Genomic DNA, 81,160 nt, shown 5'->3' on the forward strand with positions numbered 1-81,160 from the left:
CACAGTACGATGCAGCAGCAACGGCGGCTGAGCGGCAGCGAAACGGCGTTGCTCCTCAGAGCGTCGGCGGTTTCTGGCCGTCGCGGTTCGCGCCAGCCGGTGGGCTGGCTGCAGCCCCTGCCCTGCCGTGTATGTGTCTGGCCCGGGTTTTATACGGTACTGCCGGCAACTGTTCAGCCGGCAGCCTCTCGTCGCACGCGCGCCGGGCAAATACAGATGAGAATGAGAAAGGCGGGTTGAAAGGGTTTTAAGACATACTCCTTATGCGACAGCTCCCTGAAAATGAACATTAATCATACAAAACAGGCTTCGCTTAAAAACTCTGCAATGGTCTTTTCAGACGAGCGCCAGCACGCTTTGCCTTCAGCCCTCAGACTCCAGCCACTAGGCCCGGAACACGTCGCGCGGTCCGGTGAAGCTTACCGGCTCAGCCGGTTCGCTGAATGGTGCTGACGACCCGATCAGGGGAGCCGAAGGGGCGATCTTATCCACACCTTCCCTGCACATTCCGCGCATAAAGCTGTGGATAAACTTCTGCTGCCCTTTCCCGATGGTGCCTGCAAACAAATGGTTAATTTATGAGCTGTCGTTTCGCTGTTAATCTTTAAAAATCAATGGCTGTATTTTTTCGCGACGGTGAAGAGCAAGCGACTTCTTGCGCGGATCAGGAAGCCAGCAAATAATGCTGCAAATACACACAGCCCTTGACAGGGATTTTTGCTATGTTTAACGCCTTTGAGTTGATGCACCCGGCGGCCCTTCCCTGTCATGGAACATCAACTCGGAAGCCTGCTTGTTCGCGTGAAGGGTCTGACAGGCATTGTCAAAGTCATCGTGCTCATAAAACACTCCTTAATAACAGCCCTCTGTGAACCGGCTTACGCCGTGCCGATACGTCAGCCCGACGCACACAACGGGCGTTAGTTGTACGATAACGACGTGATAAATGAGCTGACGAACGACGGGAAAATTATGCACTGTGAGCAGAAGAAACCGGTGCAGCGTAGCGACGCAGCGCACCTTTGCATTCGCAGCGGTCGAGCTAAATTAGCGGCACGGCGTAAGATGCAGACCGCACTGTTCAACACTTTAAAACCTATAGGAGCATGAAGGCATCGCCACATCAGCCAAACCTGCGACTTTCTTTAAGAACCAGGGGATAAATATTTATTCCTTAAACCAGCGACGCCTGTTGTATTGAAATAAGGATAATCACATGTAATAAGTGATGTTGCCCGTATCTAGTGTGGAAGCGGTTAGAAGGAGGTGTTATGAAAGACTCTGCTCCTGAACAAAAAGCAGCAGCCGTTAAGGCGGTGCTTAAACATTTTCCTGACTGGTCTGAAGCCACGAAACAGCATCTCAGAAACATTCGCGATGCGGGATGGGCTGGCAGCTATGATGCTACACTTTGCCTGACTTATCCTGCCACTAAGGTAAACATACAGTTACAGGTAGCGTCTCCCGGAAATAATATATTTAAAGGGCAGGCAGTTAATACGCTGAACCAGCCCCTGAACGATCCGGGAGGAACAGGTACACTTTTTTATGATGATTTTGATGAATTACTGACTGAGGGCACTGACGTCTATATCTATCCCAACGCTGACGATGGTCCCTCATCGCAGTTTTTAGTCATTATATTCTGCGACTCTAGCTCTCTGTATGGCCTTTTTACTTATAGTGACATCCAGTCGCTGGAAGGTAATGCTGTCGGTGGCACCGGTGTCTGGAGTTAATGCAATACGGCTGACGGCAGCCGTATCTTACAAAGGACGACTGGCATGATGAGCGCTTAGTATTTTGATTAATTACAGATAAAGTTAACACGCGAAGCAGGCTATTTTAATCATGCAACGACCGGCCGGCAGGCTTGAAAAACCGATAGGATCCGTCACGTTTTACTTTCGCCTCGTACATCGCTTTATCGGCATTTTCAAATAACGTTTTGGCCGAAGCCTCCTCGAACCTTGCGAGACTGATTCCAACAGCTGCCCCGATCTCTACTTCCATGCCGTTAACAGAAAATGGCGCTTGTAAACTGTTTATGATGCGCTGGGCGATTGCTGAAGCCACCTCGCGATTTTTGCACTTCGCTGCTACGACAAACTCGTCTCCACCCAGACGTGCCACTGAGTCACCCGGGCGCATACAAAATTTTAAACGTGCGCTTACCTGCTGCAGTAAGACATCTCCTGCCGCGTGCCCCATCGAATCATTGACCGCTTTAAATCCATTCAGATCGATAAACATGACGGTCGTGTATGCCTGATCCTCGCCTTGCGCGATCAGGCTGCTGACCCGGTCGTGGATCCACGCGCGATTAGGTAAACCAGTCAGCGTGTCGCGGGTTGCCAGGATCTCAAGCTTGTGCAACCTTTCCTTTTCAAGAGTAATGTCGCGCGAAACCAGTACTGCACCGATATTGTTGCCTGTTGAAGGGTCGCTGACGCCGCAGGTTTTGGTGCCAAGAGTAATGTAATGGCCATCGCGATGGAGTTTACGCACTTCGACTACGTCCGGAAGCACACCTCCGTTAAAAATATGTCCCAGCGCCTCCATGGCTGGTGTACGGTCTTCAGGATGCAAAAAATCCACGACTAAACGGCCAATCACTTCATCAGCTGACCAGCCTATCATTTCACTGTAAGAAGGTGAGATCGAAACGTATCTACCCCCAGCATCGCAATGAGCGATCAAGTCAGTACTGTTTTCTATCAACAAGCGATATTCCGCCGCCGTGCGCAGGGCATCTTCAAGCGCTTTGCGCTGTTCTGTTACGTCGAAAATAAAGCCGTTGTATTGCAGACGAGAAGCAGTCGGTTGGCAATTCGGTAGTCCTGACAAAACCACCCGCCGCGTTGTACCGTCCAGACAATTTACAGGCACTTCGATATGAAAAGGTTCTACAAAATCCAGCGCCGCAGTCAGTTGCTGTGCAATCCTGGCATCATCATCAACCTGTGCGAACTTCAGCCATTCGCCTAATGTTATGCCTTTCAGGGCGGGGACCAGGCCCGCAGGGCTTTCCTGACTGTCAATGCAGATACCTCGATCGTCCGTCGACCAAACAGCAGAGAAGGGTGGTTCAATCGCGGGATTCATGTGGTTCGGCTCCGGTATTCGCTGACGATACAAAACTAGCTTGATGGTATTTCTTGCTGGCTCTTCAAACGCCACAATTATTGCTGCTACGTGCTGAAATAATTTTAGTCATGCTGATGTTTGTCATAACTGATGGTCACTAATACAGTTTATCTGGCAGCCGTTTCTGCGGGCGATTTAACGTCTGGTAATGAATAACCGACCAGACATCCATATTCAAAACGAGAAAATTAATCTCTGATTATCGGCTGATAAGCTCAGGATCTTTAATAAACCCTGTATCCTCCAAAGGCTGTTGAACCTACTGCTGTCACTTCATTCTTAGCGAGTCGATAAAGAATTACTTTTGTATTCTCAGGGTCGGGATGTCTCACGTTACTTGCAGGTAACGAGTGCATGCCATCGCCACCCTATAAATCTGGATGAGATTCACCAGCCGGGCTCCCTAAGCCTGAAACTTAACAGCCACTCTGGCTGTATAAGCACACCTGTCACCTGATAGCCAGCGCGACTACGCAGGTAGATATACAGCGCTAGCAAAGTTGCACTTTTTCATCGTAACGACAGAAGACAAAGAAGATGAAAATATCAACGCTATCAGCGTCTTCACTTCTGCCACGCTTGATGATACTGAGGAACCTATCTGAATAGGTGAGATGTAAACGCAACAGACTAATGAGCAGTAAGGAGAGTTTGGACAATCAACAGCTGCATTGAGATTAATCGTCTGATGCAAGAACTGGCATAGAACGACAGTTTTGTGAGTCTGCTTACTCCTTATAGCAACAAGCTTTTCGCTAAAAACCATGGGAATTTCAACCTGAAATTTACCTAAAAAATGCTTAAAAATCAAAAGATTGATCATGAAATTTGGATGGGTATTCTATGTCATTTCATGCCTGAATTGAGCTTAAGGCAGAATGCTAATCTTTTTACTTAACCGTAGAGAATTTAGCCATTATTACTCAACCCCAGCATGCCTCTACTTCGTTATACGTTCAATATATTCTGCCCCGTACAACTTTTTGGTGATTTCACATAAAAAGTTGCACACTGCATTTTAGTCTGTACACTGAGTTCAAAATTTGCCAACGGAGCGGAGAGATGAAAAGTAATTACGGCGGAGTAGATGAAACGGCACGCAGGGCAAACGCCATGCTCCGAAGTATGAGCGACGATATTACTGACAGGCGAAACGAGTACGGCCTTGACCAGTACTATCAGACTTTTACCCGCAACTCTGTAGCAAATTTGCCAAAGCTCAGCCGTCGTGCCGTTGAGCAGGCGATTGAAGAGATGGAATCGAAAGGGCATGTTTTTGGCAAAAAGGATGCCGGTAACGCAAAGCACTACGCGCTGACCATTCAGGATGTGGTCGATATTTATGCCCATCGTAAAGTCCCTAAATACCGAGACATACATGCAGGTGAGGGCCCCTTCGTTATATTTGTAGTCAATTTGAAGGGTGGGGTGTCCAAAACGGTCAGTACCGTCACGCTGGCGCATGGTCTGCGCGTCCATCCCGATTTACTACAGTACGACTTGCGCACACTTGTGATTGACCTCGATCCGCAGGCTTCCAGCACCATGTTTCTGAATCATGCTAACAGCATTGGCTCAATAATGGAGACGGCGGCGCAGGCGATGCTTAACGATCTGGATGCTGACCAGATTAAAGAAGACATCATCAAGCCCACAATTATCCCTGGCGTGGATGTAATGCCCGCTTCCATTGACGATGGCTTTATTGCCAGCCAGTGGAACAATCTGGTGAATGAGCATCTGCCTGGTGTGCTTCCCTCTGAAGTGCTTCGCCGTAACATCATCGATCGGGTTGGAAAAGACTACGATTTTATCTTTATCGATACCGGTCCTCACCTGGACGCGTTCATGTTGAACGCCATCGCTGCGAGCGATTTACTGCTTACACCAACGCCTCCAGCCCAGGTAGACTTTCATTCGACGCTTAAATACCTGACGCGCTTGCCGGAAATGCTTGAACAGCTCGAAGAAGAGGGCATCAATCCACGCATCAAGGGCAACATCGGCTTTATGTCAAAAATGACGTCCAAACGCGATCACGAGATGACGCATGGGCTGGCCCGGGATGTGTTTACCTCCTATATCCTTGATGCTTCTCTGCCGCGGCTTGACGGGTTTGAGCGCTGTGGGGAAAGTTTCGACACTATCGTAAGTGCCGACCCGGGCTCTTATCCAGGAAGTGCGGAGGCGCTTAAAAACGCGAAGCGTGAGGCAGAAAGGTTTACACAGGCCGTGTTCAAACGGATTGAGTTTGTGAGGAGTATCAAGTGAAAAAAGAAATGGTTAGGCTAGGCCGCCAGCTGGGTAATTCAAGCTTTTCAAAAATGCTCAGTGAAACCGAAGGCGAGCGCGTATTTACCCTGAGGTCAGGCACACAGGCACGCTTTATCCTGACTAAAATTTTGCATGATGATATTGAGGCGCAGACGTTTGTTGATGCTGCCGTCAACGGGCGTGACCAGTCGTTCCTGACGCCGGAATCTGTCAGTGACATTTCGCGAACAATCAAGCTTCAGCAGTTTTTTCCGGCGATTGGCCGTGAAGTAGATGGGCGCATTGAAATTCTGGATGGTTCACGACGTCGCGCGGCATGTATTTTTAACGGCACGCCTTTTGAAGTTTTGATAACTAAAGATGAGCTGACACTTGCTGATGCCCGACAGCTGGCAGCCGATATTCAGACAGCCAGAGAACATACGCTGCGTGAGCTTGGTAAGCGCCTTAAGTTGATGTACCCGGAAGATATGAACCAGTCAGATATTGCCGCTGCAGAAGGTCTCTCGGCGGCAAAAGTCACGCGCGCGTTTCAGGCGGCATCGGTACCGGATGAGATGATCTCCGTCTTTCCTGCTGTAAGCGAACTTTCAATCACCGATTACCAGACACTGCTCGATATAGCGGATAAAGCGCAGGCAAAGAATATCAGTATTGAGGCTCTTACCTCTGCAGTGCGTGAGCGTCTGGTTGATGAAGTTGTCTCGACTTCGGATGACCCGACGGTTAAAGCAAAGATTATCAGCTATTTTCGTGCAGAAAGTGCCGATAGCAAAGCTACACGAGGTGCTAAACAGATCCTGACCGAGAAGATGGCAGACTTTGCGGATAAGAAGCAGTTTGCTCGTAAGAAGATTAATCCAGAGAAGCGCCTGATTACGTATGAATTTTCTCGCTTGCCAGCTACCTACCAGGCAGAACTGGATACGGCAGTCAGAGCTGTTCTGGAACGTATGCAAGCAGACGAAGCGAAAAAGTAATCATGCAGGATTAGGATGTCTTAATCAGACCATGATTGTTGCAACCTGACGTCATGGTTTTTCTTCTAGGTTAAGTATATAAGGTTCCCATCAAAAAAACTTTTTAACCTACTGTTTTTAAAATACAATCAGATTAAATTTCACGTTGAAATTCCCAGAAAAATCAGCTCAAAAGTGTATGAACACCCTTGTATAAGGTCGTTACATTTCTGGCTTTATCACTGTTATTCATAATAGAAAGCCGCACTGTTTGTTCAAAGCCCCTGTGCTCCTTAATTACAGAGCAAAAGCAATCGTTTGCCAACTTTTGATTCGTTCCTGAAAACCCTGACTATCTTAAAAATCATATATTTGTTAAGAATTGCAATGCCTGTGAATTTTACTCAGATCTGTTTAGGGCTGGATGCAACGAAAGAGAAGGCAATCAACTATTCATGTAGCGTAGAGGAGGGGGAGGCGAGGTAAAGCAGAGCGCTAAGTTCAGTATCAAACCTTAACGTCCCTGATTTCTGTCCGGATGTTTTAACCTGGCACCAGACTAAATTCGCTCCCAGGTTCTCCTTTCTGATTACAGTGGATGTCACAATAGAGAGTTTCCACAAAAAGAAGAAAGAAAAAAGACGGATAAGACAGGCTTTTAACTGGTTCACAAGCCCGGGATTATCTATTAAAACCTATCTACTATGATGAGCAGGCTGCTTCAGCTTGAACTGACAACATTTTTTTTCGCTTCCTTTCCAGACCAGATTCATCACTTTTACCAGCATTCTTGTGTCAGCAATGCTGGATAAAACCAGTCATTTACTGCATTAACGTGCCTGAACTTCTTCTTGAAAGCGCCTGAATTAAATTACAGTTAAACAGGCAGGAGCATAAGCTGTAGTGAGTAAAATACTCTCTATAGCTTATATTACTCACTACAGCTTATGCTATAAACTGTAGTGAGTATGCGCTCATTTATGCGACAAACATAAGCTGTGGTGAGTAACTGCTTTACAGGCTTTCCAGCATTTAAAGAGCTTAAATAACGAAGAAAACGTCATCTGGATGGCGTGCATTTTTTGGAAGGACATTAGGTCAGTAAAGGAGTGCTCTGACAACTAAAGGCGAAGCATCGTTTTTTATGATAACAGAGAAGCCATAACATAAGCTGTAGTGAGTAGCTTACTCACTACAGCTTATGTCAGCATTATAATGAACGGTATAATGACAAGAAAGCATCATCATTAACTTGATGATTATCATACATAAAAAAGATGATGCTGAATAAATGGTGGCAGCTACTCGTTTTATCTGTTTCTTACGGTAGTGCTGCTTCTCATACATTTACTCGCCGGAGACTATATAAGCTGTAGTGAGTAAAGTTTCCGTTTAATGTGCAAAAAAAAGAGAAAAATCAACCGCAAGGTCATTATACTCACTTGTTTTTAAACAGCTTTTCTAAATCTTCCATGGTGATACCCAACTTTTCAAGCACCTGAAGTTTTTTAGCAAGCTCAGGATCGCTATCGACAGGCACAGGCGCCGTGACCGGAATGATTTCTTCGCTTTCATTTTTAGGCGCTTTGAGCTTTGGCCTGCGATAATGCACATTGAAGAAGACAGCCCGACCTCGCTGCACTTCGCTGTAATCAAGGTAACCAATTTCCTTTAGCTGCTCCATCGCCCTGCGTACAGTTTGATTCTGAGAAAACACAGGCGATTTCAGGTTCAGCCTTGCGCGTAGTCGTGCAAGGGAGATGGGCGCAGGATTTTTAGGAAGGCTTTCGATAAAGGTGTAAATCGCCTGCGCGGATTCGCGACGCTTCAAAACATTAATCGCTTTAAGCTGCAAAAGGACTTTACGATCAAACTGATACAGTTCGAATAACCGCGGATCGGCCTGCAGTATCACAATATCCTTTGCCGTGTCGTAGTAGGCAGATTGCACAAGGTGCGTCACATACTCCTTGGTATGCTCTTTACTGTTGGCTGTAAAAGAGATGACCGTACCTGCAATTCGCTTCAGAGAGGGGCTTATACGCTCTCTGAGCTTCTTTGAGGACCGGTTTGAGGGAATACCGCAGAGTTTGGCAAATTCAACAAAGGGAAGCTGAACTTTATCTCCAATGACTTTGTGCTTGGCAAAAGAATGGATGATGCCTACCCATGTTTTGAAATCATTATCCATGTCCAGGCGAGGACCGACGATTTCAACTTTATCAAAACCTTCCGCCTTTGCCAGAGAAAGTCGGGTAAGTTCTTCCGTCGCATCCGTTTTTGACAGGGTATCTTTTTTACTGTTTTTCAGAGACTTAAGCGTAGGTACAAATACACCCAACCGCATAAGCGCCACAGGCTGGACAGTATTGTTAGCGTTCGGAGTGAGCGTAACCAGTTCACCTGACGACTTATCGACTTCCTGAAAAAGGGTATCAAGATCTATGCTTTCGTTTTCCAAACTGGCTCCGGATCTTAATCATGGGTATTGCAAGCCGCTAATTTTATTGGTTAAACGTTTTCATTAGCCAGAAGGGGGACAAAAGTTTTGATGCTCCCCGAGTCCGGGCTGACCTGTGGATCATTCGTGAATGATCCTGGCTACGTTAATGAAAAGGTCATTAGCGATATGAATTTTAAAGATAAAAATTATCCACATGAGAACGAATAATTCTGTGACTGAACTCACTATAGCTTATCTCCTTTGCTAATCATAGCTTATAATCTCCCATCCATAGCTTATGCAAAGCTCCCTATAGCTTATATCTTACTTATCACAGCTTATGGGATCACCCTTTGAGCCCAGAGCTGGTGCGGGCTGCGAGGATCGGGGATCTCTTTTGGATCTAATAGGGATCTGATAAGGATCGTATTGTTGGGATCTAACCTGTGGATAATTAAATTAACTACAGTGCAGTTATGCTCATTCATAATGGCTTCACCATAAACCTGCCGGGAACTTGCTCTTGAAGTCGTTGCTGCCAGCGTGGCTGTAATAGCGTACAAACCTTTTTCACCTGATGCAGCGATACTGGGCGTGTACCCTAAACGCCGTTTCAATGGCGAATATCCTGAAGCTAAGTCATATCCTTGATAATTTGCAGACAGGAAGATCCTGTCGTCTTCACAATCGCATAGATTGGATGAGTCAGGTACCCCAGAGGCAGGGAACAGGGCTAATATCACCAGCTCAAGCTGTCAGCCGCGTAGAATGTTGGGCGCAGTGTTACGTAGCACGAAGAAAAATCAGATGATTAGTCTTTAAAATTTCCGGTCAGCACACAAACAGCAACGTACGCCGACTGGCTTTTTACCTCAAAGAAAAGTTACACAGAGGTTCGTTTTTGCGTCGGCCATCATTCTTAGAGGTGAAAGAGCAACGTAAGTCATGAGGTATGCAGTCATCAATATCGCTCCTTAAATCATCAGCTGACGTAGAAATTCAATATCCGCCTGTTGCTCCAGCGCCATCAACGTTTGATAAAGATCGGCATTCCCCGGCATATCGGCGCAACAGTCACGAAATTTTGCCTGGCGTTCCTGTTCACTGAAGGGCTCATCAAGTGTGCCGCGAGCGCGCAGGCGGGAGTGCACAATTTCACGGCCATCTTTGAGACGCAGCGTCAGGATATGCGGCAGGTCGACATTTTCTGCCTCCTGGGCGACTGTCCATGGTGACAACGTGATCGATGCCAGTTGTGCTGCCTTGGTTTGCTGCTGCACAGCCTCGGCGGTAAAGTCGCTGACGCTTAGCGCGCCCTTTTTTAGCATTACCGCCACGCAATATTGCATAGAAAAACGCGCCTGCATCTCATCCTGCGGCTGCGTGTAGGCAAGGTTGCGCCAGTTGGCAATACCTACCTGACAATGCACGCTTTCGATATCCTCCGCCCGTAGTCCTTGCTGCTGCTGAATATCGGCAATAGCATCGAGAATACGATGTGTCGAGCCGCAGCAGGGATGCTTCTTCGGCATCATGCCGATGCGCTCGATCACATGCCCATTCGTGTCGGGCAACGAAGGCTGACTGAGCGTACCGGCATAAAGTTCGGCAAAACCCTGTGCGCACTCAATGATATCCATCCGGCCCTGCATTCCGGTTTGCGCCAGCGTAGCGGCATCAACCGCATTACGCGCTGCCATTCCGGCATGAAAGGGTTTAAGCGGCGTGCCAAACTGTCCCTTCACGCCGCTGGCGAGACTGACCGCGATGCTTAGCGTGCGTGCAATGCCCACCGCATCCTGTCCCTGCAAAGCGGCAACACCCGCCGCGCTGCCAATGCAGCCTATCGTTGATGTGCCGTGCCAACCCGCGGTGTAATGCTGATAGCCGATCGCTTCCCCAATAAATGCCTGTGCCTGCAGGCCAATCAGGTAGGCGCGAACCAGCGCTGCGCCATCTCTGTTTTCCGCAACCGCCAGCAACGCCGGGACCAGCACTGCTGATGCATGGCTCATGCCTGGGCCGAAGTTATCATCGAAATCTATAGCGTGCGCCGCAGTAGCATTGAGCAGGGCGTTTTGAGCACAACTGCGGGGCTGCTCTGCCCACGCGGAGAGCACCGACCGGGTGGAAAAGTCATTGCGCCCAGCAACCATGCAACCAAGCGTATCGGCGATAGCCTCACATGCCAGCTTGCGCGCTCGAACAGAAAAAACTGGCGGTGCGGCACACCAGTGTGCCAGCGTTTCAATCAGCGTCATAATTTCACCTCGATCTCGAGTGCGGTTAACAGAGTGTGTAGCAGAGTGCCAGACTGGAAGCGGTTCACTTCCTGCCCCGGAAGCCGGGTGTCAACGCGGTGCACAATCACCAGATCCTGCCCGGGCATGACCAGACAAAAATGTCCACCCGCGCCACGCGCAGAGTAGCTCCCCGCAGGTAAAATTACCTCCGGCCAGGCAATGCCATCGCGCGTTACCCACCACATGTAGCCATATGCGCCGCGATCCCCCGCATGGGAAACCGGCAGCGTGCTGGTGCGTGTCCAGTGCGCGGGAATAACCTGCTGGTCGTTCCAGCGCCCCTGTCGCAGAAACAGCTGGCCGAAGCGCAGCAAATCGCGGCTGGAAAGGGTAAAGGGATACGCCGGATGGTCAGAGACGTCGCCCGATTCCAGCCAGCTATCCCGATCGACACGATAATCCTGCATGCCTGTTGGGGCGGCGATGCGATGCGCAAAGGCCTGGTTGATCGCTTCGCCGGTTAGCTGGCGGAAGGCGCTGCCGAGCACATTAAAATCCCAGTTGCTGTAGCACCAGTTTTCGCCCGGCGCATGTAAATCACGCGGCGGCTTAATGCGTTGCATCCAGGCGGTTTCATAGTTGGCGGGATGAGAGATGCCCGATCTCGCAGTTAGCAGATCGTAAAGCGTGGCCTGCTTTTCTCGGGCACTCAGCGATTCGCGATCGTCGATGCCCAGCATGTGCAGCGTCAGGGAGAGATCGAAGCGGCCTTCCGCCACCGCGCAGCCAATCAGGGCGCTGAGAAAACTTTTGCGCATCGAATGACAGGGGTAGCGCTGTGTCACGTCGCCGTAGCTAAACAGCGTCTTGTTGCCACGCACCACCAGCAGCACTGCGCTGGCCTGCTGTTTAAGCTGATTTTCCAGTTGAGTAAACATCGTTACGCCTCGCTTGCGGCCAGAAACGTACGGGTATATGTCTCACATGCTCGCCCCTGGCGCACGCTATCGGCGCTCAGCTCTTCGAGCAATTTGCCGTGATGCATGATGCCGATGCGGCTGCACAGATGTGTTACCACGGCTAAATCGTGCGTTACCATCAGGTACGTCAGGTCGCGCTGACGGCGCATGGTACTCAGCAGATTAAGGATCTCTGCCTGCACTGACACATCCAGCGCCGAGGTGGGCTCATCCAGCAGCAGTATCGACGGTTCAAGGATCAGCGCTCGCGCAATTGCCACGCGCTGACGCTGCCCGCCTGAAAGCTGATGCGGATAGCGGTAGCGAAATGCATCAGAAAGGCCCACTGCATAAAGCACGTCGCGGATACGTGACTCATGGCGATCAAAACCCTGTAACTTCAGCGGCTCGCGCAGGCTGGTCCACACCATTTTGCGTGGATGCAGCGAGGCCCAGGGATCCTGAAAGACCATCTGTACCTGGCGGTAAAACGACTTATCACGCTGCGGCGGCTGCTCACGATTGTTAAACAAAATATGTCCCTGATAGTCGTGATTGAGTCCGGCCAGAGCGCGCAGGATGGTCGATTTACCACAGCCAGATTCACCAATCAGCCCGTACGATTCGCCCTGCGCCAGCGTCAGGTTGACGCCGTCAACGACCTGACGGCCCTGTGCGCCGCTGCCGAATGCGATGCTGACATTCACCATTTCAATGCTGCGTTTTGCGGCTGGAATAACAGTCATAACGCCACTCCATGACGAAAACAGGGACCATTCAACCAGCTGGCGTCACGCGTCGGTACGCGTAGCGTATCCAGCGGCTGGTGCAGGCGCGGCTGACTGGCCAGCAGCGCCTGCGTATAGGGATGCTGTGCCTGTTCGAGCCGATCGGCGCGGATCTCTTCAACGATGCGTCCGGCATACATCACCAGTACGCGGTCGCAAAAGCGCGACACCAGATTGAGGTCGTGGCTGATAAACAGCAGCCCGGTTTGTCGCCGCGCCAGCTGTTCGTTGAGAATGGCCAGCACCTGCTGTCGCACCGTGACATCAAGAGCCGAGGTCGGTTCGTCAGCGATAATCAAATCCGGTTCCGGGATCAGCATCATGGCAATCATCACGCGCTGGCCCATGCCGCCGGAAATCTCATGCGGATAAAGCCGTATCACTTTCTCCACGTCACGAATGTGCACCGCTTCCAGCATTTCCCTTGCTCGCTCGCAGGCTTCGCCTTTACTGGCGCGCCGGTGCAGACGAAAAGCTTCTGCGACCTGATCGCCAATGCGCATCAGCGGATTCAGCGAGTAGCGTGGGTCCTGCAAAATCATTGAGATGCGGTTTCCGCGGATCTGGCGCATCTGCTTCTCGCTGCTGTTGAGCAGATCGATATCACCAAACTGCATCAGGCTGGCACTGACGCGACCGATTTTCGGCGTCAGCTTCAGCAGCGCACGGCAGGTTTGCGATTTGCCGGAGCCGGACTCACCCACAATCGCCACTTTTTCGCGGCCAACCTGAAAGCTGACGTCGCGCACCGCCGGATAGTCACCCTGCGCGCTGCGAAACACGATATTGAGATTTTTTACCTGTAGCAGGGCGTTATTCATGGCGGATATCCATAACGTCGCGCAGGCCATCACCCAGGAGATTGAAGGCCAGACTGGTGAACAGAATCGCTAAACCGGGAATAGCCGCAATCCAGCCGTTGTTCAGCATGAATTCGCGCCCGGAAGCCAGCATGGCGCCCCATTCCGGGCTGGGTGCCTGCGCGCCCAGGCCCAAAAAGCCGAGCCCGGCGGCGGTCAGGATAATCGCCGCCATATTCAGCGTGACGCGCACCACCACAGATGGCAGACACACAGGGACGATATGGCGCACGATGATGTGCCACGCTGACGCGCCCTGTAGGCGCACCGCCGCAATATAATCCATTTTACGGATACCTAAGGTTTCAGCGCGCGCGAGGCGGGCAATAGGCGGCCACGACGACAGGGAAATGGCAATAATGGCGTTGTCGATGCCCGGACCAAGCGCGGCGACAAAGGCCAGCGCCAGGATCAGGCTGGGGAAGGCGAGAAAGATATCGACCAGTCGCATCAGCAAGGTATCGACCCAGCCGCCGAGATAGCCGGCGGCCGTGCCCACCAGCAGGCCGATCGGCGTGATGATCAGCGCAGTTAAGCCGGCAATGTAGAGAGTGATGCGCGCGCCATGCAGCAGGCGACTGAAGATATCGCGTCCCAGCTCATCGGTACCCAGCCAGTGTTCGGCTGTGGGTGGCTGCAGGCGCAGCGCAAGATTCTGCGCAAAAATATCGTGGTTCGCCAGCCAGGGTGCGAACAGTGCGGCACAGGCGATGACCAGCAGCACCAGCAGGCCAAACAGGGCCGAAAGGTTGGCGCAAAAGCGTCGCCACTGGATCCACAGGAGCTGCATCTGGGCCTGAAAAGGCGACTGCGGGGCGGGATCGCGCAGCCAGGCACGTATGCCGCGCAAAGTCTTACTCGCCGGCAATTTGTTAACGGAATCAGTCATGCTCCCTCCTGACGAGTACGTGGGTCAAACAGGCGATAGAGCAGGTCGCACAACAGGTTAATCGCCACAAAGATGGCGCCAGTCAGCAGCGTGCAGCCCACCACCGCATTCATATCACCCGCCAGTAAGGCGTTGGTGAGATAACGGCCGAAGCCGGGCCAGGCGAATACCGTTTCAGTCAGGACCGCACCTTCCAGCAGAAACGCCCAGGAAAGCGCGACGACGGTGAGCGTCGGAACGGCAATATTGCGAAGCGCATGTATCCAGACACAGCGCGCCCACGACAGCCCTTTAACGCGAGCGGTGATGATGTACTCCTGAGAAAGCTGTTCCAGCATGAAGCTGCGCGTCATGCGGCTGATGTAGGCAAGGGCGCTGAGACCCAGAATCGATGCGGGTAAAATGAGGTGGCTGAATACATTGCGGAATACCGCCCATTTGCCGCTCAGCGCGCTGTCGATCAGCCAAAAGCCCGTGACCGGTTGCAGATCGAATTCATAAAGGAAGTCGATGCGGCCCGGTCCGCCCGTCCAGCCCAGCGTGGCGTAAAAGAGCAGCAGGCCCATCAATCCCAGCCAGAAATGAGGAGTGGAGTAACTGAGTAAACCGACAAAACGGATCAGGTGATCAAACCAGGTATTGCGGTACATCGCCGCCAGCACGCCCGCCGGAATGCCTAAACCCACGCCGATCACTGCCGCTACCGTCGCCAGCTCCAGCGTGGCGGGAAAGACGCGCGCGATATCCTGCGCCACCGGATGGCTGGTGGTCAGCGCCATCCCGAAATCGAGATGCAGCAGCTGCCAGATGTAATCGATAAACTGTTGCCACAGCGGCTGATCAAGCCCAAGCTGGTGGAACATGTTGTCGTAGGCTTCCTGACTGGCGTTGTCGCCAATAATGGCCACCACCGGATCGATGGGCAGTAAACGGCCGATAAAGAAGGTCAGGGCGGACAGACCAAGCAGCGTACAGACAACAGACAGCGTTCCGCGTGCGAGGCGTCTGAGCAGACGCCAGCTGGCTGAGGGGGTATTAGGTGCTAAGGGTAACGTTACTTGTGACATCAGCCACCTCCGTTATTTACTTGCGGCACCGTACCAGACGCGAAAACCGTTCCAGGTCCAGTTTTTTACCTGTGGACTGATACCGGCGCTGTTGTACATCTGAAACATGATGGCCATCGGCCCCTGCTGCATCTGCTCTTTCTGCAGATCGGCATACAGCGCGCTGCGCCTGGCGTCATCCGGCTCCAGCAGCGCGGTTTCTACCTTCTGGTTCATCTGCGAATCAAAATAGGCGGCGCGCCAGCTCGGATATTGCGTGGCGCGGGCCTCCTTGCGGTTATCCGGGTTGTAGACCAGGCGGGAGGCGTTGCCGTAGGCATCCGGCACCGAGGTTTGCCACGCCATCATCGCGCTGCGAAATTCCCGACCGCGAACGCGGCTAAATAGCTGCGCATTCGCCATGCGTTCCAGACTGAGCGTTACGCCAACTTTGGCCGCGTTCTGCTGCACGCTTTGCGCAATCGGCGCGGAGTGAGGCAGTGTGCCAAAAAGCACCGTCGTACTGAAACCGTCGGGGTAACCGGCTTCGGTCAGCAGCTGTTTTGCTTTCGCTAAATCAAGCTGGAAGGGCTGGCCCTCTTTGGCATCCAGCGCACCAAAGGCACCTTGTTGCACAAAGCTGGCTCGCGGCACGCCAAGGTACGGCATCACGCTTTTTGCCAGGCCGTCGTAATCGATCAGGTAGCGCATGGCGAGGCGGACTTTAGGGTTTTTGAATACCGGGTCTTCGTTGTTAAAGGTCCAGAAGAACAGCTGTGGCTTTAACACCTTCTCCACCTTGACCTGACTGCCCTCATCCAGCGTTTTTAGATCGTCAGCGGAGAGATCGCGCGCAATGTCGACGTCGCCCTGCGTCACCAGCAGACGCTGCGTGCCGGTTTCCGCGACGTGACGTATCAGGATGCGCTTTAACACCGGCGCTTTGCCCCAGTAATGAGGCGAGGCTTGCAATACAACGCCTTCGCCGGCATTCCAGCGTGCCAGCTGATAGGGTCCGACGCAGGCGGTGTGCGTGGAAAGATATTTGTGGCCAAGGTCGCCGTCTACCGCCTGCTTTTCAACCTCCTTGCGATTAATCAGCGACGAGACGTTGTTGGCCGCAATTGCCTGGAGTACCAGACTGGTCGGATACGCTTTGTCAAAGCTCATCACTAACGTTTTGTCATCCGGCGCGGTAATACGGCTCTCTACATTGTCTTTGTCGAAGCCATACTCTTTGATTGCTGCCGCATTGCCATAGCTGAGCTTCACGACGCGCTGCATTGACCATGCCAGATCGCCTGCCGTCGCCGGAGAACCGTCGGCGAACGTCAGATTGTCCTGCAGGTGAAAGGTCAGGGTTTTACGATCGGCAGAAATATCCCAGCTTTTCGCCAGCGCCGGATCGAGCTGGGTTTCATCGCTGACGCGAAAGTCAACCAGCGTGTCGCAGATATTGGAGTAGATCTCACTGGTTACCACTTCACCGATCTGTGCCGGATCCCAGGTACTGATGGCGTCGATGTTCCAGGCCATTACCAGCGAATCGGGCGGCGTAGCGGCCTGCGAAGAGGCGCAGCAGGTGGCTGCCAGCCCCAGAGCGGCAGTCATAATGTTTAATTTCATGCATCTCTCCTGAGGCGTTAAAGAGCATCCGGACGGGGTTGAACGGGCGGTTTTACGTCGGCCGGAATCGGGCAGTGGTAAGGTTTCTCGCTCACCTGCTCGAAGTGCGCTTTTTTCATCTGCGCCATCAGCATCTTGTCGGTCAGCACGTCGATCGCGGTTGCCGCCATCACTTTGGCGACATGCGCGAGGCCTTTGTGCGCCGCCGGCATTTTTCCCTGCGCGGTAAGCTGCCATGAGTGGCCGGGCGTACCGATCGCCATGGTGGGAATGTGCGCCTGCACGGTAGGGATCACCCAGCTGACATCGCCGACATCAGTGGAGCCGATCATGACTTCACCGTGCATATCGAGCGGTATGATGTAGTCGCTAAGGGGTTTAGGACTGGCGGGTTTTACGCCAGTTTTACGATAGCAATTGTCGATCTCTTCCGGCGTCAGTGTTGCCTGAATCTCAGCGGCAAAAGCGAGGTCAGCCTGATCGAACGGCACCGGTCCGAGTGCTTCCAGGTTGCGCTGCATCGCCTCTTCAAGCGGACGATTGCCGAGCAGGTTGGAAACCGCGCTCATTATGCTGATATCAACCTGGGTGTCGGTCATGATTGCCGCGCCTTGCGCCACGCGTTTCACGCGCTCGTTGAGTTCAAACATGGCGTGTACGTCGCGTGCGCGTATGGCATAGCGCACCGTGGATTTTGCCTGTACGACGTTCGGGGCGACGCCGCCTGCATCGAGGAAGGCATAATGAATACGTGAATCCTGCGGCACATGTTCACGCAAAAACTGCACGCCGACGTTCATCAATTCAGCAGCATCCAGCGCGCTGCGTCCAAGGTGCGGTGACGCCGCAGCGTGCGATGAACGGCCGCGAAAGGCAAAATCCATACGCGTGTTGGCGAGCGACAGCGGCTTCGCCACTTCATGGTGGGCGCTCGGATGCCAGGTGATGGCCGCATCGACGCCATTAAAGGCACCAGCACGTGCCATAAAGGATTTGGCCGCGCCGCCTTCTTCTGCCGGACAGCCGTAGTAACGCACGCGGCCCGGCATCCCGGTCTCCTCGAGCCATGATTTGAGCGCGGTGGCAGCCAGCATCGCCGCTGAACCCAACAGATTATGCCCGCAGCCGTGGCCGTGGCCGTTGCCTGGCAGAGGAGAGTAGTGCGCCACGCCCGCCGCCTGACTCAGGCCCGGTAAGGCATCATATTCGCCGAGAAAAGCAATGATCGGTCCGTCTTCACCCGCTTCGCCCATCACTGCCGTCGGGATATCCGCGACATTTTCCGTGACGCGAAAACCCTGCTGTTGCAGCATGGACGTGTGCTCGGCGACTGAACGGTATTCGGTATAGCAAATCTCCGGCATTCCCCACACGCGATCGCTCAGCGCACAAAACATTGCTTGATGCGCTTCAACCCACTTCCAGACTAACGCTTTGTTTTCCATTTTACTCCCCGGCTTGGTTGGTCAGGATTCGGCAGGCGATTTCGCCTTTCTGAACGCCCAGCATGGAGTAAATCATCGGCTAAAGGCCAATGAGCAATTCACACTCCCCATTCCAAAACGGCATAGTTTGTTTTCAGGCGGCGCTGGCTGTTTCACTGGCCAAAATACGCTGCCATAGCTGTTCGGCCTGAGGATTTTGCAGGATCGGCTGACGATAGAGGCGAATCGCCAGCGATATATCCCAGCGACGCTCATCGGCGCGCACCAGCGTGCCGTTAAGTAGCTCTTCCTGCACCAGGCTGACCGGCAGCCAGGCGACGCCGCCGCCCGCCAGCACCATCGCTTTAAGGTTTACCGACATGCCGTTTTCGTAAACCGTCTCAAGCGGCAGGGGACGTTTCCTGAGCATTTGCGCCAGTGCGTGAGCGAAAAAGGTGTGCTGACCGTAACTCAGCCATGGAATCGGGCCACCATTAAGGCATACCGGATAGAGCGGAGCACCGCTGCTGTCCGGGCGACACACCGCGATGGCGCGTTCTTGTCCAAGCTGGATCATGGGATAGGACGCAAGTTGATCAATCAGCGACACGGCATCGTGTGCATAAGTGAGCAGAAAGTCAGTTTCGCCGCTGTGCAGCGTAGAAATGTGTTCGGCGAAGCTGGGTTTTTGGTTGCACAGTCGGATATAACCCAGACTGGACTGCAGGTTGAGTCGCTGGATCCAGTCGGGGAAAAAAGTCAGCGAAAGGGTATTCAACATGGCAAATCGTAGCACTGCGGTGCGGGAGCTGTAATGCTGATTCAGGTCGTGGCGCAAATGCTTCATGGAAAATACCGTTTCGCTGGCGATGGCGAGAAAAGTTTGTCCTTCCGGCGTCAGCGTGACGGGATACGTTTTGCGATCAAACAGCGGCACGCCCAGCCACTCTTCCAGCTGGCGAATCCGGCGGCTCAGTGCCGACTGAGTAATGTGACGCTCATCGGCGGCGCGGGTAAAGCTGTAACAACGGGCAACACTGAGAAAATCTTCAAACCATTTCAACTCCATAGCACAGACCTCTTTGGATGAAAGGGAAAACGACGTCAGCGGTGGGATACCTTTTGTTACAGGCAAGAAACGCGCCAGGCCTGACTGAGGAAGGAAGGGCTCAACGGCGGGGTTTAGCGAACAGATAAATAACAAAACGCATAATATAGAGCAGGAACTGCACCTGCTGGGTGCAAGGATTAGCCGCCGGTATAAACACCACCCTATAACGTAGCGCCAGCTGGATACCTGGCTCTGTGACAGCAAAATTCCCAGTAGCGGTGGAGAATTATCGTTTCGCCATCTAAGTACAAATCTAAAACCGGTCTGTCAGTGAATTAGCCCATAAAAAGTTGTGTAGTTGAGCAGGCGAAGCCTGGTGCGCTTAACCAGGTAAGGTTTAAAACAATTATACCAAAGGGGCGGATCGGGGACGCTGGCCTTGTGCAAAGCGGCCTGGCGGGATTTTGCGGGAAAAAAGGATCCTTTATGGGGTTTGTATAACCCTCTGTATTGCGAGTAAAACCAAATTCCAGATCCTTTCTGTGCGATTTATTGACTGGCTCCCGCCGCCCCGGTGCGGGAAAATAGCCGGATAAATGCCCAGACAACGCTACGTGAAAAAATCCCCCATGGTCAGCACTCTTTCCCTTCAGAATTCACCAGAGCGCCTCACCGCGCTCGCCTTCTCCCGGGCGCGGATTTTGCGATCTCGGTGGCGCTGCAGCGTATGGCTACCGCGAACGGGGCCACATCCCTCTATTCACTGGCACCCGAGGCCAACGCGCTGCTGCGCTACATGCCCGATCGGCGTCATTACTTTTTGTTCAGCACCCTCTGGAACACCGGGTCGCGCATCGTGGAGGCGTGCAGCCTGCCCCCCCGAATCGTTTGTGCTTGATGGGCCAAGGCCGTTCGTGCGCATGCTGTCGGAAAAGGTCAGAAGCCGGCGCGGGCGCACCGGTCATCTGCTTCGCCTGCGCTTTCTCTCTCCGGGACGCTGTCTCCCTGTCTTTTCTCTGCTTCCTGTTGTGCTGCAGCTGCTTCTTTATTTCCCTTTCCATAAAGGTCAAAAGCATGAACAGTACGATGATCTCCTCCGGCTCCCTGACGCTGCCGGCTTGTCAGCCCTGGTGCGCTAACCGGCAGAGCCGGTAAGCTCCGGCGGTTAGCGTGGCGTTCCGGGCCTGCCGGCCTGGGTCTGATGACAGCGGCAAGGTCACCCCTGCAGCGGGCTTACTGGTCACGAAAACTGTGGTGCTCAACAAAAAGAAATAACCTCAGAAATGTCCGCTTCCGGCGCGAAGCTGCTGGCGAGCAGGCATCGCGATTGCTGTGCTGAAAGAGGATGAAGTGGATATCCCCTTTAGCCTCAAAACAGGCGCCGACGGGAAAATATGACGTTATTACGCCTGACGTTTAACATCCGCAGTATGCGTAGCGTGTTGGCTACATACTGTTGTCAGGCGCCAGACCTGGCCTCATACCGGCTTGATGTTCTGATTCATTCGGAAGAGGTTCGTCGGGTCGTACTTATTCTTGAGCCCCACCAGTCGATTCCAGGCCGCACCGTAAGCGAAGGCGATGCGGTCGGTCTCTTCCTGAGTGAGGAAGTTGATGTATGCGCCACTGCTGGCAAAGGGTTGTGATTTAGCAAAGAAGTCGCGCGCCCAGGCGATGCAATGCTCATCCTCGGCGGCTGACTCCCAGCGACCATGCACATTCATCACGTAATTGGCATCCCGGCTTGAGTAGGCCATTGCCTCAGGCGCTACCTTGGCTGTCTGACCGCCGATCGTCCCGATGAATATCTCACATTGAGGTGAAGGCAATCTGGCCGCGTATTCGATGATGGCTTCGATAACGCCGTCACTAACTTGCGAGAAGTTATGCGATTTCCAGTAGTTGCGCGCCCCTTTTGACAATAGCGGATCGAATGCCCGCTGCCAGGCGGTATAGGGCTGCACGCCGATGTGCTCGCCGATCACCGTACCGAACCCGCGCAGCGGCTCGATAAGCTTCTCTCCTTCTTCGGGATCGCCCGCATAGCACAGAGCGAGTGCGACCATCTCTTTCCCGTGAGACTCCTCGGGCAGAAAAGGTAGCGGAGGCGCCTTGCGCGTGACCATCCAGACATTGAGTTCTTCCGGCATCGTCTCGGTGAACCGGGCGAACTGCGAGATCACGGGCCTGGCCTGATCAAACGGAAAGACGATAAGCCCGCTCAGTACGTTCGGCCCGACAGGATGCAGTTGAAATTCGAAGCGGGTTATAACACCGAAGTTGCCACCGCCACCCCGCAGACCCCAAAAAAGATCCGCGTTTTCTGATTCGCTGGCGTGCAGTTGACGGCCATCCGCCGTGACGACCTCCGCCGAGAGCAGATTGTCTATGGTCATACCGTACTTCCGACTCAGCCAGCCGAACCCGCCGCCGAGCGTCAGGCCAGCCACTCCTGTGGTCGAATTAATGCCCGTGGGCGTGGCAAGGCCATGGGCTTGCACGACCTTATCAAATTCGCCAAGGGTGCAGCCTGGCTCGACGCTGGCCCTGCTGGTGCTCAAATCCACTTCTACTCTCTTCATTGGCGAGAGATCGATCATCAGGCCGTCGTCGCATACGGCATTTCCTGCGATGTTATGTCCACCCCCGCGGATCGATATAAGGAGATTTTTCGTGCGGCCAAATTCGATGGCCTGAACAACATCTTCAGGCGACGTGCAGCGGGCGATCAGCGCGGGTTTACGGTCGATCATGGCGTTCCAGACCTGACGAACCTCGTCGTAGTCAGCATCTTCTGGAAGAACAACCTCCCCCGCAAAGCGCACTTTGAACTCGTCAATATCTACCTTTAGCAACTCATTCATGATTGTCTCCTGGCTTTATGAACCCCTGTTAATTATGGCGGCTATCCCTAAAGCCTGAGGGTTTGCAGGGCATTTATTAGCGGGTTGTAAACGTTGATCACGAACATAATCAGCACTGAGCCGCTTATCAGCCTGAAGCTGAGTATCGCCTGGGGTGAGTTTAATTTTGATGATGCATGCTGGCGGCTCTGCGTGAAGCAAGCAGTAATGTGGTTTAGTCCAGGAGGAATGGCACGCAAACAGACATTTATGGGCATGAGTTCAGAACAACGTACCCGCTTTATGGAAGCCTTAAACCCGTCCCCTGGAGGAAAGCACGGGCACGCTAAAGGGCAGGTGCAGTATCAGGATCAGCTATTGAATAAAATAAACTTATTCCAGTGGCTGAGGATGCGAAATCATTGTTAATTTTTCGATTAACAATGTCTGGTTAGAGCTAAAAGCGGATGTGCCCCGTGAATCGCCACGGGTTTAACAGACACCTCAGAGTCATTTAAGATGGCTTAAAGAGAGGTGCCCATGAGCGGCAAGCGTTATCCCGAAGAGTTCAAAATTGAAGCGGTTAAACAGGTTGTTGATCGCGGCTATTCCATTTTAAGTGTCGCCACACGTCTTGATATCACCAGGCACAGCCTCTAAGCCTCGGTAAAAAGTCCGGCCCTGACTCGTCAGCCAACAAAATTCAGTCTGATGCCCAGTCTGAGATCCGCCGACTTCAGAAAGAACTGAAGCGGGTTACCGATGAAAGAGACATATTAAAAAAAGCCGCGGCGGACTTCGCAAAGCTGTCCGACTGAGGTACGTCTTTATCCGTGACAACAGCCTGTACTGGCCTGCACGTATGCTCTGCCGGGTTCTGGATGTCTATCCCGGTGGGTTTTATGCCTGGCTTCAGCAACCGCATTCACAACGAGATCAGTCAAACCAGAGGCTGACCGGGCAGATCAAACAGTTCTGGCTTGAGTCAGGCTGCATCTATGGTTATTGCAAGACCCACCTCGATCTGCGTAACACCGGGCAACAGTGCGGAGTGAACTGTGTCTGGCGGCTGATGAAGCGTGCCGGCAGAAAGGCTCAGGTCGGTTACCGAAGCCCGCGAGCACGCAAAGGTGAAGCCAGTATCGTGGCACCCAAAGTCGTTGTGATAACTGCCACGATAATGCAGTTGGAGAAAGCTTTTTTCAGCGACTAAAACGTGAACGGATAAAGAAAAAGATTTACGGAACGCGGGAAGAAGCCCGAAGCAATATTTTTTATTATATCGGAATGTTTTATATCAGTAAGCGTCAACATGGTTCGAGCGCTAAGATGCCACTGATAGAATATGAAAACCAATATTATCAGCGACTCAAAAGTGTCTGGATTATCCGTGGTGATTCATTTTTGAATAATGCTTTTACCAGAAGGTAAAAGCATTATTCTATTATTTAACTGCCTGATTAATTGGCAAGTGTATTAAAGTCAGTAATCCTTTAGCTGCAGGTAGCCTGGACGTGATTTTACCATTGTGTGCATGACATATTGCATTTGCTATAGATAAACCCAGCCCGCTACCCCCAGAATTGCGCGACCTGGAGGTATCATTTCGAGTGAAACGGTCATACATTTTCGGTAAAAAATCTGTAGGCACGCCAGGGCCGTCGTCGAGGAAGGAAATTTCTACATGGTCGTCAAATCTGGATATATGCACTTTTAGGCTACATCCTTTCCCACAATAACGAATAGCGTTTTCGAACAAAGCATTGAATACCTGACCCATCCTGAATGCATCAGCCTGAACATAGCAGGGCGATTTGCTGGTTATGCTTACCATCAGCTCAGCCGCGGCAAATTTAGGTCGTAACCACGAAACGCGCTCATCAATTAATGCTAATATATCAATTTCCTTTATTTCTAAAGCAAGGTGACCAGCGTCAGCCAATGATAAAAAATGCAGATCATCAGTAAGGCGGCTCAGATTTTTAAGCTGCAACATTACCATTGATAACTGTTTTTCATCACGTTCAAACACATTATCAAGCATACCCTTAAGCCTGCCAATGGCTGCGGTTAGAGGAGAACGTAATTCATGTGCCGCAGCTACATGAGAAGCTTTTAACTCTCGTTCGTAAATTTCAAGTTGCGCCACCATTTTGTTGAAAATCTGAGCGAACTGGATAAGTTCCTCAGGTGACCTCCTGACGAGCGCGGCTCTGGCAGTAAAGTCGCCCTTAGCAACAAGTTCGGCGATGGATTTAAGATTAGAAAATTGTTCAGATAATGGTTTAGCAGTACGAAGGCTAATTATCACTACTATAGGTATCGTGACCACAACATGCATTCCGAGCCACAAGAAATCAGGGGCTGCTATATTCGGTAGGCTTGCACGTATTCCCCATGCCGCATCCAAAATCTGATGAAGCCTGACTGGATTCGATTCAGGATTTTGCATCAAAAGGGCAAGTTCACGGCTTATCTCAGGAGAAAGATGCCGGGTTATCCAAAAATACTGTATTAGATAAGTGGCCCACATGCCAAGTGCTATAACCACTATCATGCATGCGGTTAACAAAGTAATGCGTAATGATATCCACCGCCATAGCGTTTTTTTATTTGAATTTTTCATGGCTGAATAAACCTATACCCAATTCCGCGCACATTAATCAAGATGTTTTTCATTCCCGCATTTTCAAGTTTTTTTCTTAAATTATAAATGTGTGTGTCTACCACTCTTTCCAGGGCGTAACTATCCGGGAGACATTCTTCAAGCAAATGTTGGCGTGACAGGGGACGTGTTTTTGCGCGCATAAGCAATACCAGTAAGCTAAATTCTGTCGGAGTCAAATCTATTTGGCGTGAAGAATTATCATATTGTTTAACCTTAACGGTCATATTTATTTCATCGACTTCCAAATTTTGCCAGCTCATCACATTTTTAGCCGGCTCGAATCGCTTGCTCCTACGCAGAACTGCATGAACGCGAGCCATCACTTCACTAGGGTCATAAGGCTTAACGATGTAGTCATCGGCACCATATCGTAACGCACCGATTTTGTCATGTGCATCACCCATAGCCGTGATCATAATGACGGGTGTAACCCAATTTTTACGGATTTCTGCCAGCACATCGGTTCCATTCATTCCGGGAAGCATAACGTCAAGTAGTACTAAATCAGGCTGCGATTGTTCTACCATTTTGAAACCTTCGCGGCCATCTGTTGAGAGCAAAACCTCATAGCCTTCCTTTCGGAGATAGGCTTCGAGCACATCAGCAGCATCCAAATCGTCCTCAATGATAAGAATTTTCTCTTTTGTCATTTAGTGCCTCTTGATAATAACTTGATTAATACTTGGCAATTTTTTGATTGAACTTGTCGATAGTAATGGCCGCAAAAAGACCGGAAATTCGGTCCTTCTTTTTTCTGTGGCAAAAGGTACGATTATGTCAATAAAAAAAATTACAATGTGCATGGCTTGTTTAGTAACAACAGCGATGACACTGTCTGCACAAGCGAGTGAAAGCACTAGTTCTGATCGTAGCCTGAGTGTAGGCCTTGGCGCAATCAGCGCTCCACGCTACAGCGGAGCTAAAGATCAACATACCTTTTTTGCGCCAGTTATCCATGCTCAGGATGGCAATTTCTTCGCTGATACGGTCAAAGGTCTAGGCTATCGCTTCCAAAGCGATAATGGGCTCTATTTAGAAAATACTTTAGGGATGGATTTTGGTCGTTCCGATAAAAATTCAGACTGGCGTGAAGGTTCTGACAAACTAAAAGGTATGGGGACAATCAAATCAACGCTGAATACTGGGGTTACTGCTGGTTGGGCCCTTTCTTCCTGGCTGGTTTTAGAGGGGAAAGCAACTATGCCGCTGACAGACAGTCAGGGTAACCGCTACCGGACAACTGTAACTCTAATTCCATTTCAGGATGAGAGTGATGTAGTAACTTTTCAGGGCAGCACCTTATTTGGTGATGCGCGTTATATGAACACGTATTATGGTGTAAGCGAGAAGCAAAGCGCACACTCAGGCTATGCGCGTTATAATGCGGCTGGTGGTTATTATGGCTACGATCTTGGAATGACCTGGAGTCATCAGTTCACCCCACACTGGGGGGCTTGGGCAAGCGTTGATTATACTCGTCTCGACAAACATGCGTCTGACAGTCCGATCGTGAAGAAAAATGGTGGCACTTACGGTACGCTTGCAGTGACTTATTTGTTCTGACTTTTATGAAAGATGTGTATTGCTCAAGCTGAGCAATATAAAAGGCTAGTGAAAATTTTATAGCTATAGCTAGCCTTTTATTTCATGACAAAAAAATTACCGAAACTTTATCGTCACGTCATGCGAGTAGGATTTTATGGTGAGGCAATATGGCATTCGTCAGAGTGATTGTTTTTTTAGGGGTGACATCTTTGCTACTTTGTGGGAAAAATGCGTCTGCCGGGCTGAATTATTCATACAATATCTCAGTTATTTCCATCTCAGCTAAAGGTAAGGAGTCACTCCCAAAGGCAAATTCTATTTATAATGATAATGCCTCGGATTCATGGCGCCAACAGGCCTTGTATCAGCGAGAACCGTTTCCACATGGAAACAAAGGCTGGCGATTTCTCGTCATTCCCGCGCCTTTTAAAAAAATCAACAAAAATCCTCCTTAGAAAGCTAAACGCTTTACCATAAAAATTATTTATTTATCTCTGAGGATTGGCAGTGTTGCATCATATATTATATAGAAAACACTTCTTCCAGACTAACTTAAATTTTTGCCAGAGTTCATTATGAAAACAAAATTTTCTCTTTTATGCCTTTGCGTGTTGTTGAGTGGTTGTGATCACAAGGAATCAGATGCTCAATCTTCCCAGCCTAATGCAAAAGTAGATGTAGTGACGATAAAAACCCATTCTGTAAACATGTTTTCGGACCTGCCGGGTCGCACAGTAGCGGTCAGGACTGCAGAAGTCAGACCTCAAGTTAGTGGGATTATTTTGAAACGTTACTTCGATGAAGGTTCAGAAGTAAAAGAGGGGCAGCAGCTCTATCAGATCGATGACTCAAGTTATGCTTCTGCGGTGGAAAAGGCGAAAGCACAATACATAAATGCTAAAAATGAACTCGCGCGCGATCAGCAATTAATCAAAGCGGATGCAGTCAGTAAGCAGGTACTGGATAATGCAACGTCAACGTTTTTGCAAGCCAAGGCGGACTTAAGATCAGCAGAGGTCAACCTTAACTATACTCGCGTTCGTGCGCCTATTAGTGGAAGAATCGGTCGCTCAAGCGTAACCGAAGGTGCGTTAGTATCCGCCGAGCAGAGTAATGCGTTATCCACGATTACTCAGACCGATCCTATCTATGTTGACGTTAACGAGCCTTATAACGAACTACTGCGATTGCGTAGCGCAGTTTCAAGTGGAAAAGTGCGCACTCCTTCATCACACGAAGCCGCAGTCCAGCTTATCCTTGATAACGGAACGGCATATCCCCTTCAGGGAACTCTTGAATTTTCAGAGGTTCGGGTTGATGAGGGTACTGGAAGCGTTCTACTGCGGGCGCGCTTTCCTAATCCGAAAGGGGAGTTATTACCAGGAATGTTTGTGCATACCCGTTTTAGCCAGGGAGTTGATGAAAACGGAATAACCGTACCGCAGCAATCTATTCTGCGCGATAACAAGGGCGCGCCTTATGTGCTGACGGTGGATGCGAACAACAAAGTCCAGGAGCGTCAGGTAACGACGGGACAAATGAACAATGGACAGTGGCAGATTTTGTCCGGTTTGAAAGCCGGCGAGCGAGTCATGGTTAATGGTATGCAAAATACCGCTCCGGGTGCAGCGGTAGATGTGACCGAGGCTAAACAACCAGCTGCAGCGACACAGCCCTCTATTTCCCTTTCTATGACTGACCCATCGGCGCAGTAAGCAGGAAACGTTATGTCTAAATTTTTTATTGAACGCCCCGTTCTGGCATGGGTCGTTGCGATCATTATGATGCTCGCTGGACTGATGTCGATCAAAAATTTGTCCGTCAATCAGTATCCGAATATTGCTCCACCTGCGGTCTCTGTCGACTTCACTTATCCTGGCGCAAGTGCCGACACCGTACAGCAGACAGCGGTTCAGGTTATAGAACAGCAGCTGACAGGAATTGACCACCTGCGCTACGTTGAATCAAATAGCAGTAGTGATGGCAGCGCCTCTATTATTGCTACCTTTGATCAAGGGACCGATCCTGATATTGCTCAGGTACAGGTTCAAAATAAAGTATCGGTAGCCGAAGCGTCTTTACCCTCTGAAGTGACGCAACAGGGAATTACTGTAGAAAAATATCAGGCCAATTTTATGCTGGTAGTGGGTCTGGTATCTAAAAACGGCAAACTGAGTGACGCCGATCTGAGTGATATAATGGTATCACGTCTTCAGGATTCCATTGCTCGTACTCAAGGCGTTGGTCAGGTCATGGTATTTGGGGCGCAATATGCGATGCATATTTGGCTGGATCCGGCGAAGCTTTATAAGTTCAATCTTATGCCAAGTGATGTCAGCACAGCGATTCAGAACCAGAACGTCCAGGTTTCATCAGGTAAAGTAGGCGGATTACCTGCTCTACCCGGCACTCAAATCAGCGCCTCTATCGAAGGCAAAACTCGTTTCACAACAGCAGAACAGTTTAAAAATGTCCTGCTAAAAGTGAATGCTGATGGTTCACAAGTGCGTTTACGAGATGTTGGTAATGTAGATGTAGGTCCCTCTGACTACAGCATTTCATCAACTTACAATAACCGACCTTCAGTAGGTATTGCTTTGCGTCTTGCAACTGGCGCAAATGTCCTCGATACCGTGAAAGCGGTTAATGCTACGATTAATCGTTTGAAAAGCTCATTACCTGAGGGCGTTGAAGTTATCGAACCATACGATACCTCCCCGGTAGTGAGTGCCTCAATTCATGAGGTAGTTAAAACGCTGGGAGAGGCAATTGTCCTGGTGTTTTTCGTAATGCTGTTGTTCTTACAGAACCTGCGTGCCACGCTTATTACTACGTTAGTCGTGCCAGTTGTGCTGCTGGGCACATTTGGCATCCTTTATGCCTGCGGTTACACCATCAATACTCTGACTATGTTCGGAATGGTACTGGCGATAGGTTTGTTGGTTGACGATGCTATTGTTGTTGTCGAAAACGTTGAAAGGGTAATGGAGGAAGACGGTCTTTCACCGAAAGAGGCGACTATCCAGTCGATGAAACAGGTGCAGGGTGCTTTGTTCGGAATCGCCATGGTGTTATCAGCCGTATTATTACCGATGGCGTTTTTTGGAGGATCGACAGGTATCATTTACCGCCAGTTTTCGATCACCATCGTATCCGCAATGGCACTGTCGGTACTGGTGGCCTTATTCTTTACACCCGCACTATGCGCAACGCTGCTAAAACCTATTGATCACTCCAGAAAAGAACGTGGTTTTGCGGGATGGTTTAATCAGAAATTTACCGCCGGAACGACTCGCTATACCCATAGTGTTCGCCATGTAATTAACCGTCGAGGCCTTTTCTTCATTGTTTATTTAGGCTTTGTCGCCGTGACTGGCTATATGTTCACTCAATTGCCTTCAACGCTCCTGCCCGATGAAGATCAGGGTGTATTAATGGTGCAAATCTCCTTACCGCAAAACGCTTCCGCAGAACGTACGCAGCAGGTTATCCATGATGTCACTAACTGGTTCCTGAAAAATGAGAAAGAATCAGTTAATTCTGTTTTTGCCGTTAATGGTTTCAGCTTTTCTGGTCGTGGTCAGAACAGTGCATTAGCTTTTGTAAGCCTTAAGCCTTGGGATAAACGTCAGAAAGCGGATCAAAAAGTTTCAGCGATGGCCGGGCGTGCGATGGAACATTTCGCTAACCTCAACAATGCCAGCGTGATGGTCTTGGTGCCGCCAGCTGTTATGGAATTGGGTAATAGCACTGGCTTTGATATGTATCTTGAAGATCAGAATCAGCAAGGGCATGAAGCGTTAATGAATGCAGTTGGACAGTTTGTCACGCTAGCTAATCAGGATAAGCGTCTTACTGGGGTATATCTGAACGGTATGCCTGATGAAGCTATTTATAAGCTTTCTATTGACGAAGAAAAGGCCAATGCTCTGGGTGTGAGTAGTAGCGATATTGATAACATGCTTTCAGCCGCGTGGGGCTCAAGTTATGTCAATCAATTTCTGTTTAATGGTCGGGTTAAAGATGTATACATTCAGGGCCGGGCGAGCTCGCGCCAGAATCCCGAAGATTTAAATAAATGGTATGTACGTAATAACCAAAATCAGATGGTGCCTTTTTCCGCCTTTGGTCATGGTGAGTGGACCATGGGTTCTCCACGTTACGATCGCTTTAACGGCGTGGCTGCGGCTAATATTCAGGGTTCGCCTGCAGCGGGTTACAGTAGTAGCGATGCAACTCAGGCTGTCAGCGAAATTGCGCAAAAACTACCGCCAGGGTTCAAAGTTGCATGGCACGGACTCTCCTATGAAGAACAGACGTCTGGTTCACAAACGACCATGCTCTATTCGCTTTCAGCACTTATAGTCTTTCTGTGTCTGGCTGCACTCTATGAGAGTTGGTCTGTGCCCTTTGCCGTCATCTTGATTGTTCCTCTTGGGATCATGGGAACTATCGGAGCCGTATTGCTACGGGGGTTACAGAACGATGTATTTTTCCAGGTTGGTCTATTAACCACAGTCGGACTGGCCGCGAAGAACGCCATTCTGATTGTTGAGTTTGCGAAGGAATTACATGAGCAAGAAGGGAAAGATATTATTACGGCCTCAATTGAAGCGGCAAAGCTAAGGTTACGCCCGATCATCATGACTTCTATGGCATTCATCTTAGGTGTTTTCCCTCTGATGATTTCAAATGGCGCAGGTGCGGGCAGCCAGCATTCCATAGGCACTGCAGTAACAGGCGGTATGTTAACAGCTACCTTCTTAGCCATCTTCTTTGTTCCGATGTTTTATGTACTTGTCATGAAACTAGCCGCGAGATTCAGTAAAAGCCCCCTTCGCGATAAAACTAAAGTCAGAGATTTTTGATATGACGAATATTAAAAGTGTTATTACGTTAATTTCTGTTTGCGTATTAAGCGGGTGTAATCTGGCCCCGCACTATCAGCGTCCTGCTCTACCGATTAAAACAAGCTGGAAAAACGGCTCTGCCACCGGGGAAACAGCTGCTGAAATGCAATGGTCGAAATTTTTTACAGACGCTGATATGAAACAGCTAGTGTCTCTTGCGATAGCTAACAATCGTGATGTACGTGTCGCGGCACTTAATGTAGAACTGGCGCAGGATAAACTGGGGATCAGCAGAGCCGATCTGTATCCGTCCATTTCAGCTTCTTTGACAAAAACTGCTGCACACTTGCCGGGCGGTCTTTATTCGACAGCAACGACTGGTCCGGTGACCTACCAGCAGTACGAGGGTAACCTGGCTACGGCGTCATGGGAGCTGGACTTCTTTGGTCGGTTGCGGAACCTGAATGAAGAAGCTAAAGAAAGCTACCTCTCCACTGCATCCACGCAGCAGGCTGTTATGTTGGGGATGGTGGCTGACGTTGCTCAAGCATATGTCACCCTCAGTATGGATAAGGACTTGCAGAAGGTTGCTACTTTAACCGCTTTGAATCAGCAACATGCTGTCAGTATGATCCAGGCTCAATTGAAGGCAGGGGTAGCGAATGAGCAAGATTTGCTTCAGGCTCAAACGGCTTTACATACTGCTCAGGCAGACCAGGAAAAATATGCGCGTCAGGTCAGTGAAGACATCTCAACGCTAGAGTTGTTGATAGGTTGTGCCGTACCTGACCCTATTGTACATCGTGCAACATTGAATAAGGCATGGGCATTTCCTGCACTTAGATCTGGACTTGAGTCAACGGTTCTGACCCGTCGTCCGGACATCATGGCGGCTGAGCATACCTTAAAAAGTGCCAATGCTGATATAGGCGTTGCCCGTGCGGCCTTCTTCCCCAGTATCAGCCTGACAGCGTCAGGAGGTTCAATGTCTGCAGGGTTAAGCGATCTTTTTAAAGGTGGAACGGCAGCATGGACTTTTTCGCCGTCTGTCAATCTACCCATCTTTGCTGGAGGTAGAAACCTGGCACAATTGAAAGAATCAGAAACGTCGAAAAAAATTGCGGTAGCCAATTATGAAAAAGCTATTCAGAAAGCCTTTAAAGAAGTTTCAGATGCGCTAGATGCGAAACAGACGTACAATAATGAAGCGGCTATAAGAAAAATTGATCTTCAGACTAATCAGCGTTATTTTTCCATCTCCCAGCTTCGTTACCAACAAGGAATGGATAATTATTTAAATGTGTTAACAGCACAACGATCTTATTATTCATCTGAACAGGCCTATCTTACCACTTACGCATCTGCTATTGAGAAAAATATCACACTGTATAAAGTATTAGGCGGTGGATGGCAATGATGCCCATGCCCCTGGGAGCAGGGGCATACAATACCTTATGTGATTCCATTAGAGTATCGTTATGGAACTATTATATGCTTTTTGTAAGTAGGATAGTTTATGTCTAATCGAATTAATCACGAAAATACTATCGAAAGAGTGATCGCGTGGATTGAGGAGAATCTTTACCGACCTTTAACTATAGAGAATGTTGCATATAGAAGTGGTTATTCCAGGCGACATATTCAATATTTATTTAAGAAAAAAACAGGGATGAGTCTCGGCTCTTACATAAGGGAAAGGCGATTAGTACGGGCTGCTGATGCATTAAGGTGTACGAGCAAAAAAATATTGCACGTTGCGCTTGAGCATGGATTTGATAGTCATCAGACTTTTACTTCTGCATTCACGCAGCGTTTTGGAAAACCGCCCGGTAAGTGGAGAGAGGACTATATGTCCTCCCAGTCTGCTTATCGGCTCATCCTGTTTTTGAGAAAGCCGAAAGCGCCAGCTTAGGGCACCTGAACATGACTGGCATAGTAAAGCTATATGGTGATTACCTTAATTTTTGACAAATATTAAGACCTTATACCCGGCTTTTTCGAAAGAGCATGGATGACAAGGCTGAGTTCTATATGAAGTGATAAATCTTGGCCACAGCTAACCAGATAGATATTTTCATCTCTGGCACTCGGCCCGGTGAATTTGGCTGGTATAAGCTCGGGGCGATTGTCCAGTAACCCGGCTAAAAGCAACAGAAAAGCTCCCTGCTGACTGATATCCAACTGCCAGCGCCACGGCTAATACGGATTCTCCGGCCAGCAGTCTTTCTATACCGATAACAACACGTAAGCGTTCGCGCCACTGTGTAAAGGTCAAACCGGTTTCTTTTTCAAATAACCGGATAAGCGTGCGCTGACTGCTGAATACCTGACTGGCTAACTGTTCAAGTGTATCCGGTATCGCAGGATCATTTCGTAAGAAGGCGATAACCTGCCGCAGGCGTTTATCGCGTCCTTCAGGAATATACAGCTCTACCGCTCGGGTTGAACGCGTGAGCTGACGCATAAGAAGCTGTGTCACCAGATGCAACTCTTCATGGTTCGCTTGTTCTCCTACCAAACAGCACGCCTCATGCGCTAACTCCCTTAGCAAACCGGTCACCGAAATTTGTGTCAGACAATCGGGAACAAGTACAGGATTCTGTGCAGTATCAATATGTATAGTGATGATTTCTGAAGATTCTGTATAACATGCCTGATGTAACAACCCGGCGGGGGTCCATACCGCCGAGAGCGGAGTGGCAAGCCACCACCCATCTTGACTGGTAAGACGTGCAGACCCGCGAAGTGCCAGAGTTAATTGCCCTTGCTCATGCCTGTGTTCTGGCACTTCATCACCCGCTGTAAAATGTAGTCGTTTAGCTGTTAGCATAGTGGGTTACCTCAGCAAAAACGGCACCGTTGCGTAAAATGTTGTCACTTACGCATAAGAACAGGCGCGCTGTTTGGAGAATAATAAATGGCATAATTTATCTGCAACAATTAATGAAAAATGAACTTGCAAAAACGCATTATTGAGGATCTGATTACATGGATTGACCAGAATCTGGATCGGAAAATCTGTCTTGAAGAAATTGCCCATCGGGTTGGTTATTCTCGCTGGCATTTACATCGTGTATTCAAGGCTTACACGCGGCAAAATCTGGGCAGCTACATACGTAACCGCCGCCTCGAAGCGGCGAAGAAAGATCTGATAGCTAAAAATGAGCCTATACTGGATGTTTGCGTTAAGTATGGCTTTGAATCACAACAAGAATTTACCCGAGCGTTCTCCCGTCGATACAGCATGCCACCTGGCGCATATCGAAAGCAATTTCGCTTATCCGCGTAGAGCGTGACTAAACTTTTAGCACAGACTGACATCATCATTGCGTTACATCACAGCCAGTTATTTTGCGCATGATGGCTTACACAGAGCGTGCTTTAAGCGTACCGCTTACATCAAAAAGGTGAATCAGCGTATCGGTAGTGAGTTGAATGTGTGCCCGCATCAACTCGCTTATTCGTTTCGCATTATGATCCAGTGCCGCGTCCATTAGTGCTTTATGTTCGGCATGCAGGTCTCTTTTCCCTGCCGTAAGATTAACAGACAACACCCGATAACGTTCATTCTGCTCAAACAGCATTCTTTGCAATTTGAGTAACCACTTATTAGGACACGCAGCGGTCAAAGCGTTATGAAAGCGGTTGTGTCTGATATTCCACTCTTCAGTTCCTGCATGATCGTGTTCATCGCTTCCGTAACGATTGAGCAGATGAAATGCCGCGATAATTTCGCCCTCCCAGGCTTCATCTCCATGTATGACTGACTCACTCAGGCAGGTACATTCAATCATGATGCGCGTAGCTGTCAGATCCAGCAAATCCTGTAAAGAAACGGGCGTAACTCTAAATCCCTTCTGCGGTTCTGCAATAACCAAATTCTCAGCGGTCAGCCGAGAAAGTGCTTCACGAATGGCGCCGACATTAGTGTTAAGTTCTTCCGCCAGTTCTTTAGTGTTAACCCGCGTGCCTGGCATAAGCTGACAACTCAGCAGCGCATGGCGCAGCTTTGAATAGGTGGTTTGCGTCAAGCTGTCTTTAAGTGCGGTAAGTGCTTTCATAACGTTTACAGGCCCAGGAAAATAGATTTTGTGGTGAAAAATAGATTTTACAGTTAAAATCTATTTTAGCTTATACAATCATCTTTAGGAATACATTATGGCTGTGCAACTAAGGCAGGTTTCAACGTCTGAGACGTATTTGTGGAATGGGGTGGTTAGCACGCCCGACGGACGCATTTTTGCCAGTATGCCCGGATGGATGGGACCAACGCCAGGTGTGGTAGAAATCAACACTGATGGTAGCTGGCAGCCCTTTCCAGATAACGAATGGAACCGCTGGGATGGCAAAAACCATCCTCTCAACCATTTCGTTGATGTGAACAGTATTTTTTATGACGGAAAGGGGAGTCTTTGGGTTCTGGATGCGGCTGCGCCTTATTTCAGCTCTGCCATAGAAGGAGCAGTAAAACTCGTTCAGCTTGATATTGAAACGGGTAAGACACTCCGTAAGTTTGTTTTTGACAGTAAAGACGCGCATGCCGGCACCCGCCTGGCACACATACGCTTCTGGGAACATTACGCCATTATGGCAGAATCGCGCGAGGGATCTTTTTATATTATAAACCTGCGTGATAATACCTATCGACGTATCCTTGCTGGACATGAGCTGATGCGCTGTCGGCCTGATGATGTGCCGGTTATTGAAGGGCGGAAAGTGCATTTGCTCAACGGGCAGCCTATGTATATTCATAATGATTTACTTGAAATCCACGCCGATAACCGCACGCTACTTTTCATGTGTTTGTTTGGATCCCGTATCTTTCAGATTGATCTTGACATCATTACCGATTTCTCCCTGAGTGAGGAGGAAATATCCCGACATGTGACGGTTTTCCGGGAAGTCAGTACGTGGATTGCTGGCATGTGTCGTGATAAAAGAGGGAATATTTATCTGACCGACGCAGAAAACAACGGTATCTCTGTGATGACCCCAGAGGGAAACATCACGCCTGTTGTGCGGGATGAACGTATCATCTGGCCTATTGCCCCTTCAGTCGGTCCGGATAATTGTGTCTATTTTCCTGTTTCTCAACTTAACCGTATTCCTATGTTCTCGGGCGGCGAAGACAACGTGGCTCGTCCCTGGGTTATCTATAGCTATCCTCTTGAAATGAATATCTGAGGTCTTAAATGAAAATTTGCCGTTATGGCCCAGTGGGTCATGAAAAGCCTGGTATTATTGACGACAATAATCAGCTGCGTGATTTGTCAGACGTTGTCAGCGATATTACGCCTGAAACGCTCGCAGTAGTGCTAGCGATGCGAGGCGAGGAAGCGAAGCTGGCTTCCTTGCCTGTAGTTGAAAGCAAGCCCCGCTTCGGTACACCAATAAATACCGTTTCCAAATTTGTGGCAATTGGTTTGAATTACCTTGACCATGCCAAAGAAGCCGAATTGCCGGTCCCTGACGAGCCGGTTATCTTTTTTAAAGCACCGAGTTCCCTCTCTGGTGCAAATGATGACATCATCGTCCCTCCGCATTCTACAAAACTTGACTGGGAAGCAGAGCTAGGCATTGTAATTGGTCACAAAGCGAAGCAAGTCAGTCGTGAAGAAGCCCTTGAATATGTAGCGGGTTACTGCATCGTTAATGATGTATCCGATCGCGGATTCCAGTTTCAGTCCTCACAATGGGATAAGGCAAAGAGCTGCGACACTTTTGGTCCGATTGGCCCCTATATTGTGACCAAAGATGAAATCCCTGATCCGCAATCGCTTGAGATTTGGCTTGAAGTTAATGGTCAAATACGTCAAAACAGCCATACGTCGCAGATGATATTTTCCGTAGCAGATATCGTCTCCTATGTAAGTCATTACATGACTCTTCTGCCAGGAGATTTGATTGCAACAGGTACGCCTGCTGGCGTAGGTTTGGGCTTTAAGCCTGAGCCAGTATGGTTACAGCCAGGCGATCGTATACTCATACATATCGAAAAACTGGGTTATCAAAACCAGCGTGTAATTGCTCAGTAACGTAGACCTTATTCATTTAACAGGCCGATATTTTTGTCGGCCTGATTGGGGCGTCAGCTGAATGGCTATAAGGAAAATTTTCACGCGTCATTCTCTGGGCAGCACAGCGAATGTGTGCCATAACCTGCGGCTTAAAGCGCGTAATATTACCGCTGAAGAACCTACCATTATTCTTGTGCACCAGGGCATTAAAAAAATATATTGTGCCGGTCAGGAAATCGTTGTACAGGCCGGTCAGTCCGTCGTTGTAGCTGAGGGGTATACGTTCGATGCGATCAATTTTCCTTCTGAAGAAACCCAAACTTATGAAGCAAGCTGGCTCAGTTTTTCATGCGATTTAATCCGCAATAACGTTACCGTCAATCCTGCTTCCAGAGTGGTGAAAGGTATTTGCGCACTACCAGAACCTACTGATAGTTTTTTTAGAGCGTTCAGCCACACTGTTGAGGCTGTTATAGATGAGGCGACAATACCTTTTAACGTAGCCCTTCAACGCATGCAAGAGATGCTAAGCTGGCTTGACGCATATGGAATGTTTTTTGGCCAGCAAACTCAGGGTGGATTGAAAAACAAAATACGGCGGTTGGTTTCAACCAACATTGCGTATGAGTGGAATGCTCACTATATCGCTAAAGAGTTTGGCTTATCCGAAGCTACACTGCGTCGTCGGTTGAGTGCTGAAAACACATCCTTTATACGGCTGGTTATCGATGTTCGAATGTGCCGGGCGCTGACTTTATTACAGGTGACCGATCTCCCCATTAATCTAATCGCATTAGAAGTAGGCTATCAAAACCCTTCTAAATTTTCAGCCAGATTCCGCGAACGTTTTGGTTTTAGTCCAGGACAGGTACGTACAGAAGGGCTAAGCAAAGATATTCACCGAATAACCTGACCTGGACAGGATTTTAACGACCTTGTGTAATATGGATCGTCGCTTCGCCCAATGAATTTGCTTTCGTCATAAAGCCTACCAGTGCCGGCGTAGCGTCAGCGGTGACACCCGGCAATGTGGCGACTTTCAGCGCGGTCAGGGTTACGACGTAGTGATGGGTCTGTCCTTCTGGTGGGCAAGGGCCGCCATAGCCCGGTACCCCGAAATCAGTACGTGTTTGCAGAGTACCTGAAGGCGCGCCTTTACTATTAGCGGCAAGACCCGCAGGCAGTGAAGTCGCAGACGCAGGAATATTTACGACCTGCCAGTGCACCCAGCCAAGGCCAGTGGGCGCATCACGATCGTAAATCTGCAACGCGAAGCTCTTTGTACCGTCAGGGGCGCCAGACCAGTTGAAAGAGGGCGAATGATTTTCACCGCTGCAACCAAAGCCATACGGCTGGCTTAAAAGCTGCGCATTTGGAAAGTTGCCGTTTGTCAACTCATGGCTTGAAAGGGTAAAGCCGGCCGCTACAACTGGCTGAGTTGCAAAAGCAAGACACAGCAACCCTGCTGCGGTTATAAATCTGTTAGTCATTTGATAGTTTCTCCTGTGTTATTTTTCACCAGAATAATGAATCCATTCCAAATATGCGCCTCTGAAACGGTCAGTTACTGCTCCAGTTCGCTCAATCGTTCTGTTAAGTGGAGACGTCGTTTGAAAGCAAGATGTCCATATAAAGCATAAACAGTGTTTTTATAAAATATCAGGGAAAATGCAGTAAGTATGCAGATACTATTCGAAGTAAAACAATAGCAAAATTTTTACTTGCCTGAATGCCAGTTGATTTTTGTTAATATTATTCTGGATGAGCAGCCCCTGTTGTTTATCCAATATAATGAAAAAGCTTAGTTTCACTTCTTTTGAGCGGCGCAAGCCGTAACCGGGAAATTACCCTGATATGGAACTATTACTCTGGCCTTTATAAATGATACGAAGTTATCCGCCCGGGATTATGAATAGCTTTCTTTTGGGCCAGACGAATCATCGGCCTTGCGTATATCGCTTAAGCTGAGCCAGCGATACTATCACACTAATTACCTTAAATTTAATTTATGCCTTTCCACATTTTTAATTAAACACTCTGCCGCACGCTTTATTGCTGACTTTGGTTTCGTCTATAGACACCATCCCGCGACCGTGTTAAATACCCAAACTTTTAATCACTGGATTTTTGATTTGCACCATATTTTTTTTGGCCTGACAGAGCAGCTTTTTATTGCATAGACTTCAATCTCAGGCATGCGGTTATCTTGATTATTTATCTACTGAACTATCGCGCGGAGTGGTTGCGAGCTCCGCTGCAAGCAGTACCATTCTGCCGATTTCAATCAGTTTACAGTTAGCGTCCGGCAAGCCACGAATTAATATGATCTTTATCTGCTCTGTTTCCAGTGTATTTATGAACTGATGCGATATAAAAGGGAAATAAACATGACTTCCTGCGACTGGATTGTGAACGACTCCGCGACAAAGTCGATGATGGCGTGGTCTTTAATCATCAGCACGTTATCTTTGAAGTTATGAAAGTCGAAGAGGATCCTGGCGTCATCGGGAAATTCAGTGTGGCCGGTGATAAAGGCGGCGGCACCAATAACAGTTATTACTAATGGCGTGGTGCGGGCACCGTGTGAATATGAGATGGATATAGCAGCCACGAGCTGGGCTTGAATTTAATGATACCTTCATTTGTTATTATTCAGAACTTTGTTAATCCCGCAGCGGATGAAATTTAAGGGGGTCAATGCGATCTTTAAGCACTAGTTCTGCGGCGGGATAATTGGTGATGACTACATCCGCTATACCGAGCGTATAAAGGTTAAACAGACCGCTTTGATCGTAGTACTTGCTGTCGGCAAGTAGCACCGTACGACGCGCCGCCCTGGTAAGCATTCGATACCAGCTTTGACGATGTTCGTCATGATGCCAGACGCCACGTTCGCTCCAGCTGTCAGGAGACAGAAAAAGCAACTCAAAGCTGAGAGAATTTAGCATCTCAAGCGCCAGCGATTTATGGCAAGTATTATCGCTGCGGTTGAGCTCGCCGCCGATAAAAAAAAGCTTCGCTGAGGTTTCACGCACGATGCCTTCAGCGATATGGAAATCATTGGTGACGGCAGTCATCTCCGATGTCCAGGGGATGAGCTGTGCCAGCTGGTGGCACAGTGTGCCGCTGTCGAGGAAGATGACCCGGCTCTGTTCAAGGTAGCTCAGCGCTGCCTTCAACAGCGGGTAATTCTCAGGCGTCTTATTTTGACTGCGCGTGACAGAAGCGAGCGATTTTACCCCGCCGCGTACGGCGATGAGTGCTCCAGTGGAGGAGAGTTTAGCGACGTCTCGGCGAATAGTCATTACCGAGACATGTAATCTATCCGCCAGCGCCTTTAGTTTTATAAAGGGCTCGTCTGCAAGCGCATTGAGAATTTGCTGATGCCGTTCTGTGGAAATCATTGCATCAAACCGGAACGATGCCTAAAGTCATCGCCGCGAGTAGCGCGCAGATGCTCAGGAACCATACCTTAATCATCGAGTGGCGAATATGCTCATCTACACGAAGATTAAGCAGGTTCAGACCAAGATGGGTCGCAGGGATCACCGGGCTTAATAACAAGCCAATCTGTTCGGTAATCAGCATGGCAATAGTTACGTGCAAAGGCGAGACGTTGAAATTCTGGCCAAGCCCTACCGCCAGCGGCAGCAGGGCAAAATAGAAGGCGTCCGAGCCGATTAATATCACCACCGGCACGCTAAAGGCCGCCAGAATAAGATAGAGATAAGGGCCGAGGCTGTCAGGAAATATCGCCGCCAGCTCATTGACCAGCACTTTGATAATGCCGGTATTTTGCAGTATGCCGACAAAGACGCCTATGGTGAGAAAAATGACGATAACCGGGAAGATAGTGATCGCATACTCTTTGATTTTCTGCTGCGCCTTTTTTGCGTCGGGATAATTAATCATGACCGCCAGCGCGAAGGCGATCATAAACAGGTAATTGCCTGCCACCCAGCCCACCACCAGCGTCACGATGGTGGCGATAACCAGCGCGAAGTTGAGTTTCAGCAGCCAGGGACGCGGATTCGCCTGCGGGTTCAGCATCTCCAGGCGCATCTGATGGAAGGCTTCGTGCGAGATCCCCGAGCCTTTGCGGTTCTCAACGCGCGCCATCCAGGCGCAGAGCAGGATGCCCAATACAAACAGCACCCCTTGCAGCGGCAGCAGCTGGTAATATACGGCAAGAATATCGAGATGGGTGACCGCGACGGCACGATTCAGGGAGCCGCCCCAGGGCGTGATGCCGGTGACGCCGACGCCGACGGTCACCAGCAGCAGCAGGGTTTTCCGGCTGATATTCATCTTCTCATAGATGGGCAGCAGCGCAGGCACGGTGACCAGCAACGTCGCGTAAGCGTTGCCGTCAAGGCTACAGACCGAGGCGATGACCAGCGTCGCCAGCAAAATGGAAAAGGTAGAAGGCGTAACAAAACGCAGAATAAAGCGCACAATTACGTCGAAAACGCCGACTTCTTTCATCAGGGTAAAGAACATCGCGCTGAAAGCCACCAGCGTGGCGGTGCCCACCACTGATTTCAGCCCCAGCGCAACATATTCTCCCAGTTCTTTAAAGCCAAACCCGCAAACCAGCGCTGCAAGGGTGGGCAGGATAATAAACAGCACGCCTGGCGGAAAACTGTTTTTAAGCAGGCACCAGGTCAGCACGATAAACATGACTATCCCGGTAATCAGCATGAGTGACATAGTAAAATTAGCTCTTTTTTATTTTGTAAAGGCACAGAAAATCCGGGTAATAAATTACCCGGTCGCGTAGCTCGCGCTTATTTCATATTAAAAAGGGTGTTCAGCTCGTCGACATTTTCTGGCGTCAGCGTATTCATGCCAAAGGGCTTGAGCATAAAATAGAGGCGGGCAGTTTCCTCTAACTCCTCGGCGTTAAATACCGCCTCGCGGATATCCTTGCCGGAAATAATCGGGCCGTGGTTAGCCAGCAACATGGAATTATGTTCAGCGGCGAGTTTCTCCACTTCCTGCGCAATAACCGGCGAGCCGGGGCGAATATAGCGGATTACCGGCAGCTTGCCGACGCGCATCACATAGTAAGGGGTAATCGGCGGCAGCGCATTGGCATAATCGAGATCGGGCAGACAGGAGAGTGCGGTGAGCCACGGCGAATGGAGATGCACAATGCCGCCGCACTGTGGGCGCTGGCGGTAGATGGCCAGGTGCATCAGGATCTCTTTCGACGCCTTTTGGCCCGACAGCAGTTCCCCTTCCATCGTGACTTTGCTCAGCGTGTCGGCATCCAGATCGCCAAAGCTGGAGTTAGTGGGCGTGGCCAGCACATTGCCGTCTGGCAGTTTCAGGCTGATATTGCCCGCGCCGCCGCTACTGTAGCCGCGTTGATACATTGAGCGGGCGTAGCGCACCAGGTCCTGGCGCAGTTGAGATTCACTCATGGAAAGACTCCTGTGCTTTCAGGAAAAAGTCGCTGTTGCCAAAGTTGCCGGATTTGAGGATCACCCATTTCTTTTCATCAAGAACCTGCGTCCAGGGTACGCCAGGCGCGACGGCGTCGCCGATTACCATGCCCCGAATATTCAGTCCCTGTGTGACGGCACCGGAGGTTTCGCCACCCGCGACAATAAATTTATTAAAACCCTGCTGGCTCAGCGTTTGCGCCAGCGCGGCGAAGAATCTTTCAATCTTTTCGCTTACCAGTGCGGCGCCGTACTTTTCCTGAATGAGCGCGATGAGCTGCGGCGGCTGTGTGGCATAGACCAGTGGGGCGAGGGCATCGTCGGCGTGCTGACGCACCCACTCCGCGACGACTGGCAGATACGCTGTATCATGAAGGATTTTTTCGACGTCCAGCGCCAGAGAGGAGGCTCGCTGCTGGTAGAAATCGACCTGCTGACGCGTCATCGAAGAGCAGCTGCCCGACAGCACCACGCTGTATCCCGCAGTGTCAATGGTCATGGTGCGGCGAGTGCCGCTCTGCTGCTGCGTATCGACCGCGGCGATAGCCCAGCCCAGCCCGGCGGCGCCCGTCACCAGCGGAAACGCGGCGGTGGCGCGCGCCATAGTCAGCAGATCGGCGTTATCAAGTACGTCGAAAATCACATAGCGAGCCTGACTCTGCTGCAGTGCTGCCAGCTGAGTCTGAATCTGATCCGGATGATTTTTTACCGTATCAAGGGTGATATTGCCGCACAGGCCAGCTGACTGCGCTTCCATCAGTTTTTTCAGTGACGATTCCGTCATCGGGGTGACCGGGTGATGCTGCATGCCGCTTTCGTTGAGCAACTCGCCTTTGACGAACAGGTGGCCGTGAACGATGGTGCGGCCGTTATCCGGTACCGCCGGACAAATCAGCGTCATCTCAGCCCTGAGATTTTTCATCAGCGCGTCGGTGACTGGCCCAATATTGCCCTGCGCGGTGGAATCGAATGTCGAACAGTATTTAAACAGCTGACGCTGGCAGCCCTGCGCCTTAAGCCAGTTGGAGGCAGCCAGCGACTGGCTTACCGCATCCTCTACCGCAATCGAGCGGCTCTTGAGCGCGATGACGATCGCGTCCACGCCTTCAGAGGAGAATGCCTCCCCGGGCACGCCGTTAAACAACACCACTTTCCAGCCGGCGTTCACCATAAAACTGGCGATATCCGTGGCGCCGGTAAAGTCATCGGCGATAACGCCTAACCTGATCATGCTTTTTCCCTTCGTGCTCAATGAATGGGCACATACTGCTTTTGTGTATTTATAAATGCAAAGATAATCCGTGTTAATTTGTGGATAAGATCACAAATTTAACCTCTAAAGCTTCGCTGTTACTATTTTGCAATGATTTGTAAAAACAAGAGACATAAGAGCTGCCCGGCAATTTATAAATTTTCATGCTACTAACTGACTGAAATCTAACAAACTTGCACAAATGTGATTTTTTTGTGTGATAAATGTGATCTCTGTCACCTTGCTATCAGTGCATTTATTGTTATAAAAATGCAATCGAAACTGACCCACTATTGGAGTGTATATGCGTATTCTGGTTCTGCCTTGTGACGGCATCGGTCCTGAAATCACCTCAGCTGCGGTAACCGTGCTGAACTCTCTGGACAAAGCCTATGGCCTGGGTTTTGAGTTTGACTATGAAGATGTCGGCTTCAAAAGCCTGGAGCTGCACGGCACCACGCTGCGTCAGGAGTCGCTGGAAAAAGCGAAAACCTACGACGGCATTATTCTCGGCACCCAGTCGCACGCCGACTATCCGGCGCCGGAAAAGGGCGGACGCAATGTCTCCGCCGGTTTCCGTATTGGCCTTGACCTCTACGCCAACGTGCGTCCGGCGCGTACCCGTCCGTTCCTGACCTCGAATATGAAAGAGGGCAAAACCATGGACCTGGTAATCATGCGTGAGGCGACCGAGGGCTTCTATCCCGATCGCAACATGACGCGTGGCTGGGGTGAAGTGATGCCTAGCCCGGACATGGCGCTCTCAACGCGTAAGATTACCCGCCACTGTTCTGAGCGTATCGCGCGCAAAGCCTTTGAGCTGGCGATGCAGCGTCGTAAAAAAGTCACTGCGATCCATAAAGCCAACAGCTTCCATATGACCGACGGCCTCTTCCTGGAAGCGGTGCGCGACGTCGCCAGAGAGTTCCCGGAAGTGGAGCTGGACGATCTGCTGGTTGACGCCTCAACCGCGCACCTGGTGCGTAACCCGGAGCGTTTCGACGTGCTGGTCGCTACCAACTTCTACGGCGACATCATCAGCGACCTGGCGAGCGAGCTGTCAGGTAGCCTGGGTCTGGCAGGCTCTATCATGGCCAGCGACACCCACTGCTGCGCGCAGGCACAGCACGGTTCCGCGCCGGATATCCAGAATCAGGACAAGGCTAATCCGGTCTCAATGATCCTGTCGGCGGCGATGATGCTGGCGTGGTATGCAGAAAAGCATAACCAGCCGACGTTCCTGAAAGCGGCGCAGGAGATTAACCGCGCCGTCGACGAAGTGTTGGAAAATCCCGAAACGCGCACGCCGGATCTGGGCGGACGCTGTGGTACCAAGGCCTTTGCCGAGAAAGTGGCTGCGGCTATCCGCGCATAATGGCTGACATGAGGCTGCCGTCATCAACGGCAGCCTGTTTTCATGGAGACAATGATGAGCCAACGCATTGTGCTTATCCACGCCACGCCGCTGGCGGTTGCACCTGTCAATGACACATTCGCACGTCAGTGGCCGGAAGCGGAGATTGCTAATCTGCTGGATGACTCGCTGAGCGGCGATCGCGGCAAAGTAACGGCCTTAACGCCTGAATTTTATCAGCGCATTGATGCGCTGGTAGGCTATGCGATTTCGATGAATGCTGCAGCAATCCTCTTTACCTGTTCGGCACTCGGCGAGGCAATTGACGCCAGCGCAGAGCGCTATGCGCTACCTATCCTCAAACCCAACGAGGCAATGTTTGAAACAGCGCTAGAGCAAGGCGACAACATTATTATGCTGGCCACTTTCGCGCCTGCCGTAGCGGGAATGGAAGCAGAGTTCCATCAGTTGGCTGCCGCTGACGGCTCGAAAGCAAGACTGACGACGCAGGTAGTGGCTGGAGCACGCGACGCTTTGAGTAGCGGCGACGTCGATTTACATAATCAGCTGGTGGTCGAGGCTGCGCGACAGAACCAGCATGCCGACGCTATTGTACTGGCCCATTTTTCCATGGAGGTCGCCTTTGAAGCGGTAAAAGCGGCCGTCACCTGTCCGGTATTAAGCAGCGCGCAATCGGCTGTTACAAAATTAAAACGTTTAATGAATTAATTTTCTTCTGACTGAAAATATAAAGGCTAGCCGTGAATAGTCGTTCAATGAAGGTCGAAGTGAAATATAGCCATATTTCATTTTCTTCAGACAGCGTATTGCCGAAAAATAGCTGCGACTGTCATCACCATATATTTGACCGGCGTTTCCCCTATGCGCCTGATGACCAGCGGAATTTACCGGAAGCGACGCTTGGGGACTATCTGCTGTTTAAGCAGCGGTTAGGTTTTCAGCGACATGTTCTGGTACAGCCCTCATCCTACGGTACCGATAACCGCTGTCTGCTGGCGGCGCTGGCGCAGGCGGGCGACCGCGCGCGCGGCGAAGCGGTGGTGACGGATAGGGTCAGCGATGCCGAGCTGGACGCGCTTGGTCAGGCGGGCGTCACAGGCGTGCGTTTCAATTTCGGCGCAGGCAGCGCCACCACACCAGAGATGATGCTGCCGCTGGCGAACCGGCTGGCGGAGCGCGGCTGGCATCTGCAGATCCACGCCTCCGCAGACCAGCTCTGGTCATTGCGTGCGCTTCTGTTAAAGCTGCCTGGCAATCTGGTGATCGACCATGTTTTCCGTCTGCCGCAGCCCGAACCGATGGCGCATCCGGCCTGGCGGCTGGCGTGGGAATTGATCAACCAGGGGCGCTGCTGGGTCAAGCTCTCCGGGCTTTACCACCAGTCGCAGCGCGACGACGTCTCGGATATGTCCGCCGTCGTAAAAAGCTTTTTACATGAAGCAACAGAACGCGTGTTGTGGGGCAGCGACTGGCCGCATCCCAGCCTGATAAGCGCGAATAAAAACATGCCAGACGATGCGTTAATTCTTTCGAAAATCTTCCACTGGGCAAGTAACGAACAGGTTCGGCACAAGTTATTTGTGGCAAATCCGGCTGAACTTTACCGATTTAATTAATCGAATGGCAGAAAAGGCCGAAATAATGGATACCTTACACTCCGCACCACGAAAAAATAAGCCGACGCATTATCGTTATATGATTTTGCTGATGGTGTTCCTCAGTATTGCGCTTAATCATGGCGATCGCGCTACTTTCTCTATCGCCGGAACGGATATGGTCAAAGCCGCCGGACTGGATATTGTCGCGCTGGGCTATCTGATCTCTACCTTTACCTGGGCTTACGTGCTGGGGCAATATCCCGGCGGCTGGCTGCTGGATCGCTTTGGCTCGAAAAAAGTGCTGGTCACCGGCGTTTTCGCCTGGTCATTTTTTGTTTTCCTGGTGGGGTTCAGTACCACTTTCGACAGCGTCTGGGTCACGCGCGTTATGATGTTCGGCTTTATCTTTATGATGGGGCTGATCGAGGCGCCGACGCTACCCGCCAACTCGCGCTTTCTCGCCGCATGGTTTCCGGCGCGCGAACGCGGTAAAGCCTCGGGATTTACCACCGCCGCGCAATATTTCGCGCTGGTGGTCTTCCTGCCGCTGATGGGCTGGTTCTCCTATACCTTCGGCTGGGAGTCGGTATTCTGGTTCATGGGCGGCATCGGCATCCTGATATCGCTGCTGATGAGCCGCGTGCTGGCGGACACGCCCAAAGTCCATCCGCTGGTCAACCAAGCCGAGCTGGAGTACATCCAGTCCGGCGGCGGGCTAACTAACCTTAAAACCGCGAAAAAAGGAGACGTCAGCGGCAGAGGCTACACCAAAAAATTGCTGACCAGCCGTCTGGCGCTGGGCGTCTATATGGGGCAGTTCTTTTTCACCGTGCTCTCCTACTTCTTCCTGACCTGGTTCCCGGTCTATCTGGTGCACGATCGCGGCATGACCATTCTGAAAGCGGGCTTTGTCGCCTCGCTTCCTGCGCTGTGCGGCTGTGCGGGCGCGCTGCTGGGCGGCGTGCTCTCCGACTTTATGCTACAACGCGGCTTTAGCCTGTCGGCTGCGCGCAAAACGCCGATCGTTATCGGCATGCTGCTGGCTGTCAGCATGGTGATCTGCAACTACGTCGACTCCGCCTGGATTGTGGTGGCGATCATGTCGCTCGCCTTTTTCGGCAAGGGATTCGGCGCCATGGGCTGGTGCGTGGTCTCCGACTTCTCACCAAAAGAGGCGGTAGGGCTGAGCGGCGGCCTGTTCAATATGATTGGCAATATCTCCGGGATCTTCACGCCGATTATCATCGCCTACATTATTAAGGATACCGGCTCCTTTAACGGCGCACTGATTTTTGTCGGCGTCTGCGCCTTCCTGAACCTCTGCTGCTATCTCTTTGTCGCCGGTAAAATCCAGCGGCTAAACTTCGAGACCAGCCAGCAGGATCCTAACGACCGCCTTCCGGAGGAGCCGCATGTCAGTCACCGCTGATTCAGAAATCCGTTTCGCCATTAACCTCGGCAACGCCGTTCTGGCCAACACCCTGCCAGACGGCGCACCAGGCGGTATTACCGTCGAGATCGCCTGTAAAATAGCGGCCGCGCTCGGCACTCAGCCGCGGTTCGTTACTTACCCCACCGCAGGAAAAGTGGTGGATGATGCGCAAAATAGCCGCTGGGATATCGCGTTTCTTGCCGTCGATGCCAAACGTGAAGAGGTGCTGCGCTTTACGCAGCCCTACATTCAAATTCAGGGCACGGTGCTGGTGAAAGCGGAGAGCAGCTGGAGGAGCGTTGACCAGATGGATCGGCCGGGCGTGGTCATCAACGTCGGCAAAGGCGCCGCCTACGATCTGCATCTGACGCGCCAGCTGCAGCACGCAACGCTGAACCGGCTCGACTCTTCCCAGGCGGCCATCGACGCGTTTCTGAGAGGAGAAGGGGATATGGCGGCCGGCATTCGCCAGCCGCTGGAACGCGCCGCCCGCGAACAGGCGGGCTATCGCGTCTTGCCGGACAACTTCGGCGCCATCAATCAGGCGATTTGCGTGCCGCGCCAGCAGCCGTCGCACTATGAAAAGCTCGTTGAGCTGCTGACCCAGTGGCAGCAGGACGGCAGCCTGCAGTCCATCATTAACCGCCATCTGGCTGACGCCTGAGTCGCCCGCAGAGCGTTCTCATTCTGAGAACGCTCTCTTATTCAAGGTTCAATTTTCAATCCCTTCCCGGCGTGGCACGTTATCCATCTGAGAACATAACAATGCTGTGATAGCGGAAGGTTTGTATGACATCGCCCTTATCTCTGGAACGCTCTACCCTGGTTATTGATGACCGGCAGTATCACTTTCTCGATCTGACCCGGCTGCTGCCGCTCGACCGGCTACAGCGGCTGCCGTTCAGCCTGCGCATTCTGCTGGAGAACGTCGCGCTGCGCTCGCCGCAGTCGCTGCCCCACTTTCTGCGTATGCTACAGGGCGAAGAGGCGGCTGGAGAGGTCGCGTTTTATCCCGACCGCCTGATGTTTCACGACACCACCTGCCTGCCTGCCCTGGCGGACTTTGCCGCGATGCGCGATCTCACCGCTGAACTCGGCGGCGATCCGCAGCGCATCAACCCGCATATCCCGGCGGTGCTGACCATCGATCACTCGGTGATTGTGGAAAGCTACGCCTCCGCCGACGCGCTGGAGCAGAACCTGCAGTTCGACTTTCGCCGCAACGCCGAACGCTACCGCTTTATTCGCTGGGCCGAGCAGAGTCTCGATAACTTCCGCGTGATCCCGCCAGGCACCGGTATCATTCACCTGATGAATCTGGAAGCGATCGCCGAAGTGGTCACGGTGGACGTGCGGGAAGAGGTGCCGCTGCTGCACGCCGACTGCATGGTGGCGACGGACAGCCATACGCCGATGATTAACGCACTGGGCATTCTGGGCTGGGGCGTAGGCGGACTGGAAGGTCAGGCGACGCTGGTCGGCGAACCGGTCACGTTGCGCTTTCCGGAAGTCATCGGCATTGCGCTGTCGGGCGCGCTGGCCGCTGACGTCGGCGACAGCGATCTGGCGCTGCACATCACCCGCCTCCTGCGCGAAAAAGGCGTGGTCGGCAAGTTTGTCGAGTTTACCGGCCCGTCGCTGCATCTGCTGCCGCTGGAGTCGCGCGCCACCATCGCCAATATGGCGCCTGAATATGGCGCCACAGTGGTGTTTTTCCCGTGGGACCAGCGCAGCGCCGACTACGTGCAGATGACCGGACGCAGCGAAGAGAAGCAGGCGATTATTCACGCCTATATGCAGCAGCAGCATCTCTGGCGCACGCCAGCGTCGCCGACCCCCGACTTCGCCCAGCTGATCGAACTCGATTTGGGCAGCGTTGAGCCATGCATGGCGGGACCAGTTAATCCCCATCAGCAGATCCCGCTAAGCCGCGCCGCCGACAGCTTTCGCGACAGCCTGACGGCGGAGACGCGCGCGCTGCGATGGCAGCATCAGGCCTATCCGCAGGCGATTGAGCAGGGCGCTATCGCCATCGCCGCCATTACCAGCTGCACCACCACCGCTAATCCCTGGCTGGTGATCCAGGCGGCGCTGTTCGCGCGCAACGCCGCGCGTTACGGCCTCAAGCCCAAACCCTGGGTGAAGACCTCATTCTCGCCGGGATCGCGCGCCGTCACAGATTATCTCAGCGCCTGCGGGCTGCTGGGCGAGCTGGAGAAGATCGGCTTCGACGTGACCGGCTACGGCTGCATGACCTGCATTGGCAGCTCCGGCGCGTTGCAGCCTGCTATGGAGACGCTGGTAAACGAGGGGTTGCAGGCGGTCTGCGTGCTGTCGGGCAACCGCAACTTTCCGCGCCGCGTCAATCCCAGCCTGGGGCACGGCTATCTTACCTCGCCGGCGCTGGTCATCGCCTGGGCGCTGGCGGGCCATATCTCGCACGATATGCTGAACGACGCGCTGGGCTACGACGCGCAGCGGCAGCCGATCCGCATGCGCGATTTGATGCCGACGCGCGAAGAGGTGGAAGAGTGGGTCGAGCGCGCCATAAAGCGGGAGTTTTACGTTAAACGTCGCGAGATTATCTGGCAGGGCACGCCGCACTGGCAGCAGATCGCCGCGCCGGGCAGCATGCACTATCCGTGGGAGGCGGGGTCGACCTATCTGCGTCGCCCCGGTTATCTGCAACGTCTGCCGCGCGATCCCGCTACGCCGCTTTCCCTGCACGATGCGCGCCCTTTTTTGTGGTTCGGCGACGATGTTACCACCGACCATATCTCGCCGGCCGGCGCCATCCCGCCCACCAGCCTGGCGGGGCAATGGCTGCTGGAACACCATGAGGATCCGCAGGATCTCAATCTCTACTCGACGCGGCGCAGCAATCATGAGGTGATGGTGCGCGGCGCCTTCACCAACAAGGCGCTGGCGAATCGCCTGCTGCCGCCGGAAAAGCGCGGCGGCGGCGGGTTCGCCTGGGATGCCGACCATCAGCAGATCCTGCCCGCTTATGAAGCGGCGCAAAGCTGGCTGGCGCGCGGCGTGCCGCTGGTGGTGTTCGCCGGCGAACGCTACGGCGCCGGCTCCAGCCGCGACTGGGCGGCGAAAGCGCAGGCGCTGATGGGCGTAAAGGCGGTGGTGGCCGAAAGCTTTGAGCGTATCCATCGCACCAACCTGATAGGCATGGGGATCCTGCCGCTGCACTTTGACGCGGGGGAGGCAGCGCGTCTGCCGGAGATGGACGGCAGCGAAGCGCTCGATGTTATCGGACTGGAAAATCTTCAGCCCGGCAGTACGCCGCTGCGATTGCGCATCCGCCGTCATGATATTCTGCTGGGTGATTTCGCGCTGACGGCGGTGATCGACTCGCAGCAGGAGCTTAACTATCTGCTGCACGGCGGCATCTTGCCCTTTGTTATTCAGCAAACCCTGAAAGGCTGACTATGCGTTACGATCTGGTCTCGTTATCTCTCTTTGTCGCCGTGGCGGAAACGCAAAACCTGACCCACGCCGCGCGGCGCAGGCATACCGCGGTCTCGGCGGTAAGCAAGCGCATCGCCGAGCTGGAGCAGCAGGTGGGCACTCAGCTGATGCTGCGCCTGCCGCGCGGCATCGAACTGACGCCGGCGGGCCATTCGCTGCTCTATCACGCGCGTCACATATTCCGCAATCTGGAGCAGATGGAAGAGGAGCTGAACGATTACGCCGCCGGGATCCGCGGGCATATCCGCATCTTCACCATTTCCGCGGCGCTGATGCACTTCCTGCCGCGCGCCATCAGCCAGTTTCTGACGCACTATCCGCAAACCGATATCGATATTGAAGAGCAGACCGGCGTCGGCGTGGTGCAGGGGCTGCTTGAAGGCAACGCCGATGTCGGCATTTTCTCCAGCTGGACGCCCGCGTCCGGCATTGACGTCTGGCCGTGGCAGCAGGATCAGCTCTCCGTGCTGGTGTGGCACGATCATCCGTTCGCATCGCGTGACGCGCTGCAATTGGCCGATCTGCTGGATGAGAAGATAGTGGGGCCGCACCGCGACAGCGCCGTCAGCCATATTCTGGAACGCGAGGCGCGCAGGCTGGGCAGAACGCTCAGCATTGGGCTGCGCGTCAGCAGCTTTGTCTCGATGGCGGAGCTGGTGAGCCAGCAGCTCGGCATCGCCATCCTGCCGGTGAATGAGATTGCGCCCGCCTCGCTGCACCGCGGCGTGCGGGCGATTCCGCTGGCGGAGCCCTGGGCGAAGCGGGAGCTGCTGGTGGGCGTTAAGGCGCATGCGCTGGCGTCGCCCTCGGTGAAAACCCTGATTGAAAGCCTGACCGCCGCCAACAGACGCGGTCAGGAGGAGCAGGGGGCAGGTAGCGTAGTTACACTGCGCTAGCGAAGCAGAGGCAGGTGGGGCTGGGCGAGGCGATCGTCTGGCCACGCCTGCGCAGCAGGCCGGTTTGCGCATCGACGTCAAACACCTCAATGGTGTCGGACTCCTCATTAGCGCTAAAGAAGCGGCGCCCGTCAGGGGAAAGCGTGGTAAAGCGGGGCGTTTTACCGCCGCACTCCACCCAGTCGATAACGCTGAGCGTGCCCTCCAGCGCATCCACTGCAAACACGCCGATGCTGTCATGACCGCGATTTGCCGCGTAGACAAAACGGCCGCCAGGATGCACCTCAATCTCGCTGGCGTCGCTGCGTGTTGAATAGCCCTCCGGCAGCGCGCTCAGCGTCTGTTTCAGCCTCAGCGCGCCGCGCCGGGCATCAACCTCCAGTACCGTCAGCGTGCTGCTTAGCTCGCTCAGGCCGTAAAGCCATTTTCCGCTGGGATGAAAGTCGACGTGGCGCGGCCAGCTGCCCGGCGCAAGCCTGATTTCATCCAGCAGGCGCGCTTCGCCTTCATACCAGCGATAAAGCCGGATCATATCGATGCCGTTGCCCGCTGCGCGTCCCTGTATCGGCACGGCGAACAGGTCGCTGCCGGGCGCAAAGACAATCTCATGCGGTCGAGAGAGGCTTTCCGGCGCCTCCAGCGTGGCGGGATGACCGGGAATGCGCGCCAGCGAGTGGGGCGGCTGCAACCCTTGTTGGTCAATGGCGAGCGCCGCGATATTACCCGCCTCATGGTTGGCGATCAGCAGATACTGACCATCAGGCGTCAACGCCGCACCGACCGGGTTGTTGCGCCGCTGTGGGTCGAGATCGGGATGGCAATGACGCGGACCGGTGGTCTGCTGCGTCAGCAGGCTCAGCAGGCCGCTCTCTGGATCGCGCTGCCATACGGCAACAGCATCACCGTCGCCGTGCAGCGCGTAAAGACGCTGGCGAAGCGGATCCAGCGTCAGCCATGACGGGTTCTCCTGCACCGATTTGACGCGCTGAATAAGCCGCCACTCGCCATCTGGCAGCACCTGATAGACCTCAATCCCTTTTCCACGTGCGCCGCGCCAGGCAGACGTTCGGCAACCCACATAGGCAAATGTCATGTTAATCTCCCGAATAAATGCATTTATATTAACATAAGTGCATTGATCGTCCTGTGACAAGCCTCACAGCACCCTCTGAATTTAGTAAATGCAGCGGTGCAATGACGCTTTCGAGCGCTGGTAAACGTGCCGGGTTTCTAAAAGCACTTTTGGAGGTCATATTGGATTATTGCATTTACATATCTTTAAAAGCATAAATTAGCCGATCCTGTTCACATTTTCGACGCAGGCAGATTGCAGAAAAAACGGGCACGCCGCTTACTGTTAATGCGAAGTGAACGAATGTTAAAAAATGCATCTGGGAGTAAGGGTATGACCCAACGTATCGCGTATGTCACCTCTGGAATGGGCAGTCTGGGCACGGCAATCTGCCGTCGGCTGGCTAAAGATGGATTCAAAGTCATCGCTGGCTGTGGTCCTGACTCAAAACGAAAACAGATCTGGCTGGATGATAATAAAAAACTCGGCTTCGATTTTATCGCCTCGGAAGGCAATGTCGCCGACTGGGATTCTACGGTGAAAACCTTTGAGAAGATCCGCCGGGAAATCGGCGAAGTGGACGTGCTAATTAATAATGCCGGCACCGCGCGCAATGCGCTGTTTCGCGATATGCAGCCGCAGGAGTGGCAGGCGGTGATCGATACCAATATGAACTCCCTGTTTAACGTCACCCGGCAGGTTATCGACGGCATGATGTCGCGCGGCTGGGGTCGCATTATCAATATCTCTTCGCTCAACGCGCAGATTGGCACGGTCGGACAGGTTAACTATTCGACGGCAAAATACGCGGTGCGCGGCTTTACCCGCGCGCTGGCGCGCGAGGTCTCCGCGCGCGGAGTCACCGTCAATACCGTGTCGCCTGGCTATCTCGCCACCAGCAAGCTCAAAACCGTCACGCCGGTGCAGGTGATCGACAAAATCGTGCAGGAAATTCCGGTGCGCCGGCTCGGTTCGCCGTCGGAAATCGCCTCAATCTGCGCCTGGCTCGCCTCGGATGAATCAGGATACGCCACCGGCGCGAATTTCTCCGTCAATGGCGGTATGCATATGAGTTAATTTTCCCGCGCTGTAAAAAATATAACGACGACAACTTTACTCGCGCCTTTAGCAATAAGGGCGCCGGAGGCTCTTATGCTCTCTTTACTGGGTTACGGCATGATCGTGGTCTTTATGATCCTGATTATGACCAAAAAGCTTTCTGCTCTGGTTGCACTGACGATTATTCCTATTATCTTCGCGCTCATTGCCGGATTTGGCGGCGAGATGGGCGAAATGATGATTGAGGGATTAAAGAAAGTCGCGCCGACCGCCATTATGGTGATCTTCGCTATTCTTTATTTCAGCACCATGTTCGATACCGGTTTATTCGATCCCATTATTCGCTTCTTCCTGCGGATAATTAATGGCGACCCGGTTAAAGCGGTCATGTGCAGCGCGGTGCTGGCGGCGATGGTTTCGCTGGATGGCGACGGATCCACTACCTATATGATCTGCGTCACCGCGATGCTGCCGCTGTTCAAACGCATCCGTCTCGATCCGCTCTCATTAACCTGCGTGGTGTTCCTGGCCGGCAGCATCACCAATCTGCTGCCGTGGGGCGGACCGCTGGCGCGCGTGGCGGCTTCGCTGAAAGTGGAGTCAGGCGATCTCTTTATTCCACTCATCCCGTCGATGGTGTGCGGCTTTGTTGGCGTGCTGGTGCTGGCGTGGTATATCGGCATTCGCGAGCGTCGTCGCCTGGGCAAACTGAGCATTCAGACCCGCACTGATGGTTCGGTGGTGGAAGAGGATGCGGAGAGCTATCTGCCTGCGATTAACGAAGTGAATGAAGAGCTGCGTCGGCCGACACTCTTCTGGCTGAACGCCGGTCTGACGCTGCTGTTGATGGCGTCGCTGGTGATGGAGCTGCTGCCGCTTTCGGTGCTGTTTATGGTGGCTTTTGCGCTGGCGCTGCTGATCAACTATCCCCACCTGGATGCGCAGCGTCAGCGTATCGCCGCCCATGCGCCGGCGGCGCTCAATCAGACCTCGATCTTCCTCGCCGCAGGCATCTTCGCAGGCATCCTGTCCGGCACCGGCATGGTGACGGCGATGTCCGGCTCGCTGCTGGCTATTCTGCCAGAGTCCTGGGGGCCTTATCTGGCGCCGATCACCGCGCTGATCAGTCTGCCGGGCACCTTCTTTATGTCGAATGACGCCTTCTATTACGGCGTATTACCAGTGCTGGCGGAAGCGGCGAAGGCGTACGGCATCGAACCGATTGAAATCGGCCGCGCCTCGCTGGTCGGGCAGCCGGTGCACCTGCTCAGTCCGCTGGTGGCGTCAACCTATCTGCTGGTGGGGCTGGCGGGCGTCGAGTTCAGCGACCATCAGAAATACACTTTTAAGTGGGCGTTTCTGCTCTGTATGATCTTCCTCGGATCGGGTCTGCTGTTAGGACTTTACCCCATCTTCTCCACTGCGGCATAAAACAAACGGCTCAGGGAACGAGCCATTTATTCTTCAGGCTTCCGCGCTGATACGGCGCATTTTTTTATTTTCCAGCGCCACCGCGAGATGCTGCTTCATCATGTAAGAGGCTTCGATACGCTGTCCCGACTCAATCAACGCCAGCAGGCGCATATGATCCTTGACCTCAGCGTAGTAGCGGCTGCGATCGTCCATGATGCGGTAGTCCATCAGCATACGCATGCGGTTGACGTTGCGCAGCGAGATTTCAAAGAAGGGATTGTTGGAGAAGCCGATCACCGTCTCGTGAAAGCGATAGCCAGCCAGCTGCAACTGTTTTGGCGACAGGCGCTCAATGCCGTTGTCGAGCAACATCTCAAGCTCGCGGCGGATCTCGTCTATTTTCTCCTGCGGCGCGTTGAATGTTGGCTCCAGAATCGCCATCGGCTCAATCACCATACGAAAGCTAAAAATGTTTTCCAGCGCCGCTTTGGTTTTCGCCACCGGCAGAAAACGCCAGCCGTAACCCTGCTTGCGCTCCACCCAGCCTTCGCTGATGCCGCGCGCCAGCAGCGTCGAAAGCTGGCTTTTAGTCAGGTTGTAGCGCTTCATCAGGTAGAGTTCGGTGACTTCCGCTTCGATATTATCCTGTAGCCAGTCTTCTGCCAGCTGATAGTACTCCGGCAGATCGCTGCCGTCGACAGGCGCAGGTTCGTCGTGGTGCTGAGGCGAGTAATCCTCTCTGACGAAAAAGCCGCGGTTAAGCTTCTGCTGTAGAACGCCTTTCTGCTCCAGATAGACCAGCGCTTCGCGCACTGGGGAGCGCGAGACGTCAAAGATTTCGGCCAGCTTAGGCACGTTCAGGTGTGCACCTGGGCCCAGTTTGCCAGTGTCAATCAAACCAAGAATTTTCTGCGAAAGTCGCTCTGTGAGGGCGCTAATTTTCATTTCAGTTTATGGCGATGAGAAGAGAAACAAATATTATTGCATTTAAATAAAATTAAATGCAATGTTTCCGGGTGCTGTTTAGAAGACAAAAGTGCAGGGATCATCCACAAACCATTTTCATTAAAATGGATAAATGATTATGTGAAAGCTATATCGTCCAGTAAAGCCGGGTTGGGTTAATTACAAAAATTTGAGTGCATATCTCCTTAGAAGTCAGCCATGAACCAAAAGCATTTAGAATGGAAATATCATCAACTGGATAGAAATACTCAATACCTTCTTTTGTGCGTTTTTTACCAGGAGCTGGCATGGTATGCGGCCAGTCAGACGCCCAGAGTAGGCGTTCAGGTTTGCGGGAAACCAGCGCGTCGATAAACGGGCGAACGTTCTGCCAGGTGGAATCTTTCGTCACGCGGTAGAGTGCTGAAAGTTTTACGTAAACGTTGTCGGAGTCGAGCAGGGTGAGCAGCTCGCTAAAACCCTGTTGCTGTACGCCTTCTTCTGCTTTCAGCTTGCCAAGATGGTCAATGACGACCGGAACGGGCAGCGTTGTGATTGTGGCACTTAGCTCGGCTATTTCATGCAGACTGGTATAAATCTGCAGATGCCACCCCAGCGAGCTGATCTTACCCGCCATTCTCTTCAAATAGTTACCGCTCTCTTCCGCGCTGAGTTTACCGCCAGCACGCGCTTCCATATTCAGGCGCAAGCCACGCACGCCCTGCTCGTGCAGCTTCAGCAATTCTTCAGAAGAAATGTCATCGTCAACCACGGCCACGCCGCGCGCCTTTTTCTGGCCAAGAACCTGTATGGCGTTAAGCATGCACCGGTTATCCGTACCATAAGGGCTGGGCTGAATCAGCACCACGCGATCCATATGCAGCTCTTTCAGATGACGTTCAAGATCGCTGATGGGGGCATGGTCTGGGGTATAGACCCGTTCTTCCGCAAAGGGGAAATGTTCCGGGTCAAAAACATGCACGTGACAGTCGCAGCTGCCAGAGGGCGGAATAAATGTCAATTTAGTCGCGAAGTTGTCAGAGGATATCGCCGCAGCCCAACTCAGCTTTGCATTGACGCCCGCAGCCACGCCGACCAGAGGCAGAGTTTTTAATAAAGAACGACGTGAAATCATGTGTATTTCCTTCACAGGTACAGGGTAAGATGTTTTTTATTTATCTGACGGACCAACCGCTGAAAGAGCCTGACCTGCAGCGGTGTCGGTAAACTTTTCAAAATTGGTGATAAATTTGTCGGCAAGGAATAGCGCTTTTTCCCGCCACTGCTGCTCACTCACCCATGACGTCCTCGGGTCAAGGATCTCTGGTGCAAGGGAATTAAGCCCGCGCGGTACGGCCAGATTAAAAATCGGCAGCGTGAAGGTCTGTGCATTATCCGCTTCACCACGCAGGATGGCATTGATAATGGCGCGAGTATCCTTAATCGAAATGCGGCTTCCCTGACCATTCCACCCTGTGTTCACCAGATAGGCCTTTGCCCCTGCTGCCTTCATGCGTTTTACCAGCACTTCGGCGTAGCGCACCGGGTGCAGGCTCAGAAACGCGGCACCAAAGCAGGCGGAAAAAGTCGGAGTGGGTTCGTTTACACCGCGCTCGGTTCCGGCGAGCCTGGCGGTATAGCCCGAGAGGAAATGGTATTGCGCCTGTTCGTCAGTCAGTACAGAAACGGGCGGCAGTACGCCGTACGCGTCAGCCGTCAGGAAGATGATTTTGCGGGCGTGTCCGGCTCTGGATACGGGCTTGACGATGTTCTCAATATGATTAATCGGATAGGTTACGCGGGTGTTTTCAGTTTTGGACGCATCGTTAAAATCTATGCTGCCATCTGCGCGTACCACCACGTTTTCCAGCAGCGCATCGCGGCGGATTGCCTGATAAATTTCAGGCTCTGCCTGTGGATTTAGATGGATGGTTTTGGCGTAGCAGCCGCCTTCAAAGTTGAACACGCCATCGTCATCCCAGCCGTGTTCATCGTCGCCAATCAGCTGACGGGCAGGATCGGTCGAGAGAGTGGTCTTACCTGTTCCAGACAGGCCAAAGAACAGGGCAACGTCGCCCGCCTGGCCGACGTTGGCAGAGCAATGCATAGAGGCGATGTCCTGTTGAGGAAGCAGGTAATTCATGACCGAGAACATGCCTTTTTTCATCTCGCCACCGTACCAGGTCCCGCCAATGAGCTGGATTTTTTCCGTCAGGTTAAAAGCGATAAAATTTTCAGAGTTAAGCCCCTGAGCCTGCCAGGCTGGATTGGTACATTTAGCACCGTTCATCACGATGAAATCAGGCGTAAAACCTTCCAGTTCACTCGCAGTTGGCGCAATAAACATGTTTTTTACGAAGTGAGCCTGCCAGGCTACCTCGGTAATAAAACGCACGGCGAGGCGAGTGTCGGCATTGGCACCGCACCAGGCGTCTATAATGAACAAGCGTTTACCAGAAAGCTGCTGACAAACCAGAGATTTAAGATGCTCCCAGATGTCTTGTGAAAGAGGATGGTTGTCATTTTTCCCTTTGCCTTGATCCGACCACCAGACAGTGTCGCGCGTGGTGTCATCACGCACGATATACTTATCTTTCGGTGAACGACCGGTAAACTCTCCAGTATCAACGGCGACTGCGCCCGAGTGAGTTACCACACCTCTTTCATAGCCGGTTAGATCAGAGCGTGTCTCTTCAGTAAACAGGGTGACGTAATCGGGGTTATAAATAATGTCAGCGGAGGTGGTAATACCGTAATTCGCCAGCTGCTGGCTTAAACGAGAATGCGTGGTCATCTGCAGGCTCCGGATAAGTGTTTTGAGCATTCAGTGAGCAAGAGCAAGCCATTGGCTGTGAAGCCAATAGTTTGCGCTTAAATAAACTAGCGGGTTATGTCAGATGTCTTTCAGAATACGAATGGATCGTTCCTGAATGAAATTCTTCACTTTTTCAGCATAATTTTTCATGTGTGGTGCGGCTGCATGATCCTTCAGACAGGTTTCATCACGCCATTTTTCAATAATTACCAGCGTATCGGAACCGAAGCCGGTGGCGGCTTCCGCCGACAGATCAACGACCGGACGATATTCGATGCAGCCCTCTTCAGCGATAACGGCTGGAATATTTTCCTGAACGCGAGCGATAATTTCATCACGCATGCCGGGTCTGGCTGTGATTATCGCAATGACATGGATCATTCTTTTTTCCTTATAAAAAAAGCGGGCGTCAGCGCCCGCTTTTAGGTTTTACTTTTTGCGTTCGCTGTAGAGCACACCGCCACGCGTTTTATCTGCCGCTTTGGTTTCAACAATGGACACAACGACGCGATCTTTATCAACACCAAAGCTGTCAACGACCGCTTCGGTGATTTTTACCATCAACGTTTTTTTTTGCTCGGCAGAACGACCTTCTACCGCATATACCACAATCTCTGGCATTTTTGCCTCTCGTTTTTTGCATTAATCAGGCGGACGTCCCTGTCCGCAGCCTTTATCCAGACAATTGCCTACAGGATATGGATCTGTTTGATGACCGCAGCGGTGTAAGCCCTGGTCCCTGTACTGCCGCCTAAATCAACGGTGCGGTTTTCGGGCTCAGCCAGTACTTTTTCAATCGCGTTGTGAATTGTTGTACCCGCTTCTTTCCACAGAGGTAACTCTTTCTTTTCGCCAATCCACTCAAGCAGCATAGCTACCGACAGGATCATAGAGGTCGGGTTAGCTTTATCCTGGTTTTGAATATCAGGTGCTGAACCGTGTTGCGCCTGCGCACAGCACTGGTGATCTCCCGCCATGACCGAACCGGCCAGACCCAGACTACCTGATAACTCACTTGCTAAATCAGAGAGGATGTCACCGTAAAAATTGGTCGCAACCAGCACGTCAAAACGTTCCGGGTGGCGCACAAGGTGCGCGGTTGAGGCGTCAACTAAAAGATCGTCGAGCTGCACGTCAGGAAAATCCTTGGCCACTGTGCGCACAGCTTCAAGGAACAGGCCGTCAGTCATGTGGAAACTGTTCGCTTTATGGATAGCAGTCACTTTTTTACGGCGCTTGGCTGCCAGCTCGAACGCACGACGGGCAATACGCTCAGAACAGTGACGGGTAATTTTACGCGTAGAAAGCGCCATGTCCGGGCTTGGCATCACTTCACCCCAGCCGCGAGACATGTTGCGGTCAGGATAGAAACCTTCCGTCGCCTCGCGCATGATCACCAAATCCATGGTTTTGCCTTCACGCAGGTTGCTGGTGATGTAAGGGCGGGTACGAGCCGGTCGTACGTTGGCGTAAAGGTCTAAACCGACACGGAATGCACCCGATACGTTGATACCGCCCTTATCTGGCTTGGGATAGTCGGCGTGAGAAATGGTGCCCAGTAAAATACCTTCGTAGGTGCGTGCGCTTTCCAGCAGTTCAGGGCGCAGCGTGGTGCCGTATTTTTCCAGGCTGGCGAAGCCGATGTCCTGATAGTCATACTCAATGCCCAGACCGTGCTTTTTGTCGACTTCTTTCAGCACAGCTACAGCTGATTCAATGATTTCAGGACCGATACCGTCGCCCGGCAGAACGAGAAATTTCATAACTTTTCCTTTATTTAAACCTGGTAATTAACTTTTATGCTCTGCCGCAATTGGCCGTGTCTCGCCCGTTTCAACCAGCGTGCGGTTAGCATCTGGTGAACCGTATACCCACATAATCTTCATTGGCTCCGTTTCCGAAGCATTGCGAAAGCGATGTGGAACACCAGCCGGGATGAAGGTGACATCCTGTGGCTGGATCGCAAATTCCTGCCCGTCGATGTCAAAGATTGCGTTCCCTTCCACCAGCAACACGCTTTCTTCACAGTTATGGAAATGGAAAGGGATTTTTGCGCCACCCGCAAATTCGGTATAGCCGGTGATAAATGCGCTGGCACCCATGCCTGCCGTTACCAGGGGCGTAGTACTCGCACCACCGCCACGATCGTGTTTTTTAATATCTGCCGGATGCAGCAGATAAGAATTCGATTCTGTTTTGATCATGCTCATATACCTCTTTTATTTAGCGGGTCCGATCCACAGAGTTTTGACGTTGGTAAACTCGCGGATGCCCAGCTCGCCCAGCTCACGACCATAGCCAGACTGCTTGATCCCGCCAAACGGCAGGCGTGGATCGGAAGCGACAAGCCCGTTAACAAATACGGCGCCGGCCTCGATGCGGCGGGCGACGCGGTAGCCGTTTTCAACATCGCCGGTCCAGACAGCCGCACCCAGACCAAACTCGGTGTTGTTGGCCACGGCAATCGCTTCTTCTTCAGACTGCACGCGGATAATAGCGGCTACCGGGCCAAAGGTTTCCTCAATAGCCGCAGTCATCTGAGGCGTGACGTTATCGAGCACCGTTGGCAGGTAGAAGTAGCCTTCGCTATCTACAGCGTGACCGCCGATAACCAGCGTTGCTCCTTCCTGAACGCTTCGCTCAACCTGTGCATGCAGCGCATCGCGCAGGTTTTCACGCGCCATCGGGCCAATGGTATTATCTCGATCGGTTGGGCTGCCAGTTTTCAGCTGCTTAACGCCTTCGACAAACAGCTCAACGAACTTATCTGCAACGGTTGCGTCTACGATGAAGCGCTTGGATGAAATGCAGCTCTGTCCGGTGTTAGAAAAGCGCGCTTTTACCGCCATTTTTGCGGCCAGTTCGACATCGGCATCGGCCAGAACAAGGAAGGGATCGGAACCGCCCAGTTCAAGAACCTGTTTTTTCATCAGGCTGGCCGCCTGGGAAGCGACAATTTTGCCCACTTCCGTTGAACCCGTCAGCGTGACGGCTGCCACGCGATCATCTGCCAGCACGCCCGCCACGTCGGATGCATTGATCAGCAGCGTCGAAACCAGGCCTTCAGGCGTCCCGGCTTCGCGGAACAGCTCTTCAAGCTTAATAGCGCAGGCGGCAACATTGTTCGCATGTTTAAGCAGGGCGCCGTTACCGGCAGCCAGTGCAGGGGCGGCAAAACGAATGAACTGCCAGAACGGGTAGTTCCACGGCATAATGGCCAGCACAACCCCAAGCGGATCGTAAACGATGCGGCTATCAGTAGCGTTGCTCGGCACGGGCGTGTCACCCAGAAATTTCCCCGCGCTTTCTGCATAAAACTCGCAGGTCACTGCGCATTTCTCAATTTCGGCTTCGGCTTCGGCAATGGGCTTGCCCATCTCTTCGGTGATGGTTGCCGCATAATGAGCCTTGTTACGACGCAGCACCTCGGCCACGTTGTTCAGCAGGGTTACGCGTTCGGATACCGGCTTCTTACCCCAGGCTTTTTGCGCGTCGTACGCACCTGCGATACGCTTCTCAACGTCAGCAGATGAGTGCAGTGGATATTCAGCAATCGGGCGACCTGTAGCGGGATTAACAGTAACAATCATGATTCGGCCTTCTCTTCAGTTTCAAAAATCGTAAAGCGCGTACGCGTTAGTGGTAAGAATGCGGCGGAACAGGTCGCCGTTATCGATCCACCAGGCAAGGCGGTGGAGATCCTGCCGGTCATCAACGGCAGCAAAGGGTTCAATATCGTCAATCGAGCCGCTGCGGCGGCCATGGCCGCCCGTGTGAGGCCAGTCTGATGCCCAGATAAGGCGATCGGGCGCCGCGCTTACAAAACGCTTAACCACGCTTGCCAGATCGGCATGATCGGGCACGTTTGATACCCGGCTTGGCGCAGAGAGTTTTACCCAGATGTCAGGGCGATGGAGCAGCTCCGTAATCTGGTCAGCCAGCGCGGCGCCGCCGGCAAAATGATCCAGGACAACAGGAACTTTGCTGTCGCGAATGATCGGCAGCAGCAGGGCCAACTGGGTCGGGCTGGCAAAAATCTGCATATGCCAGCCCATCGGACCAATGCGTTCTGCCGCTCTGTCCATTTCAGCGCGGATGCGGGCGATGTCACCCTGACCCGAAACGGAAAGATTAAGGCGTATGCCGCGGACCCCTTTCAGATGCAGCGCGCGCAGCTCTTCATCGGCCACATGGTCAACGTCAATAACGACGACGCCACGGGCACGTTCCGAGCCTAAAACCGTCAGGCCATGAAGAAGCGCACGGTTATCTGTGCCATAGCAGCTGGGCTGAACCAGCACGTTGTGCGTTACGCCTAGCATTTCGTTATGAGCAGCTAAATCAATCAGCGTTGCAGGGGCTGGTGTATAGCGACGGTCACTGGAATAGGAAAAGATATCGGGCATAAAAAGATGTACATGACTGTCGCATGACCCGAAGATGTTTTCCGGCAAAACTGACCCTGACATGGCTCACCTCTTTGGTATCTTGTTCAATCAAAATACCATAAAATGAGTGTGAAACAATTGTTGTGGTACTTTTTTGTAATCGGAGTCACATTTGTGAGTCTGTAACAAATTTACGGATTTAACTCTCTCGGGTTAAAGTTGGATTTTGATTTTCTACAGGGTAAGTCGTTATGCCCCAGACGCTGTCAGCGCAGTTGGTTCCGAGCATTATTCAGTATATTAATAACCAGTCACTTGCTATCGGCGCGCGCCTTCCTGAGCGTGCTCTGGCAGAGCATCTGCGGGTTTCCCGCTCCCCTGTTCGAACTGCCCTGGCAAAGATGGCTGACAACAAGCTGATTAGCCGGCACCCGGAAGGTGGCTATGTGGTGGCGGAAGGTGCGCTTTCCTGCTCACCTTTTACGGAGCCGGTAAAAAGTAATGCGGATGAAATCTATTTTAAAATTGCCAGTGACAGGCTGACCGGTGAATTACCAGAGAAGGTCACTGAGAATGAAATGATGCGCCGCTACGGCATTACCCGCAGTCTGCTGAGTGATATTCTTTTGCGAATTCATCATGAAGGCTGGATAGAGCGTCTGCCCGGACACGGCTGGATGTTTGCAGAATCAATGTCATCCGGTGGGGCCTATAACGAAAGTTATCGTTTCAGGAAAATTATCGAACCAGCCGGAATTCTTGAACCGACTTTCAAACTGGATGAGACCAGCATTCTTCAGTGTCAGGAAGAGCAGGTTTGGCTGTGTAACGGGGCCATTTTCTCAGTTACGCCGGCACAAATATTTGATGCCAACACCCGGCTGCATGAAGCCATTGCAGCCTGTTCCGGCAACATGTTTATCCTCGACTCATTACGGCGTTTAAACCGTGTACGTCGCCTGATGGAATACACGAAAGCTATTGACCGTGAGCAAGCTCTTCGACGCTGTAAGGAGCATCTGGTTCTTATTGGACTGCTACTTGAAGACGACAGAGAAGCTGCTTCGGACTATATGCGTATGCACCTTTCAGATGCCTCCCGCGAGAAACAGGCAAAATAAAAAGCCCGGACAGAGTCCGGGCTTTTTTGATGTAGCCTGAATATCAGTACATCAGATGCATCAGGATCAGGGCGAGCGCCACAGTAATGCCACCGCCGATACGTGTAGCAATCTGCGCAAATGGCATAAGGCGCATGCGGTTACTTGCTGTCAAAATAGCGATATCGCCCGCACCGCCCATCCCGCTGTGAGTACTGGTAACAATTGCCGCCTCAATGGGATAAAGATTGACGAAGCGAGCAGTAAAGAAACCGCCTGTTACCATGGCTAACACCGTTGCCACGATGGTTATCAGATTTGCTGGTGCGAAGCCCGCAATCAGACTTTCCCATGGTGTCAGAACTAAGCTGAAGGTGAACAAAATCGGGAAAGCCATCGCCGTCAGTGCAAACTTATAGACTACAGCAGAGCCCGCCTGAATGCGTGGAGAAATGAGATGGCACAGCATTAGCAACACTGCCAGGAACAGCATGACAACAGGAGCCGGCCACTTCAACAGGTCATGCATCAACACGCCAACCAGATACAGCATGACCGCCACGATAGCCGCTGCAGCAACGGCGCGAATATCACAACCTTTATCGACTTTTGGCTGTTTGCCCAGCAAATCTTCAGCGCCCGGCTGTAGTACACCATTGCCGCTCAGGTGCGGCAGACGATTGCCAAGGTTTGCCAGCAGGCCAGCAAGAATAACCGCTGTCAGGTTGCCAACCATGATGGCAGGCATCACTTTCGCCAGCATTTCTCCCTGATCGTGCCCCAGGATTTGCGAATATCCAATTGTCAGTGGAATTGCTCCTTCACCAACTCCGCCAGCCATAATAGGTACCACGATATAAAAGAACGTTTCATGTATGTCGATACCCATCAACACGCCAACGCCTGTCCCGATAATGCCTGCACAGACCGTGCCTGCGGCAAGCGGAGCAAAGATTTTCAGAAAGCCTTTAATCAGCAATGAGCGATCCATACTCAGGATCGAACCTACGATGACAGCAGCAATGAACAGGTTGAGAATTTTACTGGTTTTAAAGAACTCGCCTACGCTGTCGGTCATGGGTTGAGGTATCCAGCCCAGATAACCCAAAAGAGAGGGCACAAACGTCACCAGCACCGCACCGCCACCAATATTCCTCAACAGAGGCAGACGATTACCAATTTCACCCAGGGTAAAGGCAAATGTAGCGGCAATGGCGATAACCATTGCCAGCTCTTTAGTAATCCCATTGATAGCTGTGAAGCTGATCATCAGAACAACCATGACGATGTAGACCGGTAGTGGAATTATACCAATGTCAAAATCCATGAGTTTCCACCAGATTTTCACCCAGCCCGGCTGATTCTCTGTGCCTTTTTCTGAAGCTTTAGCTTTGGTTTCAGTGATGTTGACCATCGTCTTTCTCTGCGTTTATTCCAGACTATTGCTTTGTCTGAATGAGTAAGAAGTAGGGGGTTACCCGGAGGTTTGGTTATTACAGGTTGTTAACATGAGTCATCAATCTAGTCTTTCACGGTTCTTTAGATCAACAAAAGACCAACAAGGTAGGCGTCTATTTTTTACAGATGTGATCAGAACCACATATCACAATCTGCAGCATATTTTCCGGCATTTGACAGGTTTAATAAGATAAGGAGAGTGAAAAGCACGCCTTTGTCCGGCTTTTTAATGAAACTGTAAGTAACTCTTTAATTTCAGAATGTGCTCCAAAAGGCTTATTGCGGATGCAACACAAAGCCTACCGCCAGTACATGTAGTTTTCTCAACAGCTGGCATCAGCCTAAGCCGCTGGCTAGTAGTAAAGATGGCGATTGCGATAATTTTACATATGACGTTCTGTGTACTGGCAATAATCTGTTTCAATCAGAGCAGGTTTGAAAATCTGGCAAAAAGCTCCTCCCCTAATCATGGGAGGAGCTGCCAATGCTGAATCGAGAGTCTTACCTAACAGGTTACGAACATGAACGTTCTGAATTTTTTACTTTGCAGCCACTGTAGGCAGTCATGACACCCGACGTGTACTAATCCTTATGCAATATTTCTTAAATTTAGAGTTGCAGATATTTGAAGGCCCTTAATTATTCTATTTTTAAATTATGCATTTCTTTTGTGAAAAGTAGTTTAAAAGGATTTTTGATACCGAAAAAAATAAACTTATTGTTATGACTTTATCAACAGAAATTGTAATGACATCTACCTGGGCGAATAAGCAAGGATACTGTTTAGAGTTACAAAATCTGTACCGTAAAATCTCTGGTTCAGGTCGATTTGGACATCTGCGCTAATACGGGAAGGCGGCCATGTTGACTACCCTGAGTCAACTAATGCGTACAGCTTATGGCCATCATGCTCATAAGAAGCCTCGTCGGTGGCGCCGGGTGCCTGGCGGCACCCACATTTTTTTTCCTGCCATTCCCGAACAAGTTTCCACATCACACAAATCCCATGAAAGGTTTGTTGACGGGATAAAATTTTTTGGAATCGATTTTTTGCACCAAACTAGTGCAAGTCCAACGTTCTTTTTCGCGCAATCGTTTTAACAACTGGGCTACAACTGCACCTAATAGATGCAGCCCCAGCCCTAACATGGACCCGTAATTTTTTCTTTCCTATCAAGTAAATATATACCACTTTTCTTTCCATATACCTCATCGGATAGTTCCTTCATTACCAGTCAGAACTGAAATAACCGCGGTTCATCTGGCAGGGAACCGCACTATGTAATCCGTGAGGTACAGATGAAAATTGCATTTATTGGAGTCGGTCGTATGGGTTCCCGCATGGCTTACCGCCTGCTGGAAGCTGGCCATGAGCTAAGCATTTATGACCCTTACACGCCGGCAGTTGATGATCTGAAAAAACGGGGGGCAACTGCGGCAGGCAATCCACAGGAAGCCGCAGAAGGTACTGAACTTATCATGATGAGCCTGCCATCACCGGCGACCTTCATCGATGCGGTCGTGGGTGAGACGGGTGTTCTGAATAAGGTATCACCAGGCGCTATCGTCATCGACTTCAGCACAGTAGATCCTGCCACAACCAAAGAAATCGCCACACAGTGCGCGCGTAAGAACGTCTACTTCCTGGATTCTCCGGTAAGCGGCGGCGTGGCCGGGGCTGCTTCAGGCAATCTGGTGTTAATGATTGGGGGCTGTAAAGAGGTGATTGACCGTGCACGTCCTGTGCTCGAAGTTTTGTCTTCGCGCATTGTTCATTGCGGCGAAACCGGTGCTGGCCAACTGACTAAGCTCAGCCATAACTTGCTCACAGCAATAAACACCGTTGCGCTGGGGGAAGTGATGTCAGTCAGCGTTAAGGCTGGCGCAGACCTTAAAGTATTGTGCGAGGTTTTTTCTGCCGGGTTAGCTGGCAGCAAAATGCTGGACTACCTGCCCAAAACGCTTTTCACAGAAGAGCGACCTGCCAATTTTGCTATTGACCTTATGCATAAGGATATTTCTTTGTGCCTCAAGGAATTTTCAAATTATTCAATGCCGCTGGGCCAGCTCGTTCTGCAGACCTATAACGCTGCACGTTTGAAAGGTCTGGGTGGGAAGGACTCAACGAGCGTTAACGAACTATACGAAGAATTGATCAACCTGCGTCTGACGCTGAACTGAGGAGAAAACAATGAGTAGCATAAATCATGAACTGCATCTTCCAAAAGCAGGCAGAACGGGTCTGTTCTTCAATGGAATATGGCAGCAGACAGCAGAAGGTCAGGAATTATCAGTAATTAACCCCTGCTTCCGCAGTGAAATTATTAAAATTGGCGCGAGTCAGGCAACGGATGTAGATCGCGCAATCGCTTCCGCAAAAGCGGCATTTCCGTCATGGCGTCGTCTGGCAGCACGAACCCGTGGTGCCATGCTGATTGAATTGGGCAACCGTATCTCGGCTAACTGCGAAGAAATTGCTCGTGTTCTGGCAGCAGAAACCGGCAATGCTCTGCGTACGCAAAGCCGTCCGGAAACGCAAAGCGCAGCAGAGGTATTGCGCTACTACGGTGGTGTAATCGCTGAGCAGAAAGGTGAAACTCTGCCGTTGGGGCCTGGGTTGTTCAGCTACACCACTCGTGAACCACTGGGTGTGGTTGGCGCAATCATTCCGTGGAATTCACCGCTGGTGCTGGCTGCAGTCAAAATAGGCATGGCGCTGGGCACCGGTAATACGCTGGTTTTGAAGCCAGCTGAAGACGCGCCTCTGGCTGTACTGAAAGTTGCAGAACTGGCTGCAGACATTTTCCCGGCCGGTGTTTTCAATATTGTGACAGGCACTGGCCTTGATGCAGGGGCTCCCCTTTCTAACCATGAAGATATTGCCAAGGTTTCCTTTACGGGGTCGCTTGAAGTAGGTCAGCTGGTTGCGCACGCTGTGGCGGACCGCATTGGTCGTGCAACGCTTGAACTGGGCGGCAAAAGCCCCTGCATCGTTTTTGCTGATGCGGCCACTCCTCAACACATAGACAACACCGTCAACGGCGTAATTGCAGCTATGCGCTTCGCCCGACAGGGCCAGTCTTGCACCGCCGGCTCCCGTCTGTATGTGCATAAGACCGTTTGGAATGACGTCATGCCACGCATAGTGGCAAAACTGGGCGCTATGAAGATAGGTGACGCACTGGACGAGCAGACGGATATTGGCGCCATTATTAATGCCGAGCGTTACAGCGAAGTCCGCAATTTTATCAAAGATGCATTTAATCAGGGCGCAGAAGTTCTATTAGGTGAGATTCCCCTGCCGGTTAATGAGGCAAAAAGCTTTGCGCCTTCTCCCGTTGTACTGACTGGTATCGATAACAGCTGGCGCGTCTGCAGAGAGGAAATTTTTGGACCGGTTCTGGTCGCTATTCCATTTGAGACTGAAGATGAAGTGATTCGCATGGCAAACGACACCGTATACGGTCTGGCAGCCTATGTTTTCACCCAGGACGTAACGACAGCGTTTCGTGTGACGGAGCAGATCGACGCGGGCTGGCTGCAGGTTAATCGTGCTGGCGGACAGATCCCCGGTATGTCGTACGGCGGAGCGAAACGCAGCGGAATTGGCGCTGAATATTCTATTGAAAGCGCACTGGAAAGTTATACCACAAGGAAAAGCGTCACCATAAACGTCTAATAATAACCAGACCGGGCGCAGCCGTTGCGGGTGTCCGGCCCATCCGGGAAGGTAAGACATGAGCCAGAATATTCAAATCCATACGTTGAATAATGACGAAAAAAACGTTCGTTCTGACACAGTTTCGAAAACATCCGTGAAGGCAGCATGGGGATCTTTCATCGGTACCACTATTGAGTGGTACGACTACTTCATTTATGGCACCGCAGCGGCACTGGTGTTTCCTCACGTATTTTTTACCAACCTGTCTCCTGCGATGGCGACATTGATGTCTATGATTTCTTTCTCGGTCGCCTTTGTTGTGCGTCCAGTCGGCGGCATGGTGATCGGCCACTTCGGGGACCGCATGGGCCGTAAAAAGCTGCTGGTTTTTACCTTGATGGTTATGGGCCTTTGCACGGCCGCTATTGGCTTTTTACCCTCGTATGAACAAGGGGGAGAAACCGGTCCGATTTTGCTTATTCTTCTGCGTATTATCCAGGGGTTTGCTCTCGGCGGCGAATGGGGTGGCGCGGCGTTAATGTCGGTAGAGCATGCCCCTAAAGGGCGCCGCGGATTATGGGGCAGTACCATGCAGATGGGCGTTCCGGCTGGCTTGCTGGTGTCTGCCGGTGCGTTCGCACTGGTCTCATCGCTGCCAGATGAACTGTTTTTTGGCTGGGCATGGCGACTGCCCTTTATCTTCAGTCTGGCACTGTTGGGTGTTGGCTTGTACATCCGTATGCAGGTCAGCGAACCGGAAGGATTTGAGGAAATTGCTCGCAAAGGCGATATTGACAAAGCTCCACTTATGAACGTGATTAAGTATGAGAAAAAGAAAACTATCGTAATGGCTTTTTTTCAGACCGTGGCTAACGTTGGCTACTTCCTTATTACGGTTTATTCACTCAGTTACATCACTGAACACCTACAGATTCCTCGTAGCGTGGCATCTAATGCCCTGCTTATCGCTGCTGCAGTCGATCTGTTGATGCAGCCGGTATTCGGTTGGCTGTCCGATAAACTGGGCCGCAAAGTCATCTATGGCTTTGGCACCCTGTTCTTTGCCTGCTATGCCTTCCCCTTTTTCGAGCTGCTTAATACGGCCAATCCGGTGTACATCACTATTGCGCTGAGTCTCGGTCTTGGTCTGGGGCATGCCTCCACGGGCTCGCTGCACGGAGTTATCTATGCAGAGCAGTATCCGACCAGATACCGCTTCAGCGGCGCATCCACGGCCTATCAACTTTCAGGCATCGTTTCCAGTGCGCCGACGCCTATTATCGCGGCCTGGCTTATTACCTCAACAGGCAACTCATCAGCAGTGTCATGGTTTGTCATTGCAGCCGCCGCGATCACTCTGTTCTGCATTTTTCTGACAAAAGAAACCTACAGGATCGATATCAATAAATGATGACTCCAGCGAATCACGAACAAATCGTGGGTGAGCGAATTGACCAGCTGATGTCGCTGGAAATGCGCCCCCTTCGCGGCAAAGGATTGCCATCTGGCTATGTGAGCGAACTTTATCGCATTTGCCGGGCATACCATGGCGAGCCGCTCTCGATGTTGGCGGCTCGCCGGCTGGCCTTAGTTCTGGCTCCCGATAAAGTAGTTGTAATTGCCACTGGCGCAGGGATTGCGCCAAATCTGCCTTTCGGAGAAACCGATGGCCCACCAGGGGCGCTAGTACTTGCCAGAATTCTTGCAGATGGGTTTGGCTGCCGCGTCCTGATTGCCACTGAAGATGACCATATGCTGCCGGTTAAGGCCTGTTGCGATGTCATACAGCCGTATCTGAAGGGAAAAGGATCGATCAGCACTATTGCCTTTTCAAAGGGACTGGCTGAAGGCAAACGGCTGTCGTCTGAGATCTTCGAACGTTTCAGCCCAGCGGCGGTGATCTTCGTTGAACGCGATGGCCCTAACGCTGAAGGCTATTTTCACGGCGTGCGTGGGGATTATCGCACTCCCGACCAGGTCGGACACCTGTATTTGCTGGCCAGCCTTTCACGGGAAAGAAATGTGCTTACAGTGGGTATTGGCGATGGAGGAAATGAAGTGGGATTTGGTGAGGTAAGGGAGCAGGTGGCGAAAGCGCATCCATATGGCGCAAAGTCTCTGGGCAAATTTCCTTCCGGTGTAATAACCGTAACCGCTACCGACATCGTGGTGGCTTCTTCCGTTTCAAACTGGGGAGCATATGCAGTGACTGCAGCGCTGGCATGGTTGCTGAGGCGCCAGGATCTAACGCACTTTCCGGAATGTGAAAAGCAGCTTATCAAGGCCTGTGTCGTAGCTGGTGGCAGAGACGGGGCCACATCTCGGCAGGTCGATGCTGTAGATGGAATTGATCTCGAGACGCATATGGCGTTTACCCTGATGCTGGGCAGCATCGTCAGCATTTCACTGTAATCACTTATTCGCAGGAAAATGAATATGAAACATACCATAAATGAAGGTGACCACGCCGCAGCCCGAGACAGCTTTGGTTTTATGATTGATCCCGTCGTTAGCTTTGCGCGCGGAAATATTATCCGAAGCAGCGTGGATGAAGGCCGTAGGCTCCGTCACGGACAGACGGTGGCCGCAAAGCGCATCAGAGAACAGGGCGTAGACTCCATCGGCATTTTTACCGGCAATCAGCGCGATTATCTGGTAACACCGGAAGACCTCAGTACCACATGTGAAGAGTGGGTGGGGCCGGGGCTTGTAGCCGAACGGCTGAGCGAGCTGGCACTGGCGCATCTAGGCGGTGGAGAAGGTGATGCAGTCACAATATTTAATCGCACCAGTGCTGCTATTGTTTCGGTGATTGCTGCTCTTGCAGCTGATAAGCCTGTTATCTCCGTTGTGCCTCCAGGCGGCCGCTCACATGCCTCGGTGAACCGTGGCGCAAAGCTTGCTGGCGTAAGAGTAATTGAAATGCAGGGGGATGCTCAGTGGCAGGCAGCAATCGAACTCCATCGGCCAGCACTGGTCGTGGTGACCACCGTTACCAGCAGCCTGGAACGTATGGGGGACGCCATCACTCAATCCATAGTTTCCCACTGCCGGCGGAGTGGAAATATCGTATTTCTTGATGAAGCTTATGGTGCGCGCCTCCGCACTATTTTGCACGGCGGGAAGCGCAGTCTGGAATTCGGAGCTGATCTGGCAGTGACCAACTGCGATAAAGCTGGCCTGCCGGGTCCTCGGGCAGGCATTCTGGCCGGAAAAAAAATGTATGTTGCCGCCGCATCTGCTAAAGGCGCGGAATATGGTATGGAAGCCCGTGCCCCGATAATCGCAGGTGTTGTACGTTCTCTTGAGCATTACGATCCGACACACCTGCGTCAGGAATCCGAAGCAGGTAAAGCGCTGGCTGCCGGTTTGCATGCTTTGCTTGGTGACTGCGTACAGACCAGCGACCTTGGGCCGATGGTGCATGAAGATTACGTTCTGGACATCATTCTCAGGCGTGCTGGCATTGCGGCCAGTGATAATCATATCGTTCCTGCCGAAGCGACCGCTGCGCTGGGCATGATCCTGCTACGCGACTACGGAATTCTGACTGTTAATACGCACGGCCAACCCGGCGCGCGAGTGTCATTGCGCCTTAAACCCGCGGCCAGCGCTATTGCACGTGTGGGAGGCAGTGTAGCGATTATGAGAGCAATAGATGAGTCGCTTGATAAAGTGGCTGCCATCATTGGCGACACAGATGCCATGGCTGACATTATTCTGGGAGAACCAGTATGAACAAGATGAACGCATTCGATAATCGCCTTGATCAATTAATTTCACTGGATCTTGGTGGACGGGGTGTGGAGCAGCTCTTTGCCAGCGCTCGCAAGCAACTTGGTACCCCCCTTACAGGCGCGGCGGCAGATGCCATGCTTGCGCTGAAACCAGGTGATAATGTTATCGTGACCACAGGTTCGGTTTCCCGGGCGTGGTTATCACCGACTATTGGTGAGAATGACGGCCCTGCAGGTCTGGCATCGGTTGTACGTGCGCTGGTGCTTTCGCGAAACGTGACCTGCACAGTGCTGATTGAAGAAACGCTGCGTGCGCCTATGGAGGCAATTCTAACTGAATCAGGTCTGACAGTGCTGCCTTACCGCGAAGCAGTATTGGCCACTCAGGACAAAAGCCTGGCAACCGTCTGCGTAGAATCTTTCCCCTTAACCAATGAAGAGGCTCCTCAGGCAGCTATTGACCTACTGGATGCGCGTCAACCAGCTCTGCTTTTCTCCACCGAGCGTGTTGGACGCAACAGAAACGGAATATATTACAGCATGCGTGGTATTGATTATGGAATGCAGCGTGCAAGAATTGATTTTGTCTTTGATGAAGCGCATCGACGTGGCATTAAAACCGTGGCCGTTGGCGATGGTGGCAATGAAATCGGCATGGGACTTGTAAAATCTGCTGTGCAGCAGGCTGTAAAGTTTGGTTCCGATGGATCTTGCGAATGTGGTGGCGGTATCGGTGCCGTGACTAAGACAGACGTACTGGTCACAGCCGCATGTTCTAACTGGGGCTGTTATGCCATTGTAGCTGCTATGGCCGCGCGTGAAAAAAATCCGCGCCTGTTGCATACTCCCGAAATGGAGGCGCGCCTGCTGCGTCGGGGCGTGAGCGTCGGGTTAATCAATTCAGTTGAGGGAGTCACGGATGCAAACGTTGATGGGATACCCTTTGAATCACACCTGGCAGTAACACAGCTCATTAATACTGTGGTTCGTTCTTTCTTCTACTGATCAACAGGCTCGGGTGGCCATAAGGACAGAAAGGGGAGTTATGCTAAATCTTGGTCGCCTCCATCTGCTCTCTGAGCTGTCGGTACTCGGAACTATTACCGCTGTAGCAGAGGCCGTACACCTGACGCGTCCTGCAGTGTCCCAGCAACTGGCACAGCTGGAGCAAGAAGCGGATACCATATTGTTTGAGCGGATTGGCAAACGTATTGAACTTACTCCTGCTGGCAAACGGCTGGTTGAACGCACACATGAACTTTTTCGGATGGTTAATGACATTGAGTCAGAACTGGCGCAGGGAAAGGCCGAGGTTGTGGGGGAAATCCGTCTGGCAACTTTTGGCTCCGCCGGGGTTGGCATTTTACCTGATGTCATAAAAAAGCTCACCGCAGCGTGGCCTCAGCTCACAGTCTCTGTCGTTGAGCTTGAACCACCAGAGGCAATTAAGGCAGCGGCAGCAAATCAGGTTGATCTTGCCATTATTGACGATATGGTTGAAACCGGTCCCTATAGCGAAAAGCTGGACTTTTATCCGCTTTGCACCGACCAGTTTGTTGCTGTTATGTCAGGGACGCACCGGCTGGCGGGTAGAAAAGTTCTGCGCCTTAAGGAGATGCCCAATGAGCTCTGGGCGCTAAACCTGTCAGCGGTCCATTACCATTCATTTTTAATCAGGGCTTTTCACGCCGCTGGCGTGGTTCCCAGAGTCATTGCAAACTATAAAAACTCGGCGGCAACTCTTAATCTTGTCAGGCAGACAAACATTGTGACGCTCCTGCCGACCTTGATGCTCAATGTTAATGGTAATCTGGAGGGGCTGTCCGTTGTGCATATAAGCCCGAACCTAACGAGGAAAGTGTTCATTGCTTTACCCAAAGGAACGGCATCAAAACCGTCAGTAAATGCAGTTATTGAGGCGCTGACGGGGTCTGCTACACAACTAAGCAATTAATTTATCTGTCTTATTTTATTTTGAAAAGGGCAAGTGTATATCCAGCCCCATGCCAGGAATTCAAAAAATTCAAGTACCGTTATGCATGATACAACAAACGGGTGTAAGAGCTGAGGTTAGTGCCATTACTCATGAACTAGTGCACATGAGGATGAGCTGATTACGATTGCACCGCAGCTTGAACAGGAAGGTCGACTTGAAGGTGTACATGAAGCCAGCCTGAAAATTGCCCGTAAGCTGCTGAAGGGCGGTATGGATACCCTTGACGTTATAAATGTGACCGGTATGAAAAAATATCTGAAGCAAGTACGTTACTGCGTGGCTTAAAGATCGTTCAACCATAGATTTTAGACCAACGTCCTTTCAGTCATCTCCCTAAGAGCCTGTTACACATCTTCTTTTCTTCTCAGAAGTCAAAGCTTGAATATGATCATTAAATTTAGTATTTCAGTTTTTGAAGGTAGATATTTTTTATCCACAGAAAATGGGGATAGCCTGTGCATGATAAGGTATAGAAAGCAAGCGAAAAGTGCATGATAGCATTACCTGAAGGCAATGCTGAGGCTTACACCTGCTGGACTTAAAACTTCAGTTTGTCCGCTGCCTTACGCAAATGCACGGTCTCTTTGGACTGCGTCACGCCGTGCAGCTCGGCCAGCTTCTCGCAGGCGAGCATCGGACCTAAGTCTGAGTGGCGCCCGCGGATAATCTTAATCGCGTTTTCTGCAAGGTCTGCAGGCAGCTGATAGTTACATGGCTTGCCACGCCGCCGGTCAGCCGCCGATCGCCAACGTCCTGAATCATTTTAAGCCGGTTAACTTCGTTTAATGTGAAAAAGTCCGCACCAGAAGCCGCCATATCAGGACACTCAAACCCACGTAATTTTCACGTAGCAGCGTCAGTATGCGGTGCCGCAGAGCCTCATCGATGCGATGCGTGCCAGGCTTTCCACGCCGTGCGTCGGTTAGACCGGCTGCACCAGACTCGCGGTAGCGGTTCATCAGCCGCTGAACCTGTCGCTCGGTAAGATCCAGCTAAGAGGCCGCATCACGGCGACCCAGACGTTTTTCAATAACAGCCTGAATGACGGGGAAGACGGTGAAGTTCTTTGTTCGACGTGGTCACCAGTATCAGTAGAGATCTCCCGGAAAGGCGGCAAACGCGCCGCATCTGGGTGACATTATGAACTAGCTAAAAAGTGACATTATCAAATTGGACTTTCATTATAAGTTCGCTTAATGCTATTTATGTTAAATAAAATGTTTGCATCATTATGAAAATGTTCCCTCTAGTTTTGACCACCCTTGACGCCAGCGTCGTGTTGTTTACTCGAGATGAGTTGCCAAGCGGCACAGAGCATAATAGTCCCCGAGGGTGAGGGTGTTTTTTGCATGCCTCAGCCTGAGGATGTGCGTAACCTCCTGATGGTATGCATTGGCTGCGTTGTCGCCCTGATAAACTGAGGTGCGCGGATGTTGATTGCTGAGATATTCTCTAAAACTGTTTCTGAGAAACGCCACAGAATCGTTCTGTCCTCTGTCAGACTCTATCAGTCCGGCCATCAGCGCATGGAAATAGTGCACCATACCGATTTTTGAGCCAAACATCTGCTGCAGCCGGCCGGCAAAACGTTCCAGATCGCCTGCGATGTGCTCTTCGCACAGCTGATAGTTCCATCGCAGCTGCAGTGTGAATGCTTTGAACGACAGGGCATCATGTGGCGTTACCCCTTGCGTGGCAAACACGGGACGTCCCTGCGCCACCTCTTCAAGCTTTTCGGGTGCGTGTGTCTCAATCGCCATCAGAAACGCCAGGAAAGGCACGTCCGGCTTTTTCACCGTGGCCGCAACCGCCGCGGCTAGCCGATCGAGCCATAAATCAACCGTGCGCAGTTGCATGGAAAATCCGTCTGCAATGCCGGTCAGGATTTCAATCACCGCGCCCTCTCGCTCGTGTGCGTCTTCAAGCAGAATGGCACCGGGCTCGTTGGTGCAGTAATGTCGAAACGGCGTCAGCTGACGATAGCGCTCTAGGATAAAAGATTTCCGGCTGACCTCATTGAGCGTCACAGAACGGTTGAAGAAGCGATCCAGATACAGCCGCGAGTCAAATCCACTACCGTATATCGCCTTGATAGAGTGCTGCAGCTGAGCCTTATCGGTGGCTATCACGAACACCACGTGTTCAATGCTGAAAATGTGCTTGATAGTCTCAAGCATCTCAACAGCATACGTTGGGCGGCAGCGATCCAGCTCGTCTATGAACACAAATAGCGGATAGCTCAGCGGTGGGGATGCGGTATTGATGACGGCGCGCAGCCAGCCAGCGATGCCTTCCCGAAACTCCTCTACGCTATTGCCGGCCTCATCGTGCGCCTGTAGCGCAGCTTCGACCAGCTTTGCGCCAACGTCTGCTGAGCTATCGCCACTCAAAATTTTTGCTAGGGCATCTGAATCAATGCCGAGCCGGCTTTTGAGTAGCGCTTTAGTAACTTCTGGCGCAACGGCTTTAAACAGACGCCACGTTCCCTTCAGCAGCCGGGAATCAAGCGCCGCTTTATCGGTACGGGCAATGAGGCTGCGACGAATTTCGGCCACAACGTTCAGCAGCGGGTCCTTCAGATGGTCGTTTTTCCATGCGTCTACGTAGACGGTCGGATATACACTGCTTATCTCAGCCTGCCAGCGGCGCAGAAACCAGGATTTACCCGCGCCCCAGCTAGCGTTGAGGTTCAGTACGTAGCAACCCGTTTCGCTTTTTGACAGCAGAAGTGAGGTCAGAAAGCGGGCATGAGACGCGCGATCCATGGCGTCGGCCGGCAGCTCATCCTGCTGTCGTGACCAATCGAATCTTAGGCTTTCAGGAAGTAATTTCATTGCATCCTCGCTTTATGTCTGGCGATTGTACCGCGAAAGCGTAGGCTTCTCAGCTTTCAGGCAGATCTAGTCGTGCGCTATGGTCGAGTAGATTAACGGTACGGGTCCAGAGAGGATCGTCACGCCAGTTCCCGGGAAATCCCATTTTTCCCACGAAACATAAGCTGGCGGCTGCGCCATAAGCGTATCAAGCTGCTATTTAAGACCGATGTTCCATGAGACCTGATCGGATAGATACTTGAGGATAGCCAGCCTATAATACAGCATATGCTTGCGTCCGTTAAAATGGTCCTCATCGCCGTTGGTATGTTTGGGAGCAGAAACCATAAAATGGCGGTTCTACGCGATTATGATGCGCGCACAGGTTATGTAGGTGTGAAAGCGTGTGAAACCAAGAACCAAGAAGTTTGTTACTGTGGAGGCAAAACGTGCGCGCAATGTCACGTTGATCGCTTACAGGAATATCTGCATAGATAACTGACCATGCGCCAAAGGTCATCCCTTCAGTGATCATCCACAATGGCGGATACACCGTCGTGCTGTAACGCTCGCGGTAATGCTGAAGGAAAACCTCTTTAGAAAATCCCCTTTGAAACGCATATTAGTCAGAGCGTACTTAATTGCTGAACTATATTTTGACATGATTAAACATCTTTTTCTCACTTCTCACTTCTCACTTCTCACTTGCTTGTTGTCAGCATAAAATTTTAGACTTAATCCCGCTTCGGCTAGTATTGCTAACCCTCAATGCTGGGATCACCAGGTCGTCGTATCATTTATACCGCTTCATATTCCCTTGAGCTTATGTTTAGATTTTTATGAGTAATCAAGTTTTAGAAAAGCAAAGATGTAACCCCCCGCTTGGTGTTAACTAATTGATTTTAAATAATTAAAAAAAATATATCGCGTGCTTTTATGTAATTCTATTGATGTCAATGAGAAAAGTGACATAATATACATAAAATTAAATTTTGTTAAGGAAGTCGCGTGGGTGAATTTTCCAAATATGTTGGTGATGTAGGTGAAAAAATAGTAAGCGATTTCTTGCTGCTCTTTGGTTGGAGGAATATGTGCAGCAATAAGGAATTAGTCTGCCATGTTGAAGATCATGATAAAGCTACTCATGGTATTGATGCTCTTTTTGTATATGACTCACCATTGCAGAAAAGGACAATTAATAGCATTGTTGTATCAGCAAAATATTCCTCAAAAGGCTATGAAAAAGTCAGGTCTACTTTCAAAGATCATATGAGAGATATTGTTGGCACTATTGATTGTTACTCTAAATCTGATCTAAAGAGGCATGTTACAGCGCAAATAAAAGGTAGTGCCACTAAGAAAGATGTGGGCGTTTTGTTTTACATTAACAATGTAAATTCTGATGGTAATAACGATATCAAGCAAGAAGCTGGGAAAGCTAGGCTTGAGCCTACAAGTTTTCAGACAACTGTCTATTTAGTTGATAATGCTAGGGCAGAATTTTTATTCTCTGCACTTAAATACATAAAGAAAAAATATGATACTATTGAATTTTTTTGTAATAGCACGTCGTTAAATATTGGTGCAGCAA

General features: G+C 51.5%; 65 protein-coding genes and 6 pseudogenes. 34 read left to right on the forward strand and 37 right to left on the reverse strand.

From position 1 onward, the window contains the following. Positions 1-1,271 precede the first annotated feature (1,271 nt). On the forward strand, positions 1,272-1,739 hold the full coding sequence (locus BBB56_RS19680) for a hypothetical protein (protein WP_123802620.1): 468 nt from the start codon (positions 1,272-1,274) through the stop codon (positions 1,737-1,739). Positions 1,740-1,845: 106 nt separating this feature from the next. On the opposite strand, the gene BBB56_RS19685 is transcribed toward BBB56_RS19680, so the two are convergent. Beyond that, positions 1,846-3,105, reverse strand: coding sequence for a sensor domain-containing diguanylate cyclase (locus tag BBB56_RS19685; protein ID WP_123802621.1), 1,260 nt, complete (start codon positions 3,103-3,105; stop codon positions 1,846-1,848). A gap of 1,104 nt (positions 3,106-4,209) precedes the next feature. On the opposite strand from BBB56_RS19685, the gene BBB56_RS19690 reads away from it, so the two are divergent. Together BBB56_RS19690 and BBB56_RS19695 are read left to right on the forward strand one after the other, a co-directional pair. Further along, complete coding sequence (locus BBB56_RS19690; RefSeq protein ID WP_123802622.1) at positions 4,210-5,418, forward strand: AAA family ATPase; 1,209 nt, start codon at positions 4,210-4,212, stop codon at positions 5,416-5,418. Beyond that, the gene (locus tag BBB56_RS19695; RefSeq protein ID WP_123802623.1) at positions 5,415-6,401 is read left to right on the forward strand and encodes a ParB/RepB/Spo0J family partition protein; all 987 of its coding nucleotides are present in this window, start codon (positions 5,415-5,417) and stop codon (positions 6,399-6,401) included. Before BBB56_RS19690 ends, BBB56_RS19695 begins: the two co-directional genes overlap by 4 nt. Positions 6,402-7,818: 1,417 nt before the next feature. On the opposite strand, the gene BBB56_RS19700 is transcribed toward BBB56_RS19695, so the two are convergent. Then, entirely contained in the window at positions 7,819-8,571 is a 753-nt protein-coding gene (locus tag BBB56_RS19700; protein WP_505541176.1) for a RepB family plasmid replication initiator protein, read from the reverse strand. Between BBB56_RS19700 and BBB56_RS24065 the strand changes: the two genes are divergently transcribed. Continuing rightward, positions 8,537-8,806, forward strand: coding sequence for a hypothetical protein (locus tag BBB56_RS24065; protein WP_505541177.1), 270 nt, complete (start codon positions 8,537-8,539; stop codon positions 8,804-8,806). The two genes, BBB56_RS19700 and BBB56_RS24065, sit on opposite strands and share 35 nt — an antisense overlap. Before the next feature lie 991 nt (positions 8,807-9,797). On the opposite strand, the gene BBB56_RS19705 is transcribed toward BBB56_RS24065, so the two are convergent. From BBB56_RS19705 to BBB56_RS19745, 9 genes are all read right to left on the reverse strand, one after another. Next, positions 9,798-11,084, reverse strand: coding sequence for an MmgE/PrpD family protein (locus BBB56_RS19705; protein WP_123802624.1), 1,287 nt, complete (start codon positions 11,082-11,084; stop codon positions 9,798-9,800). Beyond that, entirely contained in the window at positions 11,081-12,004 is a 924-nt protein-coding gene (locus BBB56_RS19710; RefSeq protein WP_123802625.1) for a serine hydrolase domain-containing protein, read from the reverse strand. Before BBB56_RS19710 ends, BBB56_RS19705 begins: the two co-directional genes overlap by 4 nt. A 2-nt stretch (positions 12,005-12,006) precedes the next feature. Then, on the reverse strand, positions 12,007-12,771 hold the full coding sequence (locus tag BBB56_RS19715; protein ID WP_123802626.1) for an ABC transporter ATP-binding protein: 765 nt from the start codon (positions 12,769-12,771) through the stop codon (positions 12,007-12,009). Continuing rightward, the gene (locus BBB56_RS19720) at positions 12,768-13,634 is read right to left on the reverse strand and encodes an ABC transporter ATP-binding protein (RefSeq protein ID WP_123802627.1); all 867 of its coding nucleotides are present in this window, start codon (positions 13,632-13,634) and stop codon (positions 12,768-12,770) included. Before BBB56_RS19720 ends, BBB56_RS19715 begins: the two co-directional genes overlap by 4 nt. Continuing rightward, on the reverse strand, positions 13,627-14,562 hold the full coding sequence (locus tag BBB56_RS19725; RefSeq protein ID WP_123802628.1) for an ABC transporter permease: 936 nt from the start codon (positions 14,560-14,562) through the stop codon (positions 13,627-13,629). The genes BBB56_RS19720 and BBB56_RS19725 overlap by 8 nt, the downstream gene beginning before the upstream one ends. Continuing rightward, positions 14,559-15,629: an ABC transporter permease gene (locus tag BBB56_RS19730; RefSeq protein WP_123802629.1), complete on the reverse strand. Its 1,071-nt coding sequence runs from the start codon at positions 15,627-15,629 to the stop codon at positions 14,559-14,561. The genes BBB56_RS19725 and BBB56_RS19730 overlap by 4 nt, the downstream gene beginning before the upstream one ends. A gap of 12 nt (positions 15,630-15,641) precedes the next feature. Beyond that, positions 15,642-17,234: an ABC transporter substrate-binding protein gene (locus BBB56_RS19735; RefSeq protein ID WP_123802630.1), complete on the reverse strand. Its 1,593-nt coding sequence runs from the start codon at positions 17,232-17,234 to the stop codon at positions 15,642-15,644. 17 nt (positions 17,235-17,251) lie between these two features. Continuing rightward, a complete protein-coding gene (locus BBB56_RS19740) occupies positions 17,252-18,679 on the reverse strand; it encodes an amidohydrolase (protein ID WP_123802631.1) in 1,428 nt (475 codons plus the stop codon). Between the two features lie 133 nt (positions 18,680-18,812). Then, positions 18,813-19,727 (reverse strand): LysR family transcriptional regulator, encoded by a 915-nt coding sequence (locus BBB56_RS19745; protein ID WP_123802632.1) that lies wholly within the window; start codon positions 19,725-19,727, stop codon positions 18,813-18,815. Positions 19,728-20,338: 611 nt separating this feature from the next. On the opposite strand from BBB56_RS19745, the pseudogene BBB56_RS23835 reads away from it, so the two are divergent. Beyond that, positions 20,339-20,665 (forward strand): annotated as a pseudogene (locus BBB56_RS23835) (site-specific integrase); the annotation flags it as partial. 522 nt (positions 20,666-21,187) lie between these two features. Here the strand turns inward: BBB56_RS23835 and BBB56_RS19755 are convergent. Continuing rightward, entirely contained in the window at positions 21,188-22,573 is a 1,386-nt protein-coding gene (locus BBB56_RS19755) for an FAD-binding oxidoreductase (protein ID WP_123802633.1), read from the reverse strand. A gap of 519 nt (positions 22,574-23,092) precedes the next feature. Between BBB56_RS19755 and BBB56_RS19760 the strand changes: the two are divergent. Further along, positions 23,093-23,983: pseudogene (locus BBB56_RS19760) on the forward strand (transposase). Positions 23,984-23,996: 13 nt separating this feature from the next. Here the strand turns inward: BBB56_RS19760 and BBB56_RS19765 are convergent. After that, a complete protein-coding gene (locus tag BBB56_RS19765) occupies positions 23,997-25,178 on the reverse strand; it encodes a sensor histidine kinase (RefSeq protein ID WP_123802634.1) in 1,182 nt (393 codons plus the stop codon). Next, entirely contained in the window at positions 25,175-25,870 is a 696-nt protein-coding gene (locus BBB56_RS19770; RefSeq protein WP_123802635.1) for a response regulator transcription factor, read from the reverse strand. The genes BBB56_RS19765 and BBB56_RS19770 overlap by 4 nt, the downstream gene beginning before the upstream one ends. 124 nt (positions 25,871-25,994) lie before the next feature. On the opposite strand from BBB56_RS19770, the gene BBB56_RS19775 reads away from it, so the two are divergent. The 6 genes from BBB56_RS19775 to BBB56_RS19800 all read left to right on the forward strand — a co-directional run bounded on the left by BBB56_RS19775 (position 25,995) and on the right by BBB56_RS19800 (position 33,527). Next, positions 25,995-26,783 carry a MipA/OmpV family protein gene (locus tag BBB56_RS19775; protein ID WP_123802680.1) on the forward strand — a complete coding sequence of 263 codons (789 nt, stop codon included), beginning with the start codon at positions 25,995-25,997 and terminating at the stop codon, positions 26,781-26,783. A 149-nt stretch (positions 26,784-26,932) separates the two neighbouring features. After that, a complete protein-coding gene (locus BBB56_RS19780) occupies positions 26,933-27,220 on the forward strand; it encodes a hypothetical protein (protein WP_123802636.1) in 288 nt (95 codons plus the stop codon). Between the two features lie 120 nt (positions 27,221-27,340). Further along, positions 27,341-28,480: an efflux RND transporter periplasmic adaptor subunit gene (locus tag BBB56_RS19785; protein WP_123802637.1), complete on the forward strand. Its 1,140-nt coding sequence runs from the start codon at positions 27,341-27,343 to the stop codon at positions 28,478-28,480. Positions 28,481-28,492: 12 nt separating this feature from the next. Beyond that, positions 28,493-31,633 carry an efflux RND transporter permease subunit gene (locus BBB56_RS19790; RefSeq protein WP_123802638.1) on the forward strand — a complete coding sequence of 1,047 codons (3,141 nt, stop codon included), beginning with the start codon at positions 28,493-28,495 and terminating at the stop codon, positions 31,631-31,633. A gap of 1 nt (position 31,634) precedes the next feature. Continuing rightward, positions 31,635-33,032 carry an efflux transporter outer membrane subunit gene (locus BBB56_RS19795; protein WP_123802639.1) on the forward strand — a complete coding sequence of 466 codons (1,398 nt, stop codon included), beginning with the start codon at positions 31,635-31,637 and terminating at the stop codon, positions 33,030-33,032. 99 nt (positions 33,033-33,131) lie between these two features. Then, entirely contained in the window at positions 33,132-33,527 is a 396-nt protein-coding gene (locus tag BBB56_RS19800; protein WP_123802640.1) for a helix-turn-helix domain-containing protein, read from the forward strand. Between the two features lie 162 nt (positions 33,528-33,689). Here BBB56_RS19800 and BBB56_RS19805 read toward each other — a convergent pair whose 3' ends face one another. Next, positions 33,690-34,445: a helix-turn-helix domain-containing protein gene (locus BBB56_RS19805; RefSeq protein WP_123802641.1), complete on the reverse strand. Its 756-nt coding sequence runs from the start codon at positions 34,443-34,445 to the stop codon at positions 33,690-33,692. Positions 34,446-34,571: 126 nt separating this feature from the next. On the opposite strand from BBB56_RS19805, the gene BBB56_RS19810 reads away from it, so the two are divergent. Further along, entirely contained in the window at positions 34,572-34,904 is a 333-nt protein-coding gene (locus tag BBB56_RS19810; protein ID WP_158673950.1) for a helix-turn-helix domain-containing protein, read from the forward strand. Positions 34,905-34,980: 76 nt separating this feature from the next. Here the strand turns inward: BBB56_RS19810 and BBB56_RS19815 are convergent, their stop codons facing one another. Continuing rightward, on the reverse strand, positions 34,981-35,676 hold the full coding sequence (locus BBB56_RS19815) for a GntR family transcriptional regulator (RefSeq protein ID WP_123802643.1): 696 nt from the start codon (positions 35,674-35,676) through the stop codon (positions 34,981-34,983). 97 nt (positions 35,677-35,773) lie between these two features. On the opposite strand from BBB56_RS19815, the gene BBB56_RS19820 reads away from it, so the two are divergent. The 3 genes from BBB56_RS19820 (at position 35,774) to BBB56_RS19830 (ending at position 38,545) form a co-directional block, all read left to right on the forward strand. Then, complete coding sequence (locus BBB56_RS19820) at positions 35,774-36,799, forward strand: L-dopachrome tautomerase-related protein (RefSeq protein ID WP_123802644.1); 1,026 nt, start codon at positions 35,774-35,776, stop codon at positions 36,797-36,799. 8 nt (positions 36,800-36,807) lie between these two features. Then, a complete protein-coding gene (locus tag BBB56_RS19825) occupies positions 36,808-37,650 on the forward strand; it encodes a fumarylacetoacetate hydrolase family protein (RefSeq protein ID WP_123802645.1) in 843 nt (280 codons plus the stop codon). A 61-nt stretch (positions 37,651-37,711) separates the two neighbouring features. After that, a complete protein-coding gene (locus tag BBB56_RS19830) occupies positions 37,712-38,545 on the forward strand; it encodes a helix-turn-helix transcriptional regulator (RefSeq protein WP_123802646.1) in 834 nt (277 codons plus the stop codon). Positions 38,546-38,558: 13 nt separating this feature from the next. Here the strand turns inward: BBB56_RS19830 and BBB56_RS19835 are convergent, their stop codons facing one another. From BBB56_RS19835 to otnK, 6 genes are all read right to left on the reverse strand, one after another. Beyond that, a complete protein-coding gene (locus BBB56_RS19835) occupies positions 38,559-39,122 on the reverse strand; it encodes a YbhB/YbcL family Raf kinase inhibitor-like protein (protein WP_123802647.1) in 564 nt (187 codons plus the stop codon). 863 nt (positions 39,123-39,985) lie between these two features. Further along, positions 39,986-40,243, reverse strand: a complete 258-nt coding sequence (locus tag BBB56_RS19840) for a hypothetical protein (protein WP_123802648.1) — start codon at positions 40,241-40,243, stop codon at positions 39,986-39,988. A gap of 52 nt (positions 40,244-40,295) precedes the next feature. Then, the gene (locus tag BBB56_RS19845; protein WP_123802649.1) at positions 40,296-41,036 is read right to left on the reverse strand and encodes a DeoR/GlpR family DNA-binding transcription regulator; all 741 of its coding nucleotides are present in this window, start codon (positions 41,034-41,036) and stop codon (positions 40,296-40,298) included. 4 nt (positions 41,037-41,040) lie between these two features. Beyond that, entirely contained in the window at positions 41,041-42,342 is a 1,302-nt protein-coding gene (locus BBB56_RS19850) for an SLC13 family permease (protein WP_123802650.1), read from the reverse strand. A 77-nt stretch (positions 42,343-42,419) separates the two neighbouring features. Further along, on the reverse strand, positions 42,420-43,058 hold the full coding sequence (otnC, locus tag BBB56_RS19855) for a 3-oxo-tetronate 4-phosphate decarboxylase (protein ID WP_123802651.1): 639 nt from the start codon (positions 43,056-43,058) through the stop codon (positions 42,420-42,422). Then, on the reverse strand, positions 43,051-44,310 hold the full coding sequence (gene otnK / locus BBB56_RS19860; protein WP_123802652.1) for a 3-oxo-tetronate kinase: 1,260 nt from the start codon (positions 44,308-44,310) through the stop codon (positions 43,051-43,053). The genes otnC and otnK overlap by 8 nt, the downstream gene beginning before the upstream one ends. 325 nt (positions 44,311-44,635) lie before the next feature. On the opposite strand from otnK, the gene BBB56_RS19865 reads away from it, so the two are divergent. The 7 genes from BBB56_RS19865 to BBB56_RS19895 all read left to right on the forward strand — a co-directional run bounded on the left by BBB56_RS19865 (position 44,636) and on the right by BBB56_RS19895 (position 53,112). Beyond that, on the forward strand, positions 44,636-45,706 hold the full coding sequence (locus BBB56_RS19865; RefSeq protein ID WP_123802653.1) for an isocitrate/isopropylmalate dehydrogenase family protein: 1,071 nt from the start codon (positions 44,636-44,638) through the stop codon (positions 45,704-45,706). 54 nt (positions 45,707-45,760) lie between these two features. Continuing rightward, complete coding sequence (locus tag BBB56_RS19870) at positions 45,761-46,414, forward strand: arylsulfatase (protein ID WP_123802654.1); 654 nt, start codon at positions 45,761-45,763, stop codon at positions 46,412-46,414. Positions 46,415-46,446: 32 nt separating this feature from the next. Continuing rightward, entirely contained in the window at positions 46,447-47,322 is an 876-nt protein-coding gene (locus BBB56_RS19875; RefSeq protein WP_123802655.1) for an amidohydrolase family protein, read from the forward strand. Between the two features lie 25 nt (positions 47,323-47,347). After that, a complete protein-coding gene (locus BBB56_RS19880) occupies positions 47,348-48,733 on the forward strand; it encodes an MFS transporter (protein ID WP_123802656.1) in 1,386 nt (461 codons plus the stop codon). Further along, positions 48,717-49,400, forward strand: a complete 684-nt coding sequence (locus BBB56_RS19885; protein WP_123802657.1) for a transporter substrate-binding domain-containing protein — start codon at positions 48,717-48,719, stop codon at positions 49,398-49,400. The genes BBB56_RS19880 and BBB56_RS19885 overlap by 17 nt, the downstream gene beginning before the upstream one ends. A gap of 125 nt (positions 49,401-49,525) precedes the next feature. Next, a complete protein-coding gene (locus BBB56_RS19890) occupies positions 49,526-52,174 on the forward strand; it encodes an aconitate hydratase (RefSeq protein ID WP_123802658.1) in 2,649 nt (882 codons plus the stop codon). A 2-nt stretch (positions 52,175-52,176) separates the two neighbouring features. Then, on the forward strand, positions 52,177-53,112 hold the full coding sequence (locus BBB56_RS19895; RefSeq protein WP_123802659.1) for a LysR family transcriptional regulator: 936 nt from the start codon (positions 52,177-52,179) through the stop codon (positions 53,110-53,112). Here BBB56_RS19895 and BBB56_RS19900 read toward each other — a convergent pair. Further along, positions 53,099-54,205: a lactonase family protein gene (locus BBB56_RS19900; RefSeq protein ID WP_123802660.1), complete on the reverse strand. Its 1,107-nt coding sequence runs from the start codon at positions 54,203-54,205 to the stop codon at positions 53,099-53,101. The two genes, BBB56_RS19895 and BBB56_RS19900, sit on opposite strands and share 14 nt — an antisense overlap. Positions 54,206-54,517: 312 nt before the next feature. Here BBB56_RS19900 and phbB point away from each other — a divergent pair, with 312 nt between their 5' ends. After that, the gene (phbB, locus tag BBB56_RS19905; RefSeq protein ID WP_123802661.1) at positions 54,518-55,261 is read left to right on the forward strand and encodes an acetoacetyl-CoA reductase; all 744 of its coding nucleotides are present in this window, start codon (positions 54,518-54,520) and stop codon (positions 55,259-55,261) included. A gap of 75 nt (positions 55,262-55,336) precedes the next feature. Beyond that, complete coding sequence (locus tag BBB56_RS19910; protein ID WP_123802662.1) at positions 55,337-56,674, forward strand: CitMHS family transporter; 1,338 nt, start codon at positions 55,337-55,339, stop codon at positions 56,672-56,674. A gap of 33 nt (positions 56,675-56,707) precedes the next feature. Here BBB56_RS19910 and BBB56_RS19915 read toward each other — a convergent pair whose 3' ends face one another. The 9 genes and pseudogenes from BBB56_RS19915 to BBB56_RS19955 all read right to left on the reverse strand — a co-directional run bounded on the left by BBB56_RS19915 (position 56,708) and on the right by BBB56_RS19955 (position 64,885). Continuing rightward, positions 56,708-57,601: a GntR family transcriptional regulator gene (locus BBB56_RS19915; RefSeq protein ID WP_123802663.1), complete on the reverse strand. Its 894-nt coding sequence runs from the start codon at positions 57,599-57,601 to the stop codon at positions 56,708-56,710. Between the two features lie 148 nt (positions 57,602-57,749). Beyond that, positions 57,750-58,736 (reverse strand): amidohydrolase family protein, encoded by a 987-nt coding sequence (locus BBB56_RS19920; RefSeq protein WP_123802664.1) that lies wholly within the window; start codon positions 58,734-58,736, stop codon positions 57,750-57,752. Between the two features lie 36 nt (positions 58,737-58,772). Beyond that, a complete protein-coding gene (gene pckA, locus BBB56_RS19925; RefSeq protein ID WP_123802665.1) occupies positions 58,773-60,395 on the reverse strand; it encodes a phosphoenolpyruvate carboxykinase (ATP) in 1,623 nt (540 codons plus the stop codon). A 99-nt stretch (positions 60,396-60,494) separates the two neighbouring features. Continuing rightward, positions 60,495-60,797 (reverse strand): putative quinol monooxygenase, encoded by a 303-nt coding sequence (locus BBB56_RS19930; RefSeq protein WP_123802666.1) that lies wholly within the window; start codon positions 60,795-60,797, stop codon positions 60,495-60,497. A gap of 48 nt (positions 60,798-60,845) precedes the next feature. After that, a pseudogene (locus BBB56_RS19935) lies at positions 60,846-61,040 on the reverse strand (tautomerase family protein); the annotation flags it as partial. 65 nt (positions 61,041-61,105) lie between these two features. Then, on the reverse strand, positions 61,106-62,179 hold the full coding sequence (locus tag BBB56_RS19940; RefSeq protein ID WP_123802668.1) for an isocitrate/isopropylmalate dehydrogenase family protein: 1,074 nt from the start codon (positions 62,177-62,179) through the stop codon (positions 61,106-61,108). 27 nt (positions 62,180-62,206) lie between these two features. Further along, the gene (locus BBB56_RS19945; protein ID WP_081134944.1) at positions 62,207-62,620 is read right to left on the reverse strand and encodes a cupin domain-containing protein; all 414 of its coding nucleotides are present in this window, start codon (positions 62,618-62,620) and stop codon (positions 62,207-62,209) included. A gap of 15 nt (positions 62,621-62,635) precedes the next feature. Continuing rightward, positions 62,636-64,006, reverse strand: coding sequence for an NAD-dependent succinate-semialdehyde dehydrogenase (locus BBB56_RS19950; RefSeq protein WP_123802669.1), 1,371 nt, complete (start codon positions 64,004-64,006; stop codon positions 62,636-62,638). A gap of 21 nt (positions 64,007-64,027) precedes the next feature. Next, positions 64,028-64,885: an amidohydrolase family protein gene (locus BBB56_RS19955; RefSeq protein WP_123802670.1), complete on the reverse strand. Its 858-nt coding sequence runs from the start codon at positions 64,883-64,885 to the stop codon at positions 64,028-64,030. A gap of 170 nt (positions 64,886-65,055) precedes the next feature. Between BBB56_RS19955 and BBB56_RS19960 the strand changes: the two genes are divergently transcribed. Further along, positions 65,056-65,925, forward strand: coding sequence for a GntR family transcriptional regulator (locus BBB56_RS19960; protein WP_123802671.1), 870 nt, complete (start codon positions 65,056-65,058; stop codon positions 65,923-65,925). Positions 65,926-65,968: 43 nt separating this feature from the next. Here BBB56_RS19960 and BBB56_RS19965 read toward each other — a convergent pair whose 3' ends face one another. Continuing rightward, on the reverse strand, positions 65,969-67,318 hold the full coding sequence (locus tag BBB56_RS19965) for a 2-hydroxycarboxylate transporter family protein (protein ID WP_199756272.1): 1,350 nt from the start codon (positions 67,316-67,318) through the stop codon (positions 65,969-65,971). Between the two features lie 1,343 nt (positions 67,319-68,661). Between BBB56_RS19965 and BBB56_RS19970 the strand changes: the two genes are divergently transcribed. The 7 genes from BBB56_RS19970 to BBB56_RS20000 are packed head-to-tail and all read left to right on the forward strand — an operon-like array spanning position 68,662 to position 76,714. Then, positions 68,662-69,543: an NAD(P)-dependent oxidoreductase gene (locus BBB56_RS19970; RefSeq protein WP_123802672.1), complete on the forward strand. Its 882-nt coding sequence runs from the start codon at positions 68,662-68,664 to the stop codon at positions 69,541-69,543. A gap of 10 nt (positions 69,544-69,553) precedes the next feature. Then, complete coding sequence (locus BBB56_RS19975) at positions 69,554-71,041, forward strand: aldehyde dehydrogenase family protein (RefSeq protein ID WP_123802673.1); 1,488 nt, start codon at positions 69,554-69,556, stop codon at positions 71,039-71,041. A 58-nt stretch (positions 71,042-71,099) separates the two neighbouring features. Continuing rightward, the gene (locus BBB56_RS19980) at positions 71,100-72,434 is read left to right on the forward strand and encodes an MFS transporter (protein ID WP_199756273.1); all 1,335 of its coding nucleotides are present in this window, start codon (positions 71,100-71,102) and stop codon (positions 72,432-72,434) included. Further along, entirely contained in the window at positions 72,431-73,435 is a 1,005-nt protein-coding gene (locus BBB56_RS19985) for a glutamate cyclase domain-containing protein (RefSeq protein WP_123802674.1), read from the forward strand. Before BBB56_RS19980 ends, BBB56_RS19985 begins: the two co-directional genes overlap by 4 nt. 24 nt (positions 73,436-73,459) lie before the next feature. Continuing rightward, a complete protein-coding gene (locus tag BBB56_RS19990; protein WP_123802675.1) occupies positions 73,460-74,761 on the forward strand; it encodes a PLP-dependent aminotransferase family protein in 1,302 nt (433 codons plus the stop codon). Continuing rightward, on the forward strand, positions 74,758-75,765 hold the full coding sequence (locus BBB56_RS19995; protein WP_123802676.1) for a glutamate cyclase domain-containing protein: 1,008 nt from the start codon (positions 74,758-74,760) through the stop codon (positions 75,763-75,765). Before BBB56_RS19990 ends, BBB56_RS19995 begins: the two co-directional genes overlap by 4 nt. Positions 75,766-75,805: 40 nt before the next feature. Beyond that, positions 75,806-76,714: a LysR family transcriptional regulator gene (locus BBB56_RS20000; protein ID WP_123802677.1), complete on the forward strand. Its 909-nt coding sequence runs from the start codon at positions 75,806-75,808 to the stop codon at positions 76,712-76,714. Positions 76,715-77,330: 616 nt separating this feature from the next. On the opposite strand, the pseudogene BBB56_RS23840 reads toward BBB56_RS20000, so the two are convergent. From BBB56_RS23840 to BBB56_RS23985, 4 genes and pseudogenes are all read right to left on the reverse strand, one after another. After that, positions 77,331-77,572 (reverse strand): annotated as a pseudogene (locus BBB56_RS23840) (ISNCY family transposase); the annotation flags it as partial. 20 nt (positions 77,573-77,592) lie between these two features. Next, positions 77,593-77,884 (reverse strand): annotated as a pseudogene (locus BBB56_RS20010) (helix-turn-helix domain-containing protein); the annotation flags it as partial. A gap of 155 nt (positions 77,885-78,039) precedes the next feature. Then, entirely contained in the window at positions 78,040-79,590 is a 1,551-nt protein-coding gene (locus BBB56_RS20015) for a KAP family P-loop NTPase fold protein (protein WP_123802678.1), read from the reverse strand. A 292-nt stretch (positions 79,591-79,882) separates the two neighbouring features. After that, positions 79,883-80,158, reverse strand: a pseudogene (locus BBB56_RS23985) (Abi family protein); the annotation flags it as partial. Positions 80,159-80,577: 419 nt separating this feature from the next. On the opposite strand from BBB56_RS23985, the gene BBB56_RS20025 reads away from it, so the two are divergent. Further along, on the forward strand, positions 80,578-81,160 hold a 583-nt coding region (locus BBB56_RS20025), incomplete at its 3' end, for a PD-(D/E)XK nuclease domain-containing protein (protein WP_505541178.1).

The organism is Candidatus Pantoea deserta, from assembly GCF_003813865.1.
In the GTDB taxonomy this organism is placed as follows: Bacteria; Pseudomonadota; Gammaproteobacteria; order Enterobacterales; family Enterobacteriaceae; genus Pantoea; species Pantoea deserta.

Bases quoted from the DNA above. Each gene is read 5' to 3' on its own strand.
- pckA (WP_123802665.1), bottom strand. From the start codon at position 60,395: ATGACCACGCATTCTCGTTTAAGCCAGCAGCTGGCGAATTACGGTATT.
- BBB56_RS19690 (WP_123802622.1), top strand. From the start codon at position 4,210: ATGAAAAGTAATTACGGCGGAGTAGATGAAACGGCACGCAGGGCAAAC.
- BBB56_RS19850 (WP_123802650.1), bottom strand. From the start codon at position 42,342: ATGTCACTCATGCTGATTACCGGGATAGTCATGTTTATCGTGCTGACC.
- BBB56_RS20000 (WP_123802677.1), top strand. From the start codon at position 75,806: ATGCTAAATCTTGGTCGCCTCCATCTGCTCTCTGAGCTGTCGGTACTC.
- BBB56_RS19835 (WP_123802647.1), bottom strand. From the start codon at position 39,122: ATGACTAACAGATTTATAACCGCAGCAGGGTTGCTGTGTCTTGCTTTT.
- BBB56_RS19900 (WP_123802660.1), bottom strand. From the start codon at position 54,205: ATGACATTTGCCTATGTGGGTTGCCGAACGTCTGCCTGGCGCGGCGCA.
- BBB56_RS19870 (WP_123802654.1), top strand. From the start codon at position 45,761: ATGAGCCAACGCATTGTGCTTATCCACGCCACGCCGCTGGCGGTTGCA.
- BBB56_RS19955 (WP_123802670.1), bottom strand. From the start codon at position 64,885: ATGTCAGGGTCAGTTTTGCCGGAAAACATCTTCGGGTCATGCGACAGT.
- BBB56_RS19795 (WP_123802639.1), top strand. From the start codon at position 31,635: ATGACGAATATTAAAAGTGTTATTACGTTAATTTCTGTTTGCGTATTA.
- BBB56_RS19865 (WP_123802653.1), top strand. From the start codon at position 44,636: ATGCGTATTCTGGTTCTGCCTTGTGACGGCATCGGTCCTGAAATCACC.
- BBB56_RS19930 (WP_123802666.1), bottom strand. From the start codon at position 60,797: ATGATCCATGTCATTGCGATAATCACAGCCAGACCCGGCATGCGTGAT.
- BBB56_RS19685 (WP_123802621.1), bottom strand. From the start codon at position 3,105: ATGAATCCCGCGATTGAACCACCCTTCTCTGCTGTTTGGTCGACGGAC.
- BBB56_RS19720 (WP_123802627.1), bottom strand. From the start codon at position 13,634: ATGAATAACGCCCTGCTACAGGTAAAAAATCTCAATATCGTGTTTCGC.
- BBB56_RS19710 (WP_123802625.1), bottom strand. From the start codon at position 12,004: ATGTTTACTCAACTGGAAAATCAGCTTAAACAGCAGGCCAGCGCAGTG.
- BBB56_RS19715 (WP_123802626.1), bottom strand. From the start codon at position 12,771: ATGACTGTTATTCCAGCCGCAAAACGCAGCATTGAAATGGTGAATGTC.
- BBB56_RS19975 (WP_123802673.1), top strand. From the start codon at position 69,554: ATGAGTAGCATAAATCATGAACTGCATCTTCCAAAAGCAGGCAGAACG.
- BBB56_RS19785 (WP_123802637.1), top strand. From the start codon at position 27,341: ATGAAAACAAAATTTTCTCTTTTATGCCTTTGCGTGTTGTTGAGTGGT.
- BBB56_RS19915 (WP_123802663.1), bottom strand. From the start codon at position 57,601: ATGAAAATTAGCGCCCTCACAGAGCGACTTTCGCAGAAAATTCTTGGT.
- BBB56_RS19880 (WP_123802656.1), top strand. From the start codon at position 47,348: ATGGATACCTTACACTCCGCACCACGAAAAAATAAGCCGACGCATTAT.
- BBB56_RS19745 (WP_123802632.1), bottom strand. From the start codon at position 19,727: ATGGAGTTGAAATGGTTTGAAGATTTTCTCAGTGTTGCCCGTTGTTAC.
- BBB56_RS19885 (WP_123802657.1), top strand. From the start codon at position 48,717: ATGTCAGTCACCGCTGATTCAGAAATCCGTTTCGCCATTAACCTCGGC.
- BBB56_RS19920 (WP_123802664.1), bottom strand. From the start codon at position 58,736: ATGATTTCACGTCGTTCTTTATTAAAAACTCTGCCTCTGGTCGGCGTG.
- BBB56_RS19730 (WP_123802629.1), bottom strand. From the start codon at position 15,629: ATGTCACAAGTAACGTTACCCTTAGCACCTAATACCCCCTCAGCCAGC.
- BBB56_RS19845 (WP_123802649.1), bottom strand. From the start codon at position 41,036: ATGATTTCCACAGAACGGCATCAGCAAATTCTCAATGCGCTTGCAGAC.
- BBB56_RS19970 (WP_123802672.1), top strand. From the start codon at position 68,662: ATGAAAATTGCATTTATTGGAGTCGGTCGTATGGGTTCCCGCATGGCT.
- BBB56_RS19960 (WP_123802671.1), top strand. From the start codon at position 65,056: ATGCCCCAGACGCTGTCAGCGCAGTTGGTTCCGAGCATTATTCAGTAT.
- BBB56_RS19985 (WP_123802674.1), top strand. From the start codon at position 72,431: ATGATGACTCCAGCGAATCACGAACAAATCGTGGGTGAGCGAATTGAC.
- BBB56_RS24065 (WP_505541177.1), top strand. From the start codon at position 8,537: ATGATGCCTACCCATGTTTTGAAATCATTATCCATGTCCAGGCGAGGA.
- BBB56_RS19735 (WP_123802630.1), bottom strand. From the start codon at position 17,234: ATGAAATTAAACATTATGACTGCCGCTCTGGGGCTGGCAGCCACCTGC.
- BBB56_RS19950 (WP_123802669.1), bottom strand. From the start codon at position 64,006: ATGATTGTTACTGTTAATCCCGCTACAGGTCGCCCGATTGCTGAATAT.
- BBB56_RS19680 (WP_123802620.1), top strand. From the start codon at position 1,272: ATGAAAGACTCTGCTCCTGAACAAAAAGCAGCAGCCGTTAAGGCGGTG.
- BBB56_RS19770 (WP_123802635.1), bottom strand. From the start codon at position 25,870: ATGACAAAAGAGAAAATTCTTATCATTGAGGACGATTTGGATGCTGCT.
- BBB56_RS19780 (WP_123802636.1), top strand. From the start codon at position 26,933: ATGGCATTCGTCAGAGTGATTGTTTTTTTAGGGGTGACATCTTTGCTA.
- otnC (WP_123802651.1), bottom strand. From the start codon at position 43,058: ATGAGTGAATCTCAACTGCGCCAGGACCTGGTGCGCTACGCCCGCTCA.
- BBB56_RS19940 (WP_123802668.1), bottom strand. From the start codon at position 62,179: ATGAAATTTCTCGTTCTGCCGGGCGACGGTATCGGTCCTGAAATCATT.
- BBB56_RS19755 (WP_123802633.1), bottom strand. From the start codon at position 22,573: ATGAATGAGTTGCTAAAGGTAGATATTGACGAGTTCAAAGTGCGCTTT.
- BBB56_RS19815 (WP_123802643.1), bottom strand. From the start codon at position 35,676: ATGAAAGCACTTACCGCACTTAAAGACAGCTTGACGCAAACCACCTAT.
- BBB56_RS19945 (WP_081134944.1), bottom strand. From the start codon at position 62,620: ATGATCAAAACAGAATCGAATTCTTATCTGCTGCATCCGGCAGATATT.
- BBB56_RS19980 (WP_199756273.1), top strand. From the start codon at position 71,100: ATGAGCCAGAATATTCAAATCCATACGTTGAATAATGACGAAAAAAAC.
- BBB56_RS19820 (WP_123802644.1), top strand. From the start codon at position 35,774: ATGGCTGTGCAACTAAGGCAGGTTTCAACGTCTGAGACGTATTTGTGG.
- BBB56_RS19965 (WP_199756272.1), bottom strand. From the start codon at position 67,318: ATGGTCAACATCACTGAAACCAAAGCTAAAGCTTCAGAAAAAGGCACA.
- BBB56_RS19990 (WP_123802675.1), top strand. From the start codon at position 73,460: ATGAAACATACCATAAATGAAGGTGACCACGCCGCAGCCCGAGACAGC.
- BBB56_RS19740 (WP_123802631.1), bottom strand. From the start codon at position 18,679: ATGGAAAACAAAGCGTTAGTCTGGAAGTGGGTTGAAGCGCATCAAGCA.
- BBB56_RS20015 (WP_123802678.1), bottom strand. From the start codon at position 79,590: ATGAAATTACTTCCTGAAAGCCTAAGATTCGATTGGTCACGACAGCAG.
- BBB56_RS19790 (WP_123802638.1), top strand. From the start codon at position 28,493: ATGTCTAAATTTTTTATTGAACGCCCCGTTCTGGCATGGGTCGTTGCG.
- BBB56_RS19910 (WP_123802662.1), top strand. From the start codon at position 55,337: ATGCTCTCTTTACTGGGTTACGGCATGATCGTGGTCTTTATGATCCTG.
- BBB56_RS19995 (WP_123802676.1), top strand. From the start codon at position 74,758: ATGAACAAGATGAACGCATTCGATAATCGCCTTGATCAATTAATTTCA.
- BBB56_RS19800 (WP_123802640.1), top strand. From the start codon at position 33,132: ATGTCTAATCGAATTAATCACGAAAATACTATCGAAAGAGTGATCGCG.
- BBB56_RS19890 (WP_123802658.1), top strand. From the start codon at position 49,526: ATGACATCGCCCTTATCTCTGGAACGCTCTACCCTGGTTATTGATGAC.
- otnK (WP_123802652.1), bottom strand. From the start codon at position 44,310: ATGATCAGGTTAGGCGTTATCGCCGATGACTTTACCGGCGCCACGGAT.
- BBB56_RS19765 (WP_123802634.1), bottom strand. From the start codon at position 25,178: ATGAAAAATTCAAATAAAAAAACGCTATGGCGGTGGATATCATTACGC.
- BBB56_RS19895 (WP_123802659.1), top strand. From the start codon at position 52,177: ATGCGTTACGATCTGGTCTCGTTATCTCTCTTTGTCGCCGTGGCGGAA.
- BBB56_RS19705 (WP_123802624.1), bottom strand. From the start codon at position 11,084: ATGACGCTGATTGAAACGCTGGCACACTGGTGTGCCGCACCGCCAGTT.
- BBB56_RS19725 (WP_123802628.1), bottom strand. From the start codon at position 14,562: ATGACTGATTCCGTTAACAAATTGCCGGCGAGTAAGACTTTGCGCGGC.
- phbB (WP_123802661.1), top strand. From the start codon at position 54,518: ATGACCCAACGTATCGCGTATGTCACCTCTGGAATGGGCAGTCTGGGC.
- BBB56_RS19825 (WP_123802645.1), top strand. From the start codon at position 36,808: ATGAAAATTTGCCGTTATGGCCCAGTGGGTCATGAAAAGCCTGGTATT.
- BBB56_RS19775 (WP_123802680.1), top strand. From the start codon at position 25,995: ATGTCAATAAAAAAAATTACAATGTGCATGGCTTGTTTAGTAACAACA.
- BBB56_RS19805 (WP_123802641.1), bottom strand. From the start codon at position 34,445: ATGCTAACAGCTAAACGACTACATTTTACAGCGGGTGATGAAGTGCCA.
- BBB56_RS19700 (WP_505541176.1), bottom strand. From the start codon at position 8,571: ATGGATAATGATTTCAAAACATGGGTAGGCATCATCCATTCTTTTGCC.
- BBB56_RS19830 (WP_123802646.1), top strand. From the start codon at position 37,712: ATGGCTATAAGGAAAATTTTCACGCGTCATTCTCTGGGCAGCACAGCG.